Here is an 87,912-nt window from a genome sequence, read left to right on the forward strand (position 1 = left end):
CGCCGACCGGATCAGCAGCGAGCGGTCCAGGCGCCCGCCCCAGCGGCCCGACAGCAGCTCGGCGCCCTTGGGGTCGAGGGCCAGCCCGCCGAGGACGGTCACGTCCGGCGGCGGGGGCCCCTGCTGAGCGCCCGCGTCCATCGGCCGGGCGCGGCCCCGCACCCCGGCGAGGATGCGGTCGACCTCGGCGATCGAGCCGCGGAAGTCGCGCGGGTCGGCGAGGACGAGCACCCCGACGGGCGGGCCGCCGCGCAGCTCCGACGTCAGCGCCGCGACGCGTTCGCGCAGGTGGGCGACCTGTTCGAGGGTGGCCCTGGTGAGCAGGACGACCATGTCGGCCTCGTGCATCAGCTCGGTCAGCGGGGTGCCGGCGCCGAGCCGCCCGCAGTCGGCGATCACGTCGACGGGGTCGAGTCCGGCGAACGCGCGGCCGAGCGGGCCCCACAGCCACGTCATCGCCTGCGCCTGCTCGGCGTTGGTGGTCCCGACGAGCACGTCGAGGCCGCCGACGAGCCGCTGGCAGTGCTCGGCGATCTGGTCGGGGCGCAGGCCGCGGCGGGCGGTGGCGGCGAGGCTGAGCAGCCCGCGGGACGGGTTGAGCATCCCGCCGTCCGCGGCGTGGCCCTGGGGGCCGTCGGCGGTGCCGGGGGCGGCGGGCAGCCGGTACACGAGGTCGCCGCCCGCCTGGTCGCACTCCGCGACCAGCACGGGACGCGGCCACACGGCGCCGAGGGCGACGGCCGCGGTCGTGACGCCCGGCGCCCCCTTGTCGGCCGCGAGCGCGATGAGTGCCACGGTCAGTTACCGCCCGCGCCCGGTGTCGGTGCCCCGCTCCCGCCCGTGCCCGGGGTGCCCCCGCCCGGCACCGGCACGGTGCCGCCGGGAGGCTCGGAGCCGCCGGGCTCCTCGTTCCCGCCCGGGTCTTCGCCGCCGGGCTCGGCGGGTGGGGCGGCGGCCTGCGCCCCGTCCGGGATGAGCGCGAGCGCGACCGCCCCGGCCGAGGCCGCCTGGGTCACCTGCGGCGCGTCGGCCGGCAGGACGGCGACGTCCACGCTGGTCTGGTCGGACCGCAGCCGGGTGCCGCCGAGGTCGCCCCCGCCGCCTCCGCCGGAGACGGCGACCACGATGGCGTCCCGGGCGAGGACGGTGCCGGCGCGCGGCCCGCCGTTCTGCCCGCCGCCGACCGCGTAGAGGGTGACGTGCTTGCCGACGGCGACGCCGCCGGAGGGGAACTGGCCGGGTTTGAGCGCGAGCCCGACGATGAGGCGGCCCATCGCCGGGGCGTCCGGGGAGCTGATCATGGAGTTGGTCAGCAGCGCGCCCTTGACCAGCGGGACCGCCGCGAGATGCCGGGCGACCTTGGCACGCTCCGACCAGCTGATGTACTGGATTCCGGTGTCGCCGACCTGGACCTCTTCGAGCGCGGCCGCCGGGATCTGCTGCCCGGCCGCGACCGGCTGCGCGATCCGGATCGCCGACACCCGCTCGCCGCTGGCCATCACGAGGTAGGCGCTCGCGAGGGCGCCGCCGAGGATGAGCAGCACCGCGAGCGCCGCCAGTGCCGGTTTGCGTTCGCGCGGGGAGGTGGGAAGCCGCTGCCCCCCGGAGGTGCCGAGCCCCGAGCGGCCGAGCCCCGGCGCGCCGCCGGACGAGCCCGCCGCACCGCCGGCGGCCGGACCCGCTCCGCCTCCGCCCGAGCCCGATCCGCCTCCGGCGAAGGTCGACTGGTTGGACTTCATCGCGCTGCCCACGCGCTCCTTCCCGCCCCTCCGCGGACCCGTTTCCCGGGATCCGCGCATCACCGAGCGATCCATGCTTGCGGGGGCGGCAAGGTCACGTCAATGGATTCGGTCGATACAAGCCGTCCATATCTGGGCATGGCTCGATGACCTGCGAATTCGTTGATCACCGGGTTGCTTACCATCAGTCACATCTGTCACTGACCACATCCTGGACGACTCCGGAGGCGCGCCGGAGGCCCCGCGGCGTCACGGTCGCGGCCCCCGCGGGGTCACGGCCGCAGGCCGACGAGACCCGCCAGCAGGGTCATGCCGTGGTCGAAATAGCCGGCCCGGTCGTCCTCCAGCACGGTGTTGAATTGCCCGAACAATTCAAAGCTGACCGTTCCGTACAAACCGGACCATGCCGTGAGGCAACGAATGATCACGTCGTCCGGGACGTCCATGAGGACCGCGGTGCGCACGCGGTCCAGGTCCGCGGCGATCGAGGGCGGAGGCGCCGGGGAGAATCCGGCCGGTTCGACGGCGCCGGCCGCGTGCGCCTCGGTGATGATCCGCGCGAGGACGACCGTGTCGCGCATGGCCGCGGGGACGGTGTCCTGCGGCGCCTTGTAGCCGGGGACGGGCGACCCGTACAGCAGGGCGTACTCGTGCGGGTGCTCCAGCGCCCACTCGCGGACGGCCCTGCAGACGGCGAGCCACCGTCCGGCGTAATCGTCGGCGCGCATGCCGGCGTCGGCGTTCTCGACCGCCTCGCCGACGGCGTTGTACCCGTCGATGATCAGCGCGGTGAGCAGGTCGTCGCGGCTCGGGAAGTACCGGTAGATCGCCGACGACACCATGCCCATCTCACGGGCGACCGCGCGCAGTGACAGTCCCCCGGCCCCCTCGGTGGCCAGCTGCCGCCTGGCGATCTCGGTGATCTCGCGGACCAGCTCCGCCCTGACGCGTTCCCGTGCCGTACGACCTGCGCTCATGGGGTCAGGCTAGCAGAGCGCCGCACCGATTCGAGAGCATTGCTCTTGACAACGCCGCTCTCAAAAGAGAGCATTGCTCTCGAAACAGAGCATCGAACCCGAGAGGGGCCCTCATGGCCGCCAGGAACCTCAAGACGCTGCGCGAGGAGTACGCGCTGCGCGGTCGAATCGACGAGAGCGCGCCCGTCACCAACTCGTCCGACATCGTCATCGACGCGCCGGTTCAGGAGGTCTGGGACGTCCTCGCCGACCTGCGCCGCTGGGAGACCTGGGCGCCCGGCTTCCGCATCCGCGCGCTGGACGCCGTGGAACCGGGCCGGGAGTTCCGCTGGGCACAGAACGGCACGCCGCTGCGGTCCCGCTTCGCCGTGGTCGACCCCGGCCGGGAGCTGAGCTGGACGGGCCGTTCCCTCGGCCTCTACCGGGCGGTCGACCGCATGGTCCTGACCCAGGAGGACGGGCGCACCCGGGTGACGCTCCAGGAATCGCTCGCCGGCCCGCTGGTCCGCCGGCTCTTCGGGGCGAGCAAGCTGCGCGCGGCCCACGAGACCCGCCTGAATGCCCTCAAGACCCACATCGAAACACCCCGCCACACGCGCTGAGCCGCGCCATGCCGCCCGTGTGAGACCGCGAAAAGGGGCGATGCCGCAGGTCGGCGAGAGAACTGGATCAACCGAACGAAACGGAAGACAGGAGAACGACATGGGCAGGCACGTGATCGTCGGAGCCGGGCAGGTCGGCGCCCACCTCGCCGAGCGGCTCGCCGGGGGCGGGCATGACGTCGTCGTCGTGACGCGGTCCGGGTCGGGGCCGGAGGGCGTCCGGCGGGTCGCCGCCGACGTCGCCGACCGGGCGCGGCTGACCGAGATCGCCAAGGGGGCCGACGCGCTCTACAACTGCGTCAACCCGCAGTACCACCGGTGGGCGCAGGACTGGCCGCCGATGGCCGCGTCCTTCCTCGGTGCGGCCGAGGAGACAGGCGCCGTCCTGGTCACGCTGAGCAACCTGTACGTGTACGGGCCGGTGGACGGGCCGATGACCGAAGACCTGCCGCTCGCGGCGACGGGAACCAAGGGACGGGTCCGGGCGAAGATGTGGCGGGACGCTATCGCCGCGCACCGGGCGGGCCGCGTGCGGGTCACCGAGCTGCGCGGCTCCGACTACTACGGCCCCCGGAGCACCGACCAGGCGTACATCGGCGAGACCCGGTTCGTGAAGCCGCTGCTGGCGGGCAAGCGCGTGCCGTACTTCAGCGACCCGTCGGTCCCGCACGCCTGGACGTACCTGCCGGACGTCGCGGAGGCCCTCGCCATCGCCGGGACGGACGAGCGGGCGTGGGGGCGGGCATGGCACGTCCCGACCGGCCCGGCCGTGTCCACGCTGGACGTCGCCGGACGGCTGTGCGAGGTCGCCGGCGCCCCGGCACCGCGCGTGTACGAGGTGCCGCGTCCCGTCTTCAACGCGCTCGGGCTCGTCTCGCCGATGATGAAGGAGCTGCGGGAGACCAGGTACCAGTTCGACAAGCCGTACATCCTGGACTCCTCGGCGTTCCAGTCCACGTTCGGGATGGCGCCGACGCCGATGGACGACGCCCTCAAGACCATCGTCGCCGCCCACCGGGAGTCGGAGAGGACGGGTAACTAAGCTGAGCGCGGTTGTCCCGAGGACGTCGGAGGGCTCTGATGCGGATCTCGTTCACGGCGCTGACCGGCGGAGGACCACGCGACGTCGTGCTGGACGCCGACTCCGAGGCCACCGTGGACGGGGTCGCGCAGTCGCTCGCCGCCCTGCTCGACGGCCGGGCGCCGTCGGCCGCGCCGCCGCCCGTCCCGACGCCCCGCTACTCCAAGGACGCCCTGCTCGGACGGGACGGGCTCGCCTCCGGCGGCGGCCGGAGCCCGCGATCGCGGCGGGCCCTGTGGATGGACGGGCGGATGCTCGACCCGCAGGCCCTCGCCGTCAAGGAACTGCGGGACGGCGCCGTCGTGGCGGTCGAGCAGCGCGGCGCCGCCGCCACCGTCCTCGCCGAGCCGACCGGCCTGGTCGAGGTCCGCGTCGTGGGCGGCCCGGCGGCCGGGTCGGTGCACCGCCTCGGCCTCGGGGCCTGCACGATCGGCTCCGGGCGCGACGTGGACGTGGTGCTGGACGACCCGTCCGTGCCGGCCCGTTCGCTGCGGCTCACGGTCGGGCGCGAGGCCGTCGAGGTCGAGGCGTCCGCGCAGACGATGGAGGGGAGGGCCGAGCTGGACGGGACGCCGCTGGCCGCCAAGACGACGTGGCCGGCGGGCGCGCTGCTGTCGGTGGGTTCCAGCGTGCTGGCGCTCGCGCCGAGCGCCGCCCCCGACACCCACCTCGAGCCGCTGCCCGAGGGCGGCCTCGCGTTCAACCGGCCGCCGCGGCCCGACCCGGCGCACCGCGACCGGCGGCTGGAGGTCCCGGAGCGTCCCGAACGCGACCCGCGTGATCGGCTCCGGCTGCTGGGGGCGCTGCTGTCGCACAAGAGGTCGCTGAAGGAGTACGACCGCAAGTCCGGCGAGTTCGACGGCGAGCTGCGGCGGCTGCTGCGCGAGGACGAGGCCGAGCGGCGCGCGTTCCACCCCGACCCCGCCGAGGTGCTGCTGACCGCGACCGGCCCGCGGCGGCGGCTGTGGGAACGCCGCCACGGCGACCCCGACGCCCTGCACCTGCGCATCGGCCTCGCCGACCTGCCCGCCCACATCGAGTTCACCGGCGACGCCCGCATCGCGGTGCCGCCCGCGCGCCGGGTCCCGGTGGCGCTGCCGCTCGCGGAACTGGGCGTCATCGGGCTGGCCGGGCCGCGTCCCGCGTCCCGCGCGCTGGCCCGCTGGCTGGTCGGGCAGGCCGCCGCCCTGCACGGCCCCCGCGACCTGTCCATCGTCGTCCTGTCCGCCGACCAGGGGGCCGGGGACGAGTGGAACTGGGTGCGGTGGCTGCCGCACTGCGCGCCGCGCGAGGGCGAGGACTGCGTCGCCCTTGTCGGCACCGACGCGGAGTCCGCCGCGCACCGCGTCACCGAACTGGCGATCCGGGTGACGGAACGGCGCCGTGCCGCCCAAGCGGAGTCGTCCTTCTCCGGGCAGGGCGGGAAGGCCGCCGATGCCGTCCCGTACAACGTCCTGATCGTCCTGGACGGCGCGCGCGCGTTGCGCCGCATACCCGGGATGCCGATGCTGCTGTCGCGCGGCGCCGAATACGGGCTGTACGCCATCTGCGTCGACGACGAGGAACCTCTGCTTCCCGAAGAGTGCCAGGCCGTGGCCGCGTGGGATCCGCAGTACCCGTCGATGGTCCGGCTCCAGGGCCAAGGGCTGGATGTGATCGGGCGCGTACTCGCCGACCAGGTCTCGGCGACCTGGACGGACCGGGTGGCGCGCGCGCTGGCCCCCGTCCGGGACGTGTCACGCGAGGGCGCCGAAGACTCCATCCCGCCCGAGGTGCGGCTCCTGGACGTCCTCGACATGCCCGACCCCACCGCCGAGCACATCCTCCAGATGTGGACGCGCACAGGCGGCCGGACCACACGCGTCCCCATCGGCGTCGGCCCGGGCGGACACGGCCCCGGAGACCCCTACGAGATCGACCTCCGCACGGACGGGCCGCACGCCCTCATCGCGGGAACGACGGGCGCGGGCAAGTCGGAGCTCCTGCGGACGCTCATCGCGTCCCTGGCCGTCGCGAACCGTCCCGACGAGATGACGTTCGTTCTCATCGACTGCGAGGGCGGCGCCGCGTTCGACGACTGCGCCCGCCTCCCCCACACCGTGAGCGTGGTCACCGACCTGGACGGCCACGCGGCGGAACGCGCCCTGGAGTCCCTCGCCGCCGAACTCCGCCGCCGCGAGGAGGTCCTCCTCGACGCGGACGCCAAGGACGTCGACGACTACGACGACCTGCGCGTCACCGACCCGGACCTGCCCGCGATGGCGCGGCTCGTCCTCGTCGTCGACGAGTTCGCCGCCATGGTCACCGACCTGCCCGACTTCGTCACCGGCCTGCTCGGCATCGGACGCCGCGGCCGCTCCCTCGGCGTCCACCTCGTCCTCGCCACGCGGCGTCCCGCCGAGGCCGTCACCGCCGGCATCCGCGCCGACACCGGCCTGCGGATCGCGCTCCGCGTCACCGGCCCCGACGAGTCGGCCGGCGTCCTCGACTCTCCCGAGGCCGCGCAGATCTCCAAGGCCACCCCTGGACGCTGCTACGTCCGCTCCGGCGTGTCATCGCCGCAGCCCGTCCAGTCCGCCCGGATCGGGGGGAGACGCCCCGGGGCCGGCGCCGGCGGCCGCGGCCCCACCGTCCTGCCGCTCCCCTGGCAGGGCCTCGGCCACCCGCTGCCCGCGCCCCGCGGAGCCGGCGGCACCACCGCGGGCGACCCGGATCTCGCCACCGACCTCGGCGTCCTCGTCCAGGCGATCGACGAGGCGGCCCGCCGCGCCGGCATCGCCCGGCTGCCGTCACCGTGGCTGAGCCCGCTGCCCGAACGGATCACGCTGACGCCCGGCACCGCCGCCGGCGGCTCCGTCGTCGACGTCCCCCCGATCGCGTTCGGCGTCACCGACCTGCCCGCCGTCCAGTCCCGCGAGCGGCTCACCCTCGACCTCGCCTCCGGAGGCAACCTGTACCTCGCCGGGTCCGCGCAGTCGGGCCGCTCCACCGCACTGCGCACCATCGCCGGGTCCCTCGCCGGCGCCTGCTCCCCCTACGACGCGCACCTGTACGCCATCGACTGCGGCGCGAACGCCCTGCTGCCCCTCGTCTCCCTCCCGCACTGCGGCGCCGTCGTCAGCCGCGACCAGCTCGGCCGCTGCGAACGGCTCGTCACCGCCCTCGCCGCCGAGGCCGCCCGCCGCCGGCAGCTCCTCGCCGAGGCGGGCTTCGCGTCCCTCGCCGAGCAGCGCGCCTCCGTCGCCGCCACCGACCGCCTTCCCTGGATGGTGCTGCTCCTCGACCGCTGGGAGGGCTTCCTCGGCGCGTTCGAGCACTACGACCACGGCCGCCTCGTCGACCAGGTCATCCGGCTCCTCCGCGACGGCGCCGCCGTCGGCCTGCGCGCCGTCTTCACCGGCGACCGCTCCGGCCTCGGCGGCCAGATCGCCACCGTCTTCGACCGCCGCCTCATCCTCCGCATGGCCGACCCGAACGACTACGGCTACGGCGGCCTCCACGACAAGCAGGTCCCCGCCGCGATGCCGCCCGGCCGTGCCCTGGAATCCGTCGTCCCCGGCGCGCCCCCGCGCGAATCACAGATCGGCCTCCTCGGGGACGACCCGTCCGGCACCGCGCAGATCGCCGTCCTCCAGGAGATCGCCCGCACCTGCATGTCCCGCTACGGCCGCCTGCCGCGACGCCAGCGTCCCCTGCACGTGGACGAGCTACCGGTCCGCGTCACCTACCGCGAGGCGATGTCGCTCGACCCCGAGTTCCTCGCCCCGTCCGCGCTCTGGGCCCTCGTCGGCGTGGGCGGCGACACCCTGGCCCCGGTCGGCGTCGACCTCCTGAACGAGGGTCCCGGCTTCGCCGTCGCCGGCCCGCCCCGCTCCGGGCGCTCCACGACGCTGCGCACGATCGTCCACTCGCTCCTCGACCCCGCCGTCGGCGGCGGCCTCGTTCCCGTCGTGCTCGTCACGCCCCGGCGCTCCCCGCTCCGGCTCCTGTCCGCCCACCCGGGCGTCCTCGGCGTCCTCACCTCCGACTCGGGCGCCGGCGACCTCACCGATGCCATCGGCGACGAGCACCGCTACGCCGTCGTCGTCGACGACGCCGAACTCTTCGGCGGAACCGACCTGGACGACGCCCTCCGCGACGTGCTCCGCACCGCACGCGACGGCGAGCACGCCGTCGTCATCGGCGGCACCACCGGCGACATCGGACGGGGCCACCGCGGCTTCCTCTCCGACGTCCGCCGCTCCCGCTCCGGGGTCCTGCTGTCCGTCGACTCCCCCGACGACGGCGACCTGTTCGGCCTCCGCCTCCCCCGCAACGCCCCTTTGGGCGGCCCCACCGGCCGCGGCCTCTTCGTCGCCGCCGGTGCGGCCACCCAGATCCAGGTGGCCCTCCCGCCCCAGCCGAACGCGGGCTGACCGGCCCTCGGCGAACATCGGGGGGAGGCCATGCGGGTGGTGGATGCGGGTCCCGGCCTCGGGGGGATGGGCCGGGACCCGCGGCTCGTGGCGGGCGTCAGTGAATGGCGTCCTGAAGAATGGAGCCTTTCTTCAACTGCGGGCGGAAACGGCTTACCACCGGCGTCAGCCTACGCCTCATCCATCACGTTGATCCAGGCCCACCACGTGGAACCCCCGCTGAAACGGCTCTGTCCGCGGCATTCCAGCGTGTCCGAATGTGGCCAGACCATCTACTCCACATGCCTTGTGACCGGCGCAATTACTCCCCGTCAAAGCATTTTCAGAGCCTGGCCGCGCAATTCGGCGGAACGCGTCAGCGGGCGGGCGAGACCGGGTCGTTCACCGGGTGCGCGTCCGGGTCGAGGACGCGCTCGGCGATCAGGGTGATCTGCTCGCCCCGGGTCCGGAACACGAACCGGCGCCGCACCGACTGGGTGACCTTGCCGCTGCCGTACCGGACGACGGTGTGCTCGACCGCCTCCAGCGTGATGCGGTCCCCCTTCCGGACGGCGCGTCCTTCGTCGAGGCTCGTGCGGGCACCGGTGTAGGCGGGGCCGCCCTCGACGGGGGCGCGGTTGCGGTTCTCCAGTTCGCGGACGGCCCGTTCCTGGGAGCGCGCGAGCCGCGGGGAGATCCGGACGCCGTACACCTCGCGGGGCACGGCCGCGCCGTCACGAGGGTGCTTCTGGACGAGGGCCTGCGAGCGGTGCCGCAGCAGCGTGCTCGCGGCGATCGTGAGCTGCCGGGTGACGTCGGCGTCCACGACGGGGCTCTCCCGCCGGACGGTGGACGAGGGAGCCAGCAGGCAGGCGGCCAGGGCGACCGTCAGGCCGACCCGGGGCCACGGGCGAACCATCGGCCTCTCCCGCTGATAGGAGCCGAGCAGATCCGAGCCGAAGATTACACCCGCCGGCCGGCGGGCCGGTGCGGAACGGTCACCGGTGAGCACGTCCCCGGTCCCGTGCCCGGCGTGCGGCCGCAGACCGCCTGGCACGGGCGTTGCCGCGCAATAAGGAGGGGCTTACGAAAACCTGGAACGGCGGTTATCTAGACTGCGTGCGAGGTTGAGGGAGGAGACCCACGTGCGCAAGGTCCTGATCGCCAACCGCGGTGAGATCGCGGTTCGTATAGCCCGTGCCTGTCGCGATGCGGGGCTGGCCAGTGTGGCGGTGTACGCCGAGCCCGATCTGGAGGCGCTGCACGTTCGGGTCGCCGACGAGGCGTTCGCCCTGGGTGGGCGGACCGCGGCCGAGAGCTACCTGAACATCGAGAGGCTTTTGAAGATCGCCGCCGACGCCGGCGCGGACGCCGTCCACCCCGGCTACGGCTTCCTGGCGGAGAACGCCGATTTCGCGACGGCCGTGCAGAACGCGGGGCTCACGTGGATCGGCCCGCCGCCCGAGGCGATCATCGCGCTGGGCGACAAGGTGCAGGCCAGGCATATCGCCCAGAAGGTCGGTGCGCCGCTGGTCGCCGGCACCAAGGACCCGGTCTCCGGGGCGGACGAGGTCGTCGCGTTCGCGGAGGAGCACGGCCTGCCGATCGCGATCAAGGCGGCGTACGGCGGCGGCGGGCGCGGCCTGAAGGTGGCACGGACGCTCGAAGAGGTCCCCGAGCTGTACGAGTCCGCCGTCCGGGAGGCCGTGGGAGCGTTCGGGCGCGGCGAATGCTTCGTCGAGCGGTACCTGGACAAGCCGCGGCACGTCGAGACGCAGTGCCTGGCCGACAAGCACGGCAACGTCGTCGTCGTGTCCACCCGCGACTGCTCGCTGCAGCGGCGGCACCAGAAGCTCGTCGAGGAGGCCCCGGCGCCGTACCTGTCGGACGAGCAGGTCGAGCTGCTGTACACCTCGTCCAAGGCCATCTTGAAGGAGGCCGGGTACGTCGGCGCGGGGACGTGCGAGTTCCTCGTCGGCCATGACGGGACGATCTCGTTCCTCGAGGTGAACACGCGCCTCCAGGTGGAGCACCCCGTCACCGAGGAGGTCACAGGGGTCGACCTCGTCCGGGAGATGTTCCGCGTCGCCGACGGCGAGGAGCTCGGGTACGGCGACCCGGAGCGGCGCGGCCACTCCATCGAGTTCCGGCTGAACGCCGAGGACGCCGGGCGCGGGTTCCTGCCCGCCGTCGGCACGCTGACCCGGTGGGAGCCGCCGACCGGGCCCGGGGTCCGGCTGGACACCGGCTACGGCGCCGGGCAGACCGTCCCGCAGGCGTTCGACTCCCTGATCGCGAAGCTGATCGTGACGGGGGCGACGCGCCGGCAGGCGGTCGAGCGGGCCCGCCGCGCACTGGCCGAGTTCGAAATCGACGGGATGCCGACGGTGCTGCCGTTCCACCGGGCGGTGCTGGACGACCCGGCGTTCGTCCCGGAGGGCGACGCGACGCCGTTCTCCGTCCACACCCGGTGGATCGAGACCGAGTTCGACAACCGGATCACGCCCTACGAGACGTCCGTCGCCGGGGACGAGGACGAGGGCGAGCGGGAGCGCGTCACCGTCGAGGTCGGCGGCCGGCGGATCGAGGTCGTCCTGCCCGCGGGTCTGGGCGCGTCCGCCGCCCAGGGAGGCGCCGCCCAGCCCGCCAGGAAGCGCGCGGGCAAGAAGGGCGGCGGCGCGCAGGCGTCCGGCGACTCGCTGGTCAGCCCCATGCAGGGCACAATCGTCAAGATCGTCGTCGAGGACGGCGCGACGGTGGAGGCCGGCGACACCATCGTGGTCCTGGAGGCGATGAAGATGGAGCAGCCGCTCACCGCCCACAAGGCCGGGACGCTCACCGGACTGGCCGCCGAGGTCGGCCAGACCGTCTCCGCGGGCGCCGTCATCTGCGAGATCAAGGACAGCTGAGCCCGCCTGCGAGGCCGGCGGGGCCACCCGGCCCGGTTTTGGGCAGGGTGGTTTCCGGTCTGGGGGGCGGCCACCATTGAACTCGGCCGCAAATAGGTCCTGCGGAGGAAGCGATCCCGGCTTCCACGTGGGCAGACTGGAGGCATGAGCACCGAGATCCGGGCCAACCAGGCGGCACGCCGGGGCGCCGTCTCGGCGATCATCGCCGCCGCGATCGCCGTTCCGGCGTTCGCCTTCACCGCCCCCGCACAGGCCGCCACGGAACAGCCCGCAACCACACGAGCAGTCGCAGCACAGACGGCCACCACGCGGATGGCCACCACGCAGACGACCGCGGCGCAGTCGACCACGGCGCAGACGACCGCGGCGCAGACGACCGCGGCGCAGACCCTCGCCGCGCCGCCGGCCGCGCCCGCCGACACCGTCGGGCAGATCGCCAAGGGCCTCATCGACTCGCGGCTCCACGTGACGAGCGAGGCCGGTAACGCGCTGTCCCCGGCCGCCCAGAGCGAGGTCCGGTCCGCCCTGGCCGGCGCCGGCGACGCCGACATCCGCGCCGTGGTCGTCGGCAACGACATCACCAGGGACCAGGTCAGGCAGCTGCTTCCGGCCGTCGCGCAGCGCGTCGGCGAGGGCGAGACCTATGTCGCGATCACCGCCGACGGCGCCCGGATGGGCGCGATCTCCCAGAAGCTCGACCAGGCCGAGATCAACCAGCTGGTCACGCGCACCAACGGCATGCCGCTGGAGGACCGGCTGACCCGGTTCGGCGAGCTCGCCGAGAACAAGGTCGACGAGAAGGCCCGGTCGAGCGCGATCGGCGGGTTCGTGACCCTCGGCGTGCTCATCATGGTGGCCGCGCTGGTGGCGGCCGCGTTCCTCGTCTCCCGCAAGCGGCAGCGCACCCGGGCGGCGCAGGAGATGGCCGACCTCAAGAGCGGCGTGGAGGAGGACGTGACGCTCCTCGGCGAGGACATCGCCCGGCTGGACCTCAACGTCATGGACAAGGACCTCGACCCCGACATCCGCGCCGACTACGAACGCGCGATGAACTCCTACGACAGCGCCAAGACGGCGACCGAACGCGCCGTTCAGCCGCAGGACATGCAGGAGGTCACGACCTCGCTGGAGGACGGCCGCTACTACATGACAGCGACGCGAGCCCGGCTCTCCGGTGACCCCGTCCCCGAACGGCGTGCGCCGTGCTTCTTCAACCCGCAGCACGGGCCGTCCGTGAAGGACGTCACGTGGGCGCCGCCCGGCGGTGTCGCGCGTTCCGTCCCGGCGTGCGAGGCCGACGCCGACGCCGTCCTGCACGGGACGGACCCGGACGTCCGGATGGTGCCGTACGGCGGCGTCCGGCGCCCGTACTGGGACGCGGGCCCCGCGTACGGCCCCTACGCCGGCGGCTACTACCGCGGCTACGGTGGGATGGACCTGCTCAGCGGCATGATGATCGGCACCATGCTCGGCTCGATGATGGGCGGCGGGTTCGGCTACGGCGGCTACGGCGGCGAGGGCATGGGCGCGGAAGGCGGCGACATCGGCGGAGGCTGGGACTTCGGCGGAGGCGACTTCGGCGGGTTCGGCGGAGGCGGCGACTTCGGCGGGTTCTGAGCGGCGCGGACCGGGACCGTCGCGTCGGTGATGGAAACGAGGTTCGCGGCCACTCCCCAGGGCCGGACCGCCTCGTTGACGCGCCGGACCAGATCGGCGTCGTCCCCGTCGGCCATCAGGGACGGCAGGTCCGCCAGGTCCCGGTCCGCTATCACATCGCGCAGCGCGACCGCGGTGGTCGCCTGCGCGGCCGAGGACGGCGTATCCGCTGCGGACGCGTACCTGACGGGGTCGTCGGCCCCCATCATCGCGAGCGCCTTGACGCGGACGGGAACGCCGTCCCTGGTGGTGGCCTTGACCCAGATGTCGTGCGGCCGCATCCCCATGGGGACGCGCACGCCGGTGTCGGCGAGCGGGAGCAGGAACCGCAGCCCCGGCCCGCGGACGCCGCGCGTCCTCCCGAACCGCCGGACGACGAGCCGTTCGGACGCCCCGACCCGCCGGAACCCGGAGGCGATCACCATGGCCACCAGGAGCCCGGCGACGATCACGAACGCCGAGCGGGCGCTCAGGGGGCCGTCCTGTGCGACCAGGTTTCCCGCCTGCTGCCCCACCTCGGCCTCCCTTGGGTCGTCGCCGGTGTCCTCACCCTCCACCATGGGCGGAGGAACACCTCATCACCATCGGGGCGAGTGCTCATTTCGCGGGCGCGCACCATGCAGACGGAACACGTCCCGGGCCGGTGGCCGCCCTGCTCGGAGCCGCACTGAATGGACAACGACGGGCTTTGTGGGGTGACCTGGTTCCATGAGCGCGAGTGAGACCGGACCGGCGGCCGGCACCGACCCCGGGAGCCGTGACGCCGGGCCGGACGCCGGGCGGCCGCGGCGCCTGCCCAGGACGCCCGTGCCGGGCCTGTTCTGGCGCATCCTCGGAACCAACGGGCTCATCTTCGTGATCGGCACCGCCATCCTGGCCTTCGCGCCCGTCACGGTGTCCTCGCCGGTCCTGCTGAGCGAACTCGTCGTCCTGGCGATCGGCATCGCGCTGATGGTGGCGGCGAACGCGCTGCTGCTGCGGGCGAGCCTGGCACCGCTGGACGGGCTCACGACCCTGATGGCGCGCCTGGATTCGCTGCGCTCCGGCGACCGGCTCGCGACGACCCCGAACCGCGACCTGTTCCGGCTGGTCGACCACTTCAACGCGATGCTCGACCGGCTGGAGGCCGACCGCAGCATCAGCACGGCCGTGGTCCTGGACGCGCAGGAGGCCGAGCGGCGCCGCATCGCCCAGGAACTCCACGACGAGATCGGGCAGAGCCTCACCGTGGTTCTGCTGGAGTTGAAGTCGGTGGTGAACCGGGCGCCCGGCGAAGTGGCGGAGGACCTGCGGGGTGTCCAGGAACTGGTCCGGTCGAGCCTGGACGAGGTGGGCCGGGTGGCCCGCCGGCTGCGTCCCGGCACACTGGACGATCTCGGCCTGACCAGCGCGCTCAGCTCCCTCGCCGGGGACTTCTCCGGGACGGGCGGGCCGCGGGTGACGCGCCGCGTCCAGACCGGCCTGGACGACCTCGGGCCCGACGTCGAGCTGGTGATCTACCGGATCGCGCAGGAGGGCCTGACCAACGTGTGGCGGCACTCCGGCGCGAGCAACGCGGAGCTGTCGCTGGCACGCGACGACGGCGGCCGGGTGATCCTGCGGGTCGTGGACGACGGCTCGGGGCCGCCCGTCGAGCTCGGTTCCGGCATCCACGGGATGCAGGAACGCGCGATGCTCATCGGGGCGCAGCTGGACATCGGCCCGGCCGACGGCGGCGGCACCGAGGTCAAGCTCGTCATACCGCCGCCGGGTGCGCGGCGCGGCCAGTACCCCGTCAGAACCTGAGCGCGGCCCCCGACAGGTGGGGCGGCGGGCGGGGCGAGCGGCGGGCGGGGGTCAGGGCTCGACGAGGCCGACGCGGATGGCGTACTTGGTCAGCTCCAGCCGGTCGCGCATGCCGAGCTTGCCGAGGATGTTCGCGCGGTGCCGGTCGACGGTCTTGATGCTGATCGTCAGCATCTCGGCGATCTGCTTGGACGAGTACCCCTCCGCGACCAGCTTGATGATCTCTTCCTCGCGTGGGGTGAGAAGGCTTTCGGGGCCGTCGCCGTCCCGGTCCCGGGCGAGGTACTCGCGGATCAGGGTGTTGACGGCGCCGGGGTACAGGAACGGCTCGCCCCGCATCGCGGCGCGGCAGGCGTGCAGCAGGTCGCGGTCCGCGACGGATTTCAGCACGTAGCCGGACGCGCCGGCCTTGAGCGCCTCGAACAGGTACTGCTCGTTGTCGTACATCGACAGGATCAGCGTCCGCACGGAGGGGAACCGCCGGGAGATTTCCCGGACGGCCTGGAGCCCCGTCATGCGCGGCATCGCGATGTCGAGGATCGCGAGGTCGACCTCGGTGCCGGCGCACGCCTCGATGGCCTCGGCGCCGTCGGCGGCCTCGGCGACGACGGTCAGGTCCGGTTCGGCGTCCAGGATCAGCCGGAGCCCGCGGCGCACCAGTGCATGATCATCGGCCAGCAGTATCCGGGTGCGGGTCTCCCGAGCGTGCACCGATCACCTCCGGTCTCGCCTCCATGGTAGGCAGATCCCAGCTCAGCCCGGACTGGGCGAACCACAAATACATGATTCCTCCTGGCCCATATGGGTGCCGGCCCCGATGCCGATGCGGTCCGCCGCCGCAAAGACTGGACGGTGTACGCAGAAAGGGGCGGACGCATGGCACAGCGATCGGGCACCGGACACGGTGCCCTGCCCAAGGCGCCGCGGAGGCCGTCCTGCGACAGGACCGCCCCCGGCGTTAGGAGGAGGAACCTATCAGCCCTGGGAACCAGGCTCTCCGGAAGCCGAAAGGAAACCATGCAAGCGCGGGACATCGCCGTACAGGTGCCGACCGTGACACTCGGCGACTCGATCGCCCACGCGATTCAGGTCATGGCGCTCGGCCGCCTGCCCGGACTGATCGTCGTGGACGAGGAGCAGCGCCCCCGGGTCGTCCTGCCCGGGACGCAGGTGCTGAAGCTGGCGGTGCCCGCCGCCTATCAGGAGGACCAGGCACTGAGCCGCACCGTGGACGAGGCGCACGCGGACGTGTTCTGGCACGAGATAAGCGACATGAGGGTCGGGGACTGCCTTGGAGCGCCCACGGCCCGCCCGGTCAGCGTCAAACCGTCCGCCACGTTGCTGGAGATCGCCACGCTCATGGCGCGGCACCGGAGCCCGCTGGTCGCGGTGGTCGACGAGGCAGGGCTGCTCGCCGGCGCGGTCATTCTGGACCGGCTGCTGTCGGCACTGGCGCTGACCAGGCCCGACGACTGAGGGACGCGCCGGCAAGAGGTACGCGCCCAAAAATCGCGCGCCCGCCGGGCGCACACTCCGACGGCACACCGTTCATCCGCATCCCGCTTGACGGCACCTCGCTCGACGGCGCACAAGGATGGGACGCGCCATGAGCGCCGTTGCCGCGCTCGCCATCTTCGTCGTGGCGTTCTTCTTCATCGCGACGGAGAAGATCGACAAGGTCAAGGTCGTCCTTGTCGCGGCCGGTCTGATGACGGTGCTCGGGCTGACCTCGGGCGCCGACGTCTTCTTCTCCGAGCACGCGGGAATCGACTGGAACGTCATCTTCCTGCTGCTCGGCATGATGATCGTCGTCGGCGTCATCAAGGGCACCGGGCTGTTCGAGTACCTGGCGATCTGGGCGGCCAAGCGCTCGAAGGGGAGACCGTACCGGCTGCTGGTGATGCTGATGGCCATCACCGCCGTGGCCTCGCCGTTCCTGGACAACGTCACCACGATCATGCTGGTGGCGCCGGTGACGGTGGTGGTCTGCAACCGGCTGCGCATCCCCGCCCAGCCGTACCTGATCGCGGAGGTGCTGGCGTCCAACATCGGCGGCGCCGCCACCCTGATCGGGGATCCCCCGAACATCATCATCGGCAGCCGCGCGGGGCTGACGTTCAACGACTTCCTCGTGCACATGACGCCGATCGTGGTGATCATCTTCATCACGTTCGTGGTGATGTCGCGGTGGATCTTCCGCAAGTCGTTCACGTTCGACGAGCGGTACGTGGCCGAGGTGATGGCGCTGGACGAGCGCAAGGCGATCACCGACCACAAGCTGCTCGTGCGATGCCTCATCGTGCTGGGGCTGATCATCGTCGGGTTCTCGCTGCACTCGGTGCTGCACGTGGAGCCGTCGATCGTGGCCCTCATCGGCGCGGGCGTCATGCTGCTGGTCACGAAGGTCGAAGTCTCGGACGTCCTCAAAGAGGTCGAATGGGGCGTCCTGGTGTTCTTCATGGGCCTGTTCGTGATGGTGGCGGCCCTCGGGCACACCGGCGTCATCGAGAACATCGGCACCTGGGCAGCGGACACGATCGGCGACAACTACTTCGCCGCCGCCACCGCGCTGGTGTTCGGATCCGCCGTACTGGGCGCGTTCTTCGACAACATCCCCTACACGGCGACGATGGCGCCGATCGTGGAGGGGATGGCCGCCGGGGCCGACCCGCAGACCGCCGACGCGCTGTGGTGGTCGTTCGCGCTCGGCGCCGACTTCGGCGGGAACGGGACGGCCGTCGCCGCGAGCGCCAACGTCGTCGCGATCGGCATCGCCGCCAGGACCGGTCACCCGATCAGTTTCTGGCAGTTCACCCGCTACGGGGTGGGCGTCACGGTCGTCAGCACCGTGATGGCGTGGGCGTACGTGGCCCTGCGCTACTTCTGAGCGGCACGCCGCACTTCCAGCGGTCCCGTCGCTCGACCGAGTGGCCGGGCACGTCTCTCAGTAGGCGTGCTCGGCCATCAGGCGGCGGGACGCCTCGGTGATGCTGCCCGACAGCGACGGGTAGACCGCGAACGTCTGGGCCACCTGGTTGACGGTCAGGTGTTGCTGGACGGCGATCGACACGCCCAGGATCAACTCGCTCGCCCGCGGCGCCACGATGACGCCGCCGAGGACGATCCCGGTGGACGGGCGGCAGAACAGCTTCACGAAACCGTCCTCGAAGCCCTGCATCTTGGCCCGTGCGTTGGTGAACAGCGGCAGCATGACCGTCCGGGCGTTGACGTCCCCGGAGTCGACCATGTGCTGCGTCACGCCGACCGACGCGACCTCGGGGTCGGTGAAGATGTTGGACGCGACCCAGCCGAGCTTCAGCGGCTGCACGGCCTCGCCCAGCGCGTGCCACATGGCGATGCGTCCCTGCATGCCGGCGACCGACGCGAGCATCAGGACGCCGGTGCAGTCACCGGAGGCGTAGATGTGCGGGACGGACGTCCGCGACACCTTGTCGACCTCCACGAAGCCGCGCGCGTCGCATTGGACGCCGACCTCCTCAAGGCCGATGCCCGTGGTGTTCGGCACCATCCCGACGGTCATGAGGCAGTGCGTGCCCTCGACCTTCGTCCCGTCCTCCAGCGTGACGATCACGCCATTGCCGGATCGCTCCACGCCCGCCGCCCTGGACCGCGACATGACGTTCATCCCGCGCCGCAGGAACACCTCCTGCAGGACGGACGCGGCGTCGGCGTCCTCGGTCGGCAGGATCCGGTCGCGCGACGACACCAGCGTGACCTTCGATCCCAGCGACAGGTAGGCCCCGGCCAGTTCGGCGCCCGTCACACCGGACCCGACGACGATCAGGTCCTCGGGCAGTTCCGGCAGGTCGTAGAGCTGGCGCCAGTTCAGGATGCGTTCGCCGTCCGGTTCGGCCCCGGGCAGCACGCGCGGCGTCGCGCCGGTCGCGATGAGCACGATGTCGGCCCGGATGCGCCGGTCGCCGACGGCGACGACATGCGGCTCGACCAGCCGCGCCTCACCACGGACGATCTTGACTTCCTCGTAGGCGAGCCGTTCCGCCACGTCGAACGACTGGGCCCGCGCGAGGTCCTTCACGCGGGTGTTGACGGTGGCGAGGTCGGCCTCCAGGGCCCCGACGATCCCGTCCGGGCCGCCGTTGAAGCGCAGGCCGAGGCCCGCCGACTCGGACATGACCGAGATCCGGGTCGAGGTGGCGATGAGCGTCTTGGAGGGCACGCAGTCGGTGAGCACGCAGGCGCCGCCGGGTCCGTCGCGTTCGACGACGGTCACGTCGGCGCCGAGCTGCGCCGCGACGAGCGCGGCCTCGTAACCGCCCGGGCCTCCTCCAATGATCACGATGCGGGTCACATCTTCCATTCTTTCCTACTCCCGGCAGTGAAAAGTCCCGCAGCGGACCGGTTTCCGCCGCACATCCGCGGGACGGCCGGTGGCGGCGCCTCATTTCGGTGCCGGCCGCCGAATACCCGGATACGCGCGGCCCGCAATCCGCGCTTCACCCCGGTCGCGGCGCGCGCGTGAGTTAGCCTTGGCCAACGTGGCACTGTACGCGGCGTACGCCTCCAACATGGATCCCGAGCAGATGGCGAGCCGGGCTCCGCATTCCCCCATGCGCGGCACCGGCTGGCTGGCCGGGTGGCGGCTGACCTTCGGGGGGCAGGACAAGCACTGGGACGGGGCCCTCGCGACGGTCGTCGAGGACGGTTCCGAGCAGGTCTTCGTCGTCATGTACGACGTGCCCGCCTGGGACGAGAAGGAGCTCGACGCCTGGGAGGGCGCCGCGCTCGGCGTCTACCGCAAGACCAGGGTCCGGGTGGAGACCCTCGACGGCGACGTGCTGTGCTGGCTGTACGTCCTGGACGACTACGAGGGCGGGCTCCCGTCCGCGCGCTATCTCGGCATCCTCGCGGACGCGGCGGAGAAGGCCGGCGCACCCGACGACTACGTCAAGGACCTGCGCACCCGTCCCTGCAAGTCGCTGGGGGACTGACCTCCGGGCGGCACGGCGGGGGCGCGGCGATCACGCCTGTAGTGTCGGCGATGTGAGCAACGACGCTTTTGCACTGGCGAGGAGCGCCGCGGACGAACTGCGCGCCCGCACGTCCATCGACTCCTTCGACGTCGCCCTCGTGATGGGTTCCGGCTGGGTCCCCGCCGCCGACGCGCTCGGCGAGCCCGCCGCGGAGCTGCCGGTGACGGACCTGCCGGGGTTCGCGCCGCCCGCCGTCGAGGGCCACGCGGGACGCATCCGCGTCGTGGAGGTCGGCGAGCACCGCGCCCTGGTGTTCCTCGGCCGGACGCACCTGTACGAGGGACGCGGCGTCGACGCGGTGGTGCACCCCGTCCGGACGGCGCTCGCCGCCGGGGTGAGGACGATGGTGCTGACCAACGCGGCGGGCGGGCTGCGGCCCGAGCACCAGCGGATCGGCGACCCGGTGCTGATCACCGACCATCTGAACCTGTCGGGCGCGAACCCGCTGACCGGCGCGACGTTCCTCGATCTGACGGAGGCGTACTCGGCGCGGCTGCGGGCCCTCGCGAAGGAGGCCGACCCGTCGCTGTCGGAGGGCGTGTACGCGGCGTTCCGCGGCCCGACGTACGAGACGCCCGCCGAGATCCGGATGCTGCGCACGCTGGGCGCCGACATGATCGGGATGTCGACCGTCCTGGAGACGATCGCGGCACGGCAGGGCGGCGCGGACGTCCTCGGGATCTCGCTGGTCACCAACATCGCGGCCGGGCTGTCGGACGAGCCGCTCGACCACGAGGAGGTCCTCGCCGCGGGACGCGCGTCCGCCGGCCGCATGGGCACCCTGCTCGGCACCGTCCTGACCAAGCTTTGAACTCGTGGGCCGTGGAGAAGACCAAGGTATGAGCGATCTTCGCGCGCAGGCGGAGGAGTGGCTGGCGCAGGACCCCGACCCGGGCACCCGCGCCGAACTCCGGACGCTCCTGGACGAGGGCGGCGACCAGGCCCTCGCCGACCGGTTCGGCGCGCGGCTGGAGTTCGGGACGGCGGGGCTGCGGGGCGAGCTGGGCGCCGGGCCGAACCGGATGAACCGGGTGACGGTGATGCGCGCCGCCGCCGGGCTCGCCGCCCGCCTCCCCCGCGGCGGCCGGGTGATCATCGGATTCGACGCGCGGCACGGCTCGCGGCGGTTCGCCGACGACACGGCGGCCGTGCTCAGCGGCGCGGGCCTGCGGCCGGAGGTGTTCGCCGACCCGGTGCCGACGCCCGTCCTGGCCCACTTCACCCGGACGTTCGATGACATCGTGGCGGGCGTCATGGTGACGGCCAGCCACAACCCGCCGCGCGACAACGGCTACAAGGTGTACTGGGCCGACGGGGCACAGATCGTCCCGCCGCTGGACGCGGAGATCTCCGCCGCGATCGACGCCGTCGGCCGCGTGGACGAACTGCCGCTCGGCGAGCGGTGGCCCGTCCACGAGGACGCCGGCCTCTACCTGGACGCGGTGTCGTCGCTGCGGCTCGGCGACGACCGCGACATCTCCGTCGTGTACACGCCGATGCACGGGGTGGGACGGGACATCCTGCTCCAGGCGTTCGACAGGGCCGGATTCCCCGCCCCGGTCGTCGTTCCGGAGCAGGCCGCACCCGACCCGGACTTCCCGACCGTCGCGTTCCCGAACCCGGAGGAGCCGGGCGCGCTCGACCTGGCGCTGCGGCTGGCGGACGCCCGCGGCGCCGACCTCGTGATCGCCAACGACCCCGACGCGGACCGCTGCGCGGTCGCCGTCCCGGTCCCGGACGGCGGCGGCTGGCGGACGCTGACCGGGGACGAACTCGGGGCACTGCTCGCCGAGCACGTCCTGCGGCACACCACCGGTGACGACCGCCTGGTCGTCACCACGATCGTGTCGTCGTCGCTGCTGCGCTCCATCGCGGCGGCGCACGGGGTCCGGTTCGCCGAGTCCCTCACCGGCTTCAAATGGATCATGAAGGCGGGCGGCGCGGGCCACCGGCTCGTGTTCGGCTATGAGGAGGCGATCGGCTACAGCGTCGGCGACGACCGCGGTGTGCTCGTCAACGACAAGGACGGCATCGCCGCCGCGCTCGCCGTCGCCGCGCTCGCCGCCGGCGCCCGCCGCGACGGCCGCACGCTGCTCGACCTCCTGGACGACCAGGCCCGCGAACACGGCCTGCACGCCACGTCCCAGCTGTCCATCAGGATCGACCGTCCTCCAGCCCCCACCCGCCACCATTCAAAGGACGAGCTCCGCTCGGACGACCGTCCTCCAGCCCCCACCCGCCACCATTCAAAGGACGAGCTCCGCTCGGACGACCGTCCTCCAGCCCCCACCCGCCACCATTCAAAGGACGAGCTCCGCTCACCCTCGTCGCTGATCACGGCCATGATGACCCGCCTGCGCGCCGATCCCCCGGCCCGGCTAGGCGGACGGCCCGTCACGTCGTTCGACGACCTCTCCCACGGTGTGGACGGCCTGCCGCCCACCGACGGCCTGCGTTTCCGCCTGGACGGAGGCTCACGGGTGGTCATCCGCCCATCGGGGACGGAGCCGAAACTCAAGTGCTACCTGGAGGTCGTCCTCCCCGTGGACGACGACATCGCCACGGTCCGCGCGCGCGCCGCCGCAGAGTTGGACGCCCTCCGCGCCGACCTCTCCGCGACCCTCGCGTGACGGCGTCTGGGGAACGCGTCTCGTGTGACGCGTCTCAGGTGACGGCGCCCACGACGGCGAGCACGACCAGCACCGCCGCCGGAACCGCCAGCGACGCCACCGCCGGGACGGACCATCGCACCGTCCCCCGCACCGGCTCCCCGCCCGCCGCCGACTTCGCCTTCCCGGACTCCGCCTTGGCCGCGGCGGCCTTGTCCGGTGCCCCCGACCTGGTCTTCGGACGCTGACGGTCGAGGATCTCGTTCAGACGCTGCGCCGCGTACGCCGCCGGCGTCCGCCCCCGCAGATCGATGCCCGGCGTCTTGCTCTCCTCCTTGCGGGCACGGGCCTCCGCCTTGGCCTGGGCGCGCGGCGACGTCTGGTGAACCCAGGCCCGCGTCTGCAGCTCCGTCCCGTCCGGGCCGGTGAACCGCACCGCCACCGCGTTCCCGCCCTCGATCCCGCGGACCGCGCCCCACGGCACCCGGGCCTCCCGCAGCGGGTTGCGGACCGTGACGGCCTCATCATCCCCGACGATCGCGGGCCGTAGGCCCACCGTGTACGCGATCCCGCAGCCCAGCAGCAGCACCATGCCGATGCCGAGCGTCATCAGCGAATAGTCGGCTTCGCCGGTGATGCCGATCGCCAGGTCGGCGATGTTCAGCGCCGCGAACACCAGCCACGCGTACGCCGCGACATGCCCGCCGGTGGAACGAATGGTCATGGCTCGATCATGCCAGGGGCCGGGCGCCGCTCCACTTGAGCTGCGCGAAACCGGGCTTGATCACCCCGTTGATCAGTTCGAGCCGCTCGTTGAACGGCGCGAACGCCGACTTCATCGCGTTCACCGTGAACCACTGCAGATCGTCCCACCCGTATCCGAACGCCTCGACGAGCTGCGCGAACTCGTTAGACAGCGTCGTCCCGCTCATCAGCCGGTTGTCGGTGTTCACCGTGACGCGGAAGCTCAGCCGCCGCAGCAGCCCGATCGGATGCTCCGCGATCGACTTCGCCGCGCCCGTCTGGATGTTGGACGTGGGGCACATCTCCAGCGGGATCCGCTTGTCCCGGACATAGTCGGCGAGGCGCCCCAGCCGGGCGTCCTCCCCCTCCACCTCGATGTCGTCGATGATCCGCACCCCGTGCCCGAGCCGGTCGGCGCCGCACCACTGGATCGCCTGCCAGATCGACGGCAGCCCGAACCCTTCACCCGCGTGAATGGTGAAATGCGCGTTCTCCCGCTGCAGGTACTCGAACGCGTCCAGGTGCCGGGTGGGCGGGTACCCGGCCTCGGCGCCCGCGATGTCGAACCCCACGACGCCCGCGTCCCGGTACCGGACGGCCAACTCGGCGATCTCCATGCTCCGCGCCTGGTGCCGCATCGCCGTCACCAGCGTCCCGACCCGGATCCCGAAGTCCTCGCGGCCCCGCGCGAACCCGTCGAGGACGGCCTCGACGACCTGTTCCAGCGACAGGCCCGCGGTGAGGTGCTGCTCGGGCGCGTACCGGACCTCCGCGTAGACGACCCCGTCGCCGGCCAGGTCCTCCGCGCACTCGTACGCCACCCGCGTGAGCGCCTCGGCGGACTGCATCACCCCGACGGTGTGGGAGAACGTCTCCAGGTAGCGCTCCAGCGACCCGGAGTTGGCGGCCGCCTCGAACCATTCCCGGAGATCGTCCGCGTCGGTGGCCGGCAGGTCCGTGTATCCGGACTCTCGCGCGAGGTCCACGACGGTCCCGGGCCGCAGCCCACCGTCGAGGTGGTCGTGCAGCAACACCTTCGGCGCGCGCCGAATGTCCTCAGAAGTCGGCCGAACGTTCATCCCTAGACGCTACCCGCCTCAGGGCTTGCGTGCGACGCCGACGAACGCGTCCATTTCGGGCGGCTCCTCCGCGTACGGCGCGGGCCTGCCCCAAGCCCCGGGCCCCTGGACGGACGGGCCGCCCGGCCGGCACTTCCTCATGCCCCCGGGCGGTCCGAGGCGGACTCAGGCCTTGGCGTACTCCTCCATGCCGCCTCCGAAGTCGAGGGCCACGCATGGCTCGTCCCCGACGACCCAGGCGTCATGGCCGGGTGCCACGGCGAAGACGTCTCCGGGCCCGACCTCGCCCTCGGAGCCGTCCTGCATCCGAATGCGCAGCCGCCCCTGGATGATGTAGCCCTTGTGGTCCGCTTCGCACAGGTCCGTGCCCATGATGTCCTTGAGCGACTCCGTCCAGCGCCATCCGGGCTCGAACGTCGCCTTGCCGAACAGAAGGCCCGGCAACTGGACGGTCTCCAGGTGTCCTCTTGGGAAGTCCCTTCGATCGTCCGGCTTCTCGATGCTCTTGATCTCCGTCATGATGGGTCCCCCTTTCACCATCACCTTTCACGCTCGCACCACCCCTGACCAGCGTCAAGAGGCATCACGGCCGGTCTGCCCGGCTCCCTGGCCGGGGGACGGCCCGGACGTACCCCGGCCGGTGGCGTCAGCGGCTCAGGCGCTGGTAGCGGCGGACGGCCAGGGGCAGGAAGACCGCGGTGATGACGATCGGCCAGACGATCGCCATCAGCAGTGCGTTCTGCTCGATCCAGGTGCCGCCGACGGCCGCCGGGTTGCCGAACAGCTCGCGGGACGCCGTCACCGTGGAGGAGACCGGGTTCCACATCGCGATGGCGCCCAGCCAGTCCGGCATGAGGGACGGGGCCACGAACGCGCTGGAGATCATCGCGAAGGGGAACGCGACGGCGAACAGGCTTCCGGCGGCCTCCTCGTTGGGCACCAGGAGGCCGAGGAGCACGCCGATCCAGATCAGCGCGAAGCGGAGCAGGAGGAACAGGCCGAAGGCGGCGAGGGTGCCGAGGACGCCGGCACTGGAGCGCCAGCCGATCGCCAGTGCCGTCAGGGCCAGGACGGTGAGGTCGAGGGTCGCGCCGATCAGGTCGCCGACGCCTCGTCCGGTGACGACCGCCGAGGGCGCCATCGGCATCGAACGGAACCTGTCGGTGACGCCGCGCGCGCTGTCGTAGACGACGACGTACGCCGTGTTCATGAAGCCCATCGCCATCGTCATGCCGAACATGCCCGGCATGAGGAACTCGCGGTAGTCGCCGCCGCCGGGGACCGACATCGCGCTGCCGAAGACGTAGCCGAACAGCAGCACCGAGACGATGGGGAATCCGAGCTGCCAGGCGATGTTGCTGGGCTGCCGGACGTAGTGGGTCAGGCCGCGCAGGACGATCGTCCAGCTGTCGGCGGCGGCCCAGTAGAGGCGCGTGCCGAGTCCGTCGTCGGCGGCCGCCATGCTTTCGGCGCTCACGCTTGCACCCTTTCCTTCGCGTCTTCCTTCTCGTCGTCGGCGTGGTGTCCGGTGAGGCGCAGGAACACCTCGTCCAGCGTGGGACGCCGCAGCCCGATGTCCTCCACGTCGACGCCGTCGTCCTGGAGGGTGCGGGCCACCTCGGTCAGCGCGGCCACGCGTTCGGCGACCGGCGCGTGGACCCGCGCCGCGGCCTCGTCGATCCGCGGCTCGGCGGACGCGACGCGGGCGACCACGGCCGCCGTCGCGGGCAGCGTCGCGGGGTCGCGCACCACCACCTCGATGCGGTCGCCGCCGATCAGCTGCTTCAGCGACCGGGGGGTGCCGTCCGCGATGACCCTGCCGTGGTCGAGGACGGCGATGCGCCCGGCGAGCTGGTCCGCCTCGTCCAGGTACTGCGTGGTCAGCAGGACGGTCGTGCCCTGCGCGACCAGCGACCGGACCGACTGCCACACCTCGCTGCGGCCGCGCGGATCGAGCCCGGTGGTCGGCTCGTCCAGGAACAGGACGTCCGGCGCCAGGATCATGCTGGCGGCGAGGTCGAGCCGTCGGCGCATACCCCCGCTGTACTCCTTGAGCCCCTTGTCGGCGGCCTCCACCAGGTCGAACCGCTCCAGCAGCTCGTCGGCGCGCTCCGCCGCCCGCTTCTTGCCGAGGTGGAACAGCCTGCCGAACATGCGCAGGTTCTGCCGCCCCGTCAGGACCTCGTCGACCGCCGCGTGCTGCCCCGCCAGCCCGATCCGCCGGCGGACCTGCCGGGCCTGGGTGGCGACGTCCAGCCCGGTCACCTCGGCCCGCCCGCCGTCCAGCCGGACGAGCGTGGCCAGGATGCGCACGGCGGTGGTCTTTCCCGCGCCGTTCGGGCCGAGCAGGCCGTACACCATGCCCTTCGGCACGGCGAGGTCGAAGCCGTCGAGCGCGTGTTCGTCTCCGTAGTTCTTGCGGATCCCCTCGGCGAGGATCGCGTCGTCCGCCATGCCGCCTCCCATTCCGGACTCACTTTGGGTACACCATACACTAATACGCGTACACCATACTCGAAGTAGGGACGATAGCGTCTGTACTGCGGCACCGGCCGGTGCCGCACAGGCCGGAGCAGGGCGAACGATGACGACGGAGCACGGCGGCGAACGCGACCTCGGACGGAGCCTGGAGCTGCTGTGGGGCGACCGGACCCGCCCGGCCCGCGGACGCCCGCCCACGCTCAGCCTCGACCGGATCGTCGCGGCGGCCGTCGAGGTCGCCGACGAACTCGCCGAGACCGAGGGCCTCGAAGCGCTGTCCATGCGCGTCATCGCGACCCACCTGGGCGTCGGGACGATGTCGCTCTACCGCTACGTCCCCGGCAAGAGCGAACTGCTGGACCTCATGCTCGACCACGTCATCGACGTCCCCGAGCAGGACGGGGAACGCGGCTGGCGGGAGATCCTGACGGCCGAGGCCCACCACCACTGGCGGCTGTGCATGGACCACCCCTGGTACCCGTTCGTGGACCAGAGCCGCCCGCTCCTCGGCCCCAACGGCCTGCGCGGCCTCGACCGGCTACTCGGGCTGCTGCGTCCCGTCGGCATCGACGACCGGGCGCTGATGATGATGATCGGCGTCCAGCACGACTACGTGGACGGCGTCGCGCGCAGCTACATCAACGAACGCCGCGCCGAGAAGCGGACCGGCGTCAGCAACGAGGAGTTCTGGCAGGCCCAGGCCCCGGCCCTCATGGACGCGATGAACAGCGGCGCCTTCCCGACCATGGCCGCCCTCGCCGACGACACCTTCGACTTCTCCTACGAGCAGCTCTTCGATTTCGGCCTGACCCGCCTCCACGACGGCTTCGCGTCCTTCATCGACAAGCCCCGCTGATCCGCCGGCTCGCCAGGGCACGGCAGGCGCCGCCCGCGCTACCGCAGGCGGCCAACTCCACCGACGATCGTCCAGGGCAGTTCCGGCAGGACGGCCGCGCCGCCGCCGGAACCGGAACGCCACTCCCGCACGTCGACCAGCCCGGGGTCGAGCAGGTCGAACCCGTCGAAGAACTCCCCGATCCCGGCCCGTGTCCGGGGTGTGAGCGGCGCGCCCGAGGCGCGGAAACCCCGCTTCGCCGCCTCCATGACCTCGCCGGGCGACTCGCTCGCCGTGTGCGAGAGGACCAGGTGGCTGCCCGGGGCCATCGCCGCGCGCAGCCGGGCGACGATGCCGTGGGGGTCGTCGTCCGGGCCGACGAAGTGCAGGATGGCCACCAGGAGCACGGCCACGGGCTCACTGAAGTCGATCAGGTCGAGGACCTCCGGATCGGCCAGGATCTCCTCCGGCCGGCGAAGGTCGTGTTCGGCGACCCGCACGGTGTCAGCGGTGCTCAGGAGGGCCCGCGCGTGCGCCACGACGACCGGGTCGTAGTCCACGTAGACGACGCGGCTGTCCGGAGCGACCGCGTGTGCCGCCTGGTGGACGTTCTGCTGGGTGGGCAGGCCCGTCCCGATGTCGATGAACTGCCGGATGCCCTGTTCGGCGGCCAGGAACCGCACCGCCCGGCCGAGGAACTCGCGGTTCGCCCTGGCGGTCAGCGGAGCCGTGGGGTTCGCTTTGACCATCTCCTCGCCGACGCGCCGGTCCGCGAGATAGTTGTCCTTGCCACCGAGCATGTAGTCGTAGATCCGGGCGCCGTTGGGGACGGCGGCGTCCACGCCTTCTGGGGACTCTTCCACTTCGGCCACGGGGCACTCCCTGATCAGTTGAAAACGATCCTAGAACGCCCTTCACACCCTGTCTCGCCAATGATCGTTCGCGCGTGTGAGAGCTCAGGCGACCTCAAGGCCGCTGTAGGCGCCTTCGAGGCGGCCCGCGCTCAGGTCGGCGTCACCGATCCAGAAGGTGATGTTCACGACCTCGCCCCAGTCGATGCCGTCCACACCCTCCAGCTGGAGCAGCGGGCGCTGGCCGTCCGGACCGTCCCCTCCGCCGTCGTGCCAGCCCAGCAGCCGGTAGTCGACCTCCGGGAGCACGCCGGCCAGCGCTTCTACGGCGTCCATGGCATCGATGAGGTCGTGCTCCCCCGGCAACGCGTCGATCGCCCGGCTGAAGGAGACGGGCAGCGACGGGGTTCGGGCCGCGACGAGCGGAAGCGGCGGGATCACGGGCGTGTCCGGCGGCGCGGGGCGTTCCGGTGCGTCGCCGGGCACGTGCAGAAGGCAGACATCGTCGGCGGAGACGGCACCGAAGGTGTCGTCGTAGAAGAACAACAGGAGCCCGTCACGCGGGAGGGGCCATTCGTCGCCGAGCAGCGGATGCAGGGCCGCGCAGTCGAGCCGCGCCACGAGTGTCCGGGGTCGCCCGCCGGTCGCCGGCCACTCGGCCTCCGGAAGAAGCGGCGGCAGGCCCCCCAAACGCGTCGTCCCGCACCCCTGGCCGTCGGCGGCGGGCGCGAGTGCGATCGATGGGCGCAGCAGGCCCAGCGCCTGGTGCGCGATCTCTGGGCTGGGTGCGTTGTCGGCTGCCTCGGCGAGCCGGGCACGCAACTCGTCATCCGGAACGATCTCCATGCCCGCCGAGTCTGCCACCACCGCCGGTTCGGCGAACCGGGCTACGCCTCGCGGTGGGCCGGGCGGCGCCCGCGTCCCGGCCGGAGGCGGGAGAGCCGTACTGGTCGGCGAGGTGCCCGGCGTGGAACAGGAGATGCGCGCACGCCGGAGAGTTTGACCTCGACCAAACTTCAGGTTGAAGACTGAGCGGGTACCTCGGGATTTCTGATGAAGGGGCCGGTCATGCGTGCTGTCCAGGTGGGTTCGTTCGGTGGTCCGGAAGTGCTGCGCCCGGTCGAGCTGCCCGATCCCGCGCCGGGGCCCGGCCAGGTCGTGGTGGGCATGGCGGTGGCGGACGTGATCTTCCTCGACACCCTGTTGCGCGGCGGGTGGGGCCAGGACTTCTTTCCCCGGGAGCTGCCGTACATCCCGGGCGGCGGCGGAGCGGGCGAGGTGCTGAAGGCCGGACCGGGGGTCGACCCCGCGTGGGTGGGACGGCGTGTGGTCGTGCGGACCGGCACCGGCTACGCCGAGCAGGTCGTCGCCGGGGCGGAGGAGATCACGCCCGTCCCCGACGGGCTGGGCGACGAGCCGGCGGCCGCCCTCGTCCACGATGGCGTGACCGCGCTCAGCCTGAACCGGCTGGGCGTACCCGAGAAGGATGAATGGGTGCTGGTGTCCTCGGCGGCGGGCGGCGCCGGATCACTGCTGGTGCAGCTCGCCGTCCAGGCCGGTGCCCGGGTGGTGGCGGCCGCGTCCCGGGACGACAAGCTGGCGCTCGCCCGTGAGCTGGGCGCGGAGGCCACCGTCGACTACACGCGACCCGGCTGGGACGGGCGGGTAAGGGAGCTGACCGGCGGCGGTGTCGCACTCGCCTACGAAGGGGCGGGTGGCGCGCTCGGCGCGGCCGCCCTCGACGCGGTGTCCGACGGCGGGAGGTTCGTCACCTACGGCACCGCGGACGGCTTCACGACCCCCGACCCGGAACTCGTCGAGCGCCGCGGCCTGCGGGTGTTCACCCCGCTCATGGACGGGCCGCCCGACCAGGAGACCGTGAGCGAACTGCTGGGCGCCGCCCTGGACGAGGCCGCCCGAGGACGGCTCAACCCGGCGATCGGCGCCGTCTACCCGCTGGCGCGGGCCGCCGACGCCCACCGCGCCCTGGCCGCCCGCACCACGATCGGCAAGTCGCTCCTCTCGGTGTGACGCCGGCCTGGCCCGCGTCAGGAGGTCTGGGGATTGGTGTAGACGCGGCGGGGGACGACGAGCACGGCGGCCCGTCGTTCCGTCGTCGGGACCGATGATCTCGGCGTCGCCCTCGACGGTCGCCCATCGCCACCCCGCCCGCGCGACGATCGTGGCGCGGGGGTCGGCACCCGTCCGCCTGCCCGATCGCCGTCCGCCGTATGTCCCGGGTCACCGGCACACATCGAAGGGCACCGCGGACGGGTTGCCGCCGTCTTGGGAACCATCTGGTTCGCCTCTCAGCCTGCGGCCGCGGCACACTCCAGTCAATTCTTGGATTTACTTATAAATCCCCAAGAGTTAACTTGGGTCCGTGACGCTCGACGACCTCCGGGTCTTCATCGCCGTGTGCGAGACGCGGAACCTCAGCGCGGTGTCCCGCACCCTTTCCTGCAGCCAGTCGGCGGTGAGCCAGCACGTCAAACGGCTCGAACGCGAGATCGGGCTCACGCTGGTCGAGCGGCAGCCCCGCGGGGTCACGCCGACGGACGCGGGCCGGATCCTGTACCAGGCGGCGCTGGGCGGCATCACCTCGCTCGACTCCGCCGTCCGCCGCCTTCGGGAACTCCGCGACGGCGACGGCGGAACCGTGAAGATCACCACGGGAGGCGTGACGGTTCGGCATTTCATGCCGGACGCCATCACCGCGTTCCGCGACCGGCATCCCGAGGCGACCCTGGACTTCCAGTCCGCCCAGTCGACCCGCCGCTGTCTGGAACTCCTGCAGAACGGGCACGCGGATCTGGCCTGGATCACCGTGGGGCAGCCGGCTCCCGGCATCCAGCAGCGGCCGGTCATCGACCTGCCGTGGGTCCTGGTGGTCAACGCCGATGATCCACTCGCCGCCAGGCGGACCATCGATCCCGGCGACCTCCGTTCGATCCGCTACATCGCGCACCCGGCCAACTCCGCGTCACACCGGCGCCTTGAGGAGAGCTTCGTCCGGCTCGGATGCACGCCCTCCCGGACCGTCGGAGTGGCCGACTGGGACACCGCGGTCCTGCTCGCGGAACTCGGCATCGGCCACGCCATCCTGCCGGCCCTGCCCAGGCTGCCGCTTTCACCCGCCGGCCCGGCGCGGACCGTCCCCATCCCGGCGCTGTCTCCCATCACGGTCGGCTGGGCGGTCCGCGATTGGAACGCCCTCAGCCCCCTCGCCACCGAGTTCGCCGACCTGGTCGCCGCCGACCAGGCCCGGCTCAGCACAGAGCAGGCTTGAGAGAACAGAGCAGACTCACGACGGTCGTTCACGAACCGAAAGCGACCCGGCCCTCATGCGTGAGCACGGTCGGCCGATCGTGCTGTTCTGCGCGACGTTCGCGATCGCATCCCCGGCAACCGAGCGATCCCGTCCCCAGGCCCGCAGGCCCCTTGCCGTCCGGCGGGCCCGGTGTGTGCCGGGCCCGCCGGACGGCGGAGCGCGCCGCTACCCGGCGTAGGTCTCGAACTCGGCGATGCGCGGAGTGCCGGTCGAGCCGGTGATCCTGAAGGTGATCTTGCGCAGCGAGGTCGGCGAGAAGGTGATGACGCCGGCCCCGCTTCCGGAGGCCAGGACGGTTCCGGCGTCGTGGTCGAGGACCTGCCAGGACCCGACGACGCCCTCCGAACCCGCTGCCTCGCGAATGTTGATCATGGACACGGTCGGGGCGGAGTCCCACTTGATCGAGATCGAGCCGGTCGTCCCCGCGGGCGACCAGTAGGTGCTCATGTCACCGTCCCGCACGTTGCCGTAGCTCGTCCCGTCGGCCTTGCTGGAGCCGTCGGAGCCCGCCCCGATGCTGAGGTTGGTACCGCCGGGCTCGGTCGGTCCCGGCGTCGGGGTGGTGGGACCCGGCGTCGGGGTGGTCGGTCCCGGGGTGGGCGTGGTGGGGCCGGGGGTCGGTGTCTGCGGCGAGCAGTCTCCGTCCGATACCCGCAGGCCCTTGCCGGCGCCTGCCGTCTGGTTCACGACGTCCGGCACGCAACCGGCGTCGTCGAGGGTGTAGGAGTAAGGGATGCTGACGGTGGTGTTGGACTGCGGGTCCGGGCCGGCGGGGTGGTTCTCGCTCCCGGGGCTGGACCAGGTCACGTTGTCGAAGATGTTGCCGCCGACCTGCCAGTAGCCGGCCTCGTCGGTGTAGAAGGTGCCCAGGACGTCCCTGGAGTCCTGGAAGTAGTTGCTGTCGACCTTGGCGCGGGCCCCGGCCCGGGAGTTGATGCCGGACTTCGTGATGCCCGTGAAGTGGCTGTTGTAGACGTGGGCGATGCCGCCACGCAGCAGGGGCGTACGGGAGTCGATGTTCTCGTACAGGTTGTGGTGGTAGGTGATGAAGCCGTTCGAGCGGTCGCTCTCACTGCTTCCGACGAGGCCGCCCCGGCCGGAGTTGCGCAGGACGCTGTAGGAGAGCGTCACGTACCGGGTGTTGTCCTTCATGTCGAAGAGGCCGTCGAACCCCTCCGACTCCCCACCGGACGCCTCCAGGGTCGTGTGGTCGACCCAGACGTTGCGCACGTCGCTCTCCATGCCGATGGCGTCGCCGCCGTTGGACGTGGGCGAGCCCGACTTCTTGACGTTCCGGACGGTCACGTTCTGGATGATGATGTTGCTCGACTCGCGGATGTGGATGCCGATCTGATCGAAGACGGCTCCGCCGCCGACCCCGATGATCGTGACATTGCCGATCTGCTTGAGCTCGATCTTGTCGTCGGCGGTGCTGCAACTGTCGCCCGACACCTTGCCGGTGTTCCCGTGGTTGATCGTCCCCTCGACCTGGATGGTGATGGGGGTGTCGCTGCCGGCCCGGCCGCACAGGGCCGCATGGATCTCGGTCCCCGTGGTGGCCCGCACCGTCTGCCCGCCGGCGCCGCCGGTGGTCCCGCCGTTCTGTGTCGCGTAGCCGGTGGCGCCGCCGGCCGCCGCCGACACGTCGGGCAGTGACAGCACCACACCGGCGGCGGCCGCGAGGGCCGTCGTCGCCAGCGCCCCGGAAAGTCGCAGTACGACTGGTCTTCTCATTCTCGTCTCTTCTCTTCTCACGTCTTCGGTCGTCGGGTGTCGGCCGGAGGGTCAGGGCGTCGCCGTTCTGCCGCCGAAGGTCACGACGAGGTGGCCGTCGGAGGCGAGGTACCAGCCGAGGGAGCCCGCGTAGGAGGAGCAGCGGGAGCCGTTCGAGCCGGACCAGAACTGGTTGGAGCCGTCGGCGTCACCGACGGTCCTGTCGTTGGAGCCGTCGCCGTCGAAGCGGCACGAGGTGTTGTCGCGGAAGACCGAACCGCCGTCGTCGAACGAGAAGTTGCGTTCGGCGTTGTCGATGCTGACGTTCGCGGAGATCGTCATCGAGCCGGGGTTGCTGTTGTAGGTGAAGCCGTGCTTGCCGTTGTCGACGGCGAAGGAGCGCCGGACGACGTGGCCGACCGGGATGTCCTCACCGCCGAGCTTGTAGCCGTTGCGGTCGCCGTTCCCGCTCTGGCCGCCGCCGCTGAGCGTGCCGTTCTCGTAGGCGAGGGAGTCCTCGATGGTCACCGCGCCGATGGGGCCGGTCTCGTCCTTGGTGTAAAGGTCCCAGCCGTCGTCGATGTTGTTGTGGGCGACGGAGTGGCGGAAGACGTTCCCGGGGCCGGAGGTGAGCTTGGCGGCGAAGCCGTCGGCGTCCTCGCCGTCGGAGTCGGCGTTGTCGTGCGACTCCGCGCTGAGGATGAGGTTGCCGGACGGCCACTGGTCCTCGGGGGTGTCCGACGTCATGCGCGACAGCTGCAGTCCCGTGTCGCGGTTGAAGCGCGTCACCGTTCGCTCGATGACGTTGCCGCTGCCGCCGACGAAGATTCCGTTGTCGCCGGCGTGCTCCACGACGATGCCGTGGACGTGCCAGTACGACCCGTTCACCGCGAGCCCGCGGTTCGCGGAGTTCTCGCTCATGGCCGAGAAGTTCAGTACCGGGGTCTCGCCCGGGTAGGCGGTCAGTCGCGTGCGGTCGCCGGAGGTGCCGTCGTTGCCGGGCGGGATGGTGACCGTCTGCGCGTGGCGGTACGTCCCGCCGCGCATGTAGATCGTCCCGCCGGGGGCGATGCGGTCGATCGCCGAGGTGAGCGTCGTCGGGTCCGCCTCGGTTCCGGCCGCGCCGTCGCTTCCGCCCGGCGCGACGTACAGCGCGTCCTCATCGGACGGCGGCGGTGTGTCGCCGTCCCCCGTCTCGACGTCGATGTAGTCGATGTTGGGCAGGCCGTTGGCGGTGGTGGGCGTGAACCGGACGGTGTTGCCGCCCGCGTTCACCGGCACCGTGATCGTCTTCGTCGTCCACGTGTCCCACGAGCCCGTGCTCTCGAACGACGCCGACGCGATGGCCGAGCCGTTCACGGTCACGTCCGCGGGCCGCGCGGTGGTGGTTCCGTTGGCGAAGCGGACGTGCAGTGTCACCGTGCCCGATTCCGCGGCGTTCACGGTGAACTGCGCGTAGGCGCCGACCTCGTTGTCGCCGTTGCAGAATCCGCGGCCGGAGTAGCCGCCGTGGTCGGAGTCGATGGTTCCGCTGCACACCGCCGGGGAGGTCCCGGCTTCGTACCGGACGGTGGCGGCCTGCGCCGCGGTGCCGGACAGTGCGACGAGCGCACCGGCCAGCACGGTGCCGCAGGCGATGGCGGGTTTCACTTGCATTGCTGCTCCAAGCTCGGCCGGCTTGGCCGACCAGATTTCAGGGCATCGGTCGGCCTGGCCGACCGGACTTCGGGGGAAAGGTGCGGCCGGCGAATACGCGCTGCGGTGATGGTCGGTCCACCGGCGCATGGCGGCCACATTCGGATCGCTGTTCCCGGGCTTTTCAATTGAGGGGGCGCGGGGGCGGCCGGGCTCGGCGGAGAGGGAGCGGGCACATGGGGGCTGGCCCTTCTGCGGCAATTGCGGCTGCGGCGATGCGGCCGTCTCGATGGCGGGGGGCGGGGGGCGGACGCCGGTTGTCCGGTGCTACAGAAAGCGCTTTCTCACAAACTATGCGTTCGCCGTGAACACGTCAATGGACTTGCGATCCTTTCATGGGTCTCGATGCGGGATAATTGTCCGCGACCATACCGGTGAGCCACGTGAAGGCCGCGTTCTGCATGGAACGGTCGAATTGGTGGACGGCGTCGAAGAAGACGCCGGTGTAATGGCCGGGCGCACTCCGGTAGGCCGCGGTGATCTGGTGATGGGCCCGGCGCATTCCCTGGACGGGGAAGAGCGGATCCGCGGTCGCGTAGAGGACCATCAACGGCGCCGGGGCGCGGGCGGCGACCACGCCGGGCCAGTCGGCCAGGCGGGTCAGGCCCGGCGGGAACAGCATCCAGGAGTGGGCGGCCACGTGCTCGTCGCGCAGGTCCCGGAAGGACGAGACCATCGCGGCCACGACGACGGCGCGGATCCCGGGGTCGAGGGCGCCGAGGAGGGCGGCCCGCGCCCCGCCGCCCGACAGGCCGAGCGTGCTGACGGAGGCGATGCCGGGACGGGACCGCAGGTACGCCGCGGCCGCGAGGTCCTCGGAGGCGAGGACGCCGGCGAACGAGGTGCCGAGGATCGTGCATGCCTTCGCCAGGACGTGCTCATGCTCGCGGGCGGCACGGTCATAGCGGCCGAGGTCGTGGCGGTCGGGGGCGCCTTGGTCGCCGGTGAGCGGGAAGCGGCGGCTGCCCCAGGCGAACACGTCGTGCGCGAGCACCGCGAAGCCCCGGCGGGCCAGCTCTCCCGCGTAGGCGCGGCGGCCGTAGAGCCGGGTGCGCAGCCGGACGATCTCGGCGAGGGGCGGCTCCGGCCCGTCGGCGATCTTGTCCTTGCCCGCCCACTTCACGCCCCCGTGGCAGTGCATCGCGACCACGCCCGGCAGCGGGCCGGCGGCGTCGCGCGGACGCAGCAGGAAGGCGCGGGTGCGGGGGCCGAACCCGACCGTCCAGGACAGTTCCTCTCCCACCAGGCCGGCGTCGCTCCAGCGGCGCTCGACCCGGACGTCGCCGGCGCTCAACTCCAGGACGCCCAGCGCGTCGCGGAGACGTTCGGGCAGGTCCGGGCCGGGTGGAGGGAACAGGTCGCGGCTGCGGGCGGCGATGTCCGCCAGGCCGGAGAATTCGCCGAGCATCAGCCGGCCGTCCGGGTGCCGCCGGCCGTGAGGGCGACGGGAGCGCCGGTCGCCGCGGAGAGGTTCGCGGACGCGCCGATCATCACGGCGGCGACACCCGCGCGGTACCCCGCCTGGCGGGCGAGCGGGTCGTCCGGCGGGCCCCGGAACACGTCGTCGAGCAGCAGGACGTCGCCGCCGCCGTGCGCGCCCGCGCCGCCCTCGATCTCGATCTCCTCCGGCCGCCGCCAGTGGCGGTGCAGGACGAGCCGCTCGGACGCGCCCTCGGCGTGCTCCTTCCCGGACGCGGTCGGGTCGATCGCCGCGCGCGGCGGCGTCCACGCCCGCTCGACGACGTCCAGTTCCAGCCGCCCGGCGGTGCCGTTGAAGACGACCCGGTACCCCTCGGCGGGCGCGTGGGCGTTGAGGGAGTAGGTGAGGAGCGCGCCGCCCTCATAGCGGACGAGGACCGACATGTTGTCGTCGATCGTCACGCCCTCACCGAACACGTCCTGGTCGCGGATGTAGCCGTCCTCGTGCTCGGCGTCCAGGTAGAGGCGCTTCAGGCGGGGATCGGCGGACAGGTCCAGCAGGAACGGGTCCGTGCCGAGCTCCGGGGCGCGGAACGCCCGCGCGGGACGGTCGGAGAGCCCGCGTGCGCGAGCGTTCCGGGCGCCGTAGAAGCGCAGGGAGGTCTGGGCGTAGACGGATGCGGCGGCGTCGCCGATCCACCAGTTGACCAGGTCGAAGTGGTGGGTGGCCTTGTGGACCAGCAGGCCGCCGGAGTTCGCCTTGTCCCGGTGCCAGCGGCGGAAGTAGTCGGCGCCGTGGACCGTGTCGAGGGCCCACGCGAAATGCACCGAGGTGACGTCGCCGATCGCGCCGTCCGCGATCACCTGGCGAACGGCGGTGTTGCGCGGCGCGTAGCGGTAGTTGAAGGTGACGATCAGCCTGCCGGCGGCCCGCTCGGCCGCCTCCGCGATCGCCGCGCAGTCTTCGGCGGTGGTGCACAGCGGCTTCTCCACGACGACGTCCTTGCCCGCGTCGAGGGCCGCGGCCACGTAGCGGGCATGGGCGGCGTCGACGGTCGCGACCACGACGGCGTCGGCGAGTCCGAGCATCGCGCCGAACTCCTCGGGCGCGAAGCACGGCACGTCGCGGCCGATCCTGTCGAGGTAGTAGCGCAGGCGCGTCCGGTTGGGATCGCAGAGCGCGACGATCTCGCCGGTGTCGCCCCACTCGCCGAGGAGCGCGTCCACGTACATCTGGGCCCGGTGGCCGAGCCCGACGAAGGCGTATCGCATGGTCGGGGGCTCCAGAGATGAGGATGGCCGGAGGTCGGTGGCACCGCGCGGCCCGGACGCTTCACGGGCCGCGCGGCTCGTCGGTGGGGACGACCGCTACTGGGACAGGGCGTTGTCGGCCTCGGTCAGGAAGGCCTTGGCCGCCTCGTCCGGCGTCGACTTGCCGAACAGCACCGCGTCGGTGGGGCGCTTGAGGATGTCCTCCATCTCCATCGCGCCCTTCGGCGGGACGACGATCGGGGTGAGATCGTTCTTGATCGAGTCCATGAAGGCCAGCACCTTCTGGTCGGCCGGGGACAGCTTGCTCTTGATCGCGGCGATGACCTTGGCGTTGGTGGGCAGGCCGCGGTCGCTGAGCACGATCGCGCCGGCGGCCGGGTCGTTGACCAGGAACTCGACGAACTTCTGGGCGGCGGCGGACTGCTCGGTCTTGCCCGAGATCGTGTAGTACATCGCCGGCTGCAGGAACATGCCGGAGCCGGTGGCGCCCGGGGCCTTCGGCATGCGCAGCAGGTCGAGTTCCTGGCCGGAGCCCTTGGTCAGCGTGTCGAGCTGGTTGCTCCACCAGCTTCCGAACGCGCTCTTGTTGGTGGCGATCAGCGCCTGGTCGACGTTGGTGCCGGTCTCCAGCATCTCGGCGGCGCCGGGCCCGGCCTTGGTGTCGACGATCTTCTTCAGCAGGGCCCACCAGTCCTTGATGGTCTGCTCGGACAGGGCGACCTTGCCGTTCGCGTAGAACTGCTCACCGCGCTGCGCGGCGAAGATCTGCAGGAACGCGGGGTTCTGGTTCCACTCGGTGCCCCAGACCTCGCCGCCGCTCTTCTCGGTCACCTTCCGGGAGGTCTCGATGTAGTCGTCCCAGGTCCACGTCTTGTCGTCGGGGACCTTCTGGCCGTGCTCCTCCAGCGTCTCCTTGTTGACGATCATCGGGAAGGCGTTGACGCCGGTGGGGATCGCGTACTGCTTGCCGTCGACCTGACCGGCCTTGAGGACGCCCTGGTCGAGGTCCGCGGTGTCGACCTTCCCGCTCAGGTCGGCGAGGACGCCGCGTCCCGCGTACTCCGCCAGGCCGCGGATCTCGATCGTCATGACGTCCGGGGCGTCCCCGGCCGCGGTCTTGGTGGCCAGCTTCTCGTAGTAGCTGTCCCAGTCGGAGAAGTCGCCCTCGATGTCGATCGCGGGGTTCTTCTTCTCGAACTCGGCGATGGCCGCCTCGGTCAGCTTCTGCCGGGAGTCGCTGCCCCAGTAGGAGAAGACGACCTTCGTCTTGCCGCCGGACCCGTCGTCGCCGCCTCCGCAGGCGGTGGCCGACACCGCGAGCAGGGTGACGGCGGTGGCCGCCAGGATGCGTTTCATCAGTGGTACCTCCGGGGGGAGAGGAATGGGGGGAGGGGTCGTTTGAGGGCGCCGCCGTTCGGGGGCGGTCGCCGTTCGGGGGCGGTCGCTATTTGAGACCGGTGGTCGCCACACCTCGGACGAGGTATTTCTGGCCGGCCAGGAAGAAACCGAATATCGGGCCGAGCGAGATGATCGACATCGCGAACATCGGCCCCCAGGACGAGTCGCCGCTGGTGTCCATGAAATGGCGCAGCGCGACCGGGGCGGTGAGGTTGTCGGAGTTGGTCAGGTAGAGGTTCTGGGTGAAGAAGTCGTTCCACGTCCAGATGAACGTGAAGATCGCCGTGGTGGCCAGTGCGGGCATGCACAGCGGCATCACCACCTGCAGGAACGTGCGGAGGTGTCCCGCGCCGTCGATCGCGGCGGCCTCGTCCAGCTCCCGGGGAAGGGTGCGGATGAACTGCACCATCAGGAAGATGAAGAACGCGTCGGTGGCCAGGAACTTGGGCAGGATGATCGGCCAGATCGTGTTGATCCAGTCGATCTTGCTGAACGCGATGTACTGCGGCACGACCGTCACATGGTGCGGCAGCATGATCGAGACCAGCATGATCGCGAACCAGAGCTTCTTGAACGGGAACTCCAGCCGCGCGAACGCGTAGGCGGCCAGCGAGCAGGCGACCAGGTTGCCGACGACCGCCAGGCCGGTGATGACCGCGGAGTTCCACATGTAGTAGCCGAAGGAGTGCGTGAGCGCGTCCCAGCCGCCGGTGTAGTTCTCACCGGTCACCTCGGACGGGACGAGGCCGGGCTCCCGGAAGATCACTTCCTCGGGCTTGACCGAGCTGGAGATCATCCAGAGCAGCGGGTAGAGCATGAACAGCCCGAACACGATCAGCAGCACGTGCTTGGTCAGTCGCGAGGCGGGCCGGAACAGGACCGGCACGCGCGCGCCCGCCGCACGCCGGCCCGCCGCGCGCCTGCCGACCGGACGCTTTCTCTCCGTGCGCTTACTTGTCGTCGCCATAGAAGACCCAGAATCGAGACATGAGGAAGTTGACGGCGGTCAGAGCCCCGATGATGAGCAGGAGCACCCACGCCATCGCGGCCGCGTATCCCATCTCGTAGTTCTTGAAGCCCTTGAGGTAGAGGTAGAGCGTGTAGAAGAGGGTCGAGTCGACCGGTCCGCCGTTGCCGCCGCTGACGATGAACGACTGCGTGAACGACTGGAACGACTTGATGACCTCCAGCACGGCGTTGAAGAAGATGATCGGCGTGAGCAGCGGCAGCGTGATCGAGCGGAACTGCCGGATCGTGCCGGCGCCGTCGACCCGCGCCGCCTCGTAGAGGTTCTTCGGGATCTGGCGGAGCCCGGCCAGGAAGATGACCATCGGGGCGCCGAACGTCCAGACGTGCAGGATGATCAGCGTCCACAGCGCGGTGTCGGGGCTGGTGACCCAGCCCTGGCCCGCGTAGCCGAACCAGCCCAGGAACGTGTTGACGATCCCGTCCGTCCCGAAGATCTTCCGCCACAGGATCGAGATCGCCACGCTGCCCCCGAGCAGGGAGGGCAGGTAGAACATCGACCGGTAGAACGACAGCCCGCGCAGCCCCTTGTCGAGCGCCAGCGCCAGCCCGAGGGCGAACGCGAGCTGCAGCGGGACCGAGACGACGACGTAGGTGGTCGTGACCTTGAGCGAGTTGAGGTAGCGGTCGTCGGCCGTGAACATCTCGTCGTAGTTGTCCAGGCCGACCCAGTGCGCCTCGCTCAGCAGGCTGTAGTCGGTGAACGACAGGTACAGCGAGGCGATCATCGGGCCGAGCGTGATGGCGAACAGGCCGATGAACCAGGGTGCGAGGAACAGATAGGCGGTCCATGCCTGCGAGCGGTTGCGGGAGTTCTTGCGGCGCCCGGGGCGGCGGGCGTCCGTTGTCACGGAGGACGCGGCCACGGGCTCGGCCGTCCCCGTCGCCGTGTCGGCAGCAGCGGGCCTCAGCGTCATCACCGGCCCTTCGGTGAGTCGGATGGCGGTTGAGATAGCGCTTTCTTAGCGCGAAGCCGGAGATGACGTCAACCCTTTGCAGTGAGATTCCTCACTGCGAGCGCTGGCCCGTTCTTACATCATCCGAGGTGAGAGCCGGTATTCGAGGCTAGAGCGCTTGTCCGGTGGTTTTCGGTTTGCCGCTTGTTACTACAACCGTTTGCAGTGCTCAGGAAACGCTGAAGCGGTAGCCGGTGACCGAGACGTGCGTCTCTCCGGGCCGCAGGACCGCGGACGGGAACGCCGGACGGTTCGGCGCGTCGGGGAAGCTCTGGGTCTCCAGGCACAGACCCGCGAACGGGCCGTACGGCGTGGCGGCGCCGTCCAGCATGTGGCCGGTGTAGAACTGGACGCCCGGTTCGGTGGTGGTGACCTCCATCGAACGGCCGCTGACCGGGTCGGTGACCGTCGCCCGGCCCCGGGCGGGGGCGGTGAAGGCGTAGCAGTGGTCGTAGCGGCCGCCGAGCCGCGCGTCCACCCGGGCGGGGGCGGTGAAGTCGAAGGGCGTCCCGGCGACCGGGGCGAGCTCGCCCGTGGGGATCTTCCCCTCGTCGACCGGCAGGTAGCGGTCCGCCTCGATCATCACCACGTGGCCGCGGACGTCACCGGTGCCCGCCAGGTCGAAGTAGGAGTGGTTGGTCAGGTTGACCACGGTCGGGGCGTCGGTCGTGGCCCGGTACTCCAGCCGCAGTGTGTCGCCGTCCAGCATGTACCGGACTTGAGCCGTCAGCTCCCCCGGGTAGCCTTCCTCGCCGTCCGGGCTCACCAGGCTCAGCAGCAGTTCCGCCGGATCCGCCGACTCGACCCGCCACACCCGCTTGTCGAAGCCGCGGACGCCGCCGTGCAGGCTGTGGGCGCCGTCGTTGACCGGGAGCCGGTACTCCGTGCCGTCGAGGGTGAACCTGCCGCGGGCGATGCGGTTGCCGTACCGGCCGACGACCGCGCCGAAGTACCTGCTGCGGTGCAGGTAGTCCTCCAGTGTGTCGAGCCCGAGCACCACGTTGGTGCCGTCGGCCACCTCCAGCCGCTGGACGGTCGCGCCGTAGGTGAGGACCGCGACGCGCAGGCGCCCGTTGTCGAGCGCGTACCGTTCGACCTTTTCGCCTTCGGGGGTGACACCGAAGGCGACGCCGTGACTTCTCATGAGGGTCCTTTCGGGGGAGCGGTGGATTCGCGGACCACCAGGTGGGTCTCCAGGACGGTGGCCGCGCTCATCGACGTGATGAGCAGGTCGACGGCCATGCGCCCGGCGTCGGCCGTGGGCATGGCGACCGTGGTGAGCTTCGGCCGGTACAGGCGCCCGGTGATGCTGCCGTCGATGCCGATCACGCTGATGTCGCCCGGCACGCCGACGCCCAGCTCGTCCAGGCCCTCGATGAGGCCGATGGCGACGAGGTCGTTGTAGGCGAGCACGCCGGTCACCCCCGCCGCCGCCACCTGGCCGGCGACGGAGACGCCGCCCTCCTCGGTGGGCGCGTTGGGGCCGATGACGACCGTTTCGAGACCGGGGACGCCGGTGACGGCCTTGCGGATCTCGCCGCTGGTCCAGGAGCCGGACGGCCCCGACACGAGGGCGACGCGCCGGTGGCCGAGCCCGGCGAGGTGCTCCATCGCGGTGCGGGCGCCCCGGGCGACGTCCATGACGACGGTCGTCACCCCGCGCAGCCGCCGGTTGACCAGGACGAACGGCAGTGTCTGGACGAGCTTCTCCAGCGCCTTGTTCGATGATCGGGGGCTGCACAGCACGATGCCGTCGACCTGCTTGGAGAAGGCCTGGACGAGTTCCTCCTCCTTCGCGGGGTCCTCGTCGGTGTCGGCGACGAACAGGTGGTAGTCGCGGGCGCGGGCGGCGGCCTGCGCGGCCTTGATCAGCGGGGGGAAGAACGGGTTGGCGAGATCGGCGACGATCAGTCCGAGGTTGTGGGTCCGGCCCGTGGTGAGCGACCTGGCCGCCCGGTTGGGCCGGTAGCCGAGCTGCTCGGCCACCGTCAGCACCCGGGTCCGCGTTTCGGCGTTCACCATGTGCGGCGCGGAGAAGGTCCGCGACACCGTCGACACGTGGACGCCGCACGCGTGGGCGACGTCCCGGATAGTCACTGCCATGGCGCCCACCCTAGCGCAACCGTTTGCAAGGCCGGGATGATCGTTGCGACTGTTTCTGCTGGTCGAACGCTACTCACTTGACGGACGGCCACGCTGGCGCGATTGTTACTGCAACTGGTTGCAGCACGTTAAGGAGTCCATGCGGTGAGCAGAGTGCTCGTCACCGGAAGCGCGGGCCGGCTGGGCCGCAGCGTCGTCACCACGCTGGCGGCGGCCGGACACGAGGTGATCGGCGTCGACAGCGCCCCGGGCACCCCGCGGGAGGCCGCCGCCACCCTCCCGGCCGACCTCACCGATCTCGGCGAGGCCCACTCGGCGATCACACGGTTCCGGCCGGAGGCCGTCGTCCACCTCGCCGCGATCGCGGTGCCCTTCGGCCGGACGGACGCCACGACGTTCCGGGTCAACACCCAGCTGGCGTTCAACGTCTGCGCGGCCTCGGTGGCGCTGGGCGTGCCGGGGCTGGCCGTCGCGAGCAGCCCGACGGTGATGGGCTACGGCGCCCCCGGCGGCTGGACGCCCGCGTACCTGCCGCTGGACGAGGAGCATCCGCCGCGGCCGTGGAACGTCTACAGCCTGTCGAAACTCGTCGCCGAGCAGACCATGCAGACGTTCGCCCGCTCGGCCACCGGCACGAGGATGGCCGCGTTCCGTCCCTGCTTCGTCATCGCGCCGGAGGAGTGGGAGGGCGCGCCGACCCAGTCGGGGCACACCCTCCGCGAACGGCTGGACCGGCCCGAGATCGGCAGCGTCTCGCTGTTCAACTACCTCGACGCCCGGGACGCCGGCGAGTTCATCGGCGCCCTCCTCGCCCACCTGCCCCGGCTGGAGCGCAACGGCGAGGTCTTCTTCGCCGGGGCCGGGGACGCACTGGCCCGCGAACCGCTGGCGGAACTGCTGCCCCGCTTCTTCCCCGAGACCGAGGAGGCCGCGGCCGCGCTCACCGGCACGTCCCCGGCGTTCTCCGCCGCCAAGGCCGAGCGGCTGCTCGGCTGGACGGCCAAGCGCAGCTGGCGCACCGAACTCGTCTGAAGGGCCGGTCATGATCAAGGATCTGTCGGTGGTGTCCCGGTCGGTGCCCCTGGCCCGGCCGTGGGGCGCGGACGTGCCGTGCAACCACGTCCTGTTCGTCACCCTCACACTGGACGACGGACGATCGGGGACCGGGATCTCCTGGACCCCCCGGATCGGGGCGCATGCGGTCAAGGCTCTGCTGGAGCACGACGTCCGCGACGCGGTGATCGGGCTTCCGGCGCACCCGGGCGTCGTGTGGGACAGGCTGTCGGCCCATCTCGGCGAGGCGGGACGGTCCGGGATCGTCCCGATCGCGATGGCCGGCGTCGACCTCGCGCTCTGGGACCTGGAGTGCGGTGACCGCTCCCTGGTCGACGTCCTCGGGGCGCGGCGCGACAGCGTCCCGGTCTACGGCAGCGGAATCAACCGGCACTACTCGCTGGACGAGCTGACCGCCCAGGCCGCGCGGTGGGCCGCCGCCGGATACCCGGCCGTCAAGATGAAGGTGGGACGGCCCTCGCTCGCCGAGGACGTCGAGCGCGTCGCGGCCGTCCGCGAGATCATCGGCCCCGAGACCGCGCTGATGATCGACGCGAACCAGCGATGGGACCTGCACCGGGCCAGGATCGCGCTACGGGCGCTGGAGCGGTTCGACCTGTTCTGGGTCGAGGAGCCGCTGCCCGCCGACGACCTCGCCGCTCATGCGGAGCTGCGCCGGAGCATCGGCACGCCGGTCGCCGTCGGCGAGAACGTCGCCACCGCGCACGGCTTCCGCGACCTGCTGACCGCCGGGGCCTGCGACGTCGTCCAGCCGAACGTGGTGCGGGTCGGCGGGATCACCCCGTTCCTGCGCATCGCCGGCCTCGCCCGGGTCTTCGACGTGCCGGTCCACCCGCACCTGCTCACCGAGCTGTCGGGCCAGCTCGCCCTCGCCCTGCACCATCCCGCGATGGTGGAGCGGGCGGAGGACGCCGCGCTCACAGACCTCGGGCTGCTCGCCGACCCGTCCCCGGTGGAGATCACCGGCGCGGAGCTGCGGGCGACGGGCGCGCCCACCAGGTGGTCGCGGTGAGGCAGGTGAGGGTCGTCGTCGCCGGAGTCAACGGCTACGGGCGCCACCATCTGGAGAACGTCCGGCGGCTGGCGGCGGCGGGCCGCGCCGAGCTGGCCGGGGTGTGCGACATCGCGCCGCCGTCCGGGCTGGGCGTGCCGGCGTCGGCCGACCTGGCCTCGCTGATCCGGGAGACGGGGGCGGAGGCGGCGGTCATCGCCACCCCGATCCACACCCATGCGCCGCTGGCCGTGGCCGCGCTCCGGGCCGGTGCGCACGTGCTGCTGGAGAAGCCGCCCGCGCCGTCGGTCGAGGAGTTCCAGACGATCTCCGCCGCGGTCGCCGAGACGGGGCTCGCCTGCCAGGTCGGTTTCCAGTCGCTCGGCTCGGACGCCGTCCCGGCCGCGCGGGACGTCCTCGGCGAGCCGCTCCGCGCCATCGGGGTGGCGGGGGCGTGGACCCGGCCGTTCGGCTACTACACCCGTTCGGCCTGGGCGGGCCGCCGCCGGCTGGACGGCGTCGACGTCATGGACGGCGCCCTGACCAACCCGTTCGCGCACGCCGTGGCCACCGCCCTGGCCGTGGCGGGAGCGGACACGGTCGATTCGGTCGCCGGCATCGAGCTGGAGCTGTACCGCGCCAACGCGATCGAGTCCGACGACACCTCCAGCGCCCGGCTGCGGCTCGCCGACGGGACGGTCATCGCGATCACCGTCTCGCTCTGCTCCGTCCGGCGCACCGAGCCCTACCTCCACCTCCACGGCGAGACCCGGTCGGCCCGGCTCTTCTACACCGTCGACGAGATCGAGTCCGGCGGGGTCAGGACCGGTTTCGGCCGGACGAACCTGCTCGGCGACCTCCTCGCGCACATCCGGGACAGCACACCGCTCCTGGTCCCGCTCGCGCGCACCGGCGGTTTCACCCGGCTGCTCGACGCGATCCGGCTGGCTCCCGAACCACGCCCGATCGAGGAGCGGTTCGTCCGGAGGGAACCGTCCCGGCTGGTCCTGCCCGGCATCGAGGGCCTGGCCGTCCGCGCCGCGCAAGACCTCAGAACCCTCTCCGAACTGGGCTTCCCTGACACCGTCGAGCCGGCGGACCGCCCGTGGCCGGAGACGATTCTGCGGGTCGGCGGCCATGAGGTGGCCGCGTACATCCAGCGCGGGGACCTCCAGGCGACCGATGCCCCGCGGCCCCACCTGCATCCCGTCCGGACCCTCGGCGGGACGGTCGTCACCGAGACCCAGCCGGACGACCACGTCCACCATTTCGGGGCGGGCGTCGCGATCTCCGACGTCGACGGGGTCAACTTCTGGGGCGGCTCCACCTACGTCCCCGGCGAGGGCCCGAAGATCCTCCCCAATCACGGACGGCAGCGCCGGCGCACCCTCCGCCCCATCGACGGCGGCTACGCCGACACCCTCGACTGGGTCGGCCCGGACGGCACCGTCCTGGCCGACGAGGAGCGGACCCTGACCGCCCGTCCCGTCGCCGGAGCGTGGGTGCTGCACTTCACGTTCACGCTGACCGGCCGGACCGGGCGGCCGCTCGTCATACAAAGCTCGGCGTGCAAGGGCCGCACGGGCGCGGGCTACGGCGGGTTCTTCTGGCGTGCGCCCAAGGACTCCCCCGGCCTGGCCGTCTTCACCGGCGAGGCGTCCGGAGAGGAGGCCGTGCACGGCAGCGTCACGCCCTGGCTGGCGCTGACCTCGGACGCATGGAGCCTGGTGTTCGTCCAGACCGCCGGGCTCGACCCGTGGTTCGTGCGGGCCGCCCACTACCCCGGTGTCGGACCCGCGCTCGCCTGGGACGAGCCGCTGACCGTCCCGCACCACCTGACCCGGGCGATCACCGTCGTGGTCGCCGACGGACGCCTCACCCCCGGCGAGCTTCGCGGAAGTTCGGAGGCCCGTTCTAGTTGGCTTTCTTCTGTTCTTGAAGGCATGCCTTGAGTGCCTTTTGTGCCTTCGCGGGGTCATAGCCGGGCGGCGGTGTCCATTGCTCGCCGTTCGCCGGAACCTTGATGCCGTGCTTGCGCAGGCAGTCCGTCAAGGTACGGATCGCGCTGGGCGCTGTGCTCGGAACGGAAGGGGCGGACCGCCCCCGGCCCTGAACCGGGGACGGCCCGCGCGGACGTGGCCGGAACGCTCAGAGCGTCAGGTCACCGGGTTGTCGACGAGGTAGACGGACGGCGACGGCTTGCCGCAGGTCGCCTGGGTGGACGCGCCGCCGTTCAAGGTGAGCCGCGCGCCGGCGGAGCCCAGCATCACCCGGACGTTCTGCGACCCGGACGACGGCGTGAACGGCCCCGCCGTCAGCGCGCCGTCCGCGGGCAGCGGCACGACGAGCCGCTGGTCGCGCACCAGGGTCGTCGCGGGGATCGAGACGCCCTCGTCCGGGATGACGTTGAGGGTCTGCGGCGTGCCGCCCTCGACCTCCAGGTTCAGCTCGGACACCGTGCCGGAGATCGTGGTCACGCCCTCGTCGAGGAGGCCGTTCACCGTCTCCTTCGGCACCGTCAGGGCACCGGACGCGTTCGTGAAAGAGAACGAACCCGACTTGCTGACCGTGAGCGGGATGCCGTCGGCGCCGACCGCGATCCCCACGTCGTGGGGCCGGCCGTCCCAGGTGCACTGGTACGGCGCGTTGATGACGCCCGCCAGCTCACCCGACTTGGGCTCGGGGAAGTTCAGCGGCGCACCGTGGAACTTCGCGGGCGGCTGCCCCGGCTCCCCGCCGACGCCGAGCGTCAGCAGGGCGTTGCCGCCCCGCGGCTTGCAGTCCGCGGTGATCGGGAGCGAGAAGCCGGCCGAGGACTTCAGGTCGACCTGCGCGAACGCGCTGTCGAAGCCCAGCGTGACCTTGCCGCTCTGCGGCGCGGTGTACGGCCCCACGTCGAACGGGCCCTGGCCGGGCGCGGGCAGTCCGACCTTCAGCGGTTTGCCCGGCTCGATCGGGATGTCGGTGAGCGTGATCGGGTCCTTGGCGATGTTGACCGCGTCGGGCGTCGAGTTGGTCGCGCCGATGGACATGTCGCTGATCGTCGCGTCGGCCTTGTCGAGGCCCAGGATCGGAGCCAGCGTGGTCAGCCATTCGGGGAAGGTGATGCTGCCCGCTCCCTGCGTCAGCCAGAACTCCTGGCCGGGGCCGAGCTGGACCGGCGCGACGCCCTGGATGTCGACGTCCAGGGGCAGCCACAGCACCGGGAGCACTCCGGCGAAGTTGATCGTGCAGGCGATCGGGAGCTTGAACCGGCCGGTGTCCACGCCGATCGCCGGCAGGTCCTGCGCGGGGATCGCGTTGGCCGCCGGGGGCGCCACCAGCGTGGGCGCCAGCATGACCAGCGCGCTCATCGCGGAGAGGATCGCGGTGCGGATCGGTCCGCGGCGCACCGGACGCCCGGGAGAGGAGCGTGGTGTCGGGGGGGTTCGCATGTGGTCCCTCATTCCTTCGGGATCGGGGGATGCGTCCCACAGTGTGTGTCACACAGTTGGCGGCCTAGTAGGAAGGGCGGTGCGCGTTTCCGCCGGCGACCTCTGCTCGAACTCACAACGACGTTTCCGGGACCTCAGCCCACCTGCGCGTCGAGCGCGGCGCGGAGCCGCCCCAGCACCTCCGCGTGCCAGTCGTCCAGGAGACCGATCGCCTGCCGGGCGGGCCCCATGTCCCCCGCCTCCCAGGCGCTGATGAGCTGATCCCACCACCACACGTGCACGCCCGGGGCGTCGAACACGACGTCGAGCACTTCCGGCACCTCGCCCAGCATCGGCCCCAGCGAGTTCAGAACCCCGAGGAAGACGCCGCCGCCGACCGCCATCGACCCCGCCCGCAGGACGTCCAGCACGCCCTGGTGGACGTCCGCCGGGGTCGCCTCCTCATCCCGCGCCAGCATGTCGAGGCGCCGCCACGCCCGCCGCACCGGCGCGGGGTCGTGGGCGCCCGGGTCCGCCTCGATCTTGTCCAAGACCGATCCGTAGAACATGCGCAAGGTCTCCAGGATGTCCCGGAGGATCCGGACCGCCAGGTCGGGAAGCCTTCGCGAGAACCGGAACAGGTAGCGCCACGTCTCCACCCCGCCGTACGCCTCGACGTCGCGGACCACGGCGCCGACCCCGTGGTGGGTCTCCACGAATCCCGCCGTCCGCAGCTGCCCGAGGACGAGCTGGACCGTGGACGGGTTGATCTCGTACTCCCCGGCGAGCCGCCGGATCGACGGCAGCCGCTCCCCGGCCCGCAGCCGCCCCGACGCGATCGCGAACGCGATCTGCTCGGCGACCTCCTCGACCACCGTCCCGCGGGTCACGGCGTGCCCGCCCGGTTCCCGGACCGTCCAGCGCCCGCCAGTGAGCTCCGCATGCGGGACAGCGTACGGCCCGGACCGCTGCCGCGCCGCTCAGGCGGAAGAGCGGATCACTCATCTGACTGAGGAAACCGGTCCCTGACTTCTGTCATCCGGACACTATGTGCGCGCCACTGTACGACACAGACTCTGGCACACCACGCATTCGCGGGAGGAACCCTTGCCGCAGCCCTTTCTGCCGTCACCGACTCCGCCGTCGCCGCACTTCCGTCACCGGCCGCCGACCGACGCGATGAGCCGGGGCCAGATCCGATGAAGTTCCCGTTCCCAATAGGGCCAGCTGTGCGTGCCGTTCCGGTACAGGTGGGCCGCCACGGGGATTCCCAGGAGGCGCAGCCGCCGGAGGAACGGCCGGATGGTCGACCGTACGACGGGCTCGGCGAGATTGGCCGCGCTCCACGACCCCGGCCGGTCCAGCGGGCCGGGACGCCCGGTCAGCCCGCAGGACAGGAACACGTCCGTACCGCGCAGCCCGGCCGCCAGGTGGAGCGGGTCGGCGGCACGCCAGCGCCGGTCGTCGAGCACGGGCACGCCCCACATCGCGAACGGGTTCACCCGTCCGGCGATGCCGGTGGCGGCGAGCAGGGTGGTCGCGGCGAGCGGCGAACGGATCGTGCACGGACCGCTCAGCGCAGCCGCGGAACGGAACATCCCGGGATGGGCCGCCGCGCTCAGCAGCGCCCCGTACCCGCCGCCGGAGACCCCGGCGACCGCGCGCACGGCCGAGGCCCGGTACCGCCTCCGCATGAGCTCGTGGAGTTCGTGGACGTGGAAGGTCTGCCACTGCGGGCCGCTGCGCCAGTCGGCGTACCCGCCCGCCCGGCCGCCGTCCGGCATGGCGATGAGGACGTCGTCGTCCCGGCTGAGATGCTCCACGTCGGTGTGGCGCGTCCACGACGCCGAGTCGTCGAGACCGCCGTGGTGCAGCGTCAGCAGCGGCCGGCCATCGCCACCGTACTCGGACCAGCCGTGCGGGACGAGCACCCGGATCGACCATTCTTCCGGGCCGAGGGAATCGGCCTGCACCGTCAGTTTCCTGAGCCGGTCGCTCAGCATCTCCTCGTCGATGACCTTGATTGCCATGAACCGAGGTTATGACGCTCACGAATGGCCACATCACTGACTGAACTCAAGATTCGACTTTACTGACCACTGAGTTATCTGCGTCCTTTCAAGCGCCTTTTCTAGCATGCCCGAAAGACGCCGAAGGCATTTTTCGCAACTGAATGAAAGGGGTGGGAACATGGCCACCGGCTTGATCGTCGTCATCGCGCTCTGCATGACGGCCAACGCGTGGCGGCTGCGGGCCCGCCTGCGCGGCCTCCGCCCCCTGCCGCCCGCGCCCGAGGGCGAACCGCCGGGCGGGAACGAGTTCGTCCTGCTCACCGCGGACGGGGTCGAGGTCCCGCCCGGCGTGCTGCGCGCCGCCGAGCGCCACGCCCGCGACAACGGCATCGGCCTGGTCGACCTGATGCCCCGGGACCTGCCCGTCGACGCGGCCCTCGACCTGGCCCGCCATCTGGACTTCGCCGCCTACCGCGACGACGTCTTCGGCATGGGCCGCGGGGCCTGCCACGCGGTTCTCGCCTTGCGCACCGCCACCGCCGACGCCGGGATCACGACGTTCACCGGCCTCGACCCCGACGAACTCGGCGCGGCCACCGCCCGGCTCCGGCTTTACACGGGCTCGGCCGACATCGTCGCCGCCCCGTTCGGCGGCCACGACCAGACGGCTTTCCGGCGTTCGCGGATGCGTTCGCTCGCACTGGTGATCCCGCAAACGCTCGCGCTACCGCAGACGCTGTTCGCGGCCGCCGGCGGATACCTTCTCGTGGCCGGGGGCATCGTGCTGGCACCGGTCGCCGGGTTCGCGCTCGCGCTGCTGTACTGCGCTCTTCCGGCGCTGGTCTTCGCCGGTGCCGCCGTACGGCCCCGCGACCTCACCCGCGTCTGCGCGCTGCGGCTCGTCCACACGCCCCGTTCGATCGTCCGGACCCTCACCGCCCCGAGGACGCGCTGGGAACGGGACCAGATCGCCCGCCGCGAGGAGGCCCGCGTCTGGTACCGGGCCGAGATCGACCGCGGGATCGACCGGTTCGCCGGGCCGCGCGCCGAGGAGTGCCCCTGGTGCGGCGGCCGCGCGTTGAGCAGGCGGGTCGTGGCCCGCGACATCCTCCAGGGCAAGCCGGGACGTTTCACCATGGACCGGTGCGACGGCTGCGGGCACGTCTTCCAGAACCCGCGCCTCACCCCCGACGGCCTGGCCTTCTACTACAAGGACGTCTACGACGGCCTCGGCGACGTCCTGGCCGAGCGGATCCTGTCCTCCAACACCTCCTGGTACCTCGCCCGCGCCGCCATGGCGGCCCGCGAGACCGACCCCGCCACGTGGCTCGACATCGGCACGGGCAAGGGGCATTTCTGCCGGGCCGCGCGGACCGTCCTGCCCGGCACGCGCTTCGACGGCCTCGACTTCGGCGCCGCGGTCGAGGAAGGCGCGCAGCGCGGCTGGCTCGACCGCGCCTACCGCGGCGAGTTCACGGCACTGTCCGATGATCTGGCCGGACGGTATGACATGATCAGCATGCACCACTACCTGGAGCACACCGCCGATCCGCTCACCGAACTCGACACCGTCGTCAAGGTGCTGCCTTCCGGGGGGTACCTCCTGATCGAACTGCCCGACCCCGAATCCTGGTTCGGCCGCGTCCTGCGCGGCTACTGGGTGCCCTGGCTCGCGCCCCAGCACCTCCACATGATCCCCATCGGCAACCTGCGCGCGGCGCTGGCGCAGCGCGGCCTGGAGATCCTCGCCGAAGAGCGCAGGGAGGCCGACCAGGGACCGGACTTCGTCGCGTCCGCCGCCGCCGTCGTGAACCGGCTCGGCCTCGACGTCGACCGGCCGTGGTGGCCGCGCCCCCCGGGCCGCCGCGAGTACGCCGGCGCGCTCGCCGCGATCGTCCTGGCCGGTCCCCTCATGGGAGCGGCCGTGCTGCTGGACCTGCTCACCACCCCCATCGCCCGGAGGACCAGCAACGCCTACCGGGTCCTGGCCAGAAAGAACCTCGGATGAGACATCTGCTGCTGACGCTCGCCCTGCTGTTCTCGCTCATCTCCGTACCCGCGCCCGCCTCGGCGTCGGAGATCACCGAGACGTGGATCGACGCACGCACCCTCGACCTGACCTGGACGTCGCCGAACGTCGCGGAAGAGGTCAGCGTCCGCCTGCTGCTGCCCAAGGGCTGGAGCCGGACCGCGAAGCGGACATGGCCGGTCGTCTACGCCTTCCAGGGCGGACGCGACGACTACACGTCCTGGACGCGCGAGACCGGCATCGAAGAGCTCGCCGCGCGATGGGACGTCATGGTCGTCATGCCGTCCGGCGGGGACAACGGCAGCTACACCGACTGGTGGAACGACGGCGAGGGCGGCGTCCCGCGCTGGGAGACCTTCCACACCAGCGAGGTGATCGAGCTGATGGCCCGCTACCGCGCGGGAAACAGCAGGGCCGTGATGGGCGCGTCATCGGGCGGCCAGGGCGCGCTGGCCTACGCCGCCAGGCACCCCGGCATGTTCCGCTACGCGGCGTCCTTCAGCGGCTCCACCCACCTGACCATGGCCGGGATGCAGGTGTTCCTGATGGCGGTGAACCTGATCGGCTCGGGCATGGACGCGTTCCGCATCTTCGGCGTGCCCGGCCTCGACGACGCGAACTGGCGCGCCCACGACCCGTACGTGCTGGCCGAGAAGCTGCGCGGCGTCGGCCTCTACGTCTCCAGCGGGACCACCGGCATGAACGGCCCGTACACGCCAGAGGGCGCCCAGTGGCGGCTCACCCAGCTCAGCGAGATCCTCATCGGGCAGATGAACCACTCGTTCGTGGCCCGGCTGAACGAGCTGAACATCCCGGTCACGTCCCACATCTACGGCAACGGCTGGCACGCCTGGCCCGAATGGATTCCGGAGATGAACGCGGCCTGGCCCCTGATGATGCGCGCGATCGGCGCGGAGGCCGCAGGGTCGTAGCCGCGCACGCACGGCCGGCGTACGCCTTCACCCGCCGAACCGGCGAGCTTTGAACGCCGATCGCACGATGGCGCGAACCGCGCGATCGTCCGCGACGTCCCATTGCAGAACGATTCCGGCGCGTGCCGCGCCTGGGCCGACGACAGGGGGCTTCGTGACCGGTTCCTCTCACAACGCGGGTCAGCCCGACATGTCGAGTCCCGGCCGCGGCGTACGAAGGCCGGGCGTGTTCAAGGCGGCCGTCGCCTTTCTCTTTCTGTCGACCATTGCCTACGGTTTCGTGGAGTTCTCAGGCGAAGGTCAATCAGGACCTTTGGCAGAGACCAGGACTCCCTTCGCCGCGATCATTTACGGGGCGATTCTCATCTGGGTCGCCGCCGGTGGACGCGAGGCCAGGACGGCGATGCTGTGGGCGGCCGTGGTGTCGGGCGCCTCGCAGTGGTCCTGGGCGCATGGCCCGGAGGGTCTGGTCTCGTACCTCGTCGCGTTGGCCGCCTCGGCTCTCGGTGTGGTGTTGCTGTACAGGCCGAAGAGCGGCTCATACCTCGACGTCAAGGAGTCACAGATCGCCGCCGCGCAGGTCCGCCGGCTGTTCGAGGAGCGCGGGAGGGGCGGCGAACGCCTGCACACCGTCTCCGGCATCGCCGCCATCCTCGGCATGAGCGGTACGACGGTCTACCAGCATCTGACCCCTGACCAGCGACGGCAGGTGCCCCCGCCGCCGGACGAAGTGTGATCCCCCAAGCTCTCCCCGGGCGGCTTCCGGATCGGCCGGGGGATCAGCGCGGCTGAGGGGCGTCGGGCCGGGGCAGTGCGGTGCTCTCGGTCAGGCGGCGCAGCAGATCGACGAGGTGGCTGCGGTCGGCCTCGGTGAACCCGCCGAAGAGGTGCTCGCCCAGTGGGCGCCGACGGGGTCCTGCTGACCACCTCGGCCGGCGGGCGCTACCTCGGCGACCCGGTGTTCGCTCCGCTGCTCGCCGAACTCGACCGCCGCGGCGCCGTCGCGTTCACCCATCCGTTCTCGCCCAAGGGGATCGTCGAGGTGCCCGAGGTCGGAGGCTGGCTCGGCGACTTCCTGCTCGACACCACCCGCACCGCGCTCAGCCTGATCGCCACCGGGGCCCTGGACCGCTACCACCGGCTGTCGATCATCTTGTCCCACGGGGGCGGGTTCCTGCCGTACATGGCCGGCCGCGCCGAACGCTGGGGCAGGGAGGACGACGGGCCCGCCCCGGCGAAGATCCGGCGGGCGCTGCGGCGCTTCTACTACGACACGGCGCTGCCGATGTCCCCGTACGCCACCCCGACGCTGCTCGGCGCGGCCGGCGCCGACCGCGTGCTGTTCGGCACCGACTGGCCCGCCAACTCCGCCCGCGAGGTGACCCTCAACACCGCGGCTCTCGACCGCGACCCGAACCTCGACCATCGCGCACACCCGGCCATCGCCCGGGACAACGCCCTGCGCCTACTCCCCCGCCTTGCCAAAAGGCGTCGGTGAAACCGGTGGTGGCGGACGTCCGACCGAGGTCGTGTGCGGACATGCGGGGGCGGGGAGCCGGTTACGGCTCCACCCACAGTCCACCAGGCCATGTCCTAGAGTCCCTGCATGCATCTGGACGACGGGCGGAAGGCCGCCGAGGCCGGGGACTGGGTGGCCGCCGGGCACGCCTTTGTGCGGGCCGCGATGGAGGGCAGTGCGGAGGGCGCCGAACTCGCGGCCCGGGTGACCGCCGAACTTGTCCCGCTGGCGGACGGCGGGTCGGCGGAGGCCGCCGCGCTTCTCGCCGGGATCTACCTGGAGTATTTCGACGAGTCGGCCCTGCCTGCGGCCGCAGCGTACGCCCGCGTAGCGGCCGAGGCCGGGCTCCCGGCCGGGCAGCGCACCTACGGGCACATGCTGGTGAAAGGCCTCGGCGTCGAAGAGGACCGGGAGCGTGCCGCCGCGCTGTTCCGGGCGGCCGCCGAGGGCGGGGACGCCTACGGCAGGTTCAACCTCGCCCTGCTGGTCGACGACACCGACGAGTCCCTGCAGCTGTTCGAGGCCGCCGCACGCGAGGGGATCGTCGTCGCCGGTGCCGTGCTCGCCGACCGGCTGTCGGCGCTGGACCGGGACGAGGAGGCACTGGGTTGGTACGTCTGGGCAGCCGAGCACGGGCATACGGAAGCGATGAACGCCGCCGCCTGCTGGTATCGCGACGGCTTCGGCACCGCACCTGACCCGGTGCAGGCGGTGCGCTGGTTCTTCGTCATGCTCGCGCACGGCGACGGAAACGGCGTTCACGAGGCGATCCAGATGGCGAAGGCCGGCGCCTTGAACGTGGAGCAGATTCGCGAGGCCGGACGGCTCGCCGGCGACCCCACCTCAGCGGAGACCCTGATCGGCATGCTCCCGAGCGGCGAAGGCTTCTGACGGCAGTTCGTTCCTGCGCCCACCCACCATGGTGGCTGTGGCGTCGGGTGGCGGGCGTTGGGGGTCGCACCGTCGCAGAGAGGCGTGGAGTGTCCCATAGCTGTCCTATAGCTGTCCCATAGCTGTCCCATATCTGCCAGTATCGACCGCTGTCGGCAGGCCGCAGAGGTGCAGGAGGGACCCCCGCATGGGGACTGGGGAAATCGAAACGATCCAACTCGACGAAGACCAGCGTGCCGACGTCGTCTTGATACTCGATACGTTGCGCACTGCGGGTTGGCGGATTCACCACGTCACCACCCGCACCGATGAACCAATGGTTATGGAGCCCGGAGCGGGAGCCCGATACAAGACACCGGCCTGCGAGCTTGATGTCGAGTATGCAGGTATGTGCATATCGGTCGGAATCGAAGGCATTGGCAACTGGGAGGACCATGAACTGCTGATTCACGGCTGCGGGCAGTACGCCAGTCGCCACAACACGGCGCAGCCGAACGACGATCAGCGGAAGCTTGTGGACGTTCTTGCGGTGCTCACGGCTTATCAGGAGCGGCTGGCACCCAACACCTACGCCGACTTCGGCCGTGCCCTGTTGAGGGCTTGTGACTCCATTGAGTACAACTCGGAAGAGACCGGCGTGTACGAGTTCACCCAGCAGGACTTGGATAGCGGAGAATTGCCTGTGCTGAAGCGCCAGTAGCACAAAGCCAGCGACACCTTCTTGACAGTCTCGCCGTACTCGGCTGGTGCGGGGAGATCAGCTGTCGGGATGAGCGTTGTTGATCACGACGGCGTCTCCCATGACGAGGTAGTAGACGGTGACGTCGTCGCGAGTGACGGTGTAGTGCGCGTGTTCCAGATCCTCGATTCCGAGCGGCTTGGCGTCCGGCGGTACCGAATCACTCAGCAGCGACATGATCACCAGCTGGATCGCTGTTCGGTAGTGCGGCGCCATCCCGGCAATCTGGAGCCGGAGTGTGCGGGGGACGACGAGGTGGTCAGGCAAGCCAGTCCCCCGAGGCGACCTGCCCGCGGGCGTACACCTCGTAACCGGGCGGGGTCTGGCCGGCGTCCAGGTACGGCTTGATGCGGGTGGCCTCCTGGTCGGCCTGCCGGGCGGCACGCTCGCGACGCAACTGCTGCAACTCCTGCCACTCCTGCTCGGTGACCATCACCACTGGATCCCGACCGTTCTTGGTGATGCGGGGGTGCGCCCTGCCGTGGACCACGGCGGCGTGCATGTCACCGAGACGCTTACGGGCCTCCTTGATCGGATACGACTCCATGCCCCAGACCCTAGTGCACACAGTGGCACGAGTGAACACGGTGTACACCTTTGAATCCCGGACTGAACGTCCGAAGCAGTCGCCGGGCCGAACTGCAGCGCGTTCACCTTGTCGGTCGGCCATCGCGGGGCCACCCACGGCCGGTCGGACGACCCAGATCGCCCACGGTCAGCGTTCCAGGTCGAACTCGCACGCCTTCGCAGAGTCGGCGAACACCCGCCACGCCGCAGCACCGAACGCCAGCCGAGGGCCGTCCGGGTCCTTGGAATCACGCACGGCGATCATCGGAGCGACGTCCGCGACCTCCACGCATTCACCACCATGCTGTGAGCTACGGCTGCTCTTACGCCACAGGGTGCCCGAAACATCCGAGGTGCTCATAGCTGCTCCATCGCGTCTTGGATCATGGCCAACGACTCCTCAGTGGAGAGCGTCTGACCCTGGATCAGGTCCCACGTTACGACTTGCAGCGCGACCCTGTCGCGCCGCTTCAGCAGTATCCCCTCTGCGGAGGCCTCCGTATAGGCGACGTCTGGCTCGTTTTCGAAACCTAGGATGATAAAGCTTCCTGCCAGGCCAGCATGAAATCCCACAGCGTACGGGACGATCTGTAGTTGAGTCTTCTCGCGCTGCCCTACCTCCAGCAGATAGTTGAGCTGCTCACGCATGACCTCCGTACCTCCCACACTCCGGCGGATAACGTCCTCGTCCATGACGAGGAAAGTGTGTGGAGGGTTCTCTCGTTCGAAGATCGACTTCCTCTCCATGCGTTCGGCGACGAACTTTGGTGTAGCGGAGCCCATCATCAGGCTGATGATCGTGCCTGCGTACGCCTCGGTCTGGAAGAGTCCGCTGATCAGGTTGGTGCTGAAGACGCGGACGTGGCTGGCCTTCTCTTCGTAGCCCAGGTATTCCGGGAAGCCCGGAGGCAGGATGGTCAGGTGTCGCGTCTCGTTGATGCGCTCCCATAGGCGGCGGAACAACCCGTCCACCTTGAAGTAAGTGTCGAGGGCGGCGGCGAATTCTTCGGATGGCAGGTTCTTGCGTAGCTCGACCTGGCCGACGTAGGAGTCGGCGAAACCGAGCTTTTCAGCGAGTTCCTTCTTGGTGAGACCGGCCTGCTTTCGGCGCCACTCGAGTTCCTTGGCGAAGGTGACGATGGCTGGTCCGTCGTAGGGCTCGGATTGGGCGGGCATCACGACCTCCGGGGGGCTGCACCCGGACGGCGGGTGCGGACGATCTTGCCTGCGGTGCATTGCTGGTGGTACTCGGTCGATTCCTAAGCGCAGTCGAGCGTGTGAGTGTGGTCACACGAAATTGGCGAGCGGGAACGAGTCAGAGGGAACTCGATGACTGCGCGAGTGCAGGTGGACGAACGGGAGCTGGAGCGGCTGCGGGCCGACTTCGGCGGGTGGCGGATCTGGCGGGCCGTCAAGCAGGACGGGCGGCTGGGCGAGTGGGTCGCCAGCCTCCACGACCCCAAAGCCGGGGTGGAGCCGACGCTGATGTTCCCCACGGCGCCCCTGCTGCGGAAGGCGCTGCTCCGGCAGGCCGAGAGGGCGCGAGCGAAGGGCTGAAGGCCGAGGTGGTGGACACAGGTCGTCCACCACCTGGCGTGAAGGCCCCCGAGAACGCGGCGCGGTCGGTGGACGTCCCCCCGGGCCTACCGGCCGCGCCGTCCCACGAGAAGAGGTGAGCTTCATGGGTATGCGATCCGGCAGGCACGCGGCCACGGCCGATCGCACCGGCGCGGGACGTCCACCATGCGGTCAGCGTGCTCGTTCGTGAGCTGGCGGGCGCGTGAGTCCGGGCGAGCGGGGGCCGGTCGCGGCGGATCTCATCCTGTTCGGCGGAGCCTGCATCGGGACGGGTTCTTCGGGTTCCTGGCCGGGAGCCGGTGACCTGCCCGGTGGCGGTGACCACGGCGGCAGGTCACCGGCGCGGCGCTCAGCCCTTGGGGACAGGCAGCAGGTCGGCGTGCCTGACGTTGTAGCCGCCCTTGGTGACCGGGGCGAAGGCCGCGGGGCCCATGCAGGTGCCGACCTTGCCTTCTCCCCATTCGCCTTCCTCGTTCTGGTCGCCGTTGACGACCGACCAGGAGAACCCCATGCGGTCATGCCTGCCACCGGGGCCGCCGTCGTGGACGGTGAAGCCGAACCGGCGGCCGATCCAGTCCTTGATCGGTTCGTCCGCCTTGGTGACGACGGCGGTGAGGGTGGCGTTGCCCGGGCTCGTCGCCAGGCAGTCGACCCTGGCCTCCGACCGCACGGTCCATCCCGCCTCCGGGGAGTGGTGGGAGATGTTCACGATGCCGCGGGCGTCGGTGGGCAACCCGTCGGGGACGCCCGGCTTGGGCGCCGAGTACGGAACGGCGCGGGCGTTGATGGTGAAGGCGCGGACGTCCTGATCGGGCCAGTAGGTGAGGCGGATCTTCGCGGACCCCGACACGCGCGCCGTCTTGGCCTCGGCCGCGGGCGTCGCTGTCGGCGTGGAAGTCGTCTGCCGGATGCCGACCGGCGGGGTGCGCGGCGGAGGTGGCGAACTCCGGAGAGGCTGCCATGCGCGGTCCTTCCATCAAGATCGGCTGACCCGATCCCGCGCGCCGGACACGCGGCGGGGCCGCCCCGGAGCGGTTCAGGAGATGCGGTCGATGATCAAGGGGTGGAGGGACGGGGTGCCGTCGTCCGCGATCTCGTACGCGCCGTCCAGGGACTCCAGGGCGCGGGGCAGGCGGGTCTCGTCGTCGGTGTGGAGGGTGAGGAGCGGCTGGCCTGCCGTGACGGTGTCGCCCGGCTTGGCGTGGCAGATGATGCCCGCGCCGAACGACACCGGGTCCTCCTTGCGGGCGCGGCCGGCGCCCAGGCGCCAGGCGGCGACGCCGACGCCGTAGGCATCCAGGCTGGTCAGAACGCCCGTGGACGGGGCCGTGACCATGTGGGTCTCGCGGGCGGACGGGAGGGGCGCATCGGGGTCGCCGCCCTGGGCGGTGATCATGCGCCGCCAGACGTCCATGGCGGAGCCGTCCTTCAGGGCGTCGGCCGGGTCCTTGGACGACAGCCCGGCGGAGGCGAGCATCTCGCGGGCCAGGGTGAGGGTCAGTTCGACCACGTCGGACGGGCCGCCGCCCGCCAGCACCTCGACCGACTCGGCGACCTCGACGGCGTTGCCGACCGCGTTGCCGAGGGGGCGGTCCATGGCGGTGAGCAGCGCGGTGGTGCGCAGGCCGTGGTCGGTGCCGATCGCGACCATCGTCTCGGCGAGTTCGCGGGCGTTCTCCACCGTTTTCATGAACGCGCCGGAGCCGACCTTCACGTCCAGGACGAGCGCGCCCGTGCCCTCGGCGATCTTCTTCGACATGATCGAGGACGCGATCAGCGGGATCGACTCGACCGTTCCCGTCACATCGCGGAGGGCGTACAGCTTGCGGTCGGCGGGGGCCAGACCGCCGCCCGCCGCGCAGACCACGGCCCCGGCGGAACGCAGCACGTCCAGCATCTCCGCGTTCGACAGCGACGCCCGCCAGCCCGGGATCGACTCCAGCTTGTCGAGGGTGCCGCCGGTGTGGCCGAGGCCGCGACCGGAGAGCTGCGGGACGGCGGCGCCGCACGCGGCCACCAAAGGCGCCAGCGGCAGGGTGATCTTGTCGCCGACGCCGCCGGTGGAGTGCTTGTCGGTGGTCGGGCGGTCCAGCGCCGACCAGTCCATCCGCTCACCGGAGCGGATCATGGCCTTCGTCCAGCGGGCCACCTCGGGACGGGTCATGCCGTTCAGCAGGATCGCCATCGCCAGCGCCGACATCTGCTCCTCGGCGATACCGCCCCGCGTGTAGGCGTCGACCGCCCAGTCGATCTGGTCGGGGGTCAGCGTCCCGCCGTCGCGCTTGGCGCGGATGACATCGATGGCGTCCACAAAGTCCCTTTCAAGCACGTTCGATCAGGTCGTCGGGGCCGAACGCGTCCGGCAGGACGTCCGACATGGGCAGGATGCCGCGCGTCGTCTCCAGCAGCATCGGGGCGCCGCCGTGCTCCCAGAGGAGCTGGCGGCAGCGCCCGCACGGCATCAGCGGGTTCCCGTGCCGGTCGACGACCGACAGCGCGACCAGCCGGGGCCGCTCCGACTTGCCGGGGCCGTGCAGCGCCGACACGATGGCGCACTCCGCGCAGAGCCCGATCCCGTACGAGGCGTTCTCGACGTTGCATCCGGTGATGACGCGGCCGTCGTCCACCAGGGCGGCGGCGCCGACGGGGAAGCCGGAGTACGGGCAGTACGCGCGTGTCATCGCCTCCCGCGCGGCGTCGCGCAGGGCAGGCCAGTCGATCTCCATACCGCTATCGTGCCTCACCGCGCCGGTACCGCTGCCCGTTGGCGGCGGGCATGCGGAGGCGCTGGCTCGCCAGGGACAGGACGAGCAGCGTCGTCAGGTGCGGCGTGAACGAGACCAGCTCGCCGGGGACCGCGTCGCTCAGCAGGAACCAGGCGAGCAGCCCGACGGCCGCCGCCAGCGACAGGACGGCCCCGACGTAGGCGTTGCGGACCTCGCGGCGGGCCAGGTCCGTCGCGGCCTGGGGACGCAGCTTCCCGGCGCGCCGGGCCTGCCAGACCGCGACGCCGATGAGCAGGATCGCCACGAACAGCAGCAGCGCGTGGACGGCCTGGCCGCCGCCGCGCACGTTCATCGCGTCGGTGTAGCCGAACAGCAGCGAGCCGACGGTGAGGCCGCCGGGACGCCAGTTCCCGAAGATCATGGCGGCGAGGCCGATGAAGCCCCGGCCGTTGGTCTGGCCGTCCTGGAACAGCGGGGCGGCGACGGTGACCAGGAAGGCGCCGGCGAGGCCGGAGAACCCGCCCGAGATGATCACGGCGGCGTACTTCATCCGGTACACGTTCACGCCGAGCGACTCGGCGGCGTACGGGTCCTCGCCGCAGGAGCGGATCCGCAGCCCGAACGGCGTCTTCCACAGGATCAGGAAGCTGAGCGGCACCAGCAGCAGCGCGACGAGGGTCAGCAGCGACATGTCGCTGGTCAGCCCGCGCAGGATGCCCGCGAGGTCCGACGCCAGAAACCAGTGCCGCTGCTCCAGCGACCCGAGCCAGTCGGGGCTCTGCCAGCCGCCTATCTTCCCGCCGGACAGCACCGGCGCCGTCAACGTCATGATCGGATCGACCGGCGGGGACTGCCGGGGGCCGCCGCCGAGGGCCTTCGCCTCGCCGGTGGCGAAGATCAGCCCGGCGAGGAACTGGGTGAGGCCGAGCCCGAGGATGTTGATCGCGACACCGGACACGATGTGGTCGACGCCGAACGACACGGTCGCGACCGCGTGCAGCAACCCGCCGAGGGCGCCGCCGAGGATGCCGAACAGGACCCCGATCCACGGGCCCCACTGGAACCCGGCCCACGCGCCCGTCCAGGTCCCGAGGATCATCATGCCCTCGAGACCGATGTTGATGATGCCGGACCGCTCCGACCACAGCCCGCCGAGACCGGCCAGGAAGATCGGCACGGCGAGGCGGAGCGAGGCGCTGACCGTCCCGCTGGAGGTCACCGGGTCCGCGTCGTCGATCACGCGGACCAGCGACAGCAGGACCAGCAGCCCCGAGGCGATCAGCAGGTAGTGCGGCCAGCGCAGCCTGCGTTTGCCGTTCGCGGGCTTCTTCGCGGCCACCGTCTCGGTCGCGGCGCTCATGAACGGCTCCCCGTGGACTCGCGGGCCAGGTCGTGGCCGGTGGCCAGCTCGGCGGCGACGGCCCGCTGCTGCATGCGGATCTCCCAGCGCCGGACGAGCTCGTACACGATGACGACGGTCAGCACGACCACGCCCTGCATGACCCTGACGATCTCCTTCGGAACGTCGACCGCCTGGAGCACGTCGGACGTCTGGTCGAGGAACGCGAACAGGAGCGCGGCGAGTGCGATGCCGGCCGGATGGTTGCGGCCGAGGAGCGCGATGGTGATCCCGGTGAACCCGAGCCCCGCCGGGAAGTTCAGCGAGTACTCGTAGGACGCGCCGAGCAGCTCCGGCATGCCGATCAGCCCGGCGACCACACCGGACGCCAGCATCGTGTAGACGATCATGCGGCGGGCGTTGACGCCGCTGGCCTGCGCGGCGGACGGGGACAGCCCCGACACCTTCAGGTCGAACCCGAACCTGGTGTAGTTGATGACGACCCAGAACACGATCCCGACGATGATCGCGACCGGCAGCAGCCCGTACATCTGGTTGGGCAGGTCGAGCCCGATCGAGGACAGGAACCCGTTCAGCGGCCCCACCCGTCCCGACTCGGGAATCTGCGGGGTCGCGACGTTGTTGCTGCCCGGCCGGAGCTCCGCGAGCCGCTGGTCGTTCAGCAGGTAGGCGATCAGGCCGGTCGCGATCGCGTTCAGCATGATCGTCGACAGGACCTCGCTGACGCCGCGGGTCACCTTCAGCACCCCGGCGATCGCCGCCCACAGCCCGCCGACCGCCATCGCCGCGACGATCACGAGCATCTGGCCGAACGGGGCGGGCAGGGTCACCGCCCCGCCGAGCACGGCCGCCAGGAACGCGGCGAGCCGGTACTGGCCGTCCACGCCGATGTTCAGCAGCGCCATCCGGAACCCGATCGCCACCGCCACCGCGGACAGGTAGTAGCGGGTGGCGCGGTTCACGATGTCGACGATCGAGTGTTCCGTGGTGCCGTAATCGATCATGCTCCGGATCGAGCTGATCGGGTCGGCGCCGGTGACGCGCAGCAGGATCATCGTGATGCCGAGGGAGATCAGCAGCGCCAGCGCCGGCGCGCCGATCTTCAGGCCGAGCCCGGTCGGGCCGAGGCCCCGCAGGATCGCCTTCCACGCCGGCACGGGCTCCGGTTCCCTGGGCGCGGCGCCGCCGTCCGGCTCGTCCGGTGCATCGCCGGAGCCCGGCTTCGCCAGGTCGGGCCCGGACGACTCGGCCTCCGACGGCTCCGGCTCCGGCTCCGCCTTCGGCGAGTCCGGCTTCGGCGACTCGGGGGCGGGTGTTCCGTCGCCCGGCCGCGCCGGGCCCTCCGGCTCGCCGTCGTTCGGCTCGCCGTCGTTCGGGTCGCCGTCGTTCGGGCCGGTCATGACGCGGCCCCAGCCCCGGTCATCGCGGAGCCGAGCTCCTCCGGCGTGACGGTCCGCGGATCGACCTCCGCGACGAGCCGTCCCCGCAGGATCACGTGCAGGGTGTCGGACATTCCGATGAGTTCCTCAAGGTCTGCGCTGATCAGCAGCACGGCCAGCCCGTCGGCGCGGGCCTGCCGCAGGTAGTCCCAGATGGCGGCCTGGGCGCCGACGTCGATGCCGCGCGTCGGGTGCGCGGCGATCAGCAGGCGCGGCTCGCCGGACATCTCCCGCCCGACGATGAGCTTCTGCTGGTTGCCGCCCGACAGCGCGGCGGCGGGCACCTCGATGCCCGGGGTCCGCACGTCGTACTCCCGGACGATCCGGGTGGTGTCGCGGCGGGCGCCGCGCCGGTCGACCAGCGGGCCGCGCACGTTCGGGGGCCGGGTCTGGTGGCCCAGCATGCGGTTCTCCCAGAGGCTCCCCTCCAGGACGAGCCCGTGCCGGTGCCGGTCCTCGGGGATGTAGGAGATCCCGGCCTCGCGGCGCCGCCGGGTCGTCCAGTGGGTGATGTCCTCGCCGCCGTGGACGATCGACCCGGCGTCCGCGTCCCGGAGCCCCATGATCGCCTCGATCAGCTCGGTCTGCCCGTTGCCCTCGACCCCGGCCAGCCCGACGATCTCGCCGCGGCGGATGCGCAGCGACACGTCGTCCACGATGGAGCGGCCCTCGGGCGACAGCACCGTCAGCGCGCCGATCTCCAGCTGGACGTCCTCGGTGACGGTCGACTCGCGCAGCTCCGGGGTGGGCAGCTCCGAGCCGACCATCAGCTCGGCCAGCCGCCGGGAGGTGACCTCGCCCGGGTTCAGCCTCGTCGCGACGGTGGTGCCGCGCCGGATCACCGAAATCGTGTCGGCGACGGTCAGCACCTCGTCGAGCTTGTGGGAGATGAACAGGACGGTCAGGCCCTCGGCGCGCAGCTCCCGCAGGTTGCCGAACAGCTCGTCGACCTCCTGCGGGACGAGCACCGCGGTCGGCTCGTCCAGGATCAGCACGCGGGCGCCCCGGTACAGCACCTTGAGGATCTCCACGCGCTGCCGCTCGCCGACGCCGAGCTTCTCGACCAGCACGTCGGGGTCGACGTGCAGCCCGTACGCCTGCGACATCTCGGTGATCTTGGCGCGGGCGGCGGCGAAGTCGATGCGGCCGAAGCGCCGGCCCTTGGCGCGGGGCTCGGCGCCGAGGATCACGTTCTCCAGGACGGTCAGGTTGTCGGCCAGCTTGAAGTGCTGGTGGACCATGCCGATGCCGCGGCCGATCGCGTCGGCCGGGGTCCGGAAGGAGACCTGCTGCCCCTCGACCTCGATGGTGCCCTCATCCGGCCGCTGCATCCCGTAGAGGATCTTCATCAGCGTGGACTTGCCGGCGCCGTTCTCGCCGCAGAGCGCGTGGACCTCGCCGTGCTCGATGGTGAGGTTGATGTCGCGGTTGGCCACCACCCCGGGAAACCGCTTGGTGATCGATGTCAGCCGCACGGCCGGCACCTGGTCAGGCACGAGTGCCCCTCCTCCTGCCTCGAACGTGCTGTGGGACGTGACGCCCGGTGTGCGACGGAACGTGCCGCGCACCGGGCGTCATCAGTTCGGTGACGCCCGGTGCGCGATTACGGCCGGACGAAACGGGCCGGTCACGTCACCGTGCGGGGTCACGCCCCGCAACGGTCAGGCCCCGCCAGGGTCACGCCTTGGTCGGGACCTTGATCTCACCACTGACGATCTTGGCCTTCAGCTCGTCCAGCTTGCCCTTGACGTCATCGACGTGACCGCCGGACGTGGCGTAGCCGACGCCGTTGTTGCTGAGGTCGTACGTCTTGGTGCCGGCCTTGACGTTGCCGTCGGCGACGCTCTTCACGAAGTCGTACACCGCGACGTCGACGTGCTTCTCCATCGAGGTGAGGATCTGGTCCTTCACCCCGGCGACCGCGGGCTGCTTGTACTGGTCGGAGTCGACGCCGATCGCCCACTTGCCGGCCGCGCCGACGGTCTTGATGACACCGATGCCGGCGCCGCCCGCGGCGTGGTAGATGACGTCCGCGCCCTGGTCGAGCTGGCCCTTCGCGGCCTCGTTGCCGAGGCCGGTGTCCTGGAAGCCGTTGAAGTTCGGCGGCTGCGTCAGGTACTTCGCCGGAAGGATCTTGATGTCCGGCTTGGCGGCCTTCGCGCCCGCCTGGTAGCCGGCGAAGAACTTGTGGATCAGCGGCACGTTGACGCCGCCGATGAAACCGATCGTGCCGCTCTCGGACTTCAGCGCCGCGGCGGCGCCGACGAGGAACGAACCCTGCTCCTCGGCGAAGCAGGCGCCGCTGACGTTGGCTCCGTCGACCTTGCACTGGTCGGCGTCCACGACGAGGAACTTGGTGTTCGGGAAGTCCTTGGCGACCTTGACCACCGAGGTGGTGTAGGCGAAGCCGACGCCGATGATCGGGTTGTAGCCCTGGTTGGCCATCAGGCGCAGCCGCGACTCCTTGTCGGAGTCGGGCTCGTCGGGCTTGGCCGAGATCTCCTCGGTCTCGAGCTTCAGTTCCTTCTTCGCCCGGTCGAGGCCGGCCGCTGCCGAGTCGTTGAACGACTGGTCACCGCGGCCGCCGATGTCGAACGCGAGACCGACCTTGAGGGTCTTCTTGGCGCCCTCGTCGCCGCCGCCGGTGTCCGCCTGCTTGCCACCGCACGCGGAAGCGGCGAACGTCAGCGCCGCACCCGTCACGGTGACGAGTGAAATCTTCAGTCCACGGCGCAAGGTAGCGCTCCTTCCGTTCCCCACCCAGGGTCGGCGGCCGGACCGGCCACCGAAATCGATCGGACGCTACCTCGCGAATGTGGGCAAACTTCCCGCTTGCACTGATTCGCAACAGGTCCGTTACCAACGCGTAGGCATATCGCCACAGGTCAGCGCCCGAATGGGGGGTTACGCCAGTGCGGCACCCTCGATCGTTGCGGCGTCGCCGGGACGACCGCCCTCCCACAGCGCGGTCAGCGCGGTCGCGCTGAGCACCCGCACGCCGACCGCGACGCACCGCTCGTCGACATCGAAGTCGCCGCGGTGCAGGTCGTACTCGCCGGACGATCCGGGGGTGCGGACACCGAGCCGCGCCAGCGCGCCGGGGATCGACTCCAGGTACCAGCCGAAGTCCTCACCGCCGAGGCTCTGCGGGGTCGGGACCACGCCCTCCTCGTCCATGACCTGCGCGGCCGCGTCGCGGAACATCTGCACGCTGGTCGCCTCGTTCACGGTCGGCGGGACGCCCCGGACGTATTCGAGGGACGCCTCCACGTCGTAGGCGGCGGCGACCGACTGCAGCAGCGCCTTCATCATCTCCGGGGCCCGGTGCCACGCGTCGTCGTCGAGGCAGCGGACGGTGCCCTCGGCGATCCCGTCGTCGGGTATGGCGTTGGCGACCGAGCCGGCCGAGACCCGACCCCACACCAGCGACAGGCTGGAGCGCGGGTCGACGCGCCGCGACAGCGCCGACGGCAGCTCGGTGACGATCTTGGCGAGCGCGTACACGAGATCGGCGGTCAGGTGCGGCCGGGCGGTGTGCCCGCCGGGACCGGTGACCTTCACGTACACCTTGTCGCAGGCCGCGGTGATCGGGCCGGTGCGCAGGCCGAGCTGGCCGACCTCGATGCGGGGGTCGCAGTGCAGGGCGAACGCGCGGTCGACACCCGCGATGCCGCCGGCGGCCATGACGTCCAGGGCGCCGCCCGGGGTCTCCTCGGCGGGCTGGAACAGCAGCCGCACCCGGCCGGGAAGCAGCCCCGCCTCCGCCTGCTGGGCGAGGAACAGGCCCGCGCCCAGCACCATCGCGGTGTGCACGTCGTGGCCGCACGCGTGCGCGACGCCGGGGACCGTCGAACGGTAGGGGACGCCGCCCTTCTCGTCCTCCAGGGGGAGCGCGTCGATGTCGGCCCGCAGCGCGACCGTGGTGCCGTCGGCGGGGCCGATGTCGCAGAACAGCCCGGTGCCGCGCGGCAGGATCACCGGCTCCAGCCCGGCCGCGCGGAGCCGCTCGGCGATCTTCTTGGTGGTGCGGTGCTCGGCGTAGCCGAGCTCGGGGTGCATGTGCAGGTCGCGGCGGAACTCGATCAGCTCGTCCTCGTGCCCGGACAGGAACGCGTCGAGCTGCGGCTGCAGCACCGCACCGCCGAGCACCTCGGACCCGGCGGAGGCGGCGCCCGCGGCGGGGGGACCCGGCACGATCTCGCCGGTGACAGGGCCTTCCGGACCTTCGGGCGCGTCCTCGCCGACCACCAGATCCTCCTCCACCGGCATGTTCTCGCGGGCCGGCACGATCTTGGAAACGGGCGCGGCGGAAGCCGCGCCGCGTTCGTCCCGGCCCTCGGGGCCCACGGGCCCCGGGGCGGCGGGTGGTTCAAGGCCGGGCATCACCCCGGGTCCTGGACGTGTCATCTGCGCCCCCTGCGCGACGGCGGAGTCGAAGGGTCTCCGCCCGGTGGTCTTCTCTGTCTTTTCCTCAGGGCCGCCCTCGGGTTCACGGACGGCGCCGGATTCGAGGCCGGACTCCGGGCCCGCGCCCTGTCCGGAGCCGGCGTCCCGGCCGGGGACGGTGCGCTCAGGGTCGGCGGTGCGGCGCGGCTTCCCCGGGACGGCCGGTTCCTCAGGTTCCGGCATGTGCGACCTCCCCCAGTGTGACGAACCTGTCCTCCGCGAGCTCGGTGATCGCCGCGTCGACGATGTTCTCGAGCGTCCCGCCGTCGGCGCGGATCGCGCGCTGGCGTTCGTACGGGGCGCCGTGCTCCAGGACCTCGCCGGCCACCTTGAGCTCCTCGGCGCAGCCGAGCCGGTCGGCCACCGGCTCCAGCTCCCTGATCAGTTCGTACAGGTCGTCGCGGAGCGGCGCGGTGTTCCCAGTGTCGTCGGTGATGACGATGGCGTCGAGCCCGTACCTGGTCGCGCGCCACTTGTTGTCGCGCACCACCCAGGCGGCCGGCCGCGGCAGGGTGTAGCCGCGGTCGAGCTGCTGTTCGAACAGCGTGACCAGGCTCTGGCACAGCGCCGCCGCCATGCCGACCTCACGCATGGTGGGGATGCCGTCGAACATCCTGATCTCGACGGTCCCGAAGTCGGGATGCGGGCGGATGTCCCACCAGACCTCTTTGATGCTCCTTATCGTTCCCGAACGCAGAAGCGTGTCCATGTAATCCTCGAAGGCCGCCCAGTCGTCCAACGAGTGGGGAGGACCGGCCGTCGGCAGCTGACCGAAGACGACCGCCCTGCAGGATGCCAGGCCGGTATCGCTGCCGCTCCAGAACGGGCTGGACGCGGTGAGCGCGAGGAAATGCGGAAGGTAGGACGAGAGCGCGTTGACGATCGGGATCGCCTTGGCGCCGTCGGAGATGCCGACGTGGACGTGAACGCCGAACGTCTGGATGCGCCGGGCCAGCCACTGCATCTCCTCGATGAGCTCGGCGTAGCGCCGCATGGGCGCCATGACCGCGTCCCGCCAGTCACTGATCGGGTGGGTGCCGGTACAGGCCAGCTCGATGCCGCGTTCGCCGGAGGCGGACCGGAGGGCGGCGAGCGTTCCGGCCAGGTCGGCCTTGGCCTCGCCGACGGTGTCGCAGATGCCGGTGACGACCTCGACCGTCGATTCCATCAGCTCGTGCCGGATGCGCGGGTTGTCGCCGTCCTCGCTGAGGAAGGGCAGGTCGGCGAGCACCTCGCGTGCGTCCTGCCGCAGGTGCCTGGTCTCCGCATCGACGAGCTGGATCTCCCACTCGACGCCGAGCGTCGCCCCGTTCGATGCGTTGAAGTCAATGGCCACGGCCAACCTCCGTCCACAATCCTTGCAGGTCGTTGCGTGGCACGTGGCGCAATTCAGCCAGCGGGTCCCTAAGCCTGGACAAACGCCGGTCCAGGTCACGTGTTGGCTCCATGATGGTGCCCGTGCCCGCGACCCTGCCGGGTCTCCATGCCCTTTGCGGCCCAATTGACTCATGCGGAGGGTCAGTGCGCACGGCGGGGCCATACCTTTCGGTCATCGATCTCGTCTTCGGCACCATCCGATCGAACTAGTTAGCCCGTCCCAAAATACCGCCGATGACGGACTGTAACCGATAGGGGTTGTCCCTTACGTACCGTGTTGGCCACATCTGCACCTTGCGTCCCGTTAAGTCGCGTACGTCACGCGCTTGCCGTCTTCCCGACCGGGTACCCCTTCGCCGGATAGGTCGCCTAGTCTTCGGGGGAGTCATGGGCGTCGAGCGCATGCGCGCCGGGAGCGAGAGGGCTTCCGCGGGAACGAGGAGCGTCGGAAGCTTGCGAGCAGAGCGACGAGGGCGGGCCGGTGCCCGCCGCGCTTTGACGGTGTTCACAGTGCCCCTGGCCGCGGCCTCGCTCGCCGCGGCACCCGTCCTCGTGGCGGCCCCCGCCACCGCCGCGCCGCAGGCCCCGCCGCTGACGGCACCGCAGGCGGCGCCGTCCGGCGCCCCGGGAACGGAGCCGGTCGGCGGCCCGCAGCTCGCCGGACGGGGCATCGTCGTCAACAAGGCCGCCGGCGTCCCCGACCTGCCCAAGATCAAGGCGGGTTCGTACCTCGTCGCGGACGCCGAGACCGGCGACGTGCTGGCCGCCAAGGATCCGCACGGGCACTACCTCCCGGCGAGCACGATCAAGACACTCACCGCGCTGGCCCTCGTCCCTCGACTGGACGCCGGCCGGCTCGTGCGGCCCTCGCAGAAGGCGTGCGACGTCGAGGGCACCAAGGTCGGGCTCACCCCGAAGATGCGCTACAAGATCTCCGATCTGTTCCACGCGCTGCTGATGATGTCGGCCAACGACGCGGCGGTCGCGCTGGCCGAGGCGAACGGCGGCATGAAGAAGACCCTCGCCGACATGAACGCCGAGGCCAAGCGGATCAACGCGCACGACACCCTGGCCGGGTCGGCGAACGGGCTGGACGTGGACCTCGGGCTGGACCTCCGCACCCAGCACACCTCGGCGTACGACCTGGCGCTCATCCTGCGCGAGGGGATGAAGAACCCCGACTACCGCACGTACATGCAGGCGATCGACCACAAGTTCCCGGCGCCGCCGACCAAGAAGGAGCGCAAGAAGGGCAAGAAGGTCGGCGGATATCCGATCCACACCCACAACCGCATGCTGCCGGGCGAACGGCAGGCCTACGACGGGATGCTGGGCGGCAAGAACGGGTACACGATCGCCGCCAGGCAGACTTTCGTCGCCGAGGCACGGCGCGGCGGGCGCACGATCGTGATCGCGCTGATGAAGGCCGACCGGCCGCCGTCCCCGTACGCCGCCAAGCTGCTGGACTGGGGCTTCACCGCCCACGGCAAGGTGCAGCCGGTGGGCGTGCTGGTCTCCCCCGGCAACCCGGAGCAGGCCAAGAAGGACGCCGGCTCCGGCGGCGTGCTGCCCGACGCCCCGCTCGCCTCGGACGACGCGTCCCGCAGGTGGCTGCTCGTGGGCGGCGGCGCCGTGGGCGCCCTGCTGGCCATCGCGGTGCTGTTCGCGGTCCTGCGCCGCCGCCGGTTCGACAAGTCGCTGCGCGGCGGCCGGTAGCCGCGCACAGGCCGGTGGCCGCGCACAGGCCGGTGGCCGCGCACAGGCCGATGGCCGCGCACAGGCCGGTGGCCGCGCACCGGTCGCGCCGGTAAAGGTTCTCTGACCCGCACCAGGGGCGCTGGCCTGGCCGCGCCGGCGGGCTTACGCTCGCGGTGCGCCGGTGACCTCGCCGCCGCTGCAGGAGACGGCGGACCGGCGCCACAGGAGGAAGCGCGCCATGTCCGACATGTACGTCTCTGCGCTCGGTGCGCCCGCGCTCGAACATCCCAACGTGACGCTGCTGAAAGACGGCTACACGGCCTTCGCCAAGGGCGACACGGCCTTCATCCGCGGACTGCTCGCCGAGGACGTCGTCCACCGCGTCCCCGGCCGCGGGCCCCTGTGCGGCGAGTACCGCACCCCCGAAGAGATCCTCGGCTTCTATGTCCGCCTGTTCGAGCTGTCCGGCGGGACGTTCCGCGCCGAGCCCTACTCGGTGATGGCCAACGAGGAGTACGGCGCCGCCCTCGTCCAGACCTACGCCGAACGTCCGGGCCGGGTCCTGGACGGCCGCTCGGTGGACCTGTTCCGCATCCGGGACGGCAAGATCACCGAGATCCGCACGCTGGCCGAGGATCAGTACGCCGACGACGCCTTCTGGTCCTGAGCCGGCGCGTCCCGCTCGGGCGGGTCCTGCGCCGGCGGGTCTTGCGCCGGCGAATCCTGCACGGGCGGGTCCTCCCGCTCGTGTTCGTCCGCCTCGGCCCGTTCCCGGAGTTCCTCGACCTCATCGGGGTCGGCGACGTTCTCCGGGTTGCCGGCGTCGGCGGTGAGGACGATCCGCCGGGTCGCCGTCCACGCGGCGACGAACAGCGTGAACCGCGACGCGATGTTGATCCACACCATCAGCCCGACCAGGACGGCGAACGTCCCGTACACCGGGTTCTCCGTCACCCGCGCGACCAGCAGCGTCGCGACCTGCTTGAGCGCCTCGAAGCCGACGGCGCCGAACAGCGCGCCGCGGATGATCCGCCGCCACGGCGCCCGCGTCCCCGACAGCCGGGTGAACAGCACCAGGAAGATCACGGTGTTGAACATGATCGCGCAGGCGAGGGACAGCATCCGCAGACCGGTGCCCGCACCCGCCACGTCCTGCAGGCCGAACCACCCGAGGACGGTGCTGGTGGCGGCCGTCGTGACCGTGGAGACCCCCATGCCGCAGATCAGGACCACGCCGAGGAACGCCAGGACCGCCAGGTCCCAGAACCGCTCGACGAAATAGTTGCCGTCGCCGTCGGGCTCGTTGCCCCAGATGTCGCGGAGCGACTCGCGCAGCACCTGGACCCAGCCCTGCCCGGTGATCAGCAGGGCGGCCAGGCCGATGATCCCGACGGCCGTCTTGGACTGGGCGATCTCCTCGACCCGGATCTCGGCGGCCAGGCCGGGCAGCAGCGAGTCCACCGCCCGGACGAAGTAGGCGCGGGCCTGCGCACTGACTCCGACGAGGTAGCCGAGCAGCGAGTACCCGAGCGCCAGCAGCGGGAAGAACGACAGGAAGGCGTAGCAGGTGAGGGCCGCGGCGAGGCGGTCGCCGCGCCGCTCCTGGTACCGCCGGAGCGCCCGGATGTGGTGGTCGAACCATCGCCAGCGTTCGCGGGCGTCGCGCAGCAGGCCCTTGCCCTGGGCGAACAGGGACTCGCTTCGCCGCTGAACCCTGTTGATCGCCTGGCGCATGCACGCAACCTACCCAGCACGGGCCACCCGATACCGCGGACGGTAATCGAACGTTAAACGCGGCGTTGCCCACGCGGGTCCGGGCCGCCCTCGGCGGGGGGCGTGTGCGGAACCGGGCCGCCCTCGCCGAAGACGAAGTCGCACTGCGGGCGCCACACGCCGTCCACGCCGTGCTCGTACAGCGAGAAGCCCCACACGTCGAAGTCGGCGGCGTAGCCGGCGAGGTCCTTGAACGCCCGGTCCATGACGTCGTCGGGCAGGTGGTGGGCGATGGTGACGTGCGGGTGGTACGGGAACGGCAGCGGCCGGGCCAGCGGGCCCGACAGCACCCGCGCCTGGACGCGCTCGCAGCCGCCGATGCCCTCGGCCAGCGCCACGAAGACGACCGGCGAGACCGGCCGGAACGTTCCGCTGCCGCGGAGCCTGATCCGGAACGGCCGCTCGGTGCGGGCGATCTCCCGCAGATGGTCCTCGACCGCGCCCAGCGCCGGATCGGCCACCTCGGTCGGCGGGAGCAGTGTGATGTGCGTGGGGATCGCGGAGGCGAGGGGATCGCCGAACGACTCGCGCTTGGCCTGCAGATGCGCGCCGTGCGGGTCGGGGATCGGGATCGCGACGCCGATCGCGCGGACCGCCGCCCCGTGCCCGGCGTCGCGGCAGACGCCGGGACCGCCGGACCCGCCGGAGACTCCCTCCGCCGCGCCGCCGCCGCTCGCGGAGGGCGCCTCCCCGGGGCCCTCCGCGGCGTCGTCGTGTGTCGGACGGTCAGTGACCACGTCCCACGAACCCCACCCGGTCGCGCACGATCTCCATCGTGCGCACGGCGACCTCGGACGCGCGTCCCGCGCCGTGGGCGAGGAGCCGGTCGAGTTCCGCCTCGTCGTCCAGCAGCTTGAGCGTGCGCTCCCTGATCGGTGTGAACGTGTCGAGGACGATCTGCGCGAGGTCCTTCTTGAACTGCCCGTAGCCGGAGCCCTCGTACCGGCGTTCCAGGTCGGGGATGGACGTGCCGTCCAGCGCGGAGTAGATGCGCAGCAGGTTGGTGACGCCGGCCTTCTTCTCCTCGTCGTAGACGACCTCGGAGCCGGTGTCGGTGACCGCGCGCATGATCTTCTTGCGCATCGGGCCGGGCTCCTCCAGCACGTCGATGATCCCCTGCGGGGACGACGCGGACTTGCTCATCTTCGCGTCCGGCTCCTGCAGGTCGGTGATCTTCGCGGCGCCCGGCGGGATGTGCGCCTCGGGCGGCACGAACGTCTCGCCGAACCGGTGGTTGAAGCGCTGCGCGAGCGTGCGGGTCAGCTCCAGGTGCTGCCGCTGGTCCTCGCCGACCGGCACGCGCAGCACCGGTCCCCCTGTGGGGGGACGACCCCCCACACCCCCCGGAACGGCCCGGTCCCCCTCGCCCGGCTCGGGCGTGTAGAGCAGGATGTCGGCGGCCTGCAGGATCGGATAGGTGAACAGCCCGACGGTCGTCCCGCTCGTGCCCTGCTTGGACGACTTGTCCTTGAACTGGGTCATCCGCCCGGCCTCGCCGAACCCGGTGAGGCACCCCAGCACCCATGCCAGCTCGGCGTGCTCGGGGACGTGGCTCTGCACGAACACGGTGGCGCGGTCGGGGTCGAGGCCCATCGCAAGGAGCTGCGCGACGGCGACCTTCGTCCGGCGGCGCAGCACCGCCGGGTCCTGCCCGATGGTGATCGCGTGGAGGTCGACCACGCAGTAGAACGCGTCGTGGGTGTCCTGCATCGTGACCCACTGCCGGAGCGCGCCCAGATAGTTGCCGAGGTGGAACGAGTCGGCGGTTGGCTGGATGCCGGAGAACACGCGGGGGGTGGCCGCGGCGGCGGCTTCGGCGGGCGCTGCGGGGCTGGGCACTGGGCTGGACGCTTCGGGCATGTGCACGGACCGATTCTCTCAGGTGTCGCCGGAGGCTCCGATGGCCGCCCGCGGGGTCGCGGACGGGGTGCCGGGCGGCACCGTGACGGCCTGCGGCGTCGCCCGCGGCATGACGCGCACGCGGGCCACCCGCCGGCCGTCCATCCGGGCCACCGCGAGCCGGCGGCCCGCGGCCTCCACCGAGTCGCCTTCGGCGGGCACGCGGCGCAGCACCGCCATGATGTGCCCGGCGACCGTCTCGTAGGGCCCGGCGGGCAGCCGGATGCCGGTCTCGTCGGCGAAGTCGTCCAGGTTGAGCAGGCCGTCGACCTCGACCACGCCGCCGTGCAGGCGCCGTGCCTGCGCGTCCTGCACATCATATTCGTCGCGGATGTCGCCGATGAGCTCCTCCACGAGGTCCTCCAGCGTGACGATCCCGGCGACGCCGCCGTACTCGTCCATGACGATCGCCGGGTGGCAGCCCTCGCGGCGCATCTCCGACAGGACAGGCAGGACCCGAACCACCGGGTCCCGATTCACCGGATCCCGAACCGGCGGACCGCCCGAGCCGTCCGGTGGGTCGGGGACAAGCAGGTCGCGGATGTGCACGAAGCGCTGTGAGCTGGGTGTTCTCGGCGACCAGCGCCCGCATGCGCCCGGCGGTGAGCTCCTCGCGGAGCGCCGCCGGGTCGCCGCCCGAAAGCCGCACGACGAGGTTGGTCGAGCTCCACAGCAGCCAGACCAGGGGGCGGGCCAGGGTGCGTGCGTGGCCCCCGGGCGGCCGGGACGGTGTCCGGTCCATCTGTTCAGCCTTCCCCGTTCGGCGTTCCGGATAGCCTGGGCGAACCCCGCCGTCCAAGACTCTCTCCGTGGAGGTACGTCAGTGAAGCTGCTCGTCACCGGAGGCGCCGGCTACGTCGGCAGCGTCGTCTCCGCTCTGCTCCTGGAGGCGGGGCACGAGGTCGTCGTCCTGGACGACCTGTCCACCGGGCACGAGGACGCCGTTCCGGAGGGCGCCCGGCTGGTGCGCGGCACACTGCGGGAAACGGCCGCGGAGGTCCTCGGCGGCGCCGGATTCGACGCCGTCCTGCACTTCGCCGCCAAGTCGCTCGTCGGCGAGTCGGTGGAGAAGCCCGGCCTGTACTGGGACAAGAACCTCGGCGAGTCCCTGGCGCTGCTGGAGGCGATGCGCGTCGCGGGCGTCGCGCGGATCGTGTTCTCCTCGACGGCCGCGACGTACGGGGATCTCGACTCGCCCGGGATCGTGGAGACCGACCCGGCCCGCCCGACCAACCCGTACGGCGCGTCCAAGCTGGCGATCGACACGGCGCTGGCCGAGTACGCGCGGCTGCACGGCCTCGGCGGGGTCTCGCTGCGGTACTTCAACGTGGCGGGCGCCTACGGCCGGCACGGCGAGCGGCACACCGTGGAGACCCACCTGATCCCGAACGTGCTGAAGATCGCGCAGGGGGACGGCGAGTCCGTGCGGCTGTTCGGCGACGACTACCCGACCCCGGACGGCACCTGCGTCCGCGACTACGTCCACGTGGTCGACCTCGGCCGCGCCCACCTGCTGGCGCTGGACGCCTGCGCGCCGGGCACCCACCAGATCTTCAACCTGGGCAGCGGCACCGGCAGTTCCGTCCGGGAGGTCGTGGAGGTCTGCCGCGAGGTCACCGGACGGGAGATCCCCACCGAGATCGCGCCGCGCCGTCCCGGCGACCCGGCCGTGCTGGTCGCCTCGTCCGACAAGATCCAGGCGGAGCTGGGCTGGAAGCCCGAGCGTGACCTGCGCACCATGGTCGACGACGCGTGGACGTTCCTGCGGTCCCGATGATCACGAACCACGCCCCCGGCCTCACCGAGGCGTTCGGCACGGCCTTCGGGCGCGCACCCGAGTGCGTCTGGCGCGCACCCGGCCGCGTCAACCTGATCGGCGAGCACACCGACTACAACGACGGTCTCGTGCTGCCGTTCGCGCTCCTTCAGGGCGTGTCGGTCGCTGCGGCGCGCCGCGACGACGGCGTGGTCGAGGTCCGTTCGCTCCAGGCCCCCACCGCCGTCACCGCACCGGTGGACGGCGGCCCGGTCGTCGCCGAGGGGTGGCCGCCCGACCGCGGCTGGGCGGCGTACCCGGTCGGCATGGCGCGGGTGCTGCGCGAACACGGGACGGGCGGCGCGTCCCTGCTCGTCGACTCGGACCTGCCGCAGGGCGCGGGACTGTCGTCGTCCGCCGCGCTGGAGTGCGCCACCGCGCTGGCGCTCTGCCACCTGTACGGCGTCGAGATCGGCCGTGCCGACCTGGCGCGGCTGGCGCAGCGCGCCGAGAACGAGCAGGTCGGCATGCCGTGCGGGCTGATGGACCAGGCGGCATCGCTGCTGAGCGTCCCCCATCACGCTCTGCTCCTCGACTGCCGCAGCGGCCTGTGGTCGCCCATCCCGTTCGACCCGGCCGAGGCGGGCCTGGCCGTCCTCGTGGTCGACACGCGGGCCTCGCACGCCCTCACGGGCGGCGAGTACGCGCGGCGGCGCGCCGAATGCGAGGAGGCCGCGTCGCTGCTGGGCGTCGAGGCGCTGCGCGACGTCAAGGATCTCGCCGGGGCCCTCGGGACGCTGCGCGACCCGGTCCTGCGCCGCCGCGTCCAGCACGTCGTCACCGAGAACCACCGCGTCGAGGCCGCCGCCGGGCTGCTGCGCGCCGGGGCCGCCGGCGAGCTCGGCGCGATGCTGAACGCCTCGCACCTGTCGCTGCGCGACCAGTTCGAGGTGTCCTGGCCCGAGGCGGACACGGCGGTCGACGCGGCCCTGCGGGCCGGTGCCCGCGGCGGCCGGATGGTCGGCGCCGGCTTCGGCGGGTCCGTGCTCGTCCTGACCCCCGGCGACCGCGCGGACAGGGTGCGGGACGCCATCGCCGCCGCCTACGACGAGCGCGGCTGGGCGTCCCCGGAGTTCATCGAGACCATTCCCGCCGGGGGCGGATACCGCGTTCCCATCGGCTGGTAGTCACTCCCGCATGGCGGAGGTGATGTCGTCGCGGAGGCGGGCGGCCTCCTCGGCGGGGCCCGTCTCGTCCAGGGTGCTGAAGCCGTCCACGGCGGCGGACGCGAGGGACGCCGCCTCCGGCAGCCGCCCGACCTGCGCCAGCAGGCGGGCCTGGTCGTAGGAGACCAGCGCGGTCTCCCAGATGCGGGCGGGCTCGTTGTCCGGTGGCAGGCTCGCCAGCGCCGCGCGGGCCGCCTCCATCGCGGGGACGGCCTCGTCGCGCTCGCCGCACCACAGCAGGCACATCGCGGCGCGGCGGCGGGCGCGGACGACGCCGTACGGGTCGCCGGCCTTCTCGAACGCCTCGGCCGCCGCGGCGAACCGCTCGGCGGCCTGCGCGTCCCTGTCGAGGCCGGTCAGGACCTCACCGGCCTCGTCGAGGAAGTGGGCGACGGCGCCATGCTCGCCGTCCTCCCCGGCGTCCTCCGCGAGGGTCGCGAACGTCGCGGCGGCGTCCTCCTCGCCCAGGTTCTTCTGCGCGTGCGCGAGGATCAGTCGGCAGCGCCGCCCCGCGCCGCGGTCGGGCAGGTCTTCGAGGGCGGGCAGCGCCTCCTCGGCGGCCTCGGCGGCCTCCAGGAACCGCCCCGTGGACAGGTAGCCGGCGGCGAGGTCCACGCGCAGGTGGACGGCCTGCTCGTGCAGTCCCTCGGCGGTCCAGCCCGCGATGGCCTCGGCGAGGTCGGCGACGGCGTCCGCCGGGCGGTCGGCGGCGAGCAGCGCGAGACCCCGCTCCGAGTGCGCCGCCGCACGCATCGGCGACCCGGCGGGCACCGCGGCGATCACCTCGTCGAACAGGGAGAGCGCCTGCTCGTCCGGGCCGCCCTCGCGGCCCGCCAGGACGCGGGCGAGGAGCAGCATCGGCGTGGCGGCCTCCCGCGCGCCCCCGGACGCGCGAGCGGCCTCCACGGACCGGCGCAGCGACGCGACGCCGTCGCCGGTCTCGCCGGTCATCAGGAGCGACTGCCCCCGCACGAACCACACTTCACCCGCCCGGTCGGGGGCGTCGTCCGGGTCGACCCGGCCGAGCACGGCGAGGGCGTCGGCGGGGCGGTCCTGTTCCACGTGCGCGTTGGCGAGCCGCAGCAGCGAGCCGGTGGCGTCGCCGTCCTCGGTGGGGTGGCTCGCGAAATGCTCGACGGCGGCGGTCATCTCCTCCAGGCCGCGCGGGTCGCCCATCTGCGCGTGCATCGCGCCGATGCGGCCGAGCGCGCGGTGGCGGCGCGTGTCGTCGCCCAGTCCGCCGAACAGCCGGGACGCCTCCTCCCAGCACTCGACGGCTCCCTCTTCGTCGCCGTCGAGGGCGCGCTCGACGCCCCGGCCGTCCAGCCGGCGGGCCTTCTGCAGCGGTGTCGGCTCGGCCGACTCCGCGAGGACGTCGAAACGCTTCCACGCGGCGAGCGTGACCTCCACGTCCCGCTGGATGCGGCGCCTGTCGGCGATGTCCAGGAGCGCGTCGAGGTCGTCCACCGACGCGATGTCCTCCTGCGGGGCGGGCGCCGGTGCAGGGACGGGACGGCGGTGGTGCGCGGCCAGCGGCAGGAAGTCCGCGACCGGCTCCGCCGCCAGCGTGGCGCGCACCCTGTCGCCCTGGTGGGACGTGCCGTTCCGCTCGTCGAACCGGGCCGCCAGCGTCGTCGCGCGCTCGGCCAGCTCGGTGCGCAGCTCGGGCAGCGGCACGTCCGCCGCCGGGCGGCCGTCCGACGCGGGACGGCGGACCGTCGCGCCGCCGTGCCCGGCCGCCGCGACGCGGTCAAGGACCAGCGCCGACGCCGCGGCGAACTCCATCTCCGAGTGCGGGCTCGGCGCCCGGTCGAGCCATCCGAGATGCCGCTGCACGATCTCCAGGCCCCGCGCCTCGTTGCCGGTGATCGCGCAGAACTCCAGGTGCTCGGCGATGTCGCCGAGGTCGGCGAGCCTGCTCCGGTGCACCCGGTAGGCGCGGCGATGCGCGTCGGCGGCCTGCTCGGGGCGGCCCGTGCGCAGATACACCGGCAGCATCGCGGTCAGGACGGACTGCGGCTGCTCGTTGCACGACAGCTCCGACGTCAGCACGGGCGCGGCGATCTCGAACGCCTCCTCGTGCCGTCCGGCCTGGGCGAGGTGACGGACCATGCCGGTCGGGTCGCAGCCCTCGCAGTCCGACAGCTCGTCCCGCCGGGCGGCGCGCCACTTCAGATACCAGTCGCCGGCCGCCCCGTCACCCACATGCCGGGCGACCACGTGGCGGCGCCGGTAGACGGCCTGGAGGCTGTGGCCGCCCGCGAGGTAGCGCCGCTCCATGTCGTCCAGGAGGGCGTAGGTGCGGTCGAGCGGGATCTCGGGGAACAGCGTCAGGGACGACACCACCGCCTTCATCTGCCACAGCAGCACATGCGTTTCGTCGAACCGGCCGGGGTCGCGGTCGTGCTCGGCGAGCGTCCGGCTGAACGTCGCGAGGGCCTTCGCGGGCTCGCCCCCGTACTGGTAAGCGTCGGTCAGCCGGGCCCGCACCCGGAACGCCAGCACCTCGTCACCGGCCGCCTCGGCGCGGCGCAGCGCGTCCTCCACCAGGATGGTGCGGGCCTCCCCGTAGGGCAGCTCGTCCGCCTGCGCCAGCAGCGCGGCGACGTCGTCAAAGCTCACTGGGGCGCCTCCGGGGCGTGGACGGCCCACTCCAGCAGGCCGATGAACGAACGGTTCAGGACCGCCGTGTCGGCGGGACGCAGCGGATGGTGGCCGAGCAGCAGCGCCTGCCCGTACAGCGCCTGGACGGCCGGTTCGACCGGCCCGTCCTCCCCCAGGGACGTGACGCGCCGGGCCAACGGATTGCGGTGGTTCAGCACCAGCTGCGGGCGTTCGACGCCGGCGGTGGCGCCGACCGCGCCCAGCACATCGGCCCACAGCTCGTCGGCCTCGTCCCGCGCCCGGCCGAGTTCCTCGCGGAACTGCGCGTCGCGGCTGGTCAGGTACAGGGCGGGCAGCGACGCCGGGTCGAAGTCGCGGATCACCACCTCGCAGCCGAGCCGCTCCACCGCCCGCTGCGCCGCCGCCAGGAACGGCCGCAGCGCCAGCTCCGCCGCCGGGTCGAGGACACCGAACGTCGTGGTCAGCTGCGCCGCGTCCAGCCGGGCGAGACGGATGTCGGGGTCGAGTTCGGGCAGCCGCTCGATGATCTCCGTGTCGTGGACGTAGCCGCCGTTGACGAGCCCGACGCCCTGCGCCCCCGCGACCGCCGACAGCCGCCGGAACTCGTCCACGCTCGGGGTGAACCGGCCGTCCGGGTGCCGCCGGCGGAACTCGGCCAGCGTCATCGGCCCGGCGGACGTCTCGTAGTCGAGCCAGCGGTCCACGATCCGCAGCATGTCGGCGTCGTGCAGGGCCATCGCCTTCACGCCGAGCTGATGCAGCCGCAGGAACCCGCGCAGCCGCGGCGGGTCGGTCTCCGACAGCCGGACCAGCCACTGCCGCAGGACCTCTCCGAGCCCCTCCCGCGTGGCGTCGAGCAACTCGTCCTCGTACAGGGCCTCGCGGCTCGCGGTCGGACGCAGCTCCCCCGCGTCCACGACGCACCGCGCGAAGAACGCCCACTCGGGCAGGAGCCCCTCCACACCTTCGGCCAGCAGCATCCGCTTGAGGTAGACGCGATGGGAGGCGCGCGCGGTCGGCGAGACGGCCTGCGGCAGGATGAACGCCACACCCGTCAGGCCCGCCTCCGCCACGTCCAGATCGACCACGTCGAACGGCGTGAACCCGTACAGCTCCTCGCAGTACTTCTCCAGTGCCCGCCGCCGCCCGGCCGGATCGCGGTGTGACGCCCGCCATGGCGGCCCGCCACCCGTGACCGGGACGCCGTCGACGGTGAGATCGACCGGCAGGAGCGACCCGTACGTGCGGGCGAGATCCGCCACGACGGGCGGGCTCAGCAGTTCGGCGGCGCCCGGGCGGGCCCGCAGCGTGACCGTCGTCCCCGGCTCGTCCCTCTCGGCCGGCTCGACGCGGTAGCTGCCCTCGGAACGCCCCGTCCACCTGACGGCGTCGCCGCCGCGCGCGGACCGCGTCACGACCTCGATCTCGTCCGCGACCAGGAACGCCGACAGCAGCCCGATCCCGAACTGGCCGAGGAAGTCATGCCGGGCGAACCCCAGCTCGTCGCGCTTGGACGACCGCCCGATCGTGGCCAGCAGCGTGTGCACCTCGTCCGCGGTGAGGCCGACGCCGTCATCGTGGACCCGCAGCGTCCCGCCACCGGTCTCGATCGCCACACGGCCGCCGTCCCCGCCCCGCGCGGTGATCGCGTCCACCGCGTTCTGCAGCAGCTCCCGCAGATACACCCGCGGGCTCGCGTACAGATGGCGGCTCAGCAGATCCACCACCCCGCGCAGATCCACCTGAAATGCCTGATCCGCCACCGACGCCCCCCCGATCACCCTCATACGCGATCACACCCTAGCGACCGATACCGACCACATTCCGGTGATTTTCCCAGCGCCGATGTCTTCGATGAGCTGATGGCCGAGGTGATGGCGTCCGCCGACGCCTTCGGCCACCGCCAGCACGTCCACCTGACCTGGCTGGCGGTGCGACGCGTCGGCATGCCCGCGGCCATCGCCCTGGTCAGCGACGGCATACGGCGCCCCGCCCGCTACGCGGGGGCGCCCCAGAAGTACCACGCCACCGTCAGCCGGGCCTGGGTGGAGCTGGTGGCCCACCACACGGCCGAGCATGACCGCCCGGACTTCGCCGCCTTCGCCGAACGGCATCCCGCACTGCTCGACAAGCGCCTGCTCACACGCTTCTACCGCTCCCCGACACTGGCCGGCGCCCAGGCGCGGACGGGATGGGTCGAGCCCGACCTCGCCCCGTTCCCCTGGACGCCCTCCAGCCGTTAGGCGCCCGGACGAGAAGGCACCGGCGTCACCGGCAGCCGCACGGCGGCCGGGCGCGAGCGAGCCCCGGACCCGCCGTGGGACCGGGGCTCGCTCGGCGGCGGCAAGGGGAGTGCTCAGCCCGCCGCCCGCTTCACGAGTGCGGTGATCCGGGCCTCGTTGTCGGCGGTCAGCTCCGCCAGGGCGAAGGCGGTCGGCCACATGGCGCCGTCGTCGAGGCTCGCCACGTCGTTGAAACCCAGCGTCGCGTACCTCGCCTTGAACTTCTGCGCGCTCTGGAAGAAGCAGAGCACCTTGCCGTCCTTGGCGTAGGCGGGCATCCCGTACCAGGTCCTCGGCACCAGGTCCGGCGCCGCGGTCTTGACGATCTCGTGCAGCCGCTCGGCGATGACCCGGTCCGCGTCCGCCATCTCGGCGATCTTCGCGAGGACGTCGCGCTCCCCGTCCGCCTTGGCCTTGCCCAGCCGCGCGGCCGCCTTCAGCTCCCGGGCGTGCTCTTTCATCGCGGCTCGTTCGTCGTCGGTGAACCCGTCGAACTTCTCGCCGGCCGCGGTGGTGGTCTTCTGCGTTCCGCTCATGGTGGGGTCTCCTTGTTCGTTGAGTCTTGAGGGTCTCTGCGGGTCTCTGCGGTTCCGCTCTATCCCCACGCGCCGGCGACCTGCCGGGTGGTGGCGTTGAGCCGGTTGAACAGGTTGGTGACGCCGATCATCAGGACGATCGCGGCCAGTTGCTTCTCGTCGAAGTAGGTGGCGGCGACGTCCCAGATCTCGTCGCTCACCGCGTCGGGCCGGTCCGCCAGCCGGGTGGCGGCCTCCGCCAGCGTGAGCGCCGCCCGCTCCTCGCCGGTGAAGTACGGCGCCTCCCGCCAGGCGACGACCGTGGCCAGCTTCTCCTCGCTCACTCCGGACTTGCGGGCCGTCTTGGCGCCGGCGTCCACGCAGGCGCTGCAGCCGTTGATCTGGCTGACCCGCAGGTGCACCAGCTCCAGGGTCCGCCCGTCCACTCCGCCCGAATGGACGGCCTTGAAGATCTCCTGGATGGGCTGCATCGCGCCGGACAGGACGGCGGCCGGGTTCTCCATACGAGACTGCATCGCGGGTTCCTCCTCTGGGTGGGCGCCTGCCTTGCGGGGCGTGTCTCCATCACAGCCGGTGGGGCTTACGATGACGACGGCGATGGGACGCCCTGGGACAGCTGAAACACCTCTGAGCAGCGGCGACTCGTCCCAGGAAACGTTCACGGGGACGGGACAGGGGAGGCGCGCGATGGCGGTGCAACAGCCTGCAGCGGGACATGCCGACCCACGTGACGAGCTGGCGGCCCGGCTGCGGCTGCTCCAGGAGCTGTCCGGGCGCGGCGTCCGGGCCCTCGCGCGGGACGCCGACCTCAGCTCGTCGTCACTGTCGCGCTACCTCGGCGGCCAGACCGTGCCGCCCTGGTCCGCGGTGATCGCGCTGTGCCGCCTCGTCAAGCGCGACCCCCGCCCACTGCGTCCCCTGTGGGTCCGGGCGTCCAGCTCGCTGGCGGCGCCCCCGAAGACCAGCCGCCAGGTCCAGCCGCCCTCGCCACCGGCCGGGGCGCCGCGCCCGCCCCGCAACGACCTGCCGCGCGACATGCCCGACTTCACCGGACGCGAGGCCCAGCTCGCCGCCGTGCTCGCCGCGGTGGACGGCAGCCGGGTGGTCGCCGTCGACGGCATGGCGGGCGTCGGCAAGACCTGCCTGGCGGTGCACGCCGCGCACCGGCTCGCCGACGCCTATCCCGACGCCCAGCTCTACGTCGACCTGCACGGTTTCACCGCCGGACGGGAACCGCTCGATCCCGACCCCGCGCTGCGGACCCTACTCGCCGCACTCGACGTGCCATCGGAGAAGATCCCGCAGGAGGGCGGCATCGAGGCGCTGGCCGCCTGCTGGCGTTCCGAACTGGCCCACCGGCGCGCCGTCGTCGTCCTCGACAACGCCGCCGACGCCGACCAGGTCCGCCCGCTGCTTCCCGGCGCCGGACCGACCGTCGCCCTGATCACCAGCCGCAACCGGCTGCTGGGCCTGGACGAGGTGCCCCCAGTGTCGCTGGACGTGCTGTCCCCGCACGAAAGCGCCGAGCTGCTGGCCCGCGCCAGCGGCGACCCGGGCGGGCCCGACGGCCGGCTGGCCCGCGACCCGGAGTCCGCCGCCGAGGTCCTGCGGCTCTGCGGCCATCTGCCGCTGGCCCTGCGGCTCGCCGCGGCGCGGCTGCGGCACCGGCCGGGCTGGACCGTGGGGATCCTCGTCGAGCGGATGGCGGAGGGCGCCACCGAGTTCGACACGGCGTTCGCCATGTCCGTCCGGCAGCTCGACCGGGCGCAGCGCCGCTTCTTCCGGCTTCTGGGCCTGCTGCCCGGCTCGACCTTCGACGAGTACGTCGCCGCGGCGCTGGCGGACGTGCCGCTGCGCGGAGCCGGGGCGATGCTGGAGGATCTGCTCGACGCGCACCTCGTCCAGCAGCCGGCGGCCGGACGCTACCGGCTGCACGACCTGGTACGCCAGCACGCCCGCCGGGCCGCCGCCGAGCAGGAGTCAAAGCCGGAGCTGGAGCAGGCGCTCGGCCGGGTGCTCGACTACTACGTGCACGCGGCGGCCGCCGCCGACGCCGCGGCGTCGTACCTGTCCCCCGCCCGGGAGGTCACCGCCGGCCGTCCTCCGGCCGCGCTGCCGGCATTCACCGACAAGCATTCCGCGCTCTTCTGGTTCACCACCGAGTACGCCAACCTGATGGCCGTCTTCGAGGCCGCGGCCACCGCCGGAGCCGACGTGCACGTGTGCGAGCTGCCGCGTTTCATGCGGGCCTTCTTCGCGCGGCGCTGCGGCACGACGCACCTCAACGTCCTCTTCGAGCACTCACTGGCCGCCGCGCAGCGCCTGGACGATCCGCTGCAACTGGCCGAGGCGCACAGCGACCTGGGCTTCGCCCGCTACAACGCGGGCCGGATGGCGGAGGCGGACGCCGCGTACGAGGCGGCGGCGCCGCTGGTGTCCGGGAACACCAGGTCCACGGCCGAACTGACCATGCGCCGCGGATACCTCAGATGGGACGAGGGCCACGTCGAAGAGCCCCTCGGCCTCTTCCGCCGGGCCGGTGAACTCTACGCGGACGCCGGCTGCCCGATGGGAACCGCCCACGCGACCGCCTACGAGGCCTGGGCCCTGCTCCAGCTCGGAGACCGGGAGAACGCCGCACGACTGGCCCGCGAGGCGCTGTCCCTCCCGCACACCGACCCCGCGTGGCCCCCCACGCTGACGGCCCGGATCACCCTCGGCGTGGCCATCGCCGACGAAAAACCCGACGAGGCGATGGAACACCTGGAGCAGGCGCTCGCCTCCGCCCGCGAGGACGGGCACAAGCACAACGAGGCATGGTGCCTCAACTGCCAGGGCGTCGCACTGCGCCAGATGGGCCGGTACGACGAGGCGCTCGCCTGCCACCGCCGGGCGTTCGCCCTGCTCGACGAGCTGTTCGAGGAACACTGGAAGATCCACTTCCTGGACGGCTACGCCGAGACCTGCCGCCTGGCGGGCCTCCCCGAAGAGGCCCTGCGCCTGCACCGCCAAGCCCTGGACCTGGCACCGAAACTGGGCTACCGATTCGCCGAGGCCCTGGCCCACGAGGGAATCGCCGCCGCCCTCGATGAGACGGACCCACCCGCAGCCGCCGAACACCGCACCGCCGCCCAGGCCGTCCTACAAGACCTGATTCCACAGCCCTGACGCGACAAGCGCGAATACTGGAATTGCAGTGGAGACCGACAAGGGTGGCGATCGCAGTCAGTGTGAACACCTGACCACCCCACCGGGGCACCGGGAGGTTGTAACTTCAGGTGTGGAAAGTCCTTGCAGGTAGAAGGCGATGTTCGCTTTACCTGATGCGTCCTGGATAGGCCTCGGCGAGTTCGTTGA

General features: G+C 71.7%; 77 protein-coding genes (1 of these 77 cut by a window edge). 30 read left to right on the top strand and 47 right to left on the bottom strand.

Annotation, left to right across the window (positions count from 1 at the left end):
• The 3 genes from ACGFIS_RS24020 to ACGFIS_RS24030 all read right to left on the bottom strand — a co-directional run.
• Nucleotides 1-795, bottom strand: partial view of a hypothetical protein gene (locus ACGFIS_RS24020; protein ID WP_392972538.1) — the 5' portion only. 267 nt of this gene lie to the left of the window's left edge; the window shows 795 of its 1,062 coding nt (coding positions 1-795); its start codon is at nucleotides 793-795; the stop codon falls past the left edge of the window.
• A gap of 2 nt (nucleotides 796-797) precedes the next feature.
• Nucleotides 798-1,751, bottom strand: coding sequence for a hypothetical protein (locus ACGFIS_RS24025; RefSeq protein ID WP_392912253.1), 954 nt, complete (start codon nucleotides 1,749-1,751; stop codon nucleotides 798-800).
• A gap of 260 nt (nucleotides 1,752-2,011) precedes the next feature.
• Complete coding sequence (locus ACGFIS_RS24030; RefSeq protein ID WP_392912255.1) at nucleotides 2,012-2,716, bottom strand: TetR/AcrR family transcriptional regulator; 705 nt, start codon at nucleotides 2,714-2,716, stop codon at nucleotides 2,012-2,014.
• Between the two features lie 113 nt (nucleotides 2,717-2,829).
• Here ACGFIS_RS24030 and ACGFIS_RS24035 point away from each other — a divergent pair, with 113 nt between their 5' ends.
• The 3 genes from ACGFIS_RS24035 to ACGFIS_RS24045 all read left to right on the top strand — a co-directional run bounded on the left by ACGFIS_RS24035 (nucleotide 2,830) and on the right by ACGFIS_RS24045 (nucleotide 8,814).
• On the top strand, nucleotides 2,830-3,318 hold the full coding sequence (locus tag ACGFIS_RS24035) for an SRPBCC family protein (protein ID WP_392912257.1): 489 nt from the start codon (nucleotides 2,830-2,832) through the stop codon (nucleotides 3,316-3,318).
• Between the two features lie 100 nt (nucleotides 3,319-3,418).
• Nucleotides 3,419-4,360, top strand: coding sequence for an NAD-dependent epimerase/dehydratase family protein (locus ACGFIS_RS24040; protein WP_392972540.1), 942 nt, complete (start codon nucleotides 3,419-3,421; stop codon nucleotides 4,358-4,360).
• A gap of 38 nt (nucleotides 4,361-4,398) precedes the next feature.
• Entirely contained in the window at nucleotides 4,399-8,814 is a 4,416-nt protein-coding gene (locus ACGFIS_RS24045; protein WP_392972542.1) for an FtsK/SpoIIIE domain-containing protein, read from the top strand.
• Between the two features lie 355 nt (nucleotides 8,815-9,169).
• Here ACGFIS_RS24045 and ACGFIS_RS24050 read toward each other — a convergent pair whose 3' ends face one another.
• Complete coding sequence (locus ACGFIS_RS24050; RefSeq protein ID WP_392912263.1) at nucleotides 9,170-9,712, bottom strand: hypothetical protein; 543 nt, start codon at nucleotides 9,710-9,712, stop codon at nucleotides 9,170-9,172.
• Nucleotides 9,713-9,938: 226 nt separating this feature from the next.
• On the opposite strand from ACGFIS_RS24050, the gene ACGFIS_RS24055 reads away from it, so the two are divergent.
• Complete coding sequence (locus ACGFIS_RS24055; RefSeq protein ID WP_392972544.1) at nucleotides 9,939-11,702, top strand: acetyl/propionyl/methylcrotonyl-CoA carboxylase subunit alpha; 1,764 nt, start codon at nucleotides 9,939-9,941, stop codon at nucleotides 11,700-11,702.
• A 144-nt stretch (nucleotides 11,703-11,846) separates the two neighbouring features.
• Nucleotides 11,847-13,319 (top strand): hypothetical protein, encoded by a 1,473-nt coding sequence (locus ACGFIS_RS24060; protein ID WP_392972546.1) that lies wholly within the window; start codon nucleotides 11,847-11,849, stop codon nucleotides 13,317-13,319.
• Here ACGFIS_RS24060 and ACGFIS_RS24065 read toward each other — a convergent pair.
• Nucleotides 13,208-13,918, bottom strand: coding sequence for an SPFH domain-containing protein (locus ACGFIS_RS24065; RefSeq protein WP_392912270.1), 711 nt, complete (start codon nucleotides 13,916-13,918; stop codon nucleotides 13,208-13,210). The two genes, ACGFIS_RS24060 and ACGFIS_RS24065, sit on opposite strands and share 112 nt — an antisense overlap.
• A gap of 148 nt (nucleotides 13,919-14,066) precedes the next feature.
• On the opposite strand from ACGFIS_RS24065, the gene ACGFIS_RS24070 reads away from it, so the two are divergent.
• Nucleotides 14,067-15,143: a histidine kinase gene (locus ACGFIS_RS24070; RefSeq protein WP_392972548.1), complete on the top strand. Its 1,077-nt coding sequence runs from the start codon at nucleotides 14,067-14,069 to the stop codon at nucleotides 15,141-15,143.
• Nucleotides 15,144-15,194: 51 nt separating this feature from the next.
• Here ACGFIS_RS24070 and ACGFIS_RS24075 read toward each other — a convergent pair whose 3' ends face one another.
• Nucleotides 15,195-15,854, bottom strand: a complete 660-nt coding sequence (locus ACGFIS_RS24075) for a response regulator (protein ID WP_392912274.1) — start codon at nucleotides 15,852-15,854, stop codon at nucleotides 15,195-15,197.
• A gap of 306 nt (nucleotides 15,855-16,160) precedes the next feature.
• Here ACGFIS_RS24075 and ACGFIS_RS24080 point away from each other — a divergent pair, with 306 nt between their 5' ends.
• The gene (locus ACGFIS_RS24080; RefSeq protein WP_392912276.1) at nucleotides 16,161-16,619 is read left to right on the top strand and encodes a CBS domain-containing protein; all 459 of its coding nucleotides are present in this window, start codon (nucleotides 16,161-16,163) and stop codon (nucleotides 16,617-16,619) included.
• A gap of 130 nt (nucleotides 16,620-16,749) precedes the next feature.
• Nucleotides 16,750-18,030 carry an SLC13 family permease gene (locus ACGFIS_RS24085; RefSeq protein WP_392912278.1) on the top strand — a complete coding sequence of 427 codons (1,281 nt, stop codon included), beginning with the start codon at nucleotides 16,750-16,752 and terminating at the stop codon, nucleotides 18,028-18,030.
• A 57-nt stretch (nucleotides 18,031-18,087) separates the two neighbouring features.
• Here the strand turns inward: ACGFIS_RS24085 and ACGFIS_RS24090 are convergent, their stop codons facing one another.
• Nucleotides 18,088-19,473 carry an NAD(P)H-quinone dehydrogenase gene (locus ACGFIS_RS24090; protein WP_392912413.1) on the bottom strand — a complete coding sequence of 462 codons (1,386 nt, stop codon included), beginning with the start codon at nucleotides 19,471-19,473 and terminating at the stop codon, nucleotides 18,088-18,090.
• A 187-nt stretch (nucleotides 19,474-19,660) separates the two neighbouring features.
• Between ACGFIS_RS24090 and ACGFIS_RS24095 the strand changes: the two genes are divergently transcribed.
• Genes ACGFIS_RS24095 through ACGFIS_RS24105 form a run of 3 tightly spaced genes read left to right on the top strand, consistent with a single transcriptional unit; the run spans nucleotide 19,661 to nucleotide 22,785 of the window.
• Nucleotides 19,661-20,113 (top strand): gamma-glutamylcyclotransferase, encoded by a 453-nt coding sequence (locus ACGFIS_RS24095; protein ID WP_392912280.1) that lies wholly within the window; start codon nucleotides 19,661-19,663, stop codon nucleotides 20,111-20,113.
• 52 nt (nucleotides 20,114-20,165) lie between these two features.
• Nucleotides 20,166-20,966 (top strand): purine-nucleoside phosphorylase, encoded by an 801-nt coding sequence (locus ACGFIS_RS24100; RefSeq protein WP_392912282.1) that lies wholly within the window; start codon nucleotides 20,166-20,168, stop codon nucleotides 20,964-20,966.
• Between the two features lie 28 nt (nucleotides 20,967-20,994).
• Complete coding sequence (locus ACGFIS_RS24105) at nucleotides 20,995-22,785, top strand: phospho-sugar mutase (protein WP_392972550.1); 1,791 nt, start codon at nucleotides 20,995-20,997, stop codon at nucleotides 22,783-22,785.
• 34 nt (nucleotides 22,786-22,819) lie between these two features.
• Here ACGFIS_RS24105 and ACGFIS_RS24110 read toward each other — a convergent pair whose 3' ends face one another.
• From ACGFIS_RS24110 to ACGFIS_RS24130, 5 genes are all read right to left on the bottom strand, one after another.
• Nucleotides 22,820-23,488, bottom strand: coding sequence for a PH domain-containing protein (locus tag ACGFIS_RS24110; protein WP_392972552.1), 669 nt, complete (start codon nucleotides 23,486-23,488; stop codon nucleotides 22,820-22,822).
• Nucleotides 23,489-23,495: 7 nt separating this feature from the next.
• Nucleotides 23,496-24,587, bottom strand: a complete 1,092-nt coding sequence (locus tag ACGFIS_RS24115; RefSeq protein WP_392912289.1) for an adenosine deaminase — start codon at nucleotides 24,585-24,587, stop codon at nucleotides 23,496-23,498.
• A 165-nt stretch (nucleotides 24,588-24,752) separates the two neighbouring features.
• The gene (locus tag ACGFIS_RS24120) at nucleotides 24,753-25,106 is read right to left on the bottom strand and encodes a cupin domain-containing protein (RefSeq protein WP_392912291.1); all 354 of its coding nucleotides are present in this window, start codon (nucleotides 25,104-25,106) and stop codon (nucleotides 24,753-24,755) included.
• Between the two features lie 127 nt (nucleotides 25,107-25,233).
• Complete coding sequence (locus ACGFIS_RS24125) at nucleotides 25,234-26,064, bottom strand: ABC transporter permease (protein WP_392912293.1); 831 nt, start codon at nucleotides 26,062-26,064, stop codon at nucleotides 25,234-25,236.
• Nucleotides 26,061-27,041: an ATP-binding cassette domain-containing protein gene (locus ACGFIS_RS24130; RefSeq protein WP_392912295.1), complete on the bottom strand. Its 981-nt coding sequence runs from the start codon at nucleotides 27,039-27,041 to the stop codon at nucleotides 26,061-26,063. Before ACGFIS_RS24130 ends, ACGFIS_RS24125 begins: the two co-directional genes overlap by 4 nt.
• 130 nt (nucleotides 27,042-27,171) lie before the next feature.
• On the opposite strand from ACGFIS_RS24130, the gene ACGFIS_RS24135 reads away from it, so the two are divergent.
• On the top strand, nucleotides 27,172-27,924 hold the full coding sequence (locus ACGFIS_RS24135) for a TetR/AcrR family transcriptional regulator (RefSeq protein ID WP_392912297.1): 753 nt from the start codon (nucleotides 27,172-27,174) through the stop codon (nucleotides 27,922-27,924).
• A gap of 38 nt (nucleotides 27,925-27,962) precedes the next feature.
• Here ACGFIS_RS24135 and ACGFIS_RS24140 read toward each other — a convergent pair whose 3' ends face one another.
• Together ACGFIS_RS24140 and ACGFIS_RS24145 are read right to left on the bottom strand one after the other, a co-directional pair.
• On the bottom strand, nucleotides 27,963-28,775 hold the full coding sequence (locus tag ACGFIS_RS24140) for an SAM-dependent methyltransferase (RefSeq protein ID WP_392912300.1): 813 nt from the start codon (nucleotides 28,773-28,775) through the stop codon (nucleotides 27,963-27,965).
• 84 nt (nucleotides 28,776-28,859) lie between these two features.
• Nucleotides 28,860-29,600, bottom strand: a complete 741-nt coding sequence (locus tag ACGFIS_RS24145) for a DUF1963 domain-containing protein (protein ID WP_392912302.1) — start codon at nucleotides 29,598-29,600, stop codon at nucleotides 28,860-28,862.
• Between the two features lie 222 nt (nucleotides 29,601-29,822).
• Here ACGFIS_RS24145 and ACGFIS_RS24150 point away from each other — a divergent pair, with 222 nt between their 5' ends.
• Both ACGFIS_RS24150 and ACGFIS_RS24155 read left to right on the top strand, forming a co-directional pair.
• Entirely contained in the window at nucleotides 29,823-30,785 is a 963-nt protein-coding gene (locus ACGFIS_RS24150; RefSeq protein WP_392912305.1) for a zinc-binding dehydrogenase, read from the top strand.
• Between the two features lie 352 nt (nucleotides 30,786-31,137).
• Nucleotides 31,138-32,043, top strand: a complete 906-nt coding sequence (locus ACGFIS_RS24155; RefSeq protein WP_392912307.1) for a LysR family transcriptional regulator — start codon at nucleotides 31,138-31,140, stop codon at nucleotides 32,041-32,043.
• Nucleotides 32,044-32,250: 207 nt separating this feature from the next.
• Here the strand turns inward: ACGFIS_RS24155 and ACGFIS_RS24160 are convergent, their stop codons facing one another.
• From ACGFIS_RS24160 to ACGFIS_RS24200, 9 genes are all read right to left on the bottom strand, one after another.
• On the bottom strand, nucleotides 32,251-33,819 hold the full coding sequence (locus ACGFIS_RS24160) for a polysaccharide lyase family 1 protein (RefSeq protein ID WP_392972554.1): 1,569 nt from the start codon (nucleotides 33,817-33,819) through the stop codon (nucleotides 32,251-32,253).
• Nucleotides 33,820-33,870: 51 nt separating this feature from the next.
• The gene (locus ACGFIS_RS24165) at nucleotides 33,871-35,454 is read right to left on the bottom strand and encodes a carbohydrate-binding protein (protein WP_392972556.1); all 1,584 of its coding nucleotides are present in this window, start codon (nucleotides 35,452-35,454) and stop codon (nucleotides 33,871-33,873) included.
• Nucleotides 35,455-35,806: 352 nt separating this feature from the next.
• Nucleotides 35,807-36,901: a dienelactone hydrolase family protein gene (locus ACGFIS_RS24170; RefSeq protein ID WP_392972558.1), complete on the bottom strand. Its 1,095-nt coding sequence runs from the start codon at nucleotides 36,899-36,901 to the stop codon at nucleotides 35,807-35,809.
• The gene (locus ACGFIS_RS24175; RefSeq protein ID WP_392972560.1) at nucleotides 36,901-38,184 is read right to left on the bottom strand and encodes a Gfo/Idh/MocA family protein; all 1,284 of its coding nucleotides are present in this window, start codon (nucleotides 38,182-38,184) and stop codon (nucleotides 36,901-36,903) included. Before ACGFIS_RS24175 ends, ACGFIS_RS24170 begins: the two co-directional genes overlap by 1 nt.
• 96 nt (nucleotides 38,185-38,280) lie before the next feature.
• Entirely contained in the window at nucleotides 38,281-39,540 is a 1,260-nt protein-coding gene (locus tag ACGFIS_RS24180; RefSeq protein WP_392912318.1) for an ABC transporter substrate-binding protein, read from the bottom strand.
• A gap of 88 nt (nucleotides 39,541-39,628) precedes the next feature.
• Nucleotides 39,629-40,399, bottom strand: coding sequence for a carbohydrate ABC transporter permease (locus tag ACGFIS_RS24185; protein ID WP_392972606.1), 771 nt, complete (start codon nucleotides 40,397-40,399; stop codon nucleotides 39,629-39,631).
• A 133-nt stretch (nucleotides 40,400-40,532) separates the two neighbouring features.
• Nucleotides 40,533-41,525: a carbohydrate ABC transporter permease gene (locus ACGFIS_RS24190; RefSeq protein ID WP_392912322.1), complete on the bottom strand. Its 993-nt coding sequence runs from the start codon at nucleotides 41,523-41,525 to the stop codon at nucleotides 40,533-40,535.
• 208 nt (nucleotides 41,526-41,733) lie between these two features.
• Nucleotides 41,734-42,708 carry an aldose epimerase family protein gene (locus ACGFIS_RS24195; protein WP_392972562.1) on the bottom strand — a complete coding sequence of 325 codons (975 nt, stop codon included), beginning with the start codon at nucleotides 42,706-42,708 and terminating at the stop codon, nucleotides 41,734-41,736.
• Nucleotides 42,705-43,667, bottom strand: coding sequence for a LacI family DNA-binding transcriptional regulator (locus ACGFIS_RS24200; protein ID WP_392912326.1), 963 nt, complete (start codon nucleotides 43,665-43,667; stop codon nucleotides 42,705-42,707). Before ACGFIS_RS24200 ends, ACGFIS_RS24195 begins: the two co-directional genes overlap by 4 nt.
• A gap of 144 nt (nucleotides 43,668-43,811) precedes the next feature.
• Between ACGFIS_RS24200 and ACGFIS_RS24205 the strand changes: the two genes are divergently transcribed.
• Genes ACGFIS_RS24205 through ACGFIS_RS24215 form a run of 3 tightly spaced genes read left to right on the top strand, consistent with a single transcriptional unit; the run spans nucleotide 43,812 to nucleotide 47,684 of the window.
• A complete protein-coding gene (locus ACGFIS_RS24205) occupies nucleotides 43,812-44,699 on the top strand; it encodes an NAD-dependent epimerase/dehydratase family protein (RefSeq protein WP_392912328.1) in 888 nt (295 codons plus the stop codon).
• Between the two features lie 10 nt (nucleotides 44,700-44,709).
• On the top strand, nucleotides 44,710-45,753 hold the full coding sequence (locus ACGFIS_RS24210; RefSeq protein ID WP_392972563.1) for a mandelate racemase/muconate lactonizing enzyme family protein: 1,044 nt from the start codon (nucleotides 44,710-44,712) through the stop codon (nucleotides 45,751-45,753).
• Entirely contained in the window at nucleotides 45,750-47,684 is a 1,935-nt protein-coding gene (locus ACGFIS_RS24215; RefSeq protein WP_392972564.1) for a DUF6807 family protein, read from the top strand. Before ACGFIS_RS24210 ends, ACGFIS_RS24215 begins: the two co-directional genes overlap by 4 nt.
• Before the next feature lie 204 nt (nucleotides 47,685-47,888).
• Here ACGFIS_RS24215 and ACGFIS_RS24220 read toward each other — a convergent pair whose 3' ends face one another.
• From ACGFIS_RS24220 to ACGFIS_RS24230, 3 genes are all read right to left on the bottom strand, one after another.
• On the bottom strand, nucleotides 47,889-49,085 hold the full coding sequence (locus ACGFIS_RS24220) for a hypothetical protein (RefSeq protein ID WP_392912334.1): 1,197 nt from the start codon (nucleotides 49,083-49,085) through the stop codon (nucleotides 47,889-47,891).
• A gap of 215 nt (nucleotides 49,086-49,300) precedes the next feature.
• Nucleotides 49,301-50,035: a GntR family transcriptional regulator gene (locus tag ACGFIS_RS24225; RefSeq protein WP_392972566.1), complete on the bottom strand. Its 735-nt coding sequence runs from the start codon at nucleotides 50,033-50,035 to the stop codon at nucleotides 49,301-49,303.
• 267 nt (nucleotides 50,036-50,302) lie between these two features.
• Complete coding sequence (locus tag ACGFIS_RS24230; protein WP_392912338.1) at nucleotides 50,303-51,175, bottom strand: alpha/beta hydrolase; 873 nt, start codon at nucleotides 51,173-51,175, stop codon at nucleotides 50,303-50,305.
• A gap of 160 nt (nucleotides 51,176-51,335) precedes the next feature.
• On the opposite strand from ACGFIS_RS24230, the gene ACGFIS_RS24235 reads away from it, so the two are divergent.
• The 6 genes from ACGFIS_RS24235 (at nucleotide 51,336) to ACGFIS_RS24260 (ending at nucleotide 57,228) form a co-directional block, all read left to right on the top strand.
• On the top strand, nucleotides 51,336-53,165 hold the full coding sequence (locus ACGFIS_RS24235; RefSeq protein ID WP_392912340.1) for a class I SAM-dependent methyltransferase: 1,830 nt from the start codon (nucleotides 51,336-51,338) through the stop codon (nucleotides 53,163-53,165).
• Complete coding sequence (locus ACGFIS_RS24240) at nucleotides 53,162-54,118, top strand: alpha/beta hydrolase (protein ID WP_392912342.1); 957 nt, start codon at nucleotides 53,162-53,164, stop codon at nucleotides 54,116-54,118. The genes ACGFIS_RS24235 and ACGFIS_RS24240 overlap by 4 nt, the downstream gene beginning before the upstream one ends.
• A 226-nt stretch (nucleotides 54,119-54,344) precedes the next feature.
• Nucleotides 54,345-54,854, top strand: a complete 510-nt coding sequence (locus tag ACGFIS_RS24245) for a hypothetical protein (RefSeq protein ID WP_392912344.1) — start codon at nucleotides 54,345-54,347, stop codon at nucleotides 54,852-54,854.
• Nucleotides 54,855-55,016: 162 nt separating this feature from the next.
• Nucleotides 55,017-55,616: an amidohydrolase family protein gene (locus ACGFIS_RS24250; RefSeq protein WP_392972568.1), complete on the top strand. Its 600-nt coding sequence runs from the start codon at nucleotides 55,017-55,019 to the stop codon at nucleotides 55,614-55,616.
• 108 nt (nucleotides 55,617-55,724) lie between these two features.
• A complete protein-coding gene (locus ACGFIS_RS24255; protein ID WP_392972570.1) occupies nucleotides 55,725-56,528 on the top strand; it encodes a tetratricopeptide repeat protein in 804 nt (267 codons plus the stop codon).
• Between the two features lie 187 nt (nucleotides 56,529-56,715).
• Entirely contained in the window at nucleotides 56,716-57,228 is a 513-nt protein-coding gene (locus tag ACGFIS_RS24260) for a hypothetical protein (protein ID WP_392912350.1), read from the top strand.
• A 57-nt stretch (nucleotides 57,229-57,285) separates the two neighbouring features.
• Here ACGFIS_RS24260 and ACGFIS_RS24265 read toward each other — a convergent pair whose 3' ends face one another.
• The 4 genes from ACGFIS_RS24265 to ACGFIS_RS24280 form a co-directional block, all read right to left on the bottom strand.
• Nucleotides 57,286-57,483 (bottom strand): hypothetical protein, encoded by a 198-nt coding sequence (locus ACGFIS_RS24265; protein WP_392972572.1) that lies wholly within the window; start codon nucleotides 57,481-57,483, stop codon nucleotides 57,286-57,288.
• A 43-nt stretch (nucleotides 57,484-57,526) separates the two neighbouring features.
• The gene (locus ACGFIS_RS24270) at nucleotides 57,527-57,814 is read right to left on the bottom strand and encodes a type II toxin-antitoxin system Phd/YefM family antitoxin (protein ID WP_392912354.1); all 288 of its coding nucleotides are present in this window, start codon (nucleotides 57,812-57,814) and stop codon (nucleotides 57,527-57,529) included.
• A 168-nt stretch (nucleotides 57,815-57,982) separates the two neighbouring features.
• A complete protein-coding gene (locus ACGFIS_RS24275; protein ID WP_392972574.1) occupies nucleotides 57,983-58,195 on the bottom strand; it encodes a DUF397 domain-containing protein in 213 nt (70 codons plus the stop codon).
• A complete protein-coding gene (locus tag ACGFIS_RS24280) occupies nucleotides 58,192-59,010 on the bottom strand; it encodes a Scr1 family TA system antitoxin-like transcriptional regulator (protein ID WP_392972576.1) in 819 nt (272 codons plus the stop codon). Before ACGFIS_RS24280 ends, ACGFIS_RS24275 begins: the two co-directional genes overlap by 4 nt.
• Nucleotides 59,011-59,163: 153 nt before the next feature.
• Here ACGFIS_RS24280 and ACGFIS_RS24285 point away from each other — a divergent pair, with 153 nt between their 5' ends.
• The gene (locus tag ACGFIS_RS24285; protein WP_392912360.1) at nucleotides 59,164-59,391 is read left to right on the top strand and encodes a hypothetical protein; all 228 of its coding nucleotides are present in this window, start codon (nucleotides 59,164-59,166) and stop codon (nucleotides 59,389-59,391) included.
• A 370-nt stretch (nucleotides 59,392-59,761) separates the two neighbouring features.
• On the opposite strand, the gene ACGFIS_RS24290 is transcribed toward ACGFIS_RS24285, so the two are convergent.
• From ACGFIS_RS24290 to ACGFIS_RS24330, 9 genes are all read right to left on the bottom strand, one after another.
• Nucleotides 59,762-60,262 carry a hypothetical protein gene (locus ACGFIS_RS24290; RefSeq protein ID WP_392972578.1) on the bottom strand — a complete coding sequence of 167 codons (501 nt, stop codon included), beginning with the start codon at nucleotides 60,260-60,262 and terminating at the stop codon, nucleotides 59,762-59,764.
• Nucleotides 60,263-60,448: 186 nt separating this feature from the next.
• Nucleotides 60,449-61,723: a thymidine phosphorylase gene (locus ACGFIS_RS24295; RefSeq protein ID WP_392972580.1), complete on the bottom strand. Its 1,275-nt coding sequence runs from the start codon at nucleotides 61,721-61,723 to the stop codon at nucleotides 60,449-60,451.
• Between the two features lie 10 nt (nucleotides 61,724-61,733).
• Nucleotides 61,734-62,138 carry a cytidine deaminase gene (locus tag ACGFIS_RS24300; RefSeq protein ID WP_392912371.1) on the bottom strand — a complete coding sequence of 135 codons (405 nt, stop codon included), beginning with the start codon at nucleotides 62,136-62,138 and terminating at the stop codon, nucleotides 61,734-61,736.
• Nucleotides 62,139-62,142: 4 nt separating this feature from the next.
• Nucleotides 62,143-63,498 (bottom strand): ABC transporter permease, encoded by a 1,356-nt coding sequence (locus tag ACGFIS_RS24305; protein WP_392912373.1) that lies wholly within the window; start codon nucleotides 63,496-63,498, stop codon nucleotides 62,143-62,145.
• Entirely contained in the window at nucleotides 63,495-64,898 is a 1,404-nt protein-coding gene (locus ACGFIS_RS24310; RefSeq protein WP_392972582.1) for an ABC transporter permease, read from the bottom strand. The genes ACGFIS_RS24305 and ACGFIS_RS24310 overlap by 4 nt, the downstream gene beginning before the upstream one ends.
• On the bottom strand, nucleotides 64,895-66,433 hold the full coding sequence (locus tag ACGFIS_RS24315; protein WP_392912377.1) for an ABC transporter ATP-binding protein: 1,539 nt from the start codon (nucleotides 66,431-66,433) through the stop codon (nucleotides 64,895-64,897). The genes ACGFIS_RS24310 and ACGFIS_RS24315 overlap by 4 nt, the downstream gene beginning before the upstream one ends.
• A gap of 181 nt (nucleotides 66,434-66,614) precedes the next feature.
• Nucleotides 66,615-67,673, bottom strand: a complete 1,059-nt coding sequence (locus ACGFIS_RS24320; RefSeq protein ID WP_392912379.1) for a BMP family protein — start codon at nucleotides 67,671-67,673, stop codon at nucleotides 66,615-66,617.
• A gap of 168 nt (nucleotides 67,674-67,841) precedes the next feature.
• Nucleotides 67,842-69,206, bottom strand: coding sequence for a M20 family metallopeptidase (locus ACGFIS_RS24325; protein WP_392912415.1), 1,365 nt, complete (start codon nucleotides 69,204-69,206; stop codon nucleotides 67,842-67,844).
• Nucleotides 69,207-69,552: 346 nt separating this feature from the next.
• A complete protein-coding gene (locus ACGFIS_RS24330) occupies nucleotides 69,553-70,719 on the bottom strand; it encodes a glutamate--cysteine ligase (RefSeq protein ID WP_392912381.1) in 1,167 nt (388 codons plus the stop codon).
• Nucleotides 70,720-71,261: 542 nt separating this feature from the next.
• Here ACGFIS_RS24330 and ACGFIS_RS24335 point away from each other — a divergent pair.
• Nucleotides 71,262-72,476, top strand: a complete 1,215-nt coding sequence (locus tag ACGFIS_RS24335) for a D-alanyl-D-alanine carboxypeptidase family protein (RefSeq protein WP_392912383.1) — start codon at nucleotides 71,262-71,264, stop codon at nucleotides 72,474-72,476.
• Nucleotides 72,477-72,696: 220 nt separating this feature from the next.
• Nucleotides 72,697-73,125, top strand: coding sequence for a nuclear transport factor 2 family protein (locus ACGFIS_RS24340; RefSeq protein ID WP_392912385.1), 429 nt, complete (start codon nucleotides 72,697-72,699; stop codon nucleotides 73,123-73,125).
• Here the strand turns inward: ACGFIS_RS24340 and ACGFIS_RS24345 are convergent.
• The 4 genes from ACGFIS_RS24345 to ACGFIS_RS24360 are packed head-to-tail and all read right to left on the bottom strand — an operon-like array spanning nucleotide 73,095 to nucleotide 76,565.
• Nucleotides 73,095-74,192, bottom strand: coding sequence for a YihY/virulence factor BrkB family protein (locus tag ACGFIS_RS24345; protein ID WP_392912387.1), 1,098 nt, complete (start codon nucleotides 74,190-74,192; stop codon nucleotides 73,095-73,097). The genes ACGFIS_RS24340 and ACGFIS_RS24345 overlap by 31 nt on opposite strands.
• A 53-nt stretch (nucleotides 74,193-74,245) precedes the next feature.
• The gene (locus tag ACGFIS_RS24350) at nucleotides 74,246-74,968 is read right to left on the bottom strand and encodes a 2'-5' RNA ligase family protein (RefSeq protein WP_392912389.1); all 723 of its coding nucleotides are present in this window, start codon (nucleotides 74,966-74,968) and stop codon (nucleotides 74,246-74,248) included.
• A complete protein-coding gene (gene trpS / locus ACGFIS_RS24355; RefSeq protein WP_392912417.1) occupies nucleotides 74,958-76,091 on the bottom strand; it encodes a tryptophan--tRNA ligase in 1,134 nt (377 codons plus the stop codon). Before trpS ends, ACGFIS_RS24350 begins: the two co-directional genes overlap by 11 nt.
• Before the next feature lie 18 nt (nucleotides 76,092-76,109).
• Nucleotides 76,110-76,565: a transporter associated domain-containing protein gene (locus ACGFIS_RS24360; RefSeq protein ID WP_392972584.1), complete on the bottom strand. Its 456-nt coding sequence runs from the start codon at nucleotides 76,563-76,565 to the stop codon at nucleotides 76,110-76,112.
• A 388-nt stretch (nucleotides 76,566-76,953) separates the two neighbouring features.
• On the opposite strand from ACGFIS_RS24360, the gene galE reads away from it, so the two are divergent.
• Entirely contained in the window at nucleotides 76,954-77,907 is a 954-nt protein-coding gene (gene galE, locus ACGFIS_RS24365) for a UDP-glucose 4-epimerase GalE (protein ID WP_392972586.1), read from the top strand.
• The gene (galK, locus tag ACGFIS_RS24370; protein ID WP_392972608.1) at nucleotides 77,904-79,073 is read left to right on the top strand and encodes a galactokinase; all 1,170 of its coding nucleotides are present in this window, start codon (nucleotides 77,904-77,906) and stop codon (nucleotides 79,071-79,073) included. The genes galE and galK overlap by 4 nt, the downstream gene beginning before the upstream one ends.
• Here the strand turns inward: galK and ACGFIS_RS24375 are convergent, their stop codons facing one another.
• Nucleotides 79,074-81,734: a hypothetical protein gene (locus tag ACGFIS_RS24375; protein WP_392972588.1), complete on the bottom strand. Its 2,661-nt coding sequence runs from the start codon at nucleotides 81,732-81,734 to the stop codon at nucleotides 79,074-79,076. It lies immediately after the preceding gene.
• A complete protein-coding gene (locus ACGFIS_RS24380; RefSeq protein ID WP_392972590.1) occupies nucleotides 81,731-83,524 on the bottom strand; it encodes an HSP90 family protein in 1,794 nt (597 codons plus the stop codon). Before ACGFIS_RS24380 ends, ACGFIS_RS24375 begins: the two co-directional genes overlap by 4 nt.
• Before the next feature lie 75 nt (nucleotides 83,525-83,599).
• Between ACGFIS_RS24380 and ACGFIS_RS24385 the strand changes: the two genes are divergently transcribed.
• Nucleotides 83,600-83,980, top strand: coding sequence for a hypothetical protein (locus ACGFIS_RS24385; RefSeq protein ID WP_392912399.1), 381 nt, complete (start codon nucleotides 83,600-83,602; stop codon nucleotides 83,978-83,980).
• A gap of 113 nt (nucleotides 83,981-84,093) precedes the next feature.
• Here the strand turns inward: ACGFIS_RS24385 and ACGFIS_RS24390 are convergent, their stop codons facing one another.
• Nucleotides 84,094-84,555, bottom strand: a complete 462-nt coding sequence (locus ACGFIS_RS24390; protein ID WP_392972592.1) for an iron chaperone — start codon at nucleotides 84,553-84,555, stop codon at nucleotides 84,094-84,096.
• A gap of 59 nt (nucleotides 84,556-84,614) precedes the next feature.
• Nucleotides 84,615-85,070, bottom strand: a complete 456-nt coding sequence (locus ACGFIS_RS24395; protein ID WP_392912403.1) for a carboxymuconolactone decarboxylase family protein — start codon at nucleotides 85,068-85,070, stop codon at nucleotides 84,615-84,617.
• A 172-nt stretch (nucleotides 85,071-85,242) separates the two neighbouring features.
• Here ACGFIS_RS24395 and ACGFIS_RS24400 point away from each other — a divergent pair, with 172 nt between their 5' ends.
• Nucleotides 85,243-87,723 carry a tetratricopeptide repeat protein gene (locus ACGFIS_RS24400; protein ID WP_392972594.1) on the top strand — a complete coding sequence of 827 codons (2,481 nt, stop codon included), beginning with the start codon at nucleotides 85,243-85,245 and terminating at the stop codon, nucleotides 87,721-87,723.
• The last annotated feature ends 189 nt before the right edge of the window (nucleotides 87,724-87,912 follow it).

Origin of the sequence: Spirillospora sp. NPDC048824, from assembly GCF_043198455.1 — a bacterium.
In the GTDB taxonomy this organism is placed as follows: Bacteria; Actinomycetota; Actinomycetes; order Streptosporangiales; family Streptosporangiaceae; genus Spirillospora.

Bases quoted from the DNA above. Each gene is read 5' to 3' on its own strand.
- ACGFIS_RS24030 (WP_392912255.1), bottom strand. From the start codon at position 2,716: ATGAGCGCAGGTCGTACGGCACGGGAACGCGTCAGGGCGGAGCTGGTC.
- ACGFIS_RS24035 (WP_392912257.1), top strand. From the start codon at position 2,830: ATGGCCGCCAGGAACCTCAAGACGCTGCGCGAGGAGTACGCGCTGCGC.
- ACGFIS_RS24040 (WP_392972540.1), top strand. From the start codon at position 3,419: ATGGGCAGGCACGTGATCGTCGGAGCCGGGCAGGTCGGCGCCCACCTC.
- ACGFIS_RS24045 (WP_392972542.1), top strand. From the start codon at position 4,399: ATGCGGATCTCGTTCACGGCGCTGACCGGCGGAGGACCACGCGACGTC.
- ACGFIS_RS24050 (WP_392912263.1), bottom strand. From the start codon at position 9,712: ATGGTTCGCCCGTGGCCCCGGGTCGGCCTGACGGTCGCCCTGGCCGCC.
- ACGFIS_RS24060 (WP_392972546.1), top strand. From the start codon at position 11,847: ATGAGCACCGAGATCCGGGCCAACCAGGCGGCACGCCGGGGCGCCGTC.
- ACGFIS_RS24065 (WP_392912270.1), bottom strand. From the start codon at position 13,918: ATGGTGGAGGGTGAGGACACCGGCGACGACCCAAGGGAGGCCGAGGTG.
- ACGFIS_RS24070 (WP_392972548.1), top strand. From the start codon at position 14,067: ATGAGCGCGAGTGAGACCGGACCGGCGGCCGGCACCGACCCCGGGAGC.
- ACGFIS_RS24080 (WP_392912276.1), top strand. From the start codon at position 16,161: ATGCAAGCGCGGGACATCGCCGTACAGGTGCCGACCGTGACACTCGGC.
- ACGFIS_RS24085 (WP_392912278.1), top strand. From the start codon at position 16,750: ATGAGCGCCGTTGCCGCGCTCGCCATCTTCGTCGTGGCGTTCTTCTTC.
- ACGFIS_RS24105 (WP_392972550.1), top strand. From the start codon at position 20,995: ATGAGCGATCTTCGCGCGCAGGCGGAGGAGTGGCTGGCGCAGGACCCC.
- ACGFIS_RS24110 (WP_392972552.1), bottom strand. From the start codon at position 23,488: ATGACCATTCGTTCCACCGGCGGGCATGTCGCGGCGTACGCGTGGCTG.
- ACGFIS_RS24115 (WP_392912289.1), bottom strand. From the start codon at position 24,587: ATGAACGTTCGGCCGACTTCTGAGGACATTCGGCGCGCGCCGAAGGTG.
- ACGFIS_RS24120 (WP_392912291.1), bottom strand. From the start codon at position 25,106: ATGACGGAGATCAAGAGCATCGAGAAGCCGGACGATCGAAGGGACTTC.
- ACGFIS_RS24130 (WP_392912295.1), bottom strand. From the start codon at position 27,041: ATGGCGGACGACGCGATCCTCGCCGAGGGGATCCGCAAGAACTACGGA.
- ACGFIS_RS24135 (WP_392912297.1), top strand. From the start codon at position 27,172: ATGACGACGGAGCACGGCGGCGAACGCGACCTCGGACGGAGCCTGGAG.
- ACGFIS_RS24145 (WP_392912302.1), bottom strand. From the start codon at position 29,600: ATGGAGATCGTTCCGGATGACGAGTTGCGTGCCCGGCTCGCCGAGGCA.
- ACGFIS_RS24150 (WP_392912305.1), top strand. From the start codon at position 29,823: ATGCGTGCTGTCCAGGTGGGTTCGTTCGGTGGTCCGGAAGTGCTGCGC.
- ACGFIS_RS24160 (WP_392972554.1), bottom strand. From the start codon at position 33,819: ATGAGAAGACCAGTCGTACTGCGACTTTCCGGGGCGCTGGCGACGACG.
- ACGFIS_RS24165 (WP_392972556.1), bottom strand. From the start codon at position 35,454: ATGCAAGTGAAACCCGCCATCGCCTGCGGCACCGTGCTGGCCGGTGCG.
- ACGFIS_RS24170 (WP_392972558.1), bottom strand. From the start codon at position 36,901: ATGCTCGGCGAATTCTCCGGCCTGGCGGACATCGCCGCCCGCAGCCGC.
- ACGFIS_RS24175 (WP_392972560.1), bottom strand. From the start codon at position 38,184: ATGCGATACGCCTTCGTCGGGCTCGGCCACCGGGCCCAGATGTACGTG.
- ACGFIS_RS24180 (WP_392912318.1), bottom strand. From the start codon at position 39,540: ATGAAACGCATCCTGGCGGCCACCGCCGTCACCCTGCTCGCGGTGTCG.
- ACGFIS_RS24185 (WP_392972606.1), bottom strand. From the start codon at position 40,399: ATGCTCTACCCGCTGCTCTGGATGATCTCCAGCTCGGTCAAGCCCGAG.
- ACGFIS_RS24190 (WP_392912322.1), bottom strand. From the start codon at position 41,525: ATGACGCTGAGGCCCGCTGCTGCCGACACGGCGACGGGGACGGCCGAG.
- ACGFIS_RS24195 (WP_392972562.1), bottom strand. From the start codon at position 42,708: ATGAGAAGTCACGGCGTCGCCTTCGGTGTCACCCCCGAAGGCGAAAAG.
- ACGFIS_RS24200 (WP_392912326.1), bottom strand. From the start codon at position 43,667: ATGGCAGTGACTATCCGGGACGTCGCCCACGCGTGCGGCGTCCACGTG.
- ACGFIS_RS24210 (WP_392972563.1), top strand. From the start codon at position 44,710: ATGATCAAGGATCTGTCGGTGGTGTCCCGGTCGGTGCCCCTGGCCCGG.
- ACGFIS_RS24220 (WP_392912334.1), bottom strand. From the start codon at position 49,085: ATGAGCGCGCTGGTCATGCTGGCGCCCACGCTGGTGGCGCCCCCGGCG.
- ACGFIS_RS24230 (WP_392912338.1), bottom strand. From the start codon at position 51,175: ATGGCAATCAAGGTCATCGACGAGGAGATGCTGAGCGACCGGCTCAGG.
- ACGFIS_RS24235 (WP_392912340.1), top strand. From the start codon at position 51,336: ATGGCCACCGGCTTGATCGTCGTCATCGCGCTCTGCATGACGGCCAAC.
- ACGFIS_RS24240 (WP_392912342.1), top strand. From the start codon at position 53,162: ATGAGACATCTGCTGCTGACGCTCGCCCTGCTGTTCTCGCTCATCTCC.
- ACGFIS_RS24255 (WP_392972570.1), top strand. From the start codon at position 55,725: ATGCATCTGGACGACGGGCGGAAGGCCGCCGAGGCCGGGGACTGGGTG.
- ACGFIS_RS24260 (WP_392912350.1), top strand. From the start codon at position 56,716: ATGGGGACTGGGGAAATCGAAACGATCCAACTCGACGAAGACCAGCGT.
- ACGFIS_RS24265 (WP_392972572.1), bottom strand. From the start codon at position 57,483: ATGGCGCCGCACTACCGAACAGCGATCCAGCTGGTGATCATGTCGCTG.
- ACGFIS_RS24270 (WP_392912354.1), bottom strand. From the start codon at position 57,814: ATGGAGTCGTATCCGATCAAGGAGGCCCGTAAGCGTCTCGGTGACATG.
- ACGFIS_RS24275 (WP_392972574.1), bottom strand. From the start codon at position 58,195: ATGAGCACCTCGGATGTTTCGGGCACCCTGTGGCGTAAGAGCAGCCGT.
- ACGFIS_RS24280 (WP_392972576.1), bottom strand. From the start codon at position 59,010: ATGCCCGCCCAATCCGAGCCCTACGACGGACCAGCCATCGTCACCTTC.
- ACGFIS_RS24285 (WP_392912360.1), top strand. From the start codon at position 59,164: ATGACTGCGCGAGTGCAGGTGGACGAACGGGAGCTGGAGCGGCTGCGG.
- ACGFIS_RS24300 (WP_392912371.1), bottom strand. From the start codon at position 62,138: ATGGAGATCGACTGGCCTGCCCTGCGCGACGCCGCGCGGGAGGCGATG.
- ACGFIS_RS24305 (WP_392912373.1), bottom strand. From the start codon at position 63,498: ATGAGCGCCGCGACCGAGACGGTGGCCGCGAAGAAGCCCGCGAACGGC.
- ACGFIS_RS24310 (WP_392972582.1), bottom strand. From the start codon at position 64,898: ATGACCGGCCCGAACGACGGCGACCCGAACGACGGCGAGCCGAACGAC.
- ACGFIS_RS24325 (WP_392912415.1), bottom strand. From the start codon at position 69,206: ATGCCGGTGGAGGAGGATCTGGTGGTCGGCGAGGACGCGCCCGAAGGT.
- ACGFIS_RS24340 (WP_392912385.1), top strand. From the start codon at position 72,697: ATGTCCGACATGTACGTCTCTGCGCTCGGTGCGCCCGCGCTCGAACAT.
- ACGFIS_RS24345 (WP_392912387.1), bottom strand. From the start codon at position 74,192: ATGCGCCAGGCGATCAACAGGGTTCAGCGGCGAAGCGAGTCCCTGTTC.
- trpS (WP_392912417.1), bottom strand. From the start codon at position 76,091: ATGCCCGAAGCGTCCAGCCCAGTGCCCAGCCCCGCAGCGCCCGCCGAA.
- ACGFIS_RS24360 (WP_392972584.1), bottom strand. From the start codon at position 76,565: ATGCGCCGCGAGGGCTGCCACCCGGCGATCGTCATGGACGAGTACGGC.
- galK (WP_392972608.1), top strand. From the start codon at position 77,904: ATGATCACGAACCACGCCCCCGGCCTCACCGAGGCGTTCGGCACGGCC.
- ACGFIS_RS24380 (WP_392972590.1), bottom strand. From the start codon at position 83,524: ATGAGGGTGATCGGGGGGGCGTCGGTGGCGGATCAGGCATTTCAGGTG.
- ACGFIS_RS24385 (WP_392912399.1), top strand. From the start codon at position 83,600: ATGGCCGAGGTGATGGCGTCCGCCGACGCCTTCGGCCACCGCCAGCAC.
- ACGFIS_RS24390 (WP_392972592.1), bottom strand. From the start codon at position 84,555: ATGAGCGGAACGCAGAAGACCACCACCGCGGCCGGCGAGAAGTTCGAC.
- ACGFIS_RS24395 (WP_392912403.1), bottom strand. From the start codon at position 85,070: ATGCAGTCTCGTATGGAGAACCCGGCCGCCGTCCTGTCCGGCGCGATG.
- ACGFIS_RS24400 (WP_392972594.1), top strand. From the start codon at position 85,243: ATGGCGGTGCAACAGCCTGCAGCGGGACATGCCGACCCACGTGACGAG.